This is a genomic window from Bartonella sp. W8151 (assembly GCF_016100385.1).
In the GTDB taxonomy this organism is placed as follows: Bacteria; Pseudomonadota; Alphaproteobacteria; order Rhizobiales; family Rhizobiaceae; genus Bartonella; species Bartonella apis.
This window is the reverse complement of sequence record NZ_JACFSO010000001.1, coordinates 57,672-173,014: the sequence shown is the minus strand read 5'-3', so window position 1 is coordinate 173,014 and position 115,343 is coordinate 57,672. Positions and strand designations below refer to the sequence as shown.

Here is a 115,343-nt window from a genome sequence, read left to right as displayed (position 1 = left end):
TTGGGGAGCCTGTGGCTCCGCCTTCTTTTTTCTGTTGGAACTGATGCGGATTGAATCAAATAATTTCGATGTGGTCGTCATGTTTCCGGCTTAATGCAAAACATATGCGTTTGACAAGAATTGACTTTAGGGATTTTTGTTCCCACATGTCTGTCACCGATTTTTATCAAGCAAGAATCGGGTCAAACTTACCGCTCAGATATGGGGTTAAAAGAAGAAAATGTCCAGCACAGTTGCAGAAACTATCAAGAAAAAGCTACAAGCTGCCTTTTCTCCATCTGCTATTGAAATTATTGATGAAAGTCACCTTCACGCCGGTCACCAGCATGAGGATGGTCAAACCTTTGATGGCAAAGGTGAAACGCATTTTCGCGTCAAAATTACCGCGAAGGCTTTTAAAGGCATGAAACGGGTGGATATTCATCGCGCAATAAACCACGTGCTCAAGCATGAACTTGAAAGTGGTATCCATGCCTTGGCCATTGAAGCCAAGGCTGAATGACCGGAGATAAGATTATCCGGTTTTGTTTTACAAAATAATAAAACTCTTAAAATCATACCGGATCAATCTTTTTCCTCAGGATGATTGTTGAACAAAATCCGGAATTACAAATATTTCCGAATTTTAAATGATAAAGTCAATGACCGTTTATTAGCGGTAATTCGGCAAGCATGCTTTTAAGATGGAGTGCATCCCACGGGAGATGTTCGGCAATTCCGACGCCAACGATAGTGGTTATTTCATTGACGTCTTTTATCAGCTTTACAACATGATCCATCGTCAGACGACCTTCGGCAATGCCCGCATATTTATCGGCACTGACACCGGGTTCGGCCATCAATAACGCGTGAAAGAGGTGAAAATCAAGGACATCAAGGTCGATATGGATAGCCAGATATTTGATATTCTGATTCTTGATCCACTCTAGGACCGGTTGATCGGATGTTTTCAATTGTTCCGGTGAAATCATAGCAATATCATGATCTTTCAGGAACTGTTTTTCATAATCAGTCGGATGGTGGATACCTGCAATCATGACCTTCTTTGCGGGCACCGGTGTTTAGACATCTTTAATAAGGTCAGGATCGCCATTTCCCATAAGTGCTCCCAAAACGTGGGCGTGGGAATGGGCAAATTGTTTCGGCGTCATAACGTCGGGATGGGCATCAATCCACAATATACCGAACGATTGACCATAAACCGTGCTCAGATATGAAAATGGCGCCAGATCGACCAGACAATCGCCGCCGAACATAACAATCTTGTCAGGCTTTTCTCTGTTGATAATCGCATATGCACTTTGAAGCTGTTTGACGATTTCTCCTCTTCCTATGATGCCGTTTTCATTTTTGAGAGGCATGCCCGGTTTTGTAACAGGAACAGTAAAGGATGGTGTGTTTGTGCTTGGAGCAAGATAATCCAACAATCCTGCACCAAGGTGATAAAGCGGATTATCTCCACCTTGCCATTGCGGCATAACAAGACGGATCGTTTTTGATTGGGTCATAACATCCTCCAACATGGTTTGGAGTCCGATATTCCTTTTGAAGTCGGGTTTTCTTTATAATTTTGTCAGGTGTTTTTATATCATTAAAAAGGCTGTATCAGTGATTGACCGGCCTGATGGTTTTTTAACAGTCAGAGGCGATTCTCAACGTGGATGGGCCTTTTTATAAACTTCCATTAAACGGTCCGTATCAACACCGGTATAAATTTGCGTGGTTGAAAGGCTTGCGTGACCGAGCAATTCCTGAATGGTGCGAAGATCCCCGCCACGCGACAAAAGATGCGTTGCAAAAGAATGCCTGAGCGCATGCGGTGTGACACTATCAGGAAGGCCGAGACTCGCTCGTAATTGTTGAACAGCGCGTTCGACAATTGCCCTTTGTAATTTTCCGCCACGCACACCGCGGAACAAAGGTTGATCGGGGGGAAGAATGAATGGACAGCAGGAAAGATAATCGTCTATTGCTTCATGGACAGCCGGAATAACAGGGACGAGACGGGTTTTCCCTCCCTTGCCGGTTACATAAATGCTGGTAGCGTTTTTGTCGCTAAAATCCGCAGGCGTCAGCGACAAAGCTTCCGAAATTCTTAGGCCACATCCATAGCAGAGAGTGAGAATGGCAGCGTTTCTGGAAGCAACCCAAGGCTCGTCGTCAAGCTGGGTTTTCTTGTCAACAATGTGTAAAGCGTCGGCAATATTAAGCGGTTTTGGTAACGATTTTGGTTGTTTCGGCGTGCGCACAATGCGTGCTGCCGGCACGTCGGCAAGTCCTGCACGTGTCAAAAAGTTGAAAAACGAACGTATGCCGGCAAGACCACGGCCGAGTGAACGCGAACCGACGCCCATATTGCGTCTATAGGCAAGAAATGACCTCATATCGGCGACACGAAGTCCGGAAAGATCGGAAATGTCTGGAATATGGCCCAGATGTTGACAAAGAAAGCTCAGAAACTGTCGGCTATCTCTTTCATAGGCTTCGACAGTGAGTTTTGCGACGCGACGTGTTTTTTGAAGCTGCTCGAGCCAGTCTTTGCGCGCAGACAAAAGCTGAGGTGTTGCTTCCAGTAAAGGAAGATCTGAGGGCACTATCTCTGTCATGACATCAATCTACCATGACAGAGTTTAACAGGGGGTTTCTTTGTCAGCTCAACTTTAATTGTTTTTTGTCGAGACGGGTTTTTCGTTTTTTAAAGCCTCGCCGGTTTTATCCGACGCCGCTTTCGGTGCATTCAATGCATTTTTCATATGGGCGAGATGGAGCCCCATGAGATTTGGAAGATTATTCATCGACATCAATTCTGCAAAGATCCAGCCAAGAAATCCTTGTTTATGGAGTTTTGCAAGTTGGTCGCCTGAAAGCTTGTTGAATTTCTCGGTGTCGATAATCCAGAAATTTTCGAGCCTTGCGGTTTGCCCGCTTTGCGAGCGTATGTCGATAGACTGTTTTTTGAACAGACCCATTTTGGCAACGGTTTCCAAAAATTTGCTTGTCTGTTCCATGCTGTTTTTGAATGCGTTCAGGAAGTTGATACGATCTTCCATGAAGGGTGAAACGCTGCCATCGCTGTTAAAAAGGTCGATACCTTCAACTTCATTGAACATGCCTGATTCGGAATCAAAGCAAACAGTCAATTCTTTCTGGTCAGGCGCTCCTGCCAACACAAATGGATAACGGCGGACGAATGCCGGAATATATGTGTCGGCACGCCACTTTTTATTTTTGTCGAGATAATCGTTTTCCTCATTTGCCAAACCGAGCATGGCAACGGCGGTATAGGTGATTTTACCCTCTTTATCTTCGGCACCCATAAACAATATAGGGTAACTTAATGCAGCCTGATAAAACTCTTCGCCAGCCAAAGGAACCCAATGGGTGTTTGCTGCAAAGTCGAGATTTTTCGGTGCACTGAATTTCAGCTTTTTGTGTGTTTCGCGTGAAATGGGGACAATATTTTTGTAAAAAAGCATAACTGTTGGCATAAGTACCCTCCTGAGTATTTTGTTTATATGGCTACGTTTTGCAAATTTTTGACCCCAAAGCCGCCATTTTCGCTTTTCAATCGGGATTCGACGGTTTGTTTCCTCTCGATCCCTATTGAATATGGTAGATGAACCATATTAAAGCGAACGGCTTGAATTTTGAGCGGGTATTATTAAAAAAGTCTCAAACTTGAAGTAAATTTTTAAGAAAAGCCGATTTTTAAGAGCGGAAAGCCGCAAATTGGAGCAAAAGCAGAACCATATGGAAAAAAGCAAAAATAATTTGGTGCGTCTTGCAACCATTGCGGCAGCCCACGGTATCAAAGGTGATGTAAAGCTTATGGTGTTTACCGCCGATCCTCTCGGACTTTCGTCTTATAGTACGGTATTCGACGAAAATGGAAGGTCTTTCAAAATTGAACATATAAGAAAAGCGTGCAACGCCATTATTGCCCATTTTTCAGGCATTGACGATCGCAACAGTGCCGAAGCGCTCAATGGAACAGCCCTTTATGTCGATCGGCAACAATTGCCGGATGATCTCGAAGAAGACGAATTTTATCAGACCGATCTTATCGGTTTGCGTGTGAGAGACGAGACCGGCCGAATGATCGGCGAGGTCAATGCATTCTTTGATTTTGGTGGTGGTGATATTCTTGAACTGAAAATTGAAGGTGAGGGGCTCAAACTCATTCCATTTTCAAAGGCTGCGGTTCCTGAAATCAATATTGGACAGGGTTTTATTGCCATTGATCGGCGGGCTGCAGGTCTCGTCGAGGATGATTCCAATCCGGAACGTGAGGAAGGATAATGAGTTTCAAGGCACAAGTACTGACCCTTTATCCGGAAATGTTTCCGGGGTTTCTCGGCCATTCTATGGCCGGTCGTGCGCTGGAAAACGGCATCTGGTCGCTTGATAAAGTCCAGATAAGGGATTTTGCGTCTGACCGTCATCATAGTGTGGATGACACACCGGCAGGCGGTGGCGCCGGAATGGTTATGAAGCCCGATGTGCTTGCGAAAGCCATTGACAGTGTCGACAATCGTTATCCCCGTTTATTGATGAGTCCGCGCGGGCGCACTTTTGACCAGAAAATGGCACATGAATTGAAAGATGGCGGGGGTGTCACCCTTATTTGCGGACGTTTTGAAGGTGTGGACGAAAGGGTGATCGAAGCCAGAAATCTAATCGAGGTTTCGATCGGCGATTACATTTTATCCGGTGGCGAGGGGGCAGCACTCGTTATACTTGATTCGATTGTGCGGCTTTTGCCCGGTGTGATGGGAAACAGTCAATCGGGTGAACAGGAAAGTTTCGAGACAGGGCTTCTTGAATATCCGCAATATACACGCCCGCAAATATTTGAAGGCAGATCAATTCCCGAAGTTTTGACATCAGGAAATCACAAAGCAATAGAAAATTGGCGTAAAAGCCGTGCGGAAGAAATAACAAGGTTAAAACGACCGGATCTTTATTCGGTTTACGAGAAAAATAACAGGAAAGCTTGATTCAGTTTTCATGATAGTGTATGGGCAAACCACGTTTTCAGATGGTACGTCATCTGCATCCGGAAATTAATGGATGGTGAACCCGCTCCTGCCGCAAGGCATAGCCGAAGGAACAAGGTTTCGAGGGCAAGAGTCGAGCGCTCTGACTGTTCGAGAAGAACATGAAGGATTGATGAGATGAATATTATACAACAGCTCGACGCCGAGCAGCGCGCAAAAATTGAAGAAAAGCGCAAACTTCCTGCCTTTCAGGCCGGTGATACACTTCGCGTTTCGGTTCGCGTTACTGAAGGAACACGTACCCGTGTTCAAGCTTATGAAGGTGTTTGCATTGCCCGTTCGGGTGGTGGTCTTAACGAGACATTCACCGTTCGTAAAATTTCCTATGGCGAGGGTGTAGAGCGCGTGTTCCCTGTTTATTCACCACTTGTCGAGGGTGTCGAGGTTGTTCGTCGCGGTAATGTACGTCGTGCCAAGCTTTATTATTTGCGTGGCCTTACCGGTAAAGCTGCCCGCATTTCCGAGAAAAGAGACTACCGCAAGAAGTCGGTTGATGTTCCAAGCACTGGTGAAGCCGAAACTGTCACTGTTGAAACAGTTGCTGCACCGCTACCGGAATCTGGTGATAAGTCAGAATAAAAGCCGGTCTGGTTCGATATGAAATAAAAGCGGCTTTAAAGCCGCTTTTTTATTGCATCGGGTTCTTTATGGAATTCGATGCGGGCTTTGCAAAATCGTGTGATCGTTCTTATCTCATATCATGTTCATTGACTTTTGGAACAATCGCCGAATAATGGCCCGTTTGAAAGTTGGAAACGCTTAATTTTTAATATTCAAGGACAAAAAAATGAGTGCCCCGCGTACGCTTTATGACAAGATTTTCGAAGATCATATTGTAGACCGTCAGGAAGACGGAACATGCCTACTCTATATTGATCGCCATCTTGTCCATGAAGTCACCAGTCCTCAGGCTTTCGAGGGCTTGCGCATGGCTCATCGTGCCGTACGGCATCCGGAAAAGACATTGGCGGTTGTCGATCATAATATTCCGACATCTCCCGATCGTGCAAAAGGCATCAAGAACGAGCAAAGCCGCACGCAAGTCGAGGCTTTGGCAAAAAACACGTCCGAATTCGGGATAGAATATTTTAACCAGAACGACAAACGTCAGGGTATTGTCCATATCATAGGGCCCGAGCAAGGCTTTACTCTGCCCGGCATGACGATCGTCTGCGGTGATAGCCATACTTCGACACATGGCGCTTTTGGTGCTCTTGCCCATGGCATCGGTACGTCCGAGGTCGAGCATGTTCTGGCGACCCAGACACTGATCCAGAAAAAATCCAAAAATATGCTGGTTCAGGTCAATGGTACTCTGCCGAAAGGCGTAACTGCCAAGGATCTTGTTCTGGCTATTATCGGAAAAATCGGTACGGCAGGCGGCACTGGACACGTCATAGAATTTACCGGTGAGGCAATACGTGGCCTTTCTATGGAAGGCCGGATGACCGTTTGCAATATGTCGATTGAAGCAGGTGCACGTGCCGGTATGATTGCACCGGATGAAACCACTTTTGATTATATCAGAAGTCGTCCGCGGGCGCCGAAGGGTGAAATGCTGGAGAAAGCAATTGCCTATTGGAAAACACTGAAATCGGATGAAGGCGCCCATTACGACACTGTCGTCACACTTGACGCGAGCGAGCTTGTGCCATCGGTTACCTGGGGCTCGTCGCCGGAAGATGTTGTTCCGGTTACTGGAGTTGTTCCCGATCCTGAAGAGATTGCCGACGAAACCAAACGTGCTTCCAAAATGCGTGCACTTGAATATATGGGCTTGAAGGCTGGAACGAAAATGACCGACATCAAGATTGATCGGGTCTTCATCGGTTCTTGCACCAATGGACGTATTGAAGATATGCGTGCGGCGGCCGCAATGGTTAAAGGGAAAAAGGTTTCACCCACCGTTTCGGCAATGGTTGTTCCGGGGTCAGGTCTCGTCAAGGAACAGGCAGAAAAAGAAGGGCTTGATAAAATCTTCAAGGATGCCGGTTTTGACTGGCGGGAGCCCGGTTGTTCCATGTGCCTTGCGATGAATGATGACCGGTTGGAACCGGGAGAGCGCTGTGCTTCTACGTCGAACCGTAATTTTGAGAGTAGACAAGGTTATAAAGGGCGTACGCATCTGGTTTCTCCGGCCATGGCGGCTGCGGCTGCAATTGCCGGCCATTTTGTCGATATCAGAGACTGGAAATAGTATTGTAAGAGACCATAGGCTCAAACAACGACCCTTTACGTTTTAACCAAGTCACTTTAAACATAAATGAAGTTAAAACGCCACCAAAGGGAGTTCGGGTGTTATGGCAGATAATAACGAAGACCGGCATGATGTCACAATCAACCTGTTACATTTGAATGACGCACGTTTACTTGCTCCTCTTCTTGCAAGTTATACCCAGGCATTGAAGCGTGGCGCACCACGTCGTCCTGATGAGTATTATGCCGAACAGTTATTACAAGACCGGACGGCAGAAGTACTCGGTGCCCATGTTGATGGCGAGCTTGTCGGCTTTGTTATTTTTTATGACCATCCCGAGCCTGTTTCGGGCTTGCGGGCAGGACAAGTCGATCACATCCATGTCCATCATGCCTATCAGGGTAAGGGCATTGCCAAAGCCATGATTGATCTGCTTTGCGATAAGGCCGAAGAGCGAGGCTGGACAAAGTTGATTTTGAATGCTCCCCGTGTTCCCGAGGATGGACGCAAGCTTTATGAACAGATTGCTGTCAAAGGGGATTGGACAGGCTATATTATCCGTTTCGACTGAGACAGCTAAAGCTTTTTTGCTTGGGTTGCTTTGATTAATCAAAATAAACTTAAGAAAACCGTTTTGTTTGAAAATGCAAAACGGTTTTCTGTTATTCGGGGGAATGTTTGTTTAAATGGAGCAACAAAAGAGAATCAGTTCATGGGTTTAACGCCAAAGCGGGGCTTTCATAAGGTAAAATATGACTATATTTATCATATTTTTAAACGATTAAAACAGGTTTTAAGGTAAAAACTATTCCCGATCTCAATGATTTGATGACAAGAATGTGCTTTAGAGCTTTGACGTGGAGTAAAATCCGCATTAGAAGAGATAACGTTCTATAGTTTTGACTAAAGAACATTCGGTTGTTTTTGGGTGTGACCTTTAATCCGCCAACTGAAATGGCCGGCCTGTAGTATTGGAGGAAAACTATCATTCCAATGCATTGAGAGTTATTTCCAACCTGTTTGCAATGTTAATGCAATACAGACGGGAGGAATGGCGGGGATGGTTAGTCCATTTTCGCAGTCAAAACCAGGTCAGGAAAGCCTATGACAGATACGACAACAACAAAAACGCGTCCTCTTTCACCACATGTCAGCATTTATCGCTGGCCTATTACGATGGCAATGTCTATTGCACACCGTATTACAGGAGGTGCTCTTTATGTTGGCACTTTGTTCCTTGCAGCATGGTTGATGGCAGCCGCTTCGAGTGAGGGGGCATTTGAAACAGTAAACGGCTTTTTCAACTCGTTTATCGGGCGCTGCATTCTGTTTCTTTACACATTGGCTCTTGTTCATCACCTTGTTGGAGGTGTGCGGCATTTTTTCTGGGATACGAGAACCTATCTTCTTGAAAAGCATTGCGCGACCAAAACAGCTTGGGCAACAGTCTTTATTTCCATTATCGCGACGCTTCTTATCTGGATCGTCGGTTATTGCGTCCGTTAATGGCAGGGAGATATTTATGAAAAAAGATTTCAGAACAGAGCTCGGAAAAGTTCGGGGCTGGGGAGCTGCACATACCGGAACAAGCCATTTTTGGGCACAGCGTATGACCGCTCTTGCCAATGTTCCGCTATTCATTTTTTTTATTGTGCTTGTTGTCTCTCTCGTTGGCAAGGATTACGCAACCGTACACGCAACACTGGAAAATCCGATTGTCGCTGTCGTGATGGCTTTGATGATTCTTTCCGGTATTTATCATATGAAACTGGGTATGCAGGTCATCTTGGAAGATTATCTTCCGAATGAAGCGACGCGTGTTTTGATGTTGGCACTCAATACGTTCTTTTGTTACGTGATTGGTGCCGGTCTGCTTCTTGCCCTTCTGAAAATTTCATTGGGAGGTTGATCTCTATGGTCACCACTTCTTCAAATAGTTCCACAACGAAAAGTGGAAAAGCCTACCATTATGTCGACCATAAATTCGACGTTGTCATCATTGGTGCCGGCGGCTCCGGATTACGTGCAACACTTGGAATGGCCGAGCAGGGGTTGAAAACCGCCTGCATTACCAAGGTTTTTCCGACACGTTCACATACTGTGGCAGCACAAGGCGGCATTGCGGCATCGCTATCCAATATGGGGCCGGACAATTGGCAGTGGCATATGTATGACACGATCAAGGGGTCCGACTGGTTGGGCGATATGGATGCCATGGAATATCTTGTGCGCAATGCGCCAGCGGCTGTCTATGAACTTGAACATTATGGTGTGCCGTTCTCACGTACCGAAGATGGTAAAATCTATCAACGGCCGTTCGGCGGACATACAACAGATTTCGGAGCCGGTCCGCCCGTTCAGCGGACTTGCGCAGCTGCCGACCGCACGGGGCACGCTATTTTGCACACGCTTTATGGTCAAAGCTTGAAGCATAATGCGCAATTCTTTGTTGAATATTATGCAATCGACCTCATTATGACCGACGGCGTTTGCACAGGCGTTGTTGCCTGGAATCTTGATGACGGAACAATCCACCGTTTTTCGGCCAAAATGGTTGTTCTGGCAACAGGTGGCTATGGTCGTGCTTATTTCTCGGCAACCTCTGCTCACACTTGCACAGGCGATGGCGGCGGTATGATTGCCCGAGCCGGTCTACCGTTGCAGGATATGGAATTTGTTCAATTCCATCCGACCGGTATCTATGGTTCGGGGTGTCTGATTACCGAAGGTGCCCGCGGTGAAGGTGGTTACCTCATCAATTCGGAAGGCGAGCGTTTCATGGAACGCTATGCTCCTTCGTTCAAGGATCTTGCTTCGCGCGACGTCGTTTCGCGTTGTATGACGATTGAAATAAGGGAAGGACGTGGTGTTGGTCCTAAAAAAGATCACATCTATCTTGTCCTCAGCCACATTGATCCGGCCATTTTGCATGAGCGTCTGCCGGGTATTTCGGAATCAGCCCGCATTTTTGCCGGTGTTGATGTCACGAAAGATCCGATACCGGTCATTCCGACGGTCCACTATAATATGGGCGGCATACCGACCAATTATTTTGGCGAGGTCTTAAATCCGACGGATGATGAGCCGGATCGTGTCCAGCCTGGTTTGATGGCCGTTGGCGAAGCAGGATGTGCATCGGTACATGGTGCTAATCGTCTCGGCTCGAACTCGTTGATCGATCTTGTGGTATTCGGCCGCGCAGCCGCCATTCGTGCAGGCGAGGTTATTGATCGTAAATCGGAAATTCCGCCGATCAATGAGCAGGCGGTCGAAAAGATCATGGATCGTTTCGATCGGATCCGTTATGCAAATGGAGCAAAACCGACAGCCAAGTTGCGTGAGAAAATGCAACACGCAATGCAGGAAGATGCTGCTGTTTTCCGTACGGAAGAATCGCTTCAGCAAGGTTGCCGACGCATTTCGGAAATCTGGAAGGAATTGCCGGATGTAAAAGTAACCGACCGTTCGCTTATCTGGAATTCCGATCTGATGGAAACATTGGAATTGGAAAACCTGATGGCCAATGCGATTTCGACGGTTTATTCTGCCGAAGCCCGTCATGAAAGCCGTGGTGCTCATGCACGTGAGGACTACCCGGAGCGTGATGACAAGAACTGGCGCAAGCACACACTTTCGCGCTTGTCTGAAGACGGGAAAGTTACGCTTTCCTATCGTGGTGTCCACCTCAACCCGTTAACCAAAGAGGAAGACGGTGGCATTTCGCTCAAGAAAATTGCGCCTAAGAAGCGCGTTTACTAAGGGGAGATACTGATAATGGTTCATATGGCGCTTCCCAAGAATTCGCAAGTCAAGCCGGGTAAGGTCTGGCCAAAGCCGGCTGATACATCGAAACTGACCGAGTTCCACATTTATCGCTGGTCGCCGGATGACGACCAGAACCCGCGTCTCGACACTTATTATGTCGATCGCAATGCGTGCGGGCCGATGATTCTTGATGGACTTCTATACATCAAGAACAATGTTGATCCGACATTGACATTGCGTCGCTCCTGCCGTGAAGGTATTTGCGGTTCATGTGCGATGAATATTGACGGGTCGAATACCCTTGCCTGTATTACAGGCATGGATGAGGTCAAGCATCCGATCAAGATTTATCCTTTGCCATCAATGCCGGTGGTAAAGGATCTTGTTCCGGATCTTAACCGTTTCTATGCCCAGCATCGGTCGATCGAGCCGTGGTTGCATACCGTTTCACCGGTGCCCGAGAAAGAATGGCTGCAAAGTCACGAAGACCGTCAGAAACTTGATGGCCTTTACGAATGTATTCTTTGTGCCTGCTGCCAGACATCTTGCCCGAGCTATTGGTGGAATGGTGACCGGTACCTTGGGCCGGCAGTGTTACTGCAAGCCTATCGTTGGATTGCCGATACGCGTGATGAAGCTAAGGGCGAACGTCTGGATAACCTTGAGGATCCGTTCCGGCTTTATCGTTGCCACACCATCATGAATTGTGCGCAAACATGCCCGAAGGGGTTGAACCCTGCCAAGGCTATTGCCGAAATCAAGAAATTGATGATTGAACGGCGCGTTTAACGATCACGCTGCGGAACTTTGTTTTTTTAAAAGCCGTGTAAAAATTTACACGGCTTTTTATTTTACCTTCATTTTCCACATTTTTGAAAAATGAGAATTTTTTAAAAAGCAGCGTCGGCTTAAAGCCAACCTGTGTGCAGATTATAAAATTAAGGTTGTCACTCCCTTTCATGAAGGGCCGGAGTAACCGGTTACACATATAGATATATTTTTCGAAGTTGTGTCATTTTCCGTATTGCTATGAACATCCGTAACCTCATTTCAGGCATAGATTTAGTGAAGTAATACGCACTTTCACTTGTTGGTTTTGAAGGCCGCCGGGTCAATTTCTTATGTCTTTAAACATACGCATTGTCTTGAAATGTAATGAATTGAACAGAGGCTTTCCCGAGAAAAAGCGATAAGGCTTCGGGGAAAATTATCCAACAAAATCATTATAAACAGGGTCACAACGGAATTACGTTGAAGGGTGGAAAGTGAAAAAACACAATTCAGGAACCGTAAGACGCCGATTGAAAGCTCAACGGATCAGGCGAATCCGGATTCGCCAGCTATTCCGCTTGTAGATTTCGGTTTTGCAACCGGACCCGTTTTCGTAATCAGATCCGATTGTTGTGATGTTCAAACGGTTAAATGAGTCTCAATAACAAAGCCGATCGGCTTTTTACGGCATTTGATAAAAAGGGATGGGGCTCATCTCTAAAGTGCTTCACCTAAAAGAAGTTTGGGGGAACCATCAGTAATTCCGGCAGCTTCTTGAATGAAATAATTTTTCATCTTTGGCATCCGTTCGACGAGGCCAAGACCAACATCGCGCAACAAACGTATTGGCGAAATGTCGTTGGAAAACAGACGGTTCAATACATCCGTTGTTATTCCCATGCGAACTGTCTCGAATCTGCGCCATGCCTGATAACGCTCCAATCCGACACTTGAACCGATATCAAGGCCGAGGCGGGCAGTTTCGACAATAATCTGGGCAAGCGCTGCAACATCGCGAAAACCAAGATTCAATCCCTGCCCGGAAATCGGATGAATGCCATGGGCGGCGTCTCCGGCAAGTGCGAAACGCGGTTTGACGAAGCTTCTTGCCAAAGTGAGACCGAACGGAAAGGCGCGTCTGTCACCAATAAGTTTCAAAGCACCGAGATGATGCCCGAAACGGGCTTCAAGTTCAGCTTCAAAAACAATATCGTCGGCATCCATCAGGCGCTTGGCGTCTTTGTCGCGCTCGTTCCAGACAAGTGAAGAACGATTGCCTTTTAGTGGCAGAATAGCAAAAGGTCCCGAGGGCAGAAAATGCTCCTCCGCGCGTCCATTATGTGGCCGCTCATGTTCGACTGTGCAAACAATCCCCATCTGGCCGTAAGGCCAATAGAGAGTTTTGATATCGGCGATATCGCGGAGTTTAGAGCGCACACCATCGGCAGCGACAAGAAGCCGGCTCTGCAACGAACTTCCATTGCTCAAATCAATAAGCATCTCGTTACCATTATTGCTAAAATTGCTGACGCTTATTTCTTCCAAAACCGGTATTTCCAGTTCATTCGCACGGCGATGAAGTGCAGCATTCAAATATTTGTTTTCAACCATATAGGCAAAAGGCTCGCCCGGAGCGACATTGCCCTCGAAGGTGAGGAAAACCGGTCTCACGGGATCACTATTGCGTGAGTCTGTAATGATCATATCGTTGATCGGTTGTGATAATGACTCTATTTCATCCCAGCATTGAAGTTGTCGAAGCATACGAATGGCAGCAGCAGCAATTGCCGAAGCGCGCGGGTCTGTTTTCCAACTATCCCTCGGAGCCGCGTCGATTACAGCTATTTTCAGGGAAGGTACAGCCTGTTTGACAGCAACAGCCAAGGAAAGGCCGACATAGGCACCTCCTGCAATGACGAGATCCAGAACTTTTTCAGTAGGGGTTGCAGAAGAAGACATAGGGCTTCCTTTCGTAAGTTTTTATCAGCTTGACGGTTGTTGACAATCATCTGCTTTCCTGTTTCACCTATCCGGTTACGTGTAATCGTTTAAGTGAATATGGCTCATGACCGATCGACTTCAACACCTTTTATCCATACTGGATTTAGAAAAAATTGACCAGAATTTGTTTCGCGGTCAAAGCGGAAATTCGCGTTGGCAGCGTGTTTTTGGTGGCCATGTTATCGCGCAAGCGCTGGTTGCTGCCCATCGCAGTGTAGCTCCTGACAGATTCATCCATTCGCTTCATGCCTATTTTATTCGCCCTGGTGATCCGGACCGTCCAATTATTTACGAGGTTGAGCCACTTCGCGACGGAAGAAGTTTTTCTGTCCGGCGTGTGGTTGCCAAGCAGAATGGCGTTGCCATTCTTTCTTTTTCATCATCCTTTCAAGTCGATGAGCCGGGGCTTGATTATCAACGCCCGATGCCGAAAAATTTGCCGCAACCCGAAACATTGAGTGGCGAACATGCGATCGATCAGGCTATTCTTGAATCGGCACCGGAAAATATCCGCAACTATTGGAACGAGCAGCGTCCATTTTTAATTCGTCCGATTGATCTTGAAGATTATCTCACGCGCGACAAACATCAGCCGGTTCAACGCTGCTGGTTCAAACTTAACGGAAAAGTCGCCAGTACGAGAAGTCTCAATTCCGCTCTGCTTGCTTATCTTTCCGACATGACGTTGCTTGATACCTCACTGATTGTTCATGGATTATCCATCTTCACACCCGGTCTTATTCCGGCAAGTCTCGACCATTCCATGTGGTTTCATCGTCCGTTCAGTCTTGATGACTGGATGCTTTATGATATCGAAAGCCCGAATACACATGGAGCACGCGGTTTAAGTGAAGGATATATTTACACCCGCGACGGAAAATTGATTGCAAGTGTAGCACAGGAAGGGCTTATCCGCCTTGTGAAGGCAAAATCATAACAGATCAAAAATTGAATGCGGCAGAAGTGGAATTTTCGCTCATTATGCCGCGTTCATCCTTATCTCTTGGCTTGGTGCAGCTATCAGGTATTTTAGCTCACTAGAAACGATATCTTGTTTTGACGTATAAGGCCTTATCCATTTTTGCTATTCGGTTACAAATATCGCTGACTAACGGCTTTTTTCCGGTTCGATATCATTTTGATTTTATGAAATATTTATATTGAGTATTTTTCCAGCCATTATAGCGGTGTTAAAGATGCGGTTTCGCAATATCCATTTTTTCGAAAATTCGATATTTCTTCAGCTTGAAGTATACAATTCTCTTTCGCAATTTTCCTGAAACATAATCAGGTCGACTTCAGCTTGTTACGTGCGTAAAGCGGAAAATAGCGACTATTATATTTTGATAAATCAAAAGAGTTATCGCTCTCGTTTCCATATCATCTTGGTATCGGGAAAACCGTTATTTTTAAAATTCTTTTGTGTCCGATCTTCAATTGGCATGAACCTTGAATAGCTGATCCTGTGGTTGAAAATTTTCAGATTATTTTTGGTCGAACCAGTTCGAGGAGAAGACAAACTATGAAATTCATTTCTGCAATTATAAAGCCATTCAAACTTGATGAAGTGAAAGACGCTCTTTTAGGTATGGGGATCGATGGGCTCACCATTACCGAGGTTAAAGGGTACGGGCGCCAGAAAGGACACACCGAAATCTATCGCGGTGCCGAATATGCAATCAGTTTCTTGCCCAAAATTAAAATAGAAGTTGTTGTTCCTAGCGACCAGCTTGATCGGGTACTTGAAGTTATTACAGAGGCAGCCCGAACCGGACAAATTGGCGACGGTAAAATATTTGTCTGGTCTCTTGATAGAACTTTGCGCATACGTACCGGCGAAACCGATGAAAATGCGCTCTAAAGGAAAGTTTTTCAAAAGCACAATGCCTAAAAAATAGGCACAAAAGATAAATGATCAACAGCTAGGCATGTTTGTGCAGGGAAAACGGCAAGGAAAAGCAGTTGGCATGAAACTTGTTACAGATTGAAATGAGTGAACGTAGCGAAGAGTGAAGGTGGTGCACGTTCTTTTCCGAATGGAGAGATTTTATGAAGAGTTTTCAAAAATGGGCGCCGGTATTGGCGGGTGCGTTTGCATTAATCGGAGCGAATGCGGGCTATGCGCAGGAAGTTGAAACGGTAACCGAAGTTGTAACCGAAATTCCGGCAAAGCTCGATTCGGGTGATACAGCATGGATGCTTGTTTCGACGGCATTTGTTTTGCTCATGACAATTCCGGGGCTTGCCCTTTTCTACGGTGGCATGGTGCGTAAGAAAAATGTTCTGGCAACAATGATGCAGAGCTTTGCAATATGTTGTCTGATCAGCGTGATCTGGTTTGTTGCGGGCTATTCTTTCGCTTTTTCCGGAAAAAATCCCTATTACGGTGATTTTTCTCTAATGTTCCTGAAAGGCATTTCTATTGATGACCTTAACGGAACATTTCCGACCTATCTTTGGGTCGCTTTCCAGATGGCCTTTGCCATTATCACACCGGCATTGATTACCGGTGCATTCGCGGAAAGAATGAAGTTTTCGGCAATGCTGTGGTTCATGGGGCTATGGTCGCTTCTGGTTTATGCACCGATCTGCCATTGGGTCTGGGGTGGCGGGTTCCTCGGAAAAGACGGGGTACTCGATTTTGCCGGTGGTACGGTTATTCACGTCAATGCCGGTGTTGCCGGTTTGATTACCGCAATTGTTCTTGGCAAGCGTCAGGGATATCGGACAGTCAATATGGCACCCCATAATCTGTCACTTTCGATGATTGGTGCTTCGCTTTTATGGATTGGCTGGTTCGGGTTCAATGCAGGGTCTGCGGGTGCTGCCAACAAAGTTGCAGCCATTGCAATGTTGAATACGCAAATTGCAACAGCTGCTGGGGCCTTGTGCTGGATGATTGCCGAATGGGCCGTATCCAAAAAGCCTTCGGTTTTGGGAATTATTTCCGGTGCAGTTGCCGGACTTGTTGCCATTACTCCGGCTGCAGGTTTCGTTGAACCGGGTGGCGCTATTATCATTGGCATTGTTGCCGGACCGGTCTGCTATTTTGCTGCAGTCTTTGTGAAGCGCGCATTGGGATATGACGATTCGCTCGATGCTTTCGGAGTTCACGGTGTGGGAGGTGTTATCGGCGCACTTTTAACGGGATATTTTGCTTCCGATATTTTCTTCACCGACCAGGAAGCCTATGCGAAAGTTTCTGTACTCAATCAGGGGTTCGGTCTTCTCGTGGCCATTATCTATACCGCTATTGTAACGACCATTATTCTATATGTCGTTAAGGCCGTAATCGGATTGCGCCCGACCAAACAACAGGAAATCGAGGGGCTGGACATATCCCTTCACGGTGAAACAATCCAGTAAAAATCTTTTTAAAAAGAAGTAAAATTCCGAGCCCGCTTAAAAAGCGGGCTTTTTATTTCGCCTGTCGTTTTTTCGATTGGTTAATAGCCCGTTAACTCTCTCGTTTTATAGTCGCTCCTAAAAATTATCTTTCGATTATTTTCGGGTTTTTCAGGTTAGGTTATGCATCAGGATTCATCCCCCTTTGATTTGACAACAGATGGAGCTTACCAAAGCCCGCGTCTGGTGGAGATGTTTTCCCGGCAGATCGGCTCGTTTATCGGCATCGGTATTTTGGTGTTGATCGGGCTTGCTGCGGCCGCTCTCGCAACATGGAATGTTGCAGATCCCTGCCTGAGCTATGCCAATGATAATCCGGTTACAAATGTTATGGGGTGGCCGGGCGCTGTTTTCGCCGATATCGCTATGCAATTTTTCGGGCTTGCAAGCGTTGCAGCCCTTCTTCCGCCATTTTTTTGGGCAGTTCTTCTTATTGCCCAGAAAGACATAGGAAGGCTCGCACACCGGATTTTCTTCTGGCTGATTTCAGCATTCTGTTTTTCCGGTGTTATCGCGCTGGTGCCGCCTTTTGCGCATTGGCCAATGCCTATCGGGCTTGGTGGAGTTTTTGGCGACAAAATTCTGAATTTCGCCTATCTGTTTCTCGGTTCACTTCCCGCGGTTGTTTCAACGTCGATCATTGCTGCAATTTTCGGCCCTTTGGCATTCTGGACAGCTGCCATTGCCGGTGGTGTCGTCGGTCGTCGTAGCCTCAAGAAAAAAGCAAAATCCAGAAGACGCAGGTCGGACACGTGCATGGTGATGGATGATGATGACGAGCCGGCACGAGCCTCTCTGATGGTGACTGTTCTTGGCGGAACGATGCATCTTTTCTATTTGCTGAGAGCAGAACTCGGCCGGATTTTCCATCGCAGGGAACCTATGTTCCCGCCAGTGCCGGATGTTCGTGTAAGCGGTTATTCCGGTCGGGGACGTGTTGAACCGGATTTTTCGGCACCTTCTGACGAGAAAGGTGAAATGCCGTTTGTTGAAGAGGAAGAGATTCCTCAAAATGAGCCGCAACGCAAAGCCACTCATAGACAAACCGACGGATTTGAATTGCCGAGCGTCGACTTTTTGGCCGAGCCCGAACCGGTAGACAAGAGCGATGTTCTCACACCCGAAGCGCTGAAGGACAGAGCAGGTCAGCTTGAAAGTGTGTTGGAAGATTTCGGTGTCAAAGGACAGATTATCAACGCACGTTCAGGACCGGTCGTAACACTTTTTGAATTCGAACCGGCTCCAGGAATCAAATCGTCACGCGTTATCGGCTTATCCGACGATATAGCCCGTTCAATGAGTGCCATTTCGGCTCGCGTTGCAGTTGTTCCGGGGCGCAATGTTATTGGCATCGAGCTTCCCAATCCGAAACGCCAGATTGTTTATTTACGTGAAATCATTGCAACACAAGATTTCTATCAGAATAAAGCCAAGCTTGGACTTGCTTTGGGCAAGACAATAGGCGGTGAAGCCGTTATAGCCGATCTTGCCAAGATGCCACATCTTTTGGTTGCCGGTACGACCGGATCAGGTAAATCGGTTGCAATCAATACGATGATTCTTTCGCTTCTTTACCGGATGACGCCGGAGCAGTGCCGGATGATTATGGTTGACCCGAAAATGCTGGAATTATCCGTTTATGACGGAATTCCGCATCTTTTGACGCCGGTTGTTACCGATCCGAAAAAAGCCGTTGTTGCTTTGAAATGGGCGGTGCGCGAAATGGAAGAACGCTATCGCAAAATGGCGAAAGTCGGTGTCAGGAATATTGATGGCTTCAATGAACGGGTAAAGGAAGCCGAACGCAAGGGCGAACAACTTTCACGCACAGTTCAAACCGGTTTCGACCATGAAACTGGCGAACCGATTTACGAGACCGAAACTCTCGATCTTACAACTATGCCCTATATTGTTGTCATCATTGATGAAATGGCAGATTTGATGCTGGTCGCCGGCAAGGAAATCGAAGGTGCTATCCAACGCTTGGCACAAATGGCCCGTGCTGCCGGTATCCATGTGATTATGGCAACGCAACGTCCATCTGTCGATGTCATCACCGGTACAATCAAGGCGAATTTCCCGACGCGTATTTCATTTCAGGTAACCTCCAAGATTGATAGTCGCACCATTCTTGGTGAACAGGGCGCAGAACATCTGTTAGGGCAGGGAGACATGCTTTTCATGATGGGCGGCGGCCGTATCCAGCGTGTGCACGGACCGTTTGTCGGCGATGAAGAGGTTGAACAGATTGTCCAGCATTTGAAGACCCAAGGCGTCCCCGATTACCTTGAAGCAGTGACCGAAGAAAGTGACGATGACAACGCTGATGACGTTTCCGGTGGGACGAGCCATTTTGAAGATTCGCAGGATCCCTACGATCAGGCAGTTGCTGTTGTTCTAAGAGATCGTCGTGTTTCAACTTCTTATATCCAGCGCCGTCTGGGGATCGGTTATAATCGTGCCGCAACAATCGTCGAGCGGATGGAGGCAGAGGGATTGATAAGCCCTGCCAACCATGCCGGAAAACGCGAAATTCTGGTTCCTGAAGAGGGCGAAAATTTCTAAAATTTTACTTCTGATAGCGGCTGACAGGCCGTCTGTCATAGTGATGCCACAGGTTACTGCAAAGATGAATGCAGGAGATAATGAATGACAAAAAAATGTGCTTCCGTTTTCAAAGGTCTTTTCGTTGCTGCTGCTTTTGCAACAGCGGGGATCGCAACATCGGCCGTAGCGATGCCGGCAGCGTTCGCCCAGAATACGAATTTGGCGGCGCATGCACAGGATATTGCCAATCATTTTGCTGCAATACAGACAATGACCGGCGATTTTGTCCAGTTCAGTCCGAAAGGTGAAATGACCGAAGGGACGTTTTATCTCGAAAGACCCGGAAAAATTCGTTTCAGTTATAAGAATTCACCTGTGCGTGTGATTACAGATGGCAAATCGGTTGCGATCAACAATCGCAAGCTTGACACTTGGGACCTTTATCAATTGTCACAAACGCCGATGAAAATGTTGCTTGATACGAAGATTGATCTTTCGGACGGAAAACTTCTAAACGTCAGTCAGGATCAGGGGTCAACCACAATTGTTCTTGCCGATAAAACATTGGGCAAAGGCCAAATCCGCATGATTTTTGATTCAAAAACTTACGAGCTTTTGCAATGGACAATTGTTGACAAGCAAAATCTCGAGACAACCGTTCAGGTGACCAATGTGCGGACCGGAGTGAGATTTGCCAAAGGGATGTTCGATATTCCCTATCAACGTATTTCTATGAAAAGAAACGGCAATTAATTGCGATAATTTAAATTCGAAATCAGTTAAAATAAATAAATTATATATATAAATTTTATTATAATTTGTATAATTTTGTTTATATATTTTAGTAAAAATATTTTTAAGCTAAATATTAAAGTAATTTTTCATTTTAATTTTTCATTTTTAATATTTTAATTTAATGAATATAATTTTTCAGATAGATTAGTTACATTGATTTATTAAAAGTTACATTGATTTGGAAAAGTGCCTCATTGTTGGGAAAATAACTTTCCAAAATTGCCGGAATTCATAGCCTGCTTCTGTTTTAACAATTTCCGGAAACAATGCTGGTTTGGCTAAAACTGGATTTTGTCTCCTTTTGCGCTTAAAGAACTCACAACTGCTAAATTTCAATCAAGGTATGAGTTTGATGAGTTTTTCAATTGCTACATGGAATATCAATTCGGTGCGTTTGCGTTTGCCGCTTGTTCTGCAAATTTTGCAGCAAGAAAAACCGGATATTTTGTGTTTGCAGGAAACCAAGTGTCCGGATGATAAATTTCCCTATAAAGCTTTTCGTGCGGCGGGATATGAACACATCGCTGTTCATGGACAAAAAGGTTACCACGGCGTAGCAACTCTATCGTTGCGGCCATTCGAGGAGGTCGAAAAAAAAGAATTCTGCAACAAGCATGATTGCCGGCATGTTGCGGTTATCATAAAGGCAGGTGACAAACATATCCGCATACACAATTTCTATGTTCCCGCGGGTGGAGATGAACCAGACCCCGAGATCAATCCGAAATTTCGTCATAAGCTCGATTTTCTGGAAGAAATGAAAGCTATCAAAGCCGATATGGGCGACGGGCTTTCAAGCATTCTCGTCGGAGACCTCAATATTGCACCTTATGAAAATGATGTCTGGTCGCATAAACAACTCTTGAAAATTGTCAGCCATACGCCGATAGAAACCAGAACATTGATTGAACTTTGTTCTCAAGGCGGGTGGGTCGACCTTATGCGCAAGAAAATTCCCGAACCGCAAAAGATTTTCACATGGTGGAGCTATCGGGCCAAAGATTGGGCCTCGTCCAATCGCGGGCGCAGGCTGGATCATATCTGGTCATCTCCCGATTTGGTACCACATATGCAAGAAATGGAAATATTGACTGAGGCAAGAGGAATGGAAAAACCGTCCGATCATGTGCCGGTTATCATGCATTTCGACCTTGCATGAAAAAGGTGTCATTGTTTCTTCTCGCTTGTTGAATTTGATTGAACATGAACAAAATTTCACGGGATTTTCATTGCAGTTTATGGAATAAGAAGCGCGATAAAACGTTTGTCTGGCTATATGGCTTTTCGATCGGAGCAGGAAAATAATGCAGAAACGCCGTTTGCAAACTGTCGGCCGATCAACTCTTTCTTTGGCTGTGCTTACGGGCTTTTTTTTGCTTTCGGGCTGCCTTGTCGGACCTGACTATCAAAAGCCGGTTTTCAAGCTTCATTCCAGGTGGAGTGCCGATTCACGTGAAACGCCTTCAGCACCGCCGGAACTTGCCGACTGGTGGCAGCGGTTCAATGATCCGTTGCTGGATAAACTCGTGTCTGATGCGATTGCCGGTAACAATGATGTCCAGTCGGCAAAAGCAAGGGTGCGTGAAGCAAGAGCAACTTTGTGGCAGACAACCGGAACATTATTGCCAAGTATTGACGGCTCTGCTTCGGCCAACCGGAATAAATCGGCAGGGGGACCGGAGCGAAGCCAGTATCGTGGTGGGCTCGATTCAAGTTGGGAGATTGATCTTTTCGGCGCCAACCGGCGGGCAGTCGAGGCGGCAAAATACGGGCTTGATGGCGCCAAAGAAGATATGCGCGCAACAATGCTTACCCTCATTGGAGATGTTGCAACCAATTACGCGGAAATACGTGGGCTACAACAGCAGATAGCACTTGCCCAACGCACCGCGATTGCCCAACGGCGCACGGCACAATTGACCAAAGATAAATTTGCCGCCGGCGCAGTTTCCCAGCTTGATGTATCCAATGCCGAAGGACAGGCAGCCACTACCGAAGCCGGCATTCCTCAGATGGAAGCCAATCTTGCAACAACGATCCATCGTTTGTCTGTTTTAACAGGTCAAAGCCCGATAGCTCTTGATGATATAATGGCAAAGACGGGTAAAATTCCTGAACCGAAATGGCCGATACCGGCGGGCGTTCCTGCCGATATTCTGCTTACACGTCCGGATGTTCGTCTGGCCGAGCGCCAATATGCGCAGGCAACAGCTCGCGTCGGCCAGAAAGAAGCAGACCGTTATCCGTCTTTGACGCTAACCGGCAATATTTCTACAGCCGCAACCCAGCCGGGTGAACTTGGAAAAAGTTCTTCAATCAGCTGGTCGGCGGGACCGGGCTTGAGTATACCGATTTTTGAAGGTGGGCAGAGAATTGCAGCTGTCGAGGTTGCCCGTGCCCAGCGTGACCAATCTTTTATCAATTATCGAAGCAGCGTGTTGACGGCATTGGAAGATGTCGAGAATGCATTGGTATCGATGAGCAAAGAAAGACAGCGCTCGGCAAAACTTGCCATTGCCGCCAATTCTTACGCCAAGGCACTGAGCTTGTCCCGTTCGCTTTACCAAAGCGGCAATACCAGTTTTCTTGAACTGTTGAATGCGGAGCGGTCGCAGTATTCATCCGAACAGTCGCTTATCGAAAGTCGGGTTTCGATTACCAAGGACTATATTTCACTCATGAAAGCTTTAGGTGGAGGATGGGATGGTGCAGTAGACGATACGAAGCCGGAAATTGTCGACGGTTATACAGGGCCGCACATCAGAAAAGTTGAAACAGAGAGCAAAACGCGATGAAAGCAAAAAAAACAGTCACCATTATTATTGCTGTGATTGCACTGATCGTGCTTTTGATATTTATCCATTCGGCGTTTTTCTCCACGACTGCGCCAACCTATATGACGTCGAAGGTCAAAAAAGGAAATATCGAGGTCAGCGTTCTTGCCAACGGTACAATCAAGCCGCACCGGCTGGTTGCTGTTGGTGCACGCGCAACAGGTCGTATTGTTTCGATGAAAGTAAAGCCCGGAAGCATTGTCAAGCAGGGTGATTTACTTGCCGAAATCGATCCGACAACCCAGACAAACGATTTGAAAAGCAAGGAAGCAGCTCTCGCAAATTACCGCGGAAAACTCGCCGAGCAGGAAGCGCAACTTGTTCTTGCCAAACAGAATATGAACCGCCAGCAAAACATGATCTCTTCGCATGCGGTTTCCAAAGCCGATTTCGATGATGCCGATGCGCAAGTCAAAATCCGTGCCGCACAGATCGACCAGTTGAAAGCCCAGATTGTGCAGGCGGAAGTCGATGTCGAGACAGCCAAAGTCAACCTCGGTTATACGCGTGTAACGGCACCTTCCGATGGTACAGTTCTTGCCACCGTCGTTCAGGAAGGCCAGAACGTCAACGCCGTGCAGTCGGCACCGACGATTGTTATTCTTGGCGATTTGTCGGTCATGACTGTTCGTGCCGAAATATCCGAAGCCGACGTCATCAATGTCAAACCCGGTCAGGACCTTTATTTCAATGTTTTAGGCAATCGTACGCGGCGCTATGAAAGCCGGTTGGAAAAAATCGAACCGGCACCGGAATCCATCCGTAATGATATCAGCTTCAATTCATCCTCGACGGCTTCTTCAAGCTCGTCGACTTCACAGGCCATTTATTATAATGGCACGTTCAATGTGCCGAATGATGATGGAGTTTTGCGCACTTATATGACAGCGGAAGTTCATATTATTCTGGGGCGTGCCGAAAAAGTGCTGCTTATACCGAGTGATGCATTGAATGATGTTTCGGGCAAAAAAGCGGTGGTCAATGTTCTTGACAAAAACGGCAAGCTTGAAGCCCGCAACATTGAAACCGGACTGAATAATAAAGTGATGGTCGAGGTTGTTTCAGGACTTGAAGAAGGCGAAACGGTTGTAACCGGTGTCAGCAACGGCACCATGCCTTCGGTATCCGGAAGCCGTCACCGGATGGGGCCGTTCTGATCAATGGAAAACACTCACAAAGATGCGGTCATTGTTTTGAAAGATGTCGTACGCGAATTTCCCGCGGGCGAAACCAGTGTGCGCGTCCTGAAAGGCCTTAATCTCACTATCTATCGTGGCGAGATGGTGGCAATTGTCGGCGCATCGGGTTCGGGCAAATCGACCTTGATGAATATTCTCGGCTGTCTTGATCGGCCAAGTTTGGGAAGTTACAAAATTTCAGGTAAAGAAACCTCGCAACTTTCCGCTGATGAACTTTCTGCACTTCGTCGTGATCATTTCGGCTTTATTTTCCAGCGCTATCACTTGCTTGGTGAATTGACAGCGCTTGATAATGTCGAAATTCCGGCCATTTATGCCGGACGTTCTCCCCATGAAAGGGAAAGGCGTGCGACTGCGCTGTTACAACGTCTCGGTATGGGCGAACGCATCACCCATCGGCCGGGGCAACTTTCCGGTGGTCAACAGCAACGTGTTTCGATTGCCCGTGCATTGATGAATAATGGCGAAGTTATCCTTGCCGACGAGCCGACGGGAGCACTTGATAGCCATAGCGGTGAAGAAGTCTTGCGCATTCTGGAGGAAATCCACGCAGAAGGGCGCACAATCATCATTGTGACTCATGATATGTCGGTGGCCAAAAAAGCCGAACGGATTATCGAAATCAGTGACGGGGAGATTCTATCGGATAAACCCAACCGCCCGACAGAAGTAGCCACTGGACACGCCGACGAAGTTGCAACCGAAGTTGTCAGCAACAAAAAAATCGGAATGTTGAGATCCTTTCTTGACCGCTTCCATGAAGCTTTCCGCATGGCTTTGTTGTCAATGAATGCGCATCGTATGCGCACATTTTTAACGATGCTTGGGGTGATTATCGGTATAGCAGCGGTTGTTTCCATGGTTGCTTTGGGAAATGGTACGCAAAAACAGATTCTTGAAAACATCAATAGTCTGGGAAGCAATACATTGAATATCTTTGCCGGAAAGAGCTTTGCCGATATGCGATCGGGCAAAGTCACGACATTGGTCGATTCCGATGCGACAGCACTTTCCGAACAACCTTATGCCGATGCAGTCACTCCGAGTGTTACAACATCTTCCACTGTCCGCTATGGTTCGATCGAATCCAATGTGACCGTTTATGGCGTGAGCGACCAATATTTCAAAGCACAAGGTGCAAAACTCGTTGAAGGGCGCCTATTCGATTCCGAAAGTGTGGCTTCACGTGCCACCGATCTGGTGGTTGAAAAGCAGGCTGTGCCAACACTTTTTCCCGATAGCCACGAAAGTCCGATTGGACAGGTCGTTCTGGTCGGCAAAGTTCCTACCCGTATTGTCGGCGTTATCGAATTGCAGCAAATGGGGCCGCCTTCCGACACTTTGCAACTTTATTTGCCTTATACCACTGTTCAGACACGTTTTCTTGGCAATAAGACCGTTCGTTCGATTACCCTTAAAGTTGCCGATAATGTTGATTCACGTTTGGCGGAGGCCGCGGTTAAACGCTTTCTCATTATGCGGCATGGCACAGAAGATTTTTTCATTCGCAATTCCGAAGAATTTCGTGAACAGGTTATTGCAAGTACACAGGTTTTGACTTTGCTGGTTGCATCCATTGCGTTGATTTCACTTCTGGTCGGCGGCATCGGTGTAATGAATATCATGCTTGTAACAGTCTCGGAGCGTATCAATGAAATTGGTGTGCGTATGGCTGTGGGAGCGCGACAGAGTGATATTCTCCAGCAATTTCTGATAGAATCTGTCCTTGTTTGTCTGATTGGTGGTGCCTTGGGGATTTTGCTTGGTCTTTCTGTCGGGTGGATTTTTGCAGTAAGCGGCGCACCGTTTAAACTTGTTTACTCGACAGGTTCGATTATTATAGCTTTTGTTTTTTCCACGCTTATCGGCATCGGCTTCGGTTTTCTGCCTGCACGCAATGCCTCTAAACTCGATCCCGTTGCCGCGTTATCGCGCGATTAGCTTGTCTTGATCGAATGGATGCGTTGATAAAAATAGAATTTGAAGGAAGTCTAAAGTGTCAAAGACCACTCCGGCAACAGCCTTTCTGGATCATAATCATATCGAATACGAGTTTATCACCTATCAATATGATCCGCATGCCGATCGTGTGGGAATGCAAGCGGCAGAAGCTGTCGGGGCTGATCCGGAAACCGTTTTCAAAACACTGATGGTCAGCGTTGACGGTAAACCCCATGTTGCAGTTTTGCCATCCGATCAGGAAGCCAATATGAAAAAACTTGCTGCCGCTTTTGGTGGAAAACACGCCGAAATGTTGAGCGTCGAGGAAGCCGAAAAACTCACCGGCTACAAGGTTGGCGGTATCTCACCTTTCGGGCAAAGGCGGCATTTACCAACGGTTTTCGAGAAAACGGCCGAATTGTTTGATAAAATTTATATCAATGGTGGTGGCCGCGGTTTTCAGGTGAAAATGCGTCCCAAGGATGCGATTGATGTCATTTCGGCAAAAGTTGCCGATTTCAAGCGCTGAATGACAAAAGTCTGTGGCCATTAAATCCTGAAGCTTCCTCAAGCCATCCGAAAGATATGCCTCAAAGAAAATTGTTTCGAGTTTTCAGAGATAGGCACGCAGTTCAGCGCCGATGAATTTGATATATTCGCTTGCAAGCAATCTCAATTCGCCCAATTGCCTAAGCAGACTTTGTTCGCTTGCTCCTTCGCTGATCGGGTAGGCGATAAAGTTGATATCCGGCATCAACCGGTTCAGTTCACGCAAAGATCGTGGCATGTGATAGTCGTTAGTGACGACATAAACCTTTTGATAATGGTTTTTCTTGATCCAGTCTGTGGCTTCTTCTGCATTGCCGATTGTATTGATTGCTTCACGGCCAAGATCGACACAGCATTCAAAAAGTTGCGGATCACTATGGGTAACGCGGATCAAAGCCTGCTTATTGGTTGACGGATTGACACCGCTGATCAATAACCGTTTGCCCAATCCCTTGGCAAGCAGGCCAACACCTGCCTCTACCCTCCGTTCGCCACCGGTTAACACAATAATTCCATCCGCTTCGACTAACGGATCGGGTGGAACAAGGCGATATACTTTTTCGCTGAAATAGAAAAAACCGGCTCCGAACAGGATAATGCAAACGAGTATAAAGATACTGACCGGGGGAAGATGTTTGAAAAAACGCCTTTTCCAACGCAGCAATCTGATCTGGCGAAGCTTTTTTCGCTTCTGCTCGGGATCAGCCAATTGTGCATATAAGGTGTATTCACTCATCGTCAGAACAGATCACTTTCCCTGCGGTCGATGGATTTTAATTGGCTCAAAATTGTCAGGCGGCTCGTTATCATGGTTAAAAGTGCCACGAAACCGATCAATATGAAAATTTTGATATCACTTGCAAGGCCGAGACTGAAACGACCGAACAGTGCAGAAGCCTGATCGCTTCCCGCAGTGCCCGCGGTAAAACGCGTCCACAATGAAAATGCGAGGAAAACGACAATGCCTGCTACACCCCCCAGGAGAGCGCCTTTGAAACCGGTTTTGAAAAAATGAAAGTCGAATTGGCGCGCAATGAAACCTGATTCGGCGCCGATAAAGTGCAACACTTCGACAATGTGTTGATTGGCTGAAAGGGCACTGCGTGTTGCAAATATGATTGTGAGTGTCAAAGCGGAAATGACAAGTGCCAATATGACGAGACCGATAATAATTGTTGCATGTGCCATCGTGACAAGCCGGTTGATCGCGTTGCGGTGGTCATCAAAACTGCCACCGGGTACTTGTGTCGCAATGGCATCGCTGATCATACCGAAATCGGCGGTATTGGTATCATCAAGTGTCACGACAATAAGACGGGGGATGGGAAGTTCTTTCAATTCCAGTCCCGTCCCGATCCAGGGTTCGAGTAGCCGTTCGGTTTGAGTACGGTCGATGATTTTCGCCGACTTCACCCCTTGAAACCCTTTCACAAGTTCGACAGCATAATTCAATGTTTTTTCGATATCGAGACCGTCAGTCGGCCCGACTTGAATTGTTGCTTCGCGTGATATCTGGCTTTCCCAATTATGTGCGGAATAGGCAATGAGATCGACACCGCCGATTGCAAGAGACGCAAGGAATGTCATGATCGCAATGACAACAACAAGTGCTTGCCCGGCAACGTCGGAAGCAGGTACTATCGAAGTTTGTGCAGGAGTATTTTTCTTTGGCCAGAACCTTGGCGGGTTTTGCGGTGATGAAAGCTCAGTCATAAAGTTCAAGCCTTCCATCATTTAATACCATGCGACGCGCATCAACCTGTTCCATCAGATTGACGTCGTGGGTTGCAATAATCACAGCTGTGCCCGAACGGTTAAGCTCGATAAAAAGCCGCAACAATCTGCGAGCAAGGACAGGGTCGACATTACCTGTCGGTTCATCGGCAAGCAATATTTCCGGCTGGTCAATCAATGCGCGGGCTATTGCCACACGCTGTTTTTCACCGCCGGAAAGAACCGGCGGCAATACATCCATACGCTCACCCAACCCCACCCATTGAAGAAGCTCTTCGACCTCGGCCCGATAGGTTGCTTCCTCACGGCCTCTCACACGTAAGGGAAGTGAAACATTTTCATAGGTTGTCATATGGTCAAGCAGCCGGAAGTCCTGAAAAACAATACCGATCCTCTGGCGTAATTTCGGCATATCCTGTCGTTTTAAAAGTGCGGTATCGTGACCGAATATGTTGATAAGACCGCGCGTTGGCTTTAATGCCAGAAACATCAAACGCAGCAGGGTGGTTTTGCCGGCCCCTGATGGCCCGGTCAAAAACTGGAATGATCCGTGCGGAATATAGAAGCTTATATCACGGAGGACTTCCGGCCCCATGCCATAACGCAAGCCTACATTTTCGAAACGAATCACTCTTAAATTACCTGTTCTTCCCGCACGAATGTTAATCCGGCATGGCCTTGTCGGCCGCCATTTCCTTTAAAGACAACTTTTCCGATCATATAAAGGCACCTTGGAAACCTTGACCGGATAACCTTATTTTTCCTATCCTTAACGAATATGGTTAAGTCGCGGTTAAAATTTATTGTCGTCAAAAGCTTTCTTAGCGCGAATGTCTGTGTTAGGCCGCAACCATAAATTTTTATATGGATCATAAAATGCCTGTTATTGATGGAAAGTCGATTGAAGTTCTTTTTTCTGAAGAGGATATTGCAAAACGCAACCGTGTCATAGCAAGCGAAATTGCAGCTAAGAGGCCGCAAAATCTGTTGGTGCTGCCGGTTTTAAAAGGCTCGTTTATTTTTGCCGCTGACCTTATAAGGGAGCTTCACCGCGTTGGTGTAAGCTCGTCAGTCGAATTTATCACAATTTCAAGCTATGGCGCCGGTCAGGAAAGTGGAGAAATCAAACTTCTTCATGATTTTGATAGCGATATTACAGGGCGTGATATTTTGTTGATTGACGATATTCTGGAATCAGGAAAAACACTCAAATTTGTGCGCGATCTTTTGAGAAATCGCGGGGCGGGGCGCATTTTCATTGCAGCCCTCCTTGATAAAGCAATGCGCCGCAAAGCCGATATCGAGGCCGATTTTGTAGGCTTTTCCTGTCCGGATCAATTCGTTGTCGGTTATGGAATGGATGCCGGACACGCATTTCGGCAATTACCTTTTGTCGGTGTGATTGAAAAATGAATGGCGAAAAAATTTAATTTATAAAATAAGAGTTTAATTTATAAAATAAGAGATAGCTTAAAAATCATTTCCGGATTGTTTAATTGATACAATTTCAAGTTATTATCTCAAAATAACAAATAAAATATTGATGTTAAATAATATTTTAAATATTGTATGATATTATCATAATTAAAAGAAATATTTTTAACAAATTTAAGGTAAAATTAATCATTTTAATATTGTTCAGGTAGAAAATATATTCGTGTGAAGCTATCGAATGGTTTTATGAACAGTGCGATGGTTTACCGCTTATTGTCTGTTGAAAGATCGTTTGGCGGGGAAAATCCATAGCGGGCAATTGACTGTAAAGATCAAATACAAAGACAGTCATTCTGAAATAATTTTCCCCGTTTCAATAAATGGCAACCCGATTGTGAGATGCCTATAAAATTCCAAAAACATCATGATTTCAAAATAGGCTTTACGAATATCTTTCTTTCATTGATTAGGAAAATTCTGAACGGTTTTGGGAGCAAAAAGTTCGAACGAAAAACCGTCCGGATCGTAATTCAAATCGGCATGACCGTTAAATCGTGCAGGTAGGAGGCGTTTAATCAACTTGCTACCAAAACTGAGTTTTGTAGGTTCGTGAACCATTGGGCCACCTTTTTCGCGCCACGAAAAATGGAATTCGTTTTTTTCGATTGTCCAATTGATTTCCACGACGCCAGTTTTTGTAGAAAGTGCCCCATATTTAACTGCATTGGTGCTCAATTCGTGTAACGCCAAAGCCATGGAAAGAGCTGTTTGCGGCGATAGGGAAACCTGCGGGCCCGAAACGATAAATCTTTTTCCGGTTTTGTCATGGATATCAAGGCTGCTTTCGACAATCTGTTGGAGATCGGCACTGTTGGCTGCACCTTGCGTTAAAATATCCTGCGCATGGGCAAGTGCGTTAAGACGCACAGAAAAATTCTGTAGCGCTTTTGTCATCGACGTTTCTTCAGTCAGTGTCTGATTGGCTATACTTTGAACAATGGCCAGAATGTTTTTCACACGGTGGGCAAGCTCGCCGGAAAGAATGGCTTGTTTTTCCTGCGCCTCGCGTCTCTCCGTCACATCTTGCAAAACGCCTAAGATGCGGTGCTTCATTGAATTGCCGACATCTTTCGGAGCAGCTTCGGCCCAATAGCCGATCCAGCGTAATTGATCGGTATCTTTACGCTTGACCTGAAATTCGAGATGCGTGATCAAACTTTCATCTTGCCTCGTTTGCAACATCTGTTTTGCAATGTCGCGCGGATTGTCAATGATAACCGAATAAAAGTCACTTAACGGAAGCTCGGGACTTTCCTTAAAACCTAACAATTTCAAAAATTGTGGTGTCGCTTCGATCATGCTGCGATCGCGATCAATTTCAAAAGCTCCGATACCCGCTGCCTGTTGGGCGAGCCGCAGCCGCTCTTCGCTTAATCGTAATGATTCTGAATGGCGTTGTTCATCAGTCCGGTCACGAACAATTTTTAAAAATCCTTGTTGTTTGCCGTCATCACTATAAAGAGCCTGAAGGTCGCCCGATGCCCAGAATGTGCTTCCGTCTTTTCTTTGGTGAAAACGTTCAACAGCATCAATGCGATGAAGGCTGGCCATTTGTTGACGTGTTTCGGGAAGTTTATTTATCCGGTCTTCTTCGGTGAAGAGAATATCAAGAGGTTGCCCGATAGCCTCTTCGGGCTTCCAACCAAAAAGCTTTTCCGCCCCCGGACTCCAGCTCACGATGAGCCCGTTCATGTCTGCCGTCAATATTGCATAGTCCAAGGCATTATCGAGAATAAGCTGGTTACGCCAACCCTGTTTTTCAACACGCTTCATCATGGTTATCCAGACTCCGTTTTAATAACCTATGAATACTGTCATGTACAAACAGGTGTTTAACGTCATCCCGCTGTTCCCGTTAAGTTTTATACCATACAGTCAAAGCTTTGTTAACTCTCTAACCAAGAAGTTTATTGTAAAAAAATGAACCAAAAACAGGAATTTTTATATTTGAACAATTTATCATTCCCGTCAAAAAGCGGATTCTTGCCAATTCAAATTCCGATGAAGCATAGACAAGTTTAAAAACTTTCTTCCATAATTAATATGATAATTGATATAATTTTTTAAAGTTATTTTTTTATAAAAACAAAAATGCTATTATAACGGATGTTATTACAAAAAATTTTTGTATATAAAATTCTGGTAAAACATATTGATACATACAGAATTTCGTAACGTGCATCAGTATTATCAATTTTTATGCGTTTATAAAAACTCAATAAGAGTATTATTTTGTGAAAATTAATTTTTATTTTCGATAAAGAAGTATTTAAGAATCATTATTGGAATCGACATGAAAATTTTGATCAACTTTACATGTTTATTTTCGGTGATTCGTTCGAAAGAAGAAAAATAGATTTTTTCGTGCCATTATTCATTTGGTTATGGAGCTTTGTGGGGCCTGAAGGCATTTCCTGAAAAATAATAGCTATGTTATTAAACATATATTTTTTGGACCTATGAAGGCTTTTGAATAGTGATATTTTTTAATCACCGGTTCGGTTTTCATAACGCTTTTGCATTTCTCATTCGAATGTTAATGTTTAGCGAAAATCAACATAAAGATAGCTATCACCGAAGTAATAATCGGTGCCTTTCAGTTTAAAATCTGCGCCAGAACAAGATATTTTTATGAGCGGTTTAGCGTTGATGAAATAATGCTATTTTATTTGACACAAAAATCTGGTCATGTTTCTCTCGGAATTAATTAATATAGCATGAAAAGAATTCGGGTAATCTGGTTTGCTGATGAAACGGCTGTAAAATACCGGTTTTGAAAACCGGCTTTTAAAGTGAGGATATAATTATGGTGTCGAAAAAACATGGACGTTATGATTCCTATCTTGAACAGGCACGTAACCTTCCTCCGATCAAAACAGGTGTTGTTCACCCCTGTTCAAAAGAAGCCATGCTTGCCGCTATTGAGGCCTGGCAGGAAAAATTTCTGGAGCCGGTTCTGATAGGGCCTGAGCAAAAAATACGCAATGCAGCCAAAGCCGCCGGTGTCAAAATCGATGGTCTGGAACTGGTGCCAACCGAGCATAGCCATGCTGCTGCGCAAAAAGCCGTAGAATTGGCTGCCAGCGGAAAAGTTCAGGCACTTATGAAAGGTTCACTCCATACAGACGAATTGTTGAGTGCGGTGGTCAGTGCCCAATCAGGGTTGCGAACAGAACGGCGCATCAGTCATGTTTATGCGATGGATATACCGGCCTATTCCAAGCCGCTCCTTATCACCGATGCGGCAATCAATATCCGGCCCGATCTTGATGATAAACGCGACATTGTCCAGAATGCGGTTGATCTTATGCGCATTCTAGGGCTCGAAAAACCACTTGTTGCGGTTCTTGCTGCGGTAGAAACCGTTAATTCGAAAATGCCGGCCACCCTTGATGCAGCAGCCTTGACCGTTATGTCGATGCGTGGGCAAATTACCGGTGCAGTCGTGGATGGGCCGTTGGCGTTCGATAATGCGATCAATTTGAAGGCGGCGGAAATAAAAGGCATTGTTTCACCGGTAGCCGGAAAAGCCGATATCCTTTTGGTGCCGGATCTCGAGGCTGGCAATATGCTTGCCAAACAGTTGATGTATTTTGCCGACGCCGGTGCCGCCGGACTGGTTCTCGGGGCACGTGTTCCAATCATTCTTACCAGCAGATCGGACAAAGTGGAAGTGCGCCTTGCTTCTGCAGCTCTTGCAAAAATAATGGTCGAGCGGCGTTTCAAACTGGAGCACGCACACCATGAATAACCGGATTGTAACATTCAATTCCGGTTCTTCGTCGTTAAAGATCGGACTTTATGAAAATAATGGTGGCCGTGCAGAACGTCTTGGTAAAGGGTCGATTGATCTCAGGCGTAATTGTTTTTCATTCCGTATTGAAAAGACCGGCGACCAGATAGCGGCAGCACCGCTGCCGGAAAACGCCGATGACAAAGAAATGCTCAAGCAGGTGTTCGGCTGGCTTACTCAAAGAATGGAAATTGGAGATATCAAAGCTGTTGGTCACAGGATCGTTCATGGTGCCGATATCTTCAGGAGTGCCTGCGTCGTCAATGATAAAACATTGGATTATATGGAATCACTTATTCCGCTTGCTCCGCTGCATCAGCCTGCCAATCTCAGATTGATTTATCTTGTTAAAAAACTTTATCCTTCGCTTATGCAGACGGCATCTTTCGATACGGCTTTTCATCAAGGCCAAAGCGACAGGGTAAGGCGCTTCGCTATCCCGCGGATTTTACATAATCGTGGTATCAAAAAATATGGCTTTCACGGCCTTTCTTATCAGTATATTGCCGAACAGCTCCCGAAATTGCCAAAAGATGTCAGAACGCAAAACGTTGTTATTGCCCATCTTGGAAGTGGTGCCAGTCTTTGTGCATTGAAAAATCATCAAAGTGCAGAAACGACAATGAGTTTTACGACGCTTGATGGCGTGCCAATGGCAACGCGTTGCGGGGCGCTTGATGCGGGAGTGCTCATACATCTATTGCGTAACAATCGCCATAGTGTCAGCGATATGGAATATATGCTTTACCACTCCAGCGGCCTGCTTGGCATGTCCGGCATCAGCGCCGATTGCAGAGATCTGGTAAGTTCCGAGTTGAAGCAGGCAAAACAGGCGCTTGATGTTTTCAACTTGCGCATCGCTCAGGAAATTGCACGTTTGGCTGTCACGTTGCAAGGGCTCGACACCATCATTTTTACTGCCGGAATCGGTGAACACCAACCGGAGGTTCGTGAGGCTGTATTGGAGCAGTTGCGGTGGATGGGCATCGAAATCGATTATAAAGCCAATAATGCCAATCAATCCCGGTTGACGACATTCAACAGTCCGATTGCAGCATTTATTATTCCGACAGATGAAGAACAACGCATCGCCGATGATGCTGCCCGTCTGATTGACGAAAACGAAAAAACGCCGAATTGATTTTTTCATGTCGGCTTGAAGGTGTAACCAAAATAAAATGTGGTCAGCTTTTTCCGGAGGAAAACCGTTTCATCCTGTTAGCGTCCGCTTTTACGACGGAATATTTTTAAAAAATAAAAAGCGAAAAGCCTGTCCAATAGTGTGAGAGATTGAAAATCCCTGTTTCGGAATAAAGTGTGGCTACGTGCCTGTTTGTTCATCACGTAGTCGGTTAATCCGCTGAACGGTTTTGATAAAATCGCCGGATTATCCGAAGGAGTCTCAGGACTTTATTTTTTAAATCCATCAGCGCAATTTAATGGCTATTTTAATAGGCGATGCGGCTCTCGCTATTTGTGAAAAATCGCTAAACCAACGAATTCCGGATCATGCGGTTGAAGAACTATTTTCAAAACCCGTTATTGCCTTTGTTTGTTCTTTCAAGAATCATTGTCGTCACCGATGGGCATAGGCTATCCTTTATCCAAACGGCACTGAATATGCTTGCGCGTTTGAAGTTAATGGAAGCAGATCAATGGAAGTTTGTGCTATCACCGGATAGTTCCGGTGATAGCGTTTTTTACTCAATGTTTGTTCAAACGGTTGGCAATAAGGTCTTCGACCACCTGTGGTTCGGCAAGTGTTGAAATGTCGCCTAAATTTTCGAATTCATCTTCGGCAATTTTTCTGAGAATTCGCCGCATGATTTTGCCTGAACGCGTTTTTGGCAAACTTGGCGAAAACTGGATTTTATCCGGTGTGGCAATCGGTCCGATCTCGTTTCTCACATGTTTGATAAGATGTTGGCGTAATTCTTCGCTTGGTTCAACACCTTCCATGAGTGTCACATAACAATAGATTCCTTGCCCTTTGATCGGATGCGGATAACCGACAACCGCTGCTTCCGAAACGTTATGATCGGAAACAAGCGCCGATTCAACTTCCGCTGTTCCAAGGCGATGGCCTGAAACATTCAAGACATCATCGACGCGGCCGGTAATCCAGTAATACCCGTCATGGTCACGCCGGCAGCCATCACCGGTAAAATATTTGCCTTTATAGGTAGAAAAATAGGTTTCGACAAAACGGTTATGGTCCCCATAAATCGTCCGCATTTGTCCAGGCCAGGAATCGATAATGCATAAATTACCGTCGTTTTCGCCCTCAAGCACTTCTCCTTCGGTGTCTACAAGTTCGGGTTTGATACCAAAAAAGGGAAGTGTTGCCGATCCGGGTTTCAAATCGGTTGCACCGGGTAAAGGCGTAATCATATGGCCACCGGTTTCGGTTTGCCACCACGTATCGACGATTGGGCAGCGGTCATCACCGACTTTATGATAAAACCAGTTCCATGCTTCCGGATTGATTGGCTCGCCAACTGATCCAAGGATGCGCAGCGACGTCCGTTTTGACCGTTCGACATATTCGTCACCCGCTCCCATTAACGCACGGATAGCAGTCGGTGCGGTATAAAGGATATTGACCTTATGCTTGTCGACAACTTCCCAAAAGCGCGCCTGATCGGGGAAGTTCGGAACACCTTCGAACATAAGAGTTGTGGCACCGTTGCATAAGGGGCCGTAAACGAGATAGGAATGCCCGGTCACCCAGCCGACATCGGCTGTGCACCAATAAACATCGCCGACATGATAATCGAACACATATTCATGTGTCATGGAAGCATAAACGAGATAGCCACCTGTTGTATGCAGGACACCTTTCGGCTTTCCGGTCGAACCCGATGTATAAAGGATAAAAAGCGGATCTTCCGCTTTCATGCGCGCTGGTGGGCACTCGGTTTTCGCATTGGCCATTTCCTCATGATACCAGAAATCACGGCCCGGAGCCCAACCGATTTTTCCACCGGTTCTGCGCACCACCATCACCTGATTGACCAGCACATATTGGCGTGCGGCTATGTCAATCGCATGATCGACATTTTCTTTCAGCGGAATAGGTTTGCCACCCCTGACCCCTTGGTCGGCCGTAATGATAAAGGTGGATTCACAGTCAACAATACGTCCGGCAAGTGCTTCCGGCGAAAATCCGGCAAACACAACCGAATGTACTGCACCAATGCGCGCGCAGGCAAGCATCGCATAGGCTGCTTCAAGGATCATCGGCAAATAGATTGTTACGCGATCGCCTTTTTTAACGCCCCTTTTTTTTAAAATATTGGCAAACCGGCAAACGTTTTCGTAAAGTTCTTTATAGGTGACTTTTTTATCAATATAGGGGTTGTCACCTTCCCAGATCATGGCGACCTGATCGCCACGACTTTTCAAATGTCTGTCGATGCAATTATAACTGACATTGGTAACACCGTCTTCATACCATTTTATTGATACTCTTCCGCGAAAACTGGTATTTTTCACTTTTGTAAAAGGTTTGAACCAATCAATACGACGGCCATGTTTCGACCAGAATGCATCGGGATCTTTTATGCTTTCATCATACCATTGAAGATATGTTTCACGATCAATCAGGGCATTTTTCTTGATATTATTAGATACGGAATAGACATTATCCGACATTTTCTCCTCCTTTTCATGTTGCAATTCTCCTCGCGCAACATGTTGTTTATAAAAATTCATCGGGAATGAATGTTTTATACTTACAGTAAATGTTATCTTCGTTTTTATTGAAAGTTTTTAATTGATGTTTTTAAAAAACTTATTGTGAAGATTTCGAGAGAGGAAAATAGAAGAATTATTAATTATCAATTTTTGTCTGTTTTTTACTGAAAAAAATCCTTCAAGGCATCGATTTTCCGAAGCCGGGCAGTAGTTAAAATAATGAAGCAATAGAACTTCTAATTGTGCTCGGTAATTGAAAGGAAAAATCTATGTTGGATGAAAAATTGATACTCTCGCGTGAAGAGGCGCTTGAAAGTGGAACGGGTGGTAAAGGCAAGCGAATGGCAACGAAATCTGCGTCAAAGTCTTCGCTCGAAAACCCGCTTGATGCTTATCCCTGCCCACCTTATTCGACAGAAAAACAACAAGCTCCGGGACTTGCATCAAAGTTGACGCCAAAGGCCGATCACGGAGAGAAAAGTTACAAAGGCTCCGGTAAACTTCTAGGCCGGAAAGCCTTGATTACCGGTGGTGACAGCGGCATCGGAAGAGCTGTAGCAATAGCATTTGCTCGCGAAGGTGCCGATGTTGCTATCAATTATCTGAAGGAAGAGGAGTCAGACGCACAAGAAGTCATTAAGCTTATCGAAGAGGCTGGACGCAAAGGATTTGCAATTCCCGGTGATTTGACCGATCGGCATTTTTGCGAAAAATTGGTTGAGGAAGCAGTCCAAAAACTGGGCGGGCTTGATATTCTGGTCAATAATGCCGGCCGTCAACAGGCGGTGGAAGCCCTTGCCGATCTCACAGACGAATCTTTTGACAAAACGATGAAAACCAACATTTATGCACCTTTCCGCGTAACCAAAGCCGCGCTGCCTTATATTCCTGCTGGCGGTTCCATCATTATTACGTCTTCGGTACAGGCATTTGATCCGTCTGCAACCTTGTTCGACTATTCACAAACCAAGGCTGCCAATGTTGCTTTTGCCAAATCGCTGGCAAAACAGCTCGCTCCGAAAGGTATTCGCGTCAATGCCGTTGCCCCCGGTCCATTCTGGACACCGCTGCAACCGGCAGGTGGACAGCTTATGAAAGCCATGCCGCAATTCGGTTCAGAAACACCTATGAAGCGTGCAGGCCAGCCGGTTGAAATTGCGCCCCTTTATGTTTTGCTTGCATCCGAGGAAGCAAGCTATTGTTCGGGCCAGGTCTTCGGCGCTGCCGGTGGCAGTGGCATGGATAGCTGATTATTGGTGAACAATCGGCGGACGATGACCGAATATTGCCGAACCGACGCGCACACTTGTGGCACCAAAGGCAACGGCCGTTTCATAGTCCGCCGACATTCCCATTGATAATTTTTTCACTCCTGCTTCGTTCGCCAATTTTGCAAGAAGGGCAAAATAGGGGCCGGGATTTTCACCAACCGGTGGAATACACATCAATCCGATAATATCAAGATGATGGTCGTTCTTGCAGTGTTTGACAAACTCGACTGCCTCGTTCGGCGCGATACCGGCTTTTTGCGGCTCTTCTCCAATATTGACCTGCACATAACAAGGAAGCCTGCGGTTTTGTTTTGACATTTCTTCTTGAAGAAATTTTGCAATTTTTTCTCTGTCAACCGTTTCGATCACGTCAAAAAGCTGAACCGCTTCTTTTGTTTTATTCGATTGCAATGGCCCGATGAGATGGAGTTTGAGATCAGGAAATTCTTCGCGCAATTGCGGCCATTTGCTTTCGGCTTCCTGAACACGGTTTTCACCGAAAACACGTTGCCCTGCTTCAAGAAGCGGGTGAATATCTTCAACTCCGAAAGTTTTTGACACTGCAATGAGCTGAACGTCATCAGTCGCACGTTTTGCATCATTGCACGCTTTGGCGATGTTCTCTTTGACTTTTTGCCATTGTGCAATAACCGCATCCATAGTCATTTTCCCTTCTTCATCAATTTTAATGAATAAAAGCGCATAGAAATGGTTGACGCTTTCCTTAATCCGTGGTGAAGCACGTATTGAGTTTTTTGACCACATTTTGCAAGAGTATAATTGTAATGGCAACTGAACGCTATAATCCACGCGCGACAGAACAGAAATGGCAATCAATCTGGGGCGAAAAAGAAGTTTTCAAAACCGATAATAATGACCCGCGCGAGAAGTATTATGTGTTGGAAATGTTTCCCTATCCATCGGGACGCATTCACATGGGGCATGTACGCAATTATGCAATGGGGGATGTGGTTGCCCGTTATAAACGCGCCCGCGGATTTAATGTTTTGCATCCGATGGGGTGGGATGCTTTCGGCATGCCGGCGGAAAATGCCGCTATGCAACATAAAGTTCACCCGAAAGACTGGACCTATCAGAATATTGCTTCCATGAAAAAGCAGCTGAAGTCCATGGGGCTTTCTCTCGACTGGTCGCGCGAATTCGCAACCTGCGATGTCGAATATTATCATCGCCAGCAGATGCTTTTTCTCGATATGTATGAAAAAGGCCTTGTTGACCGCAAAACGTCCAAGGTCAACTGGGATCCGGTCGATCATACAGTGCTTGCAAACGAGCAGGTCATTGACGGGCGCGGTTGGCGTTCGGGTGCATTGGTCGAACAGCGCGAACTTACGCAATGGTTTTTCAAAATCACCAAATTCAGTCAGGAACTTCTGGATGGTTTGAATGGTCTTGATGAATGGCCGGAAAAAGTTCGCGTTATGCAACGCAACTGGATCGGCAAGTCCGAAGGAGCGCTGCTGCGCTGGAAAATTGCCGGCGACACACAGGTTGACGGATTTAACGAGATCGAGTGTTTTTCAACCCGTCCCGATACAATATTCGGTGCGTCGTTTATTGCTATTGCCGCCGATCATCCGATTGCCCGCAAACTCGCCGAAAAAAATGCGAAACTCAAAGATTTTATCGACGAGTGTCACCGCAAAGGAACTTCGACAGCGGAGATAGAAACCGCCGAGAAAAAAGGCTTTGATACCGGCTTGAAAGTCGTCCATCCCTTTGATGATAAATGGGAAATACCTGTTTATGTGGCTAACTTTGTATTGATGGAATATGGTACAGGTGCAGTTTTCGGTTGTCCTGCCCATGATCAGCGCGATCTTGATTTTGCCAATAAATATGAATTGCCTGTGCGTCCGGTTGTTTTGCCTGAAGGTGCGGATCCTGATAGTTTTGTTGTAACGGAAGAAGCCCATACCGAAGACGGTATTATGATCAATTCTAGCTTTCTCGACGGATTAAAGCCGAAGGCTGCCTTCGAGGAAGTGCTCAAACGTTTGTCAGGACAGATGTTGAATGGTCGACCGCAAGCCGAGCGCAAAGTTCAATTCCGTTTGCGTGACTGGGGTATTTCGCGGCAACGTTATTGGGGATGCCCAATTCCGATTATCCATTGTGATGATTGCGGGGATGTGCCGGTTCCACGTGCCGATTTACCGGTAAAATTGCCTGAGGATGTCACATTTGATAAACCGGGTAATCCGCTTGATCGCCACCCGACATGGAAATTCGTTAAATGTCCGCGTTGTGGCAAACCCGCACGGCGGGAAACCGATACGATGGATACATTTGTCGATTCTTCGTGGTATTACGCCCGCTTCACCGCTCCGTGGGAAAATGAGCCGACGAACAAGGACGCGATAAAGAAGTGGTTGCCGGTCGATCAATATATCGGTGGTATTGAACACGCTATTCTCCACTTGTTGTATTCGCGCTTTTTTATGCGGGCTATGAAAATGACCGGCCACGTCAATATTGACGAGCCGTTCAAGGGGCTCTTTACACAAGGCATGGTTGTTCACGAAACCTATCACAACAAGGACGGGTGGGTTGCACCTGCCGATATCCGGATAGAAGAGAAAGATGGCGTACGTCGTGCAACACTTTTATCCGATGGCAGTCCGGTTGAAATCGGTTCGATCGAAAAAATGTCGAAGTCGAAGAAAAATGTCGTCGACCCGGACGATATTATTTCCTCCTATGGTGCTGATACGGCACGGCTTTTCATGCTTTCCGATTCACCGCCCGAACGTGATGTTATCTGGACCGAAGCAGGTGCAGAAGGTGCCCACCGTTTTGTGCAACGTGTCTGGCGTTTGATTTCATCAAGTGCCGAAATATTGGCACATGTCAAACCGCAAGCCGGAACAAAAGGGGCAGCACTTGATATTTCCAAAGCGGCTCACCGCACACTTGCGAAAGTGGCAGATGATATTGAAAAGCTTGCTTTCAATCGTGCAGTGGCACGCCTTTATGAACTCGTCAACAAGCTCGCTCCCGAGTTGCAAAATCTGGAACAGGCCGATGACGAAATGAAGGCTGCCTTAAGACAAGCACTGGATTTCTTCATCATCATGATTTCGCCAATGACTCCACATCTGGCGGAAGAATGTCATGCAACTTTGGGAGAGAAAAATCTGGTTGCCCAAATGCCGTGGCCACACTACGATCCTGCTTTAATTGTGGATAACGAGATAACTATCCCGATCCAGATTAACGGGAAAAAGCGTGGTGATTTGACAATTGCACGCAATGCGGATCAATCTACCATCGAAAAGGCTGTTCTTGCGCTTGATTTTGTGCAATCAAATCTGGCAGGCAAGAAGCCGAAGAAAATTATCGTAGTTCCACAGAGGATCGTCAATGTTGTTGCCTGACCATATTCTGAATAGCATCAGACCCATAACAACTGCTGTACTATTGGGGACAACGCTCGCCATATCGGCCTGCACTGTTCAGCCTCTCTATCACGGGGACTCGAACGGGGCGGCGCAAATGAATGTTTCACCGTCCATCCGCTCCAAATTGTCAGGTGTTGTGATTGACGCGCCGACCGACCGGTTTAACCAATTGGTTCGTAACCGGTTGATTTTCTTGTTGAATGGTGGTGCAGGAGAGCCTTCTGCTCCAACCTATCAGCTCTCGCTCGGCACAAGTTTCAGTATTCGTACTGCAGTCCAGATGGATATTGGCGATACGACCGATCGTACGGGGCGTGCATCTGCCGGTGCTGTCGATGGTCGTTCGACTTATGTCTTGAAAGATATGAAAAATAATCCTCTCGCACGGCGGACACGGACTGTCAGTGCGTCGTTCGATCGGCCTCGTCAGGAATATGCAAACTTGCAAGCAGAAGAGGATGCCAAGAAACGTGCAGCGGAAGAGCTCGCCGAGCAAATCTTCTTGTCTTTGGCTCAGGATATGTCGAAGTTGAAATGATTCGTTATTCCGGCAGATGAAAAACACTGCCGGAATTTTTTTAAAAAATTTTACAATCAGGTTTTTTTAACCTTTCTGTCGCGTGAAGTTACCCTGTTTTTATGCGGCAGTGAGAAATAAAGCTATTTTATCCCATTCAGTCCGGTAGATTCCGGTCTCTTTCCGATCCTTGCGCTTTACCTCTAAATCTTTCCGTTAAAAGCCGTTGAGAAAATTCGCAAACTTGGTTTTGCTTGCTCCTGCAATTCAAGAATTGGCTGCATCAATTGTGCGAACGTGGCGTCTCTGTCAAAACGCCCGTTTTTTATTGCAAACAATATCCGTTCCTAAAAAGAGTGATCAAACAAAGCCGAATAAAGTCAATGATATTCGTTCTGGAATTGGCTATGTGACATGGAATGATTTTCGGCACATCTGTATCCATTATTTTGTGCGCGGCATAACGAAATTTATCGGATAACCAACCTGAATCTGTAAGTTGTTTTAAATATGCGGTTACAGCTCAGTTCGAGTGGATGTCTGTTTTTGGAAAGTAAATTAACAACGAACATTATTTTAATTGAAAAAAGCAATTCGGTTGAACGTGAGGTCAACTAATAAATTATAACGCTTAGTAAAATAGGAATTTTAGAGATATGAAATAGTTTATCATAAATAATTTAATTATGAAAACGTAAAAATAAAAGTGGTAAAAGAATTTATTTTCTATTTACCACTCTCATTGATAGCTAATTGAATTCAACTGTTATCTGTTTTTATTGCAATAACATTCATCCGATAGTCTGGCCGGTTTTTTCCCAGTCTTTCATGAAAATTTCAAGGCCTTTGTCCGTAAGCGGGTGTTTTATCAGCAATTTCATGATTGAAGGCGGGATTGTTGCGACATCGGCGCCGATAAGGGCAGCTTCCTTGACATGATTGACTGTACGGATAGAGGCAGCGAGAATTTGTGTCTTGAAGTCATAATTGTCAAAAATTGTCCGGATTTCACCAATGAGATCCATGCCATTCAATCCGATATCATCAAGCCGTCCGATGAAGGGGGAAACGAATGTTGCACCGGCTTTTGCCGCAAGCAATGCCTGATTGGCGGAAAAACACAAGGTCATATTGGTTTTCAAGCCCTTGGCGGAAAGAGCTTTACAAGCTTTCAATCCGTCAAATGTCAGCGGAAGTTTGATGCAAATATTGTCGGCAACTTTTGCCAATATTTGCGCCTGTTTCATCATTCCGTCAAAATCGGCAGCGGTAACTTCCGCAGATACGGGGCCGTCAACGAGCGCACAAATTTCTTTCGTTACCTCGATAATATCACGTCCGGATTTCAAAATAAGTGATGGGTTGGTTGTTACACCGTCGACAAGACCCAGATTGTTAAGTTCCGAAATTTCCTCAATAATGGCAGTATCAACAAAAAATTTCATGGGTTAGCTCCCGAGCTTTCTTATGCGGCCTGATATTTGGCGATTTGCTGTGATTTTCTTGTTATGATCCATTGTTTTATGCAAAAGCAAGTCCAACATGACGCTAGCGATGACAAAAACCGAATCAAAGACACCAAAAACCGTTTCAGTGTTGGTACCGATGCCGGCAGAAACAGCCTATAGTTATTCGGTGCCGGATAATATGGAAGTCCAAGTCGGTTCGATTGTGCGCGTGCCTCTGGGGCCAAGAGAAGTTGCCGGCCTTGTTACCAATGAGGCAAATAGCGATAACAAAGTGTCAGTTAAAAAATTGCGGCCGATTTCCGATTTGTTCGATTGTCCGCCACTGCCGGCCGACATGATGCGTTTTATCCATTTCGTTTCCGATTATACCCTTTCGCCTCCCGGAATGGTGGCACGCATGGCTTTGCGCGTTCCTGCGGCATTCGATCCGGAGCCGGCCATTCCGGGATTGCGCTATTGTGGTGGTAAAGTCGAAAAAATGACGGCTGCACGCAAACGCGTTCTCGAACTTGCACAAAATGGTCTGGCCTGGACAAAATCGGGGCTTGCCCACGCGGCGGGAACGTCGACAAGTGTTGTAGAAGGGTTGAAAAATTCCGGCGTATTCGAGGAAATCGAAATGCCGCCACCTCCTGTTGTGGCGCTCCCCGATCCGGACTATTCAAGTCCGACACTCGAGAAAGCACAAAAGCTTGCCGCCGATACATTGATAGAAGCTGTTGACGGAGATTGTTTCAAAGTTTTGCTGCTTGATGGTGTTACCGGTTCGGGCAAAACGGAAGTTTATTTTGAAGCTGTCGCGCAAGCTCTTAAAAAAGGCAAACAAGTTCTCATTCTCTTACCCGAAATAGCGTTGACCCAACAGTTTCTGGATAGATTTGAAAGCCGTTTTGGTGCGCCGCCTGCCGAATGGCATTCCGATCTTACGCCTAAACAGCGCGAACATGTCTGGCGACAGGTCATTGAAAAGCGCGTGCAGGTTGTTGCAGGAGCGCGGTCTGCCCTGTTTCTTCCCTTTGAAAATCTGGGACTGATTATTGTCGATGAAGAACACGATACTGCCTATAAACAGGAAGACCGTGTTTTTTATAATGCGCGTGATATGGCTGTGGCGCGTGGCTCGTTTGGCGGTTTTCCGGTTGTTTTATCTTCTGCAACCCCTTCTGTAGAAAGCAAAGTCAATGCTCTTCAGGGGCGCTATCAGGCGGTTCATCTGCCTTCCCGTTTCAGAAAAGCTGCTATGCCGGATTTGCGCGCTATCGACATGCGCAAAAACGCTCCTCCCTCGGGCAGATTTTTGTCGCCACCACTTGAACTTGCCATGCGTCAGGTGCTTGATCGCAAAGAACAGGCGCTGATATTTCTTAATCGCCGCGGCTACGCCCCTTTGACTTTATGCCGCGTTTGCGGACACCGCTTCCAATGTCCGAACTGCTCAAGTTGGCTGGTGGAACACCGTTTTCGCGGCCAGCTTATGTGTCACCATTGTGGCTATCATGAACCGATACCTGAAGCTTGTCCCGAATGCGGGACACTTGATCATCTGGTTGCCTGTGGTCCGGGGGTTGAAAGAATTGCCGAAGAAACATTGAAGCTATTTCCCGAGGCACGCATTCTGGTTTTGTCGACCGATCTGGTTGGCGGCGTCAAAAGATTAAGGCTCGAGCTTGAAGCAATTTCAAAAGGCGAGGTGGATATTGTTATCGGAACACAACTCGTTGCCAAAGGCCACCATTTTCCGGGTATTTCACTCGTCGGTGTTGTTGACGCGGATTTGGGACTTTCAAATGGCGACCCGCGCGCGGCCGAACGTACATTCCAGTTGTTGTCCCAGGTTACCGGTCGCGCTGGTCGCACAGGGCTGAAAAGCCAGGGTTTGATACAAACCTATCAGCCCGATCACCCCGTTATGCAAGCCATTATTTCGGGGGATACCGAAGCTTTTTATAAAAGAGAAATTGACGAGCGGGCACGCCACAATCTTCCGCCTTTTGGACGTCTTGCAGCCCTTATTGTTTCATCGGAAACCCGCAGTGACGCTGAAGCCCATGCACGTGCATTGCGTCAGGCTGCGCCATCAGCCGGTGAAATATCTGTTCTGGGACCGGCTGAAGCGCCCTTGGCATTGGTTCGTGGAAGATACCGTTTCAGACTGCTTTTGCAAGGAAGCCGCCGCGCCGATATGCAATCTTTTATTCGTGCGATGCTTGCCCGCGGTCCAAAAATTCGTGGTACAATACGAGTGCAGGTTGACATTGATCCGCAAAGTTTCATTTAATGCTCTTGCTTTTGACTTGAAGTAACGAAATGGTATCGGTTGGAAAAATTTTAAGCTGATGCGTTGGCAAATCGTATCCAGAGGATCGTAACGATGCGTTTTTTATTGGTGTTATCGGCGTTATTGTTTTCGATAAGTCCGGTTTTTTCTCAATCCGTTTCCGAAGTTATCGGCCACGACAGCCAGAACAATAAAAAAAGTGCCGATGTTACAGTTTTTGTCTTTGCCTATAGTATGCTCAAAGAATCGGACAAAGTGTTTATGCCGATGATTGAGGAACCGGCTAACAGCATGATGAAAGTCTGTAAAAAACCGACAAACAAAGCCAAACAATGGGTCTATATGAATATTGTCCAGCAATATGATCATATTTTGAAAGAGGTTTATCAGCTTGAGAAGGGATTGAGTATCAACGGAAAAGCTGAACCGGGCCCGGCTGCGAGTCGCATGACAACAACTTTAAGCCAACGCCGTGATATGATGGAAACGGCCCGTGCACTTGATCTTTCTGCCGAAGTGGTGGAGGTGCGCATGGAAGCCAATGACGCCTTGATGGATAAGGCATTGATCGAAACCGGAGATACTGTCGCTTCTTCGGCATTTGATACTTTCAAGGAAACCAATACTGCAAAAATAAAATCCGTGCCTCAGGACATCGGGAAAATGTTGCAAGACAACTGCCTGAAAGATCCGGGGGGAGAAGAAAATTTTATAACCTCTCCTGCCCAATAATATCCGTTCCTATTTTCTTTTGCAGGAAAGCATGCATATAGAATTATCATATATGCTTTTTTTAAACGTGTGCGAAATTCGGCCTTTAGAGGATCTGATGGTGGGTAATCATGATTGAACTTTACTTTCCCCAAAGTTGCGGAGAATGGATTGCATGGCTCGTGGCATGGGGGTTCGTGTTTATCGGCATATTCTATTTTTTCTGGCCGAAAGTCGCTATGCGTATGTTCTGGACCTATCCTCAACAAGAATCAGCATCATTGCTTGCAGCCGTACGGGGAAATATGGGGGGTGTTCCGCTCGGAATAGGAATCGGTTATTTATTGTTTGCACAACCTTTTTTAGCCGTCGCGCTATTTTTGGCAGCATTTTTCGCTCTCGTCGGACGGCTTGCCTCATTTATAATTGACAAAAGCTTTTCTGGCTTTAATGTCATTGCGCTATCGATCGAAATAGTGTTTTCAATAGCTAGTTTTGTTTATGCTTTCGGTTTTGTAGCTTAAATATTAAAAAAATAAGGCGTAGTTTTAAAAAGCAGCCTGTTGCGGTGTTGCGAGTCGCAATTGTGTATGCTAGATGCCTATCAACTTTTAATATTTGAATAGCGGTTATATACCGGCAACGTAAAAAGTTATCTGGCATTACCGGGTTGGCGGGTTTTTCAAGTCAACTCTCTGCTAAGGGGAAAGACAGGATAGAGTGTCAAAATCGTCTTCGCTAACATCTGCAGTAGCCGAGCGTTATGCTACATCACTTTTTGATCTGGCACATGAATCCAAGTGTGTCGATGCAGTAGAAAAAGAACTGTCTTCATGTCTTTCATCGATCGAATCAAATAGCGATTTGAAACGTCTGGTTTTCAGCCCCGTTTTTTCGTCAGTCGAACAGGAAAAAGCGGTAGCTGCTTTATGTAAAGAAGCAGGAATGGGCAAAAATACCGCCAGTCGTTACGTCGCCAATTTTTTATGTGTTGTTGCATCGAATAGGCGGCTTTTTTTATTGCCGGCCATTGTTTCTGCCTTTCGTGGTCTTGCCGCAAAATTCCGCGGGGAAATATCGGCGGAAGTTGTTTCGGCACAGAAATTGAGTTCAGCTCAGGAAAAAGAGCTGAAAGCAACATTGAAAGCAGTGGCAGGCAAAGATGTCAGCCTGCGTACAACTGTTAATCCGGATATATTGGGTGGCCTTATCGTCCGACTCGGTTCGCGTCAGATCGATACGTCACTGTCATCGAAATTGTCTTCGCTTAAGCTTGCACTGAAAGAGGTCGGCTGATGGATATTAAACCGTCGGAAATATCTAAAATCCTGAAGAGTCAAATCGAAAATTTCGGTAAAGAGGCCGAAGTTTCCGAAGTTGGCCAGGTTCTGTCTGTGGGTGACGGTATCGCCCGTGTTTATGGCTTGGATAATGTTCAGGCCGGTGAAATGGTCGAATTTCCTGGTGGTGTGCGTGGCATGGCGCTCAACCTCGAGAGAGATAATGTCGGTGTTGTTATTTTCGGCTCCGATCGTGATATTTGTGAAGGCGATACAGTCAAGCGTACGAAAACAATTGTTGATGTTCCCGTTGGTCCGGAACTTCTCGGTCGTGTTGTCGATGCTTTGGGCAATCCGATTGATGGCAAGGGTCCGATCAATGCCAAAGAACGTCGCCGTGTCGATGTAAAGGCGCCGGGCATTATCCCACGTAAATCGGTTCACGAACCGATGTCGACAGGTCTTAAGGCTATCGACGCTCTCATTCCTATCGGGCGCGGACAGCGTGAATTGGTGATCGGTGACCGTCAGACGGGTAAGACTGCTATTCTGCTTGATACATTTCTCAACCAGAAGCCCGCACATGACCAGAATATTGAAAAAGACAAACTTTATTGCGTTTATGTCGCCGTCGGACAGAAACGTTCGACTGTTGCCCGCTTTGTAAAAGCGTTGGAAGAACGCGGTGCACTTGATTATTCGATCATTGTTGCTGCGACTGCTTCCGAACCGGCTCCGATGCAATTTATTGCACCATTTGCCGGTTGTGCAATCGGTGAATATTTCCGTGACAACGGTATGCATGCTTTGATCGGTTATGACGACCTGTCGAAACAGGCGGTTGCCTATCGTCAAATGTCATTGTTGCTTCGCCGTCCGCCGGGGCGTGAAGCTTATCCGGGCGATGTCTTCTATCTGCACTCCCGTTTGCTTGAACGCGCAGCCAAGATGAACGATGCCCACGGTGCCGGATCGTTGACAGCACTTCCTGTCATTGAAACACAGGCCAATGATGTTTCTGCCTATATTCCGACCAACGTTATTTCTATTACAGATGGTCAGATATTTCTTGAAACAAATCTGTTCTATCAAGGTATCCGCCCGGCAGTGAATGTCGGTTTGTCGGTTTCGCGTGTTGGCTCTGCAGCCCAGATCAAGGCAATGAAGCAGGTAGCAGGTTCGATCAAGGGCGAACTCGCACAATATCGCGAAATGGCGGCGTTTGCCCAGTTCGGTTCCGATCTTGATGCTTCAACGCAGCGTTTGCTCAATCGTGGTGCACGATTGACCGAACTGTTGAAACAACCGCAATTCTCGCCATTGAAGACAGAAGAACAGGTTGCTGTTATTTTTGCCGGTGTGAATGGTTATCTCGACAAGCTGGCGGTCAATCAGGTCAGCAAGTTCGAACAGGGACTTTTGGCGCTGATGCGGACCGACCACAAGGATGTTCTAGACGGTATTCGTAAAGAGCAAAAATTGACCGACGAGCTTAAAAATAAGCTGACAAGCATTTTGCAAGCTTATTCCAAGAATTTTTCTTGACCTAATGATGGGACGGTTTAATGGCTTCGCTAAAAGATCTTAGAGATCGTATTGCCTCGGTTAAGGCGACGCAGAAAATTACCCGTGCGATGCAAATGGTCGCTGCGGCAAAGCTGCGTCGCGCCGAAGAGGCAGCAGAAGCAGCGCGTCCGTATGCGCAACGTATGGCCGCGGTGCTTGCCGATCTCGCTTCACATATTGGAGCAGAAGATGCACCCAAACTAATGGTTGGGACCGGCAAAGACGACGTTCACCTTCTTATCGTTTGCACCGCAGAACGCGGTCTTTGTGGCGGGTTCAATTCCCAGATTGCCCGTCATGCGATAGAACATATCAAGCTGCTTCAGGTTCAGGGCAAAACTGTAAAAATTCTGACTGTGGGAAAAAAAGGTTTCGATATTTTGCACCGCGATTATGGTCGCTTTATTGTTGACCATGTGAGCTTGCGCGAAGCAAAGCACCTCAAATATTCGCACGCCAAGAATGTTGCTGATAAAGTTATCGAAATGTTCAAAAAAGGCGAATTTGACGTCTGCACTTTGTTCTATTCCGAGTTTGTGTCGGTTATCAATCAACAACCGACCTCCCAACAGCTCATTCCGGCTCCGAAAGACGAAGAGGATGAAGACATCCAGAACCAGAAAGTTGTTCCTGCGGTCTATGCTTATGAACCGGATGCGGCAACAATTCTGACCACGCTTATCCCCCGTAACATCGGAGTGCAAATTTTTCGGGCTCTGTTAGAAAACGGAGCAGGTGAGATGGGCGCCAAGATGAGCGCGATGGATAATGCAACGCGCAACGCCGGTGAGATGATCAATAAACTGTCGGTCACATATAACCGTCAACGTCAGGCTCAGATCACGACAGAACTGATAGAAATTATTGCGGGCGCAGAAGCGCTCTAATATGGAAGGTAAGGATCGATGGCAAAAGCGGCGACCTCAAAGACGGCAGCCACAAAGGCTGCGGAAAAGAAAGTAACAGCAAAAGCTGCTGCCAAACCGGCAGCCTCGAAAGCTTCAGCCAAAACGGCAGCTCCGCACGCGGATACGAAGTCGGCATCTGCTGGTGAAAATAAAGGTACCTATAAGCTTGATACAACAAAAGGCGTTGTCGGGCATATCACGCAGATTATCGGTGCTGTTGTCGATGTTCAGTTCGATGGTCATTTGCCGAAGATTCTGAATGCTTTGGAAACAGCCAATCTTGGTCATCGGCTGGTTCTTGAAGTTGCCCAACACCTTGGCGAGAATACAGTTCGCACAATTGCGATGGATACAACCGACGGTCTGGTTCGCGGACAAGAAGTCGTTGATACCGGCGCTCCTATTTCGGTTCCGGTCGGCGAAGCAACGCTCGGCCGCATCATGAATGTTATCGGTGAACCGGTTGACGAAGTCGGACCGATTAAATCCGACAAAATCCGTGCGATTCACCAACCGGCTCCCGCTTATGTCGATCAGTCGACAGAATCGGAAATTCTGGTTACCGGAATCAAGGTGGTTGATCTTCTCGCACCTTATTCAAAAGGCGGTAAAGTCGGTCTGTTCGGTGGTGCCGGTGTTGGTAAAACAGTTCTTATTATGGAGCTCATCAACAACATCGCCAAGGCACATGGCGGTTATTCGGTTTTTGCCGGTGTCGGTGAACGTACCCGTGAAGGCAATGACCTTTACCACGAAATGATCGAGAGTCACGTGAATGTTGATCCGAAAGAACATGGCGGATCTGCAAAAGGCTCAAAATGCGCTCTGGTCTATGGACAGATGAACGAATCACCGGGAGCTCGTGCCCGTGTAGCACTTTCAGGCTTGACGGTTGCTGAAAGCTTCCGTGATGACGGTCAGGATGTTCTGTTCTTCGTAGATAATATTTTCCGCTTTACTCAGGCAGGTTCCGAGGTTTCTGCTCTTCTGGGCCGCATTCCTTCGGCCGTGGGCTATCAGCCGACTTTGGCTACCGATATGGGTGCTTTGCAGGAACGTATTACAACGACCAACAAGGGGTCTATTACGTCTGTTCAGGCGATTTACGTTCCTGCCGACGATTTGACCGATCCGGCTCCGGCAACATCATTTGCCCACTTGGATGCAACAACTGTTTTGTCGCGCTCCATTGCTGAAAAAGGCATTTATCCTGCTGTCGACCCGTTGGATTCCTCGTCTCGTATGCTTGATCCACTGGTTGTCGGTGAAGAACACTATAATGTTGCTCGCCAGGTGCAAACGATTTTGCAACGCTACAAATCGTTGCAGGATATTATCGCCATTCTCGGTATGGACGAGCTCTCGGAAGAAGATAAGCTTGTTGTCGCACGTGCCCGCAAGATCGAACGTTTCCTGTCTCAGCCATTCCATGTTGCAGAAGTGTTCACAGGTGCTCCGGGCAAGCTTGTTCCTCTTGAAGATACGATCAAGGGCTTTAAAGGCCTTTGTGCTGGCGAATATGATTATCTTCCGGAATCAGCCTTCTATATGGTTGGCTCGATTGAAGAGGCTGTTGAAAAAGCTCAGCGTCTTGCCGAGCAAGTTTCGTAATAAAAATTGGTTCTGTCGCCTTTTATATTGGCGGCAGAACCGTTTGCAGTGCTTTGCCCGCGTGGGAAAATATGTTTTTGCACTGCAAATAGTTTGAAATCTTCCGGTCTTTAAGGACTTTGCGGATTTTACTGTTTGTCGTTAGGGTAAGGTGACGAAAGATATGGCTAAATCATTTTTATTTGAGCTGGTTTCTCCAGAACAATTGCTGCTTTCGGAACAAGCACAGGAAGTTGTTTTGCCGGGCAGTGAAGGTTATATGACCATTCTTCCGGATCATTCACCTGTTATGACTTCGGTAACTCCGGGGGTCATCACGGTAAAAACGGCAACCGGTCAAATGTCTTTTGTTGTCTATGGCGGTTTTGCCGATATTAACAGGCATGGTTGTTCGTTACTCGCCGAGTCCGCTGTTTCACTTGAAAAATTCGATGAACAAGACTTGGAACGTCGTATCAATGAAGCGCGAGATGTCTTTAACGAGGCAGAAAACGACGAAGCGCGCAATAAAGCAGAAGACTTCCTCCATCAATTGACATCTGTCGAAAACGTTATATCGACGATCTGATCATTCGGCGCTATTTAACAATTGTCATTTTACTTTTTTCCGGCATTGTCCGATTGCGCCCCTTTGCGCATCATACGTTCACGATTTTTCTAAGACGCCAATATTTCCGGAATCAAATTCTATCTCCGAACCTATCTCTCTTTTTGCTATGTCAGCTTACAAATAGCCGGATATCTACGTGGGACATTTTGTTTTGTTTGGCATCATTTCTCCGCTTTCAAAACTTCCTTGATTCTTTTTTGAGGGCGGAAGGGCAATGTGAATAGCGAAGAAGAAAACCGTTAATCGACAAATTGCGATTGTGATATAAACTGTTATTGACAACCTCACGCATCGGCGGCTTTCGACGAACGAAAAGCGCGAATTCAGTTGCATTCAACAAAACAATTTGCCGTCGGTGCAGACAGTGCATTCTCGGAAAAATTGTAGCCGGCGGAGCTTATCATCAACAGGCCGTTCGTTTTTCCTAAAAAAGAATTCACTTTGATATATTTTTGTACATTGAAGCAAAATCGAATCTCGAATTGGAGAAATCGGATTTTTGTCATAGTTTTTCAACAGCCGCTTGAGATTGTCGGTTGTACATTGGAATAAGCAGAAACCAGATGTTGCGCCTTGACCTCCTGCTGGTAATTCAAGCAGAACTTCATCAACGAATTAGGGAAATGCCATTTCAAGATGTGCTGTCACCTGAATTGTAAGAGCAGGCTATATAGTATTCGATTCATTGATGCGGCTGAATTCTGCAGACGATTGTCTATTTGTTCAACCGATGTTGCGGAAAGGCGAGGCACTTTATTCCGCGTTGTGAAAACAGCAGAATATTATGTGACAGAAACAACGTAAGATTATTTATTTTTCCTTTTTCAATTATTGACCAACAAATGCCACAATCAGTGCTTGAATAACGAGAGCCGGTTTCCGGCATCGAACAAATAAAAATCCCTAACCGATGAATGAGAACAACTGCGTTCCATGTGAATGGCGGTTGCAATCAGCTTTCAAAAACCGGTTCAACCCTTTGTGAGCAATAAGGAAGTGAATTGCGAATGTTATTTTAGACTTATATATGTCGCATCATAATCATTAGCATCCTACCTAAATTCTCCGGAAAAGATAATGAAAAACGCAACTCAATCAGTGCTGTTTATCGATTTGCTATTCAAAGTGAGCCGAAAATTGAGAAATCTGCTGGATACGCGCATTCGTGATCACGGTTTGACTTTGGCACGTGCATTGACCTTGTCAGCATTGAAAGATCAGGACGATTTTTTTCAAAAAAACCTGGCTGAAGAATTGGGCATAGAACATGCGACATTGGTCCGACTTATCGATGCATTGGAAGAGCAGGGCTTGGTCATAAGAAATGTTGCTGAAGATGACCGGCGTGCCAAACGGGTTACCTTGACGCCAAAGGGAAGAAAACTTGTCGAGGGGATAGAAGCTTATGCAGCCGAACTCAGTGAAACAGTGATGTCGGATATTCGGGAAACGAGTGTCAAAGAGGCGATGGATGTTCTTGAGCACATAGCCGACGCTGTCGGGAAAGAAGGACGCATATGAGTACGGGCGTTCTGCCACTTCCCGATGACGAACGGGAACCGCCGTTTCCGAAGCCTGGCAAAATTTTCGCTGGTCCTATCCACCGGTGTCTGATTTATATTTTTGCGGCAAGTCTTCTGCAATGGGTATATGGACTTGGCGCCAATATGGTGCAATCCAATATTACCCAGTTGACAGGATTTTTCCACGCCACCGTCGAAGAAACGACATGGCTTGTCGGCGCCTATATGGCTCCCAATGTCAGTCTTGCTATTTTTCTTATCAAAATTCGTAACCAGTACGGCTTGCGGCTTTTTGCCGAGTTGTCGATCATCGGCTTTTTATTAACCTGTATATTGCATTTGTTTGTAACAAGCCTGCAATCAGCCATTATAATCCGTTTCTTTGCTGGTATTGCAGCGGCACCGATGTCGTCGCTCGCTTTTTTCTATATGATCGAAGCATTTGCTCCGGCCAAGAAGCGCACAGTCGGCTTGAGCCTCAATTTGATGAATATTGCCCTTGCCGTACCACTATCGAGACTGGTTTCGCCGGCATTAATTGATCACGCAGGCTTCCATGCATTATTTGCTTTGGAAATGGGGCTCGCTCTCATCGGTTTCGGATGCATTTTCTATTTGCCGCTAACGCCGATCAAAAGAGCCAAAGTCATCGAAAAAATAGATTATTTGAGCTTCGGCTTGATTGCCATCGGTCTCGGTATCAATGCAGCCATTATGCCGGTCGGTAAATTATACTGGTGGCGCGATGTTTCTTGGATGGGCTGGTGGTTGGCGATTGCGGTTTTCTGCCTTATGGCGGCGGCCGTTATCGAGCTCAATCGCAAAAATCCGTTGATTGATTTGCGTTGGCTATTCAGCAAGGAAATGTTGCACATTGCAATCGTTCTCCTGATGTTCAGGATTCTGCTTTCGGAACAAGCAACATTGGCATCGAACTTTTTCAATTTGTTCGGCCTTCTCAACCGCGAAATGGAAGTGATGCACGCAGGAGTCGTTGTCGGAACCGTTCTCGGGGGACTTGCCTGCGCAATATTTTTCAAGCCGGGTCGAGAGGACCTGTTTCACGTCATCGCGCTTATTCTGCTTGCCGCCGGTTCGTTTATGGATAGTCATGCAACCAATCTTACGAGGCCCGACCAGATGATTTTAAGTCAGGGCATGATCGGTGTGGGCTATGCATTATTTTTGCCTCCGTCAATGTCGAAGGGGTTGGCAACAGCAATTGCCAGAGGTCCCCAATATATTTTGAGTTTTATTGCGGTATTCCTGTTTACCCAAAATACGGGCGGGCTAATGAGCTCGGCCTTTTTTGGCAGCTTGCAAATCGTATTCGAAAAATACCATTCCAATATTCTGACCCAGCAAAGTGTTATGAGCAATCCGATTGTGGCAGCTAATGTTGATAAGCTTTCTCAAGCTTACGGACACGTTATCAATGATCCGGTTCTGTTACATGGTGAAGGCTTGGCCGAACTGGCAAGAAGATCGACACTCGAGGCCAATGTGTTGGCTTATAATGATGTGTTCCGCCTTTATTCCTGCATCGCTCTCGTTGTTCTGGTGATGTTGCTGATCAGAATGGCGTTGCGGGGATTTAAAACAATGCGTGACAAAAAGGCCCAATTATCGACACAACCAGCCTGATAAAGCTCGGGCACGAAAATGCGGATGAATTAGAATGATACGATATTTACGTTCCAAAGCGACGGCTGTTTCCATTATTGCCGGTATTTGCGGGATATTGTTGATATTATGGGCATGGCAATTGCCGCCTTTTATCAGCAGTATCGAAACCACAGATAATGCCTACGTCAAAGGTTTCGTAACGATGATCAGCCCGCAAGTAGCCGGCAATATATCAAGCGTGAAAATCAAAGATTACGAGCGTGTCAAAGAAGGTGAGCTTCTTATCGAAATAGAAGATCGTATTTTTAAACAAAGGGTCGAACAGGCGGTAGCAGTACTCGATTCCAAAAAGGCAGCGCTTGCAAGCTCCTACCAACAGGAGGAATCGGCAAAGGCCGATATACGTTCGGCAGAAGCAGCCTTCACCAAATCGGAACTCAATTGGAAACGCGTCGAACCATTAACGCAACGAGGCGTGTCATCGCAAAGCAGCGAAGATTCTGCCCGTGCCGACCGTGACCAGAAAAGTGCGGAACTGGAAGTCAGAGTGCAAGCTTTGAAAAAAATCCTTGTTGATCGGGAAGGTTTGAAAGCCGATGTTGAAAGCGCCGAAGCGGCCGTCGAACTTGCAAAAATAGATCTTGATCATACCAAAATCTATTCTCCACGCGATGGACGGGTTGGTGAAGTGGGTGCCAAACTTGGCCAATATGTCACAGCCGGAACCCAGCTTCTGGCCGTCGTCCCCGATGATGTCTGGATTGTCGCCAATTACAAGGAAACGCAATGCGCCAATATGAAAATCGGCCAACCTGTGGTGTTTTCGGTTGACGCTTTGGACGGATACAAAATGAAGGGGCATGTTGTCCGTTTTTCACCGGCTGCCGGTTCGGAATTTGCGGTTTTGAAACCGGATAATGCTACAGGAAATTTCACCAAGGTTGCCCAGCGTATTCCTGTCCGCATCGAGGTTGATCCCGACCAGAAATATATCGACCGGCTGATCCCCGGCATGTCGGTTATTCCTCACGTCGATACATCTGTCGATCCGGTAAAAGATAAGAAATAATATGCCACATTGAAGCACATTCCATAGATTCATTGATTGAAAACTTTAGAAAAATTAAAAAATGCTATGAAAGCGCGCACGATTGCGTTAATTCGTATTCCTGCCATTTGCTTTCAGCTTGACAGTTGGTATTGTGAAATCAGAAAAATAACATAGGGGACACACACTCAATGGATTATTTTTTTCAGCAACTGATAAACGGAGTTGCTCTGGGAGCTATTTATGGGCTGATCGCTATTGGCTACACCATGGTTTATGGCATTTTGGGCATGATCAATTTTGCTCATGGTGATGTTTTCATGATCGGCGCCTTTATTGCAATGATCGTTTTCATGATGTTGCTGACATTGCCTGCGGCGGTACCTATTGCCTTGGCACTGCTTATCATGCTGATTGTTTCAATGATTTTCACATCTGTCTGGGCTTGGGTCATTGAACGGGTTGCCTATCGGCCGTTGCGCGGCTCTTTTCGTCTTGCACCATTGATCACAGCTATCGGAATGTCTTTTGTTTTGCGTAATTTTGTTCAGGTCGAGCAGGGCCCACGTAACAAGCCTATTCCTGAAATGATCAGTGGCGGTTTTGTAATCCCCGGAACAGATATTTTTGTTTTGAACAAGCAGATTCTTGTTGTTGTGGTGACCGCAGTTCTGCTTTTCATTTTTTCGCATATTGTCAGCAAAACACCTCTCGGACGTGCCCAACGCGCGGTCGAGCAGGATGGTAAAATGGCGGCTCTTTTGGGAATCAACGTGGATCGGATTATTTCGGTGACCTTCATTATGGGGGCAGCCCTTGCAGCAATTGCAGGCACACTTTATCTGATGAATTACGGCCAGATCCATTTTGCAGACGGTTTTATTCCCGGCATCAAGGCCTTTACTGCAGCAGTTCTTGGTGGAATTGGTTCTTTGCCCGGTGCTGTTTTAGGCGGTCTCCTTATCGGTTTGACCGAAGCCTTATGGCAAACCTATTTTCCTCCTGAATATAAAGACGTCGCAGTCTTTCTCATTCTTGCAATCGTTCTTGTGTTTATGCCATCCGGTATTCTTGGACGGCCCGAAGTTGAAAAGGTCTAGACTGCGGTTATGAACCAGATAAATTCCTTGCCAAACGCCGGAAGAGTCGACATCAAACGCGCTTGTCGCGAAGGTGTCGTCACGGCTTTCATCGCGTTTTTGCTCTTCGCCTTTATCGTCGGTTTCAGGGCTGATCTCAATTTAAGAAACGAGATGACGCTGACTCCACAAATCGGTTATCTCATCAATTATGTAATCATTGCCGGTGTCGGGCGTTTTACATGGTGCCTTTTCGGTGGTGGTACAAAAGGGGCAGTTTTTGCGCTTGTCCCTTCTGTCATATTGTTTATTGCCTATCGTGCATGGCTTTATTACGAAGAAGCCACGGCGCAATCGACCTATAATTTGTCGGCTCAAGCCCATCAGCTATTGATTGCCGGAATTGTTGTTGTTGTTTTTGTACTGCTTGCCATTGTTTTTCTTTATGCCAAAGGTCTCCAGCAAGCGATCAGAATAACGGTAAGGGAAGTAACGCCGGGTTTTCAGAAATATGCTCCTGGGTGCATTCTCGCCTTGTTGCTTGTATATCCGTTTTTTGTCACGACCTTTCTCGTTGATAATCTCGCCCAGTCACAAAAATGGATCGACAATTATGCGATCCAGATATTGATTTACGTCATGCTCGCTTGGGGGCTCAATATTGTGGTCGGCCTCGCCGGCTTGCTTGATTTGGGATACGTCGCTTTTTATGCAGTGGGTGCCTATACGGTTGCGCTTCTCGGCAATCATTTCGGGTTTTCATTCTGGCTGTGTTTGCCTCTGGCCGGTATTTTTGCAGCTCTTTGGGGAATGATGCTCGGTTTTCCTGTATTAAGACTGCGTGGTGATTACCTTGCGATCGTCACTTTGGCTTTCGGTGAAATCATCCGCACAATCTTGCAAAACTGGACACCGGTTACCGGCGGTGCTGCTGGCCTGTCGGTTCAAAAGGCAACCTTTTTCGGCATTCCCTTCACAAGGGGCGAAGGTGGATTTGCCGCACTCTTCGGATTAAATTTTCAGGCCGCCCATTATAAAATTTTCCTCTATTACGTCATTCTTGTCATGGTTGTGATAACCGCCTGGGTCGTTATGAGGTTGCGCCGTCTGCCTATCGGGCGTGCATGGGAAGCCCTGCGGGAAGATGAAATTGCCTGCCGGTCACTTGGTATCAATACTGTCACGACGAAATTGACAGCATTTTCTATCGGCGCCATGTTCGGCGGATTCGCAGGAGCATTTTTTGCGGCAAGACAGGGGCGCGCCGATTATACCAGTTTCATTTTTGATGAATCGGCCATTATTCTGGCAATTGTTGTTCTGGGTGGCATGGGGTCACTCGGCGGGATCGCTGTTGCTGCTGCTGTCATGATTGGTGGTACGGAACTGCTTCGTGATGTTCCGGCTTTGCAAATGATATTTGGTCCTGATTTCGACCCACCACAATATCGCATGTTATGGTTCGGTCTTGCTATGGTGTTTGTTATGGTCTGGAAGCCGCGCGGCTTTGTCGGAAAACGTGAGCCGAGTGCTTTTCTGAAAGTGAAGAAAGCTGTTTCAGGCGATTTTACCAAAGAAGGAAACGGCTGATGGCTGACGATAATACCCTTCTCCAAATCGAGCACCTCAGGATGCAATTTGGTGGCCTCGTCGCCGTTGATGATTTGAGCTTCAATGTCGAGCGGGGAAAAATTACGGCTTTGATCGGACCGAACGGTGCAGGTAAAACAACTGTTTTTAACTGTATTACCGGTTTTTATCGGCCGACCGGAGGGATGCTTTCTCTTCACGCAAAGGGGGGGAAAACCTTTTTGTTGGAACGGCTTGCCGATTACGAAATCACCAAGAAAGCAAAAGTTGCACGTACTTTCCAGAATATACGTTTGTTCACCGGTTTGACCGTTCTCGAAAATCTGCTTGTTGCCCAGCATAATGAATTGATGCGCGCTTCCGGAATGACTGTGCTTGGTCTATTCGGTCTTCCGTCTTATAAGCGGGCTGCCAAAGAGGCGATCAAAAAGGCCGAAACCTGGCTTGAAAAAATAAATCTTGTCCATCGCGCCGATGATCCGGCCGGAGATCTTCCTTATGGTGATCAAAGACGTCTCGAGATTGCGCGCGCAATGTGTACCGATCCGCAACTTTTATGTCTTGATGAACCGGCTGCCGGCCTCAACCCGAAAGAATCGCTTGAACTTAACGATCTTCTTTTGAATATACGGGATGTGGAGCATACGTCGGTGTTGCTTATCGAGCATGACATGTCGGTAGTAATGGAAATATCCGATCATGTTGTTGTTCTCGAATACGGATCGAAAATTGCTGACGGAACGCCCGAAATGGTCAAGAACGATCCGAAAGTGATTGCAGCCTATCTCGGCGTTGACGAGGATGATGAAACCTCCGAAGCGGGTCTTCCGGACGAAGTTGTTTCAAGTTCGGTCGAAATATCCGGAACGGAAATTATTTCTGCCGATGTTAAGGAGCAAGAGGACAAGCGTTCATGAGTAGCGAGGCACCAGCACTTCTTAAAGTCGAAAATATTGAAACCTATTATGGTGCCATTCAAGCTTTGCGTGGTGTCAGTGTCGAAGTCCGGCAAGGCGAGATTGTCACTCTTATTGGTGCCAATGGTGCCGGTAAATCGACATTGATGATGACCATATTCGGCAAACCGCGCGTAAGGTCAGGTCGTATATTCTTTGATGGTCATGACATTACCTATATGGAAACGCACGAAATTGCGCGATTACGTATTGCCCAGTCACCGGAAGGGCGGCGAATTTTTCCGCGTATGACCGTCCTCGAAAACCTGCAAATGGGTGCAAGCATTGATAACCTCAAATATTTTGATGAGGATGTCGAGAAAATGTTTACGCTATTCCCGCGCCTGAAAGAACGTTTGCAGCAACGTGGCGGTACATTGTCCGGTGGTGAACAGCAAATGCTTGCTATAGCGCGCGCCCTGATGTCGCGTCCGCGGCTATTGTTACTTGATGAACCCTCGCTGGGCTTGGCACCTTTGATCGTCAAACAGATATTCGATGCTATCAAAGTTCTGAACGAGGAAACCGGTTTGACCGTTTTTCTGGTTGAACAAAACGCTTTTGGGGCATTGAAACTTGCCCATCGCGGCTATGTTCTTGTGAACGGTGTTGTTACAATGAGCGGAACCGGTGCAGAACTTCTGGCCAATCCGAAAGTTAGGGCAGCCTATCTTGAAGGTGGTCGACATTAATCAGGATCTTCAAAACTGTTGTGGGTGTTTGAAGCTTTAGGGAGAAAAAATGCAAGGTATCCTTTATGAAGAGTCTTCACTTTTTGTCTTTGTTCTGGTGACTTTAATCCTCGGTGGCTGGGCAGCGTGGATGACGGGGCGTGCTTGCGCGCTGACGTGGCACGGATTGAAAGTCGCTCTGATTTCAATGGTTCCGCTTGCCGCAGCTATCCGTTTTATCCATTATATTCCGCCTTTTAACGGCACATTATTGTCGCTTCACTATTATCTTGTCGATCTTGTCGTTTTGTTGATTTTCGCAAGCCTCGGTTTCCAGTTTACGAGGACGAACCAGATGGTTCGCCAATATAGTTGGCTTTACAAGAAATCTTCACCTTTTACCTGGCACAAGAAATAACAATTTCTTCTATGTTGTCTGGAAAAAATACTTTAGATGTTTTACAACTGGTGAAGAAAAAAAGAGGAGAACGAATATGAAGAAGGCATTATTGGCAACAGTTGCAGCAATTGGTCTTGGCGCATTCATGAATAGTGCCTGGGCTGATATCAAAATCGGCGTTGCAATTCCGGCTACCGGACCGAGTGCGGCAATCGGGGCACAGATTCAACATGGGGCCGAGATGGCCGTCAAAAATATCAATGACAAGGGCGGAATCAAGGGAGAAAAACTGGTCATTGAAATTGTCGATGATGCGTCAGACCCCAAACAAGCTGTTTCGGGTGCCAACAAACTTGCCGGTGACGGCGTGCAATTTGTTGTAGCCCACTATAATTCGGGTGCTGCTCTTCCGGCTGCAACGGTTTACGATGAAAACGGCATGCTGGCAATTTCAGCCGGTGTTACCAATCCTAAATTGACCGAATCGGGATATCCGATGCAGTTTCGCGTTTGCGGACGCGATGACCAGCAAGGTTCATTTGCCGGTGAATTCATAAAGAAACATGTCCCTGATCCGAAAGTCATGATTATACATGATAAAACCGCTTATGGCATAGGAATTGCCGAAGAGGTTAAAAAGACGCTGAACAAGCTTGGCGTTACCGAATTGAGCTTTGACGGCGTTAATGTGGAGGACAAAGATTTTTCGGCCATTATTGCAAAAATGAAGCAAAGTGGCGCAAATGTTGTCTATTTTGGCGGGCTTTATACGCCGGCCGGATTGATGTTGCGCCAAATGACGGAACAGAAAGTTAAACCTGTCTATATCGGTGGGGATGCCTTTGCCAGCAACGAACTTGCGGCAACGGCGCAAGATGCCGTTATCGGCGTCATGAATACGTTTAACGCCGATCCGCGTGGCAATAAGGACAATGAGGAATTGGTAAAATCTTTCCGGGCGAATGGATTTGAACCGGAAGCATTCACACTTTATTCCTATGCAGTTGTGCAGCTTATGGCCGAAGGCATTACTGCCGAAGGACAAAATCCGCAAAAAGTGGCTCAATACCTGAAAACAAAAGGGCCATTCAAAACCGTTCTCGGACCTTTGGACTTCACCGAGAAGGGAGATCCGAAGGAAGGTGGTTTCGTTATGAACCGCTGGTACAAGGCTCCGGACGGAAGCTATAATTATTCGGAAGTCAAAGACTGAAGAAGAGGGTGACCGGGCAAATAAAAGGCTCATTCCGGTTTTGAAGGAAAATGAAAAGCGCGTCTGACGCGCTTTTTATTTTTATCAGTCAATCAATTTTTAACTCTATTGCAATTTTCAATTCTATCGATTGACCGGATATTTGCAAAACGATGTAAAACCTCATTTTGCGGATTTTAAAAAACTTGCGTTCAGCGGTTTTTTCCGCGTGAATGCATATTGGAAGCTTTTAAAACTAGTCCGTTATTTGCGGCGTAACAAAAAATAAGCTGCCAGTCCCAAAACGCCAACCACAGCCAATGCGGTCTTCGGATAGTTCTTTGTCTGCCGTGTGATGTAGTGAGCTTGCTCACCGACAACATCAAATGCCTGACGGCCTTTGTCTTTTATGGTTTCGGCAATTTCACCGGTATTTTCAAGGAAACCGTCGCCTTTTGTAAGTGATTGGGTAAGTGATTGGATTTCACTTTTAAGATCCTGAATGCGTTTTTCAATTTTTTCTTTTGCATCGCTGCTGTTGAGAAGATTAAACATTGTTTTTTCCTTGCGCTAGAAGCCCCGTATAAGTCGAACACAAGGCTGTAACTACACCATATAGTAGAATAGATAATGCGCAGAAAAATTCCTTCCAGTACCAAAGATGTTTTGTCAGCTGACGATTTTTAGGTGAAACCGGTTTTTAATTCGCGGCAAAAGATTGATTGTCAGAAAGTTTATAGAAATATCGGGTGGAGGTTTAATTCTTTTGTTGTCCAGTTCTCACGCCGATCATACGATCGAATCTTGATTGCGCGCCTGCGTTGCGAGCCTGAATTGTGAACATGGATTGTCGACTCGAAAAAGTGAAAAGCTTTTTTAATTTCCGGTTGGGAAAATATCATTATAATAGCTATAACAATTGATGCATTTATGTCGATCAGACAATAAAAGAGACACTATCCGAAAATGACCAAGCACCAATATTTTTCCAAACCGTTTCCTCGCCGCAAGTCTGTTGCCGTCAATGTTGGCGGTGTCATGGTGGGGGGGAATAATCCGGTTGTCGTGCAATCAATGACCAATACGGATACGGCAGATGTTGATGCAACAGTTGCGCAGGTTGCAGCGCTTGCCAAGGCAGGCTCGGAGCTCGTACGCATTACTGTCGATCGTGATGAATCGGCAGCCGCTGTGCCAAGAATAAGGGAGCGGCTCGACAAACTTGGCATTGGAGTTCCGCTCATCGGCGATTTTCATTATATCGGCCATAAATTGTTGGCCGAATTTCCCGACTGTGCGAAAGCCTTGGCAAAATACCGCATCAATCCGGGCAATGTCGGGTTTCGCGAAAAACGTGACAAACAATTCAGTGAAATTATCGAATTTGCAATTCGCTATGACAAGCCGGTCCGGATCGGCGTAAACTGGGGTTCGCTTGATCAGGAATTGCTTACGCGTCTGATGGATGAGAATGCTGAAAAAGGGGGGCCGCTTTCAACCGACGAAGTCATGCATGAAGCGGTGGTGCAGTCTGCACTTATTTCTGCGCATCTTGCTGAAGAAATCGGCCTTGGACGGGATAAAATTATTCTGTCGGCAAAAGTCAGTCAGGTACAGGATCTCGTTGCGGTCTATACCATGTTGGCCGAGCGCTGCGATTATGCTCTTCATCTGGGGCTCACCGAAGCCGGTATGGGAACGAAGGGCATTGTTGCATCGTCGGCAGCTCTTGGCATTTTGCTTGAACAGGGGATTGGCGATACTATTCGCATTTCTTTGACACCCGAACCGGGTGGCGATCGCCGCCGCGAAGTGCAGGTTGCAGAAGAACTTTTGCAGGTCATGGGATTCAGGCAATTTATACCCACTGTTGCTGCTTGCCCCGGTTGCGGGCGCACCACTTCTACGGTGTTTCAGGAACTTGCACAGAAAATTCAGGGTGATATTCGCAAAAACATGCCTGTCTGGCGGAAAAAATATCCTGGTGTGGAAGCACTCAATGTTGCGGTCATGGGTTGTATTGTTAATGGACCGGGGGAATCGAAACATGCCGATATCGGTATTTCACTTCCAGGTACTGGCGAGATGCCGGCTGCACCGGTTTTCATTGAGGGTAAAAAGGTCAAGACATTACGTGGCGCGAATATTGCGGCTGAATTCGAGCAAATGGTAGCAGAATATATCGAAGAGCGTTTCAAATAGGTTTGTCTTCGATAATTTAAAAACCAAAGCGATAAAATTGGCTCTTGAAATAAGCCTGCAGTTTTGAATGGCGCGTTTTGCTCTCGTGGTTTTACACAAGTAACGTGTATCTGTGCTTTTCAGTTGCCACCGGAAAACTTCAAAAAATTCCTGTGGCCTTACTGCAGGATTGCGAAAGCTTTGAAGTGTTTAAAGGTTTAACCCGTGTTCAAAGCGTTGTTTCACTTCAGAGGATATCTTTCCCCATAAAACAGAAATGAAACAGATCAGGGGCAGATTGCAGAAGGATCGGAACGGTTGTCCTTCAAGCGGAAGCAATCATTTTTCAAAGTGTTTTCTGATAGGTTTTTCTTCGATTGAGTGAAACCGGACAAAAGGTTGAAGCCACATTGGCGGAAATCTTGTCTTCGGCAAAAGCTTCTATAAAGATTTGTCTGAGCAGGAGTTTTCTCACTCAATCAGAATTTTTCCGCTGCTCAGGTCTTTTATCCGGTCAATAAAGTTTTGTCGTTCAGCTTTTGGCAAACGGAGTGTTAGTCTACATCCTTTATCGTCAAAATGCCGGTTTTCAATTTGCGCAAGGAAATTTTGAACTTCGTTTTCGATAATGGGCAAAAGATTGAAGGGGCAGTGAAAAGTCAAAATCTGCCAATCAACAAGTTCGACAAGTTCGGCCTTTTGGAGCGCTCTTGCTGCACTGCCCCCATAAGCACGAACAAGGCCACCAGTGCCAAGTTTTACCCCTCCGAACCAGCGCGTAACAATAACGAGAACACAATCGCAGTCTCTGCCTTCAATGGCATTAAGTATCGGTTTACCGGCAGTCCCTGTCGGTTCACCATCATCATTGAAGCGGTAATTTAAATGGAATTTCCACGCATAGCAGTGATGTGTTGCTTCTTCTTTGCGGATCGTTTCAATTATTGCTTCGGCTTCGGTTACGGAATTGATCGGAAAAGCACGCGTTAAAAAACGGCTTTTTTTAATTTCTTCCATAAGCTCGGTTGCAGAAGCAATGGTAAAGGCCATGAGTATTTTCCAAAGTCGCTAGTCTTGACGAAGTGGGTATATCGACAAATTTGGCGTTTTCAAAACGTTGGGCTTTTTAGCGTTTAAAATGACAAATCGTTTGCGAAAGACGAATGTCGTTCTGGCAAATGTTTCGTTGTCAATAGCTTCCTTTCAGGCCACTTTTCCCGTCCCGTCAGTTTTTCCCCTTGTCAATTCTTTTGTTCACCTTTCAATTCTTCCGTTTTATGACAAATCTTGCTGTCGCCCTTAAGATATCGGCCTTGTTTCCGAATGGTTCAAGCAGGCTATCAGCCTGTTCCATCAGGCCTTCCAGTTGGTGTTTTGCCCAATCGACACCGTGCAGGGCTACCAAAGTTGCTTTATTGGCTGCAATATCTTTGCCGGCCGTCTTGCCGAGTGCATTGGTATCAGAAGTCACGTCAAGGACATCGTCGGCAAGCTGGAAAGCAAGGCCGATTGCCGCGCCGAATTCGGAAAGTCTTTCGCGATCTTCTCGGGTTGCATTGGAAAGCATAGCACCGGCTTCACAGGCATAGCGGATAAGTGCACCGGTTTTCATCGCTTCCAATGTGATAATGCCGCTTTCATCAGGTTTTTTCGTCTCCGCTTCGAGGTCGAGTACTTGCCCGCCAACCATGCCACCAAGACCGGCACTACGGGTAAGACCGTTTATCAGTTGAAGCCGGATTTTTGCATCAAGCTCGAGTTTTTCGTCGGAAAGAAAATCAAAAGCAATTGTCAATAATGCGTCACCGGCAAGTATCGCTGTCGCTTCGTCAAATGCTTTGTGGACAGTGGGCTTGCCACGTCGCAAATCATCATTATCCATGGCCGGTAAATCATCGTGTATCAATGAATAGCAATGGATTGCTTCAAGTGCTGCGCCAACGCATCGTGCCGCTTCGATATTGGCATCAAAAAGTCGCGCTGTCTCGATAACAAGAAAAGGCCGCAATCTCTTGCCACCATTCAAAACACCATGCCGCATTGCAGCGAGAAGACGTGGTGGGCGAGCAATTTCTCCGGACTCGATATGATTAGAAAGTTTTGCATCCAGCATTTCACCAATCTGGCGGGCATTTTTGGCAAGTAAATTGGTAAAATCTTCCATTGAGAATTCCTCTGATCTTTGCAAGATGGAAATGAAACATTCCAACGTCGCCGTCAACGCTTATGAGTTTGACACTATTGATATAAACGAAGGTTGTTTATTAAACGAGGCATAATTGTTGATTGAAAGCGAAAATCGGCAAATCCGCTCTGATAAAATGCGTTCAGGAAAACTGCGCTTGACGCTTTACATATTGGTGTTTTTGCTAGCTTTGCCGTTTTTAATGATGCTTCTTTATAAGCTGCCTTTTATTCACCCGCTTTCGACCTTGATGTTGCGTGATAAAATCACTCAGACACCTTATGAACGTCAGTGGACGCCTATCGAAGATATTTCCCCCCATCTTGTTAATGCGGTGATTATGTCGGAGGACGGGCAATTTTGTTTTCATAATGGCGTCGACTGGGGTGCTTTAAAAACAGTTATAACGCGCGATGGCGGGCCAAAAAGAGGTGCGTCGACTGTTACTATGCAAATGGTGAAGAATTTGTTTTTGTGGCATGGTCGGTCTTACCTTCGAAAAGGTCTCGAGATTCCTTATGCCACAGTCGCCGATGCTTTTTTGTCAAAACGGCGGATTATGGAAATTTATCTCAATATTGCAGAATGGGGTCCCGGTATTTATGGTGCAGAAGCTGCTTCCCGACATTTTTTTAAACGTTCGGCAAAAAATCTCACGCAAAGGCAGGCCATCTACCTTGCAGTAACATTGCCCAATCCGAAATTGCGTAACCCTGCACGCCCTTCGATGAATATGACAAGACTTGGACGGTTGATCGAAAAACGCTTGCAGCAAGCGGGTACTTACACGCAATGTTTGCATGAATAAAGGCAGGGTTTGTAAAAATTAAAGGGAAGTTTGCTTAAAAACAAAAAGCCGGATGGTGCTTTGAGTCGGTGCGATCAGTCGTGTCGTTTTCACGTGGCAGAGTGGCATTTATAATTTTTAAAAAAATTATGACTGAACCGTTTATTTTAAAATTTTTCCGCTCATAATGGGCACAATATCGGCCTATTTCATAAAAAATGCTGATTTCAGTCTGGTCAAAGCCTGATAATCAGTGTATAGGCACGCCAAACCTTCTATTATTTTGTCTGCCGATATAGCTTCGGGTTATGGTGGCAGATACGTTTTAAGCAAATTTGGAGTATATTTCCATGGCTGTACCTAAACGAAAAACGACCCCGTCAAAGCGCGGTATGCGTCGTTCTGCCGATGCCCTCAAGGCTCCGACCTATGTTGAAGACAAAACTTCCGGTGAGCTTCGCCGCCCGCATCATATCGATCTTAAAACCGGTATGTATCGTGGCCGTCAGGTTTTGACACCGAAAGACTGAAGTCTTTTTTGAATTTAAAGAAAAACCGGTCTATTGGCCGGTTTTTTTGTGTCCGGATTATGCAAAAATTTTTACGATTGCGGTGAGCCGGTTTTGTGAAAATTTCTGTAACCGGTTTTTGTGAAGCTTTATTATTCGAGTGGCTTCAAATGTTATTGATAGCGTCGCCAAGTCATGGCTATCCGGATTAATCATAAAGGCTTTCCGGTAAAAATCGTCCGGTAGCCGGTGTTCGTCTTATGTTATTTTATTTCAGTCTTGACTGAAGTTAATTTCTTCAATGACCCGAATGATTTTCCTTGATAGGCTTTTTCTGTTTTCAAGCTTTTTAAGCTGACCAATCTTCAAAACTTCGACGCCGGTTATCGTTGGCTCTCATCTCCCAAACACCTTGTTTTTAAAACCTGTCACAAAACCTTATTGCCCATATCGGAATATATTGCCGAAAACCATTTGCCGGCGACAAGCGCGGTTAGAGACACTTTAAGCGGGAGACAATTGAGCGGAGACACTTTACACTCGCGACATTCTAATCCGGCGTGCCAAAAAATCTATGGGTAGCTCGACTGGCCAACTTGCGATTCATCCAATATTACCGGTCTTGAACGGATATAGTGTGCCATTAAAGGAAACCTTTGGTGATTATAAGATATTTTTTGGCTTGATAGACTTATGACTGTTGAAGCTTCGTTGTGTCGCCGGATTATGGTTAATCGGAATGGCCCCGTTTTTCCGATTTAATCTTGACCTTATTGCTATATTTTGTTTTCTCATCTTGTAAGAACACAGTATCTGGTTAGAACATATCAAGAACATGACAATGTCAGCGATTCGTCGCTGATTCGTTCCGGTACTGTTCCAAAGGTTAAGAATTATGGTTAATGTTTTGTAAATGACGAAGCTTGCTTGTCGTTCGATAAGGCGTTAAGGCGTATTTTGGCGGCTATGTCCGGCAAAATTTGATAATTTGGAGTAGACGATGGCTAAAGCCCCTCTCATCCTTTCGGGGCGTGATGTAACAGCTGTTCTGGGGCCGACAAATACTGGCAAAACCCATTTGGCAATCGAGCGTATGCTTGCCCATGACAGCGGAATGATCGGGCTACCGTTACGACTTCTTGCACGGGAAGTTTATAATCGTATCAGCGAAAAAATTGGCCCCGACCGGGTTTCTCTCATTACGGGGGAAGAAAAGATTATCCCTCTTGGTGCCCCATATTCTGTTTGCACTGTCGAAGCTTTGCCACGTGAAACCAAAGCATCTTTTGTTGCCATAGATGAAGTGCAGCTTGCCGGTGATCTGGCGCGTGGCCATATTTTTACCGATCGGATTTTGCATTTACGTGGCACTCAGGAAACAATGCTGCTGGGTGCTTCGACGATGCAAGGGATTTTGCAAAAACTTTTGCCCGGTCTTAATGTCATCAGTCGTCCGCGGTTTTCCCAATTGCTCTATGCCGGATCGAAAAAGTTGACCCGCTTGCCAAGCCGCACGGCAATAGTCGCTTTTTCGGCCGATGATGTCTATTCCATTGCCGAGCTCATCAAACGGCAGCGCGGCGGAGCAGCCGTGGTTATGGGCGCACTTTCGCCACGTACAAGAAATGCGCAAGTTGCCCTTTATCAATCGGGCGACGTGGATTTTCTTGTCGCGACCGATGCAATCGGCATGGGGCTCAATCTCGATGTCGACCATGTGGCTTTTGCCCAGACAAGAAAATTCGATGGCTACCAGTTTCGCGATTTGACAGCAGCAGAAATGGCACAAATTGCCGGACGCGCCGGTCGTCACATGCGTGACGGTACTTTCGGCGTTACCGGTCGGGTAGCCGATCTCGACAAGGATCTTGTCGAGCGGATCGAATCACATCACTTCGATCCTGTAAAAGTTTTGCAATGGCGCAGCGAAGACCTCGATTTTACAACGCTTGACAGTTTAAGAAAATCACTGGAAGCGGCTGCCCCTGTAGAAGGGCTTGCCCGTGCTTTACCGGCTGTGGATGCACAAGCTCTGGATAATCTCTCACATGATTATGATATCGCCCGTCTTGCTGACCGACCCGAACGCGTCGCATTGCTTTGGGAAGCATGTGCACTTCCCGATTATCGCAAAATTGCACCGGCACAACACGCAGAAATTATTGCCAATATCTATCGTGATCTTGTAAAACGTGGCAGCGTCAATGAAAACTATTTGGCCGAGCAGGTATCCCAAGCCGATCGAGTCGATGGCAATATTGACACTTTATCGCACCGGATTGCCCAGATAAGAACCTGGACATTCGTGTCACATCGACCCGGATGGCTTACCAATCCGCAACACTGGCAAGAAAAGACGCGAGAAATTGAAGATAGATTGTCGGATGCGCTACATGAGAGGTTGACGAAACGATTTGTAGACCGCAGAACAAGCGTACTTATGAGGCGGCTTAGAGAGAATGTGATGATGGATGCCGAAATAGTTCAAACTGGCGATGTTCTTGTTGAAGGACATCATGTTGGAAAACTTGATGGGTTTCGTTTTATTGCCGATGTCAATGGCGAGGGTGCCGATGCAAAAGCTCTAAGGGCTGCTGCAGATAAAATATTGGCCGGTGAATTCGAAAAAAAGGCAGATCGTCTGGCCGCTTCGGCCAATGGCGATTTTGCGATCGGGTCGGATGGTGTGGTTCGCTGGATTGGCCAACCTTTGGCAAGTCTTGCTGCAACCGACGACATTTTAAAACCGCGGGCAGTGCTACTTGCTGATGAACAGTTGACCGGGCAGGCGCGTGAAAAAGTTGCCGAGCGGGTCGATCGTTTTGTGAGCTTCCATTTTGAAACAGCATTGAAGCCGCTTTTTGATCTCATCAATGCCGATGCGCTTGTGGGGATGACACGAGGACTTGCGTTCCGTCTGGTTGAGCATCTCGGCGTTCTGCCGCGCCGCGATGTCGCCGAAGAAGTCAAAAGCCTTGACCAGATTTCACGTGCAGCCTTGAGAAGGCTTGGTACGCGTTTTGGTGCTTTCCATATTTTTCTGCCGATGATGTTAAAACCGGCACCGGCACAAGCCATTACACTTCTATGGGCTTTGAAAAACCATGCGCGGGATTTGCCGGGCTATGGCGATGTTCTGCAAGTATTGGCAGCCGGTCGCACGTCGGTTGTTGTCGATCCACTTTTCAACCCGACCTTTTATCAACTTGCCGGTTATCGTATTCTTGGTCGCCGTGCTGTTCGGGTTGATATTCTTGAACGTCTGGCAGACCTTATTCGCAACGCAGTGAACTGGAAGCCCGGTAGCGGGCCGCGTCCGGACGGTGCTTATGACGGGCGTCATTTTCTGGTTACTCCGGCGATGATGTCGATTCTTGGTGCAACAGCCGAAGATATGGAAGAAATTCTGAAAAGCCTGGGCTACCGTTTTGATAAAAAAGACAAAGCGGAAATTTCAGCCAAACTGCAGGAACTTGATGCAACAACGGATGAAGCAAAGCCTGCTGCAGTCGTCGAACGTCCGGCCGAACCGGTAGGTGATTTTGCAACTACGTCGGTGGTTGAAGAAGCCGCGGCAACGGAAGAAGTAAAAACACCGGATGCAGAACCGGTCGGGCCTCATTTTACCAAAAAGACGACGGAAGAAGAGGAAAAACCCGTTTTGCTTTGGCATTATCAGGGGCGTCACGATTACCGTCAGTCAAAGTTGAATGGTGACAGGAAGAAGCGTTCCGCACAGCGGTTTGAAAAATCAGGTGAACGAACTGATAAATCGGGCGAACCACGGCGAGACAAGCAGCGTCCGCGTAAAAATTCGTCTTTCAACAATCCGAAAGCGGATGCGTCTTACAGACAGCATAAATCGAAGTCGCAACCGAAGCCGATTGATCCTGATTCGCCTTTTGCAAAGCTCGCTGCTTTGCGCGACCAATTGAAAAAATGAGCGAAGAGACCGTTTCGAGACAGCGTCTGGACAAGTGGCTGTTTTTTTCGCGAACGGTCAAAACGCGTAGCCTTGCTGCCAAACTCGTCGAGGGCAGCAAGGTCAGAGTTAATCGTGTGAAGATTGACAAGTCGAGCTATCCGATAAAAGTCGGAGATGTTCTGACTATCCGGCTGGAACGGTCAGTCGTTGTTTATAAGGTAGCTGGATTTGGCGTGCGTCGGGGGCCGGCAGCTGAAGCCCGATTGCTTTATGAAGATTTGACTCCGTACGAAGTTGTAACAGACAGGCAGAACATCATTTCATCGGGACCTCGACCGACAAAACGCGACAGACGGCAATTAATGCATTTTTTAAAACAGGAAATGTGAACAAATTGGTTCAAATGCGGGGTTGAAACCGCCCGTCAAAAACGTTAACTCATTGCTGTTATCGTTTCATTTCCGTTTAAAAGTGTGACAGGCTTTTGTCGGAATGCGCTTGACGTGAACACTGGAGATTGAACAATGACCTATGTTGTGACCGACAATTGCATTCGCTGCAAATACACTGACTGCGTTGAAGTTTGCCCGGTTGACTGTTTCTATGAGGGGGAGAACATGCTTGTTATCCACCCCGATGAATGCATTGATTGTGGTGTCTGTGAGCCGGAATGTCCGGCTGAAGCAATTAAGCCTGATACTGAACCCGGACTTGAAAAGTGGCTTGAACTTAACATGGAATATTCGGCCAAATGGCCAAATATAACGGTCAAGAAGGATCAGCTTCCCGAAGCAACCGAAATGGATGGCGTGACGGGAAAACTTGAGAAATACTTTTCTCCCAAGCCGGGAACCGGTGACTAGCCATATAAACAGTTGAACTTGACTGGCCAATGATTGATTTCGTTGGTTTTTTGTGTTATGGTTTTTCCGTTAAACCGATAACCGGATGTCATTGGCGTTTCTTTTTCTCATCGAAAGGTGTCTTAATCTGACGTAATTCGTGTCGAATAGTGGACGGCTTTATTGCGTCCAATTGAATTATGTCGAGGTTTGCGGATTTATTATCGCATTTGCTTTGCATTTGCGGATAGGTGAAGTCCTCTTCTGCACCTTGAATCAAAAGTAACGTCCTTTCTTCCGGAAATCGGATAAGGCTCTCTGTTTGCAGAGCTTTCAACCTGTGTTTGTCGGCAACAGTGCCGAGCACAAATGGAGTTGGTTAAGAATATGTCATCCCCCAAGAAAAAATCCCCGGCTCGGCAGGGGTTCAAGGCTCAAGAATACATCGTTTATCCCGCTCACGGTGTTGGCCAGATTGTTGCTATTGAAGAACAGGAAGTGGCCGGCGTAAAACTCGAGCTGTTTGTTATCCATTTCGAAAAAGACAAGATGCACGTCAAAGTGCCGGTTGCCAAGGCTATTTCTATTGGTATGCGCAAATTGTCAGAGACAGATTTTGTCGAACGTGCCTTGAAAGTTTTACAAGGTCGGGCTCGTATCAAGCGGACAATGTGGTCGCGTCGGGCTCAGGAATATGATGCAAAAATCAATTCGGGCGATTTGATTTCTATTGCAGAAGTCGTTCGTGATCTTTTCCGCGCTGAAAATCAGCCGGAGCAATCTTATTCGGAACGTCAGCTTTATGAGGCTGCGCTTGACCGGATGGCACGTGAAATTGCTGTTGTTAATAAAATTTCGGAAACCGAGGCTGTCCGTGCGATCGAGATCAATCTTGCCAAAAGCCCCAAGCGGAGCGTTAAAAGTGATGCTGAAGGGGATAGCGAAATCGAAAGTGATGTTGATGGCGAAGACAGCGAAAACGTTGCTGCTTGATTAAAGTAAACAAACCGGATTTTATTTGTTAATCCCTTTTTTCAAAAGCCCGCTTTTATAGCGGGTTTTTGTTTTCTGACACTATACATTTATCAATCAGGTCAAAGATGGTCGTTAAAAAATATATCAAAAGTTGAAAAAATAAAACTTTTAGTTGTTTTTTTGCGGAACCAACCTTCGCGATGTGCGTTTCCCAATCTGAAAGCAACATAGGTGTTGCTCTTTAAGATTAACGAGTTTCTCATCGAGGGGGCAGATCATGGCCAGCATACCGACGTCAACGCAGTTAACGACAAATTTCAATGCCGGCACGGACAACACACTTGGCCGTAATATGATGCGTTCAGCAATGAAGGCACCCTATCTCGAGCGCAATGACGAACACGATCTGGCACTGCGCTGGAGAGACAAAAAAGATAGTGTGGCAATGCATCAGATTGCAGTTGCACACATGCGGCTGGTCATTTCAATCGCGGGGCGATTCAAACATTTCAAACTACCGCTGAGCGATCTTGTTCAGGAAGGCTATGTCGGACTCCTAGAAGCGGCAGCACGCTTTGATCCCGAGCGCGAGGTGCGTTTTTCTACCTATGCGACATGGTGGATCAGGGCTTCCATACAGGACTATATTTTGCGCAACTGGTCAATCGTACGTGGTGGTACCAGTTCGGCACAGAAAGCGCTTTTCTTCAATTTGAGACGGTTGCGTGCAAAGCTTGCCAGCGAAGACAGAAATATGAGCAAGCAGGATATATTCCGCAGCATTTCGGAAAAACTTGGTGTCTCTGTTTCTGATGTCGAAACAATGGATTTCCGTTTTTCGACGAGTGATAATTCCTTGAGTGCTCCGATGATTGCCGATGACGAGAGTTCGGGCAGTAAAATGGATACGCTGGTCGACGATCATCCTCTTCAAGACACGCTTGTCGAAGATGAAATCGACGGAAATCGCCGTTCGAAGTGGTTGCATGATGCGCTTCAAATATTGAACGACAGAGAGCTCCAAATTATTCGTTGCCGTCGTTTGAATGATAACGGGGCTACTCTTGAAGCATTGGGAGAAAAAATGGGAATTTCCAAGGAACGTGTACGCCAGATCGAAGCACGTGCCATGGAAAAATTGCGAAATTATCTTCTTTCTGTTAATAGTGTCGATGCTTATCAGGTTTAATCGCCAAGGGAATATGTGACGATTGCGTTTCGTTTTTTCGGGCGGTCATGCCGGTAGCTAAAACCAATACCTAAAAGGCTTGCCCCGAAAAATTGGCCACGAGAACCGGCCTGGAGAAGTTGTTTGTCACCGTTTGATAGAAACGCACATATCGAACAAAAAGTACTTGCATATTCAATTCTGGCTACAATCGTTCTGGCTGTTGCAGGTATTATTACCGGAATTCTGACAGGTGCATCATCTATTATTTTCGACGGAATGTATTCATCGATTGATTGTGTCTTCAGCATTGCAGCGCTTCTTGTTGTTCGACTGATCGAAATCGACGTCAACCGGCGAAGCCGCAAAGCACCGAAATTTGTCGAGCGTTTTCAATACGGTTTCTGGCATCTCGAACCGATGCTTTTGGCAATCAACGGGTTATCCCTGATGATTGCCGTTATCTATGCGTTGTTCGAGGCTGTAGGAAAAATTTTGAACGGCGGCAAACTTCCGCATTTTGATGCTGCAATCTGGTTTTCGGTTTTCGCAGTCATCCTGTGTTTCGGGATGGCGTTTTACGAGCATTATTTCAATCGCCGTATAAAATCGGCCTTTATTACCATTGATGCGAAAAGCTGGATCGTATCGGGCGGAATAGGATTGGCTCTCTTATGCGCTTTCAGTTTTGCCACCCTCATTGAAGGTACAATTTATGAATGGGTTTTGCCTTATATCGATCCGGTTGTTTTGGCTTTTATTGCGATAATCATGTTGCCAATGCCGGTAAAAACGGTTCTGCATGCCATGCGGGATATTCTGATGATAACGCCCGTTGATTTGGACGAACATGTCAATGGTGTAGTTGACGAAATTGTCGAAAAATACGGCTTTGTCGGTTCCCAAAACTATCTTGCAAGGGTCGGCCGCTCCACAATGATTGAAATTCATCTCATTTTGCCGGAACATTACAAAATTGCCGAGGTCGAGGAGCTTGATAAAATCCGCACCGAAATTGGTGACCGAATAGGCCACGCAGGGCCGGATCGGTGGCTCACTGTTTCTTTCACATCAAGTCCGCATTGGGCGTTTTAATCGACCTCATTACGTTATCCCGATCAGGCTATTCCGAGATAATCTTGATTCTGTCACCTGCCGATAAATTTGCGGTTGGTGGCAAGGCATTGATGATACGCAACAGTTTTTCTTTTACGTTGGTGCCTTGCATCCGTAGAGCAAGTGATGCGACAGTATCGCCCGAGCGAACATTGACAACGCGAATGCGCAAAGGTTTGAGAGAAGAAATCTCGCGCGACGATAATGTTTTAAATGACGAGGTTGTTGCATTCGACACAGCATCAAGTTCGTTCGAATTTTTGGGGGCTGCTGTTAAAAATCTGAAGACACGGTCTTTAACAAAAATAACCACAACATCGAATTGCCAACGATCATTGGCAGCATGGGCACGTGCAGCTTGAAGGCCGTTGATAGTGACAGGCACAATCGAAGTTTGGTCAAGTCCACTTACCCAGCCGCTTTTGATGTAGTCGACCGGAGTTAGTCCGCGGGGAAGTGCCACACCGTCGAAGCGCACAGCAATGTCATTATTGCCGCTTGCAATAACAGCATTTGACGAATTATCGATTGTGAAATTCTGCGGAACAGAAAAAGTAATCCCGAGTTTTGGGTGAATGAACTGGTTACCACGAATGTAACCTTCGTCGGCTGTATCACCAAAAATCATTCCGTCAATACCGTTGAGAAAATCATCGCGGTCGGTCTTTCCTACACCCGGAGCTCCCACTTTACGTGCCTGATCGGTTGCGAGCTGGATCCGCTGCGGCGTGGAAGGATGGCTGGCCAGAAAGTCCAGGGTTGCATCGGTTGCTCCTGAAACATTGCGATAGGACGCATAAGCTTCCATTGATTGTAAAAAGCGTGGCGAGGCGAACGGGTCATACCCCGCCTGTCCCAACATTTTTATGCCGATTGCATCCGCCTGCAATTCCTGATTGCGCGAAAATTGGGCAAGACGCAGTTTACCGCGAATAGCTGTTTCCCGCTCGGCCGAATGGTCTTCCAGAACTTCGCTAACAACCTGATTTGTAAGTTCTACCTCGGCCTCTTTCTGTTGACGCAAAATACCGTGATTGGCTGTGACGTGTGCCATTTCATGAGCAAGAACAGCCGCCACTTCGGACGAATCATTGGCGAGCGCAAGAAGCCCGCGCGTTACATAAACGTAGCCACCGGGAAGTGCGAAAGCGTTTACATTGGGCGAGTTTAAAATCGTAATCCTATAGGTCTGGGCGGGGTTAACCGAAACCGCTGTGAGCCTTCCGACAATTTTGGCAACCATGCGTTCAAGCTTCGGATCACTATATTCGCCGCCATAGGTTTGTAAAATTCGCGGATGCTGGGACGCACCCAATTGTGCAAGAGAATCCCCTTTGCTCACCTTGTCGACAGTGACCGGTGCACCGGAAGGCATAAGGCCTCCATCGGGCTTATTATAATCGACAAGCTGGCAAGCTGTTAAGCCGGAAAAAATAAAGCTTAAAAAAATGGTAAAACCCGTCGTTTTGACCACACGCTTGGAAACATGTGGCACTGAATGCAGGTCTGAAATGGCCATTTTTTTGCATTTACTCATCGCGACCGATGTTTGATCCTCATTGTGGCAAAAAATAATCCCGTACTATAAGGCTGAAAAACTTTGAAAATAACAAGCTTTTTCAAAATTTCCCCTATAATAGAACGAACAGAAGCGAGTTGTTGTGACATATCAATGATCACAGAACAATCAAATAGATACCGATTAAAAATTAAAATGGGCTATTTACGTAAAAAAGCAAATTCGGGGTGGTCATGAAAACCTACACTATTCTTCTTGACGGTGATCTTCAGGTAACCCCGCGGCTTTTGGCAGAGATAAGAAAAAGCAATGTCATTGTTGCTGATGGTGCGATACGTTATGTCGGGCCCCTTGGTGTAACACCCGAATTATGGGTCGGGGATTTTGATTCGGCCGATCCGGCGCTGATGGTAAAATATCAGAATATTGAGCGGCGGTCTTTTCCTGTTGCCAAAGATAAAACCGATGGTGAACTTGCAATCGACTTCGCTTTGGAAAGAGGGGCAAGCCGTATTATTTTATGCGGTGCATTGGGGGGAAAACGGTCCGATCATGCATTTTTCCATTTCGTACACGCTTTGGCGATGAAACAGAACGACATTGATGTGCTACTCACAAGTGGTAACGAGGAAGGATATGCTATTCTTCCGGGCCACCATTCATTCGATTTTCCTGCAGGCACAATTTTCAGTATCATCGGTTTCGATGACCTTGGCGGCTTGACAATCGAAGGGGCAAAGTGGCCACTTTGTCGCAAAAACGTGCCCTTCGGCTCTTCATTGACACTTTCCAATGAAGTCGTTGGTCAATTGCATTTAACTCTTTCCTCGGGACGAGCAATTCTCGTTGCTCAATTCAATGCTCATTGACGGGCTTTAGAAGACATTCAAGGGTAGCTTTGTGAAAATAATTTTCTATATCCATATGTAATAGTAAGGATGGGGTCGAGTGTCGGTTTCCGCCTTATCTTGGTTTCGCCTTATTATTACGACACAGTACCGGGAAAATCATAAGAGAAAGAGTGAGGACATGTTTAAACGAATTTCTGTAATTGCCATGGTTTCGGCTTTGGGTTTGGCGACCGTTGCCTGTTCGCCGAATGAACAGCGTACTGCCGGATATGGCGTTGGTGGTGCAGCCTTGGGTGCACTTGCAGGCGGTGCTATCAAGGGGAATGGCAAGGGTGCTTTGAGGGGGGCTGCAATCGGTGCAGCTGCAGGGACACTGGTTGGCGTTGCAACAAAACGCAATGGCGTCCAGTATTGTAATTATCGCGATGCTTATGGTCAGATGTATCAGGCACCTTGCAATCAATACCAATAAGGTTTTAAAGACCTGAAAAATGAAGGGGTCGGTTCTGCTGGCCCTTTTTTATTTTTATGTGTTTTAAAGTTATATTTTGCTATTAAACCGATCAATAGCTACATGGAATCATAATGGCGCCTCCTCTTTTACGTCTTGATCATATTTCACTCACCTTTGGTGGTACACCATTGCTCACCGACGCCGCACTATCCGTATCGAATGGCGATCGTATTGCGCTTGTTGGTCGTAATGGTTCGGGTAAATCAACACTTCTTAAAATTGCAGCCGGACTTGTCGAACCGACAGATGGCGAGATTTTCCGGCATCCCTCGGCAACAATCCGTTATTTGCCGCAAACACCCGATCTTGAGGGTTTTAAAAATGTGCGTGCCTATGTCGAAGCGGGCCTCGGGCCTTTGGATGATGTCCACCGTGTGAGCTATATGCTTGATCATCTGGGTTTGACGGGAGAAGAAAAGCCCGACCAGCTTTCCGGTGGTGAAGCGCGCCGCGCCGCATTGGCGCGCGTTATTGCACCCGTTCCCGACATTCTGCTTCTTGACGAACCCACCAATCACCTTGATCTCACGACAATCGAATGGCTCGAAGGTGAACTCAAAACAATACGTTCAAGCATCGTGTTGATTTCGCATGATCGCCGTTTTCTGGAAAACGTCTCGCAATCGACAATCTGGCTTGATCGGGGGGAAACAAAGCGTCTTGGTAAAGGATTTGCTTTTTTCGAGGAATGGCGTGACAAACTTCTTGAAGAAGAAGAAATGGAGCAACAAAAACTCGGCCGCCAGATTGTGCGTGAAGAGCATTGGTTGCGTTACGGCGTGACAGCCCGGCGCAAACGCAATGTGCGTCGTCTTGATGAATTGCAGAAATTGCGGCAGAAATACAAGAGTTATCGTGGGCCGCAAGGCAATGCTGTCATGGAGTTAAGCGATTCACAGGAATCCGGAAAACTGGTGATCGAAGCCAAAAATATCAGCAAAGCTTATGGCGAACATGTGCTTGTCGATCATTTTTCAACCCGTATCCATCGTGGTGATCGGGTGGGACTGGTTGGTCCCAATGGCATTGGCAAGACGACATTGTTATCCATGTTGAGCGGGGTTTTGACACCCGATAGCGGAACAGTGAAACTTGGCGTCAATCTTGAAATCGCCACGCTTGATCAAAAACGCTCGCTTGATGAAAGTGAAACGCTTGCCCATTATTTGACTGATGGGCGAGGCGACAGTGTTATCGTCAATGGCGAACAACGTCATGTTGTTTCTTATATGAAGGATTTTCTGTTTTCGCCTGAACAAGCGCGCACACCGATCAAAGAATTGTCAGGTGGTGAACGTGCGCGGTTGATGCTGGCGCGCGTATTATCGCGTCCTGCAAACCTGTTGATACTCGACGAGCCTACAAATGATCTTGATATGGAAACGCTTGATCTTTTGCAGGAACTTGTAAGCAATTTTCCGGGAACTGTTTTGCTTGTCAGCCATGATCGTGATTTTCTTGATCGTACGGTTACCAGTATTATCGCTCCTGAAGGTAATGGTCGTTGGCTCGAATATGCCGGTGGCTATAGCGATATGATTGCACAACGAAAAGGTCGGGAAATCGAACAGAAAAAACTTGTGAAATCGTCTTCGCCGCAAACATCAGGCACAGCTGAACGGGGCAAACGGGAAACAAAACAGAAGCTATCCTATAAACAGAAATATGCTTTGGAAAAATTGCCATCGGAAATTGATGCGCTGCATCAGGAGATTGCAAAGATGGAACACGAATTTTCCGATCCTGATCTTTATTCCAAGGATGCCAAAAGGTTCGATGAACTTTCGCGCCTTCTCGAACAAAAACGCAAAGACCTTGAAACAAAGGAAAACGAGTGGCTGGAGCTTGAAATGCTGAAAGAAGAACTCGAAAAATAGCTTTATTTTTTAAAGCTATAGGGTGAGCTTCAACGCGAATTATTTGGCATTGATAAATGGGTTGAACCGTAAAATACAGATAGTGGTTTTAAGTGCCATATAATACCGGTAATCAGCAATAGATAACAAAAAGCCTTCCGGAAATGGAAGGCTTTCGAGTTTTTGGAAATTTAGAAATCAGCTCATGCCAAGCGCATCTTTATAGAGCTGGATCATGGCCTCTTCTTCCTGACGCTCATGGTCTTCCTTTTTACGCAAACGGATAATCGTGCGTACGGCCTTGCTGTCGAAGCCACTTCCTTTAAGCTCGGCATAAACCTCTTTGATGTCGTCGGAAATTGTTTTCTTTTCTTCTTCAAGGCGTTCAATACGCTCGATGAAAGAACGCAACTGGCCAACAGCCACTGCTTGTTTTTCGTCTGTCACTTCACTCATGGAAATGGCCTCCAGATAAATCGTGTTCGAACGAGTCGTTTAGTCGATCGTCCAGTTTCCTGTTGATGTCCGAGTCCTGCCCTCGGAGTCAAGATGGCGGCTTTAATTTTTCGCATCCGTCTTGCAGCGTCAATATCGCGCTTTAAGTGTGATGAAGTAAAATTACTTGTCCGCACGCGAGGGAAAAACCTGTTTCATGTGAATCATCGGCGCTGCATTTATTTTACGAAACAGGGGTTCCAGATAGTCAGCCCATTCGGTCACACCTTTTTCATTCCCGATCAAATCCTGCCTGACTTCAATCAGAATATGCGCAATGCCTTTTTTTGTACAATGGCGATACATTGTATCGCCTTTCAGCGCACCATCATAAGGTTCATTATCACCGACCTTGATATGTCCAATCCTGTTCAATCCTTCAAAAAGCGGATCGAATACGCGTCTGTCGCTATCCCATAAAAGGCCGATATGCCATGGGCGGGCTTTGCCGCGCCAAACCGGTGTGAAAGAATGGACAGAAACCACAAAAGGGCTTTTTCCGCTTGCTTGCCCGACATTGGCAATGAGCTTGCCGATTGCCGTGTCATAGGGCTTGTAATAATTGTCAATGCGGCGTTGTCTTTCATTTTCGCTCATCGGATAATTTTGTGCAATCACCGCGCCGTCGGATAATTGCATGATAAGTGTCGGGTCATCTTCACCCCTGTTAGGGTCAATCAAAAGTCGTGAAAAATGGCTGATAACTGCCGGTGCATCAAGGCGTCTTGCCAATTCACGGGTAAGTAGCTCCGCACCTATATCATAAGCGATGTGGCGTTTGAACTCGGCCGGGTCGAGCCCGAGTGAACCGTATTCAGCCGGCAGAAAATTGCTTGCGTGATCACAGATTAATGCAAGACCCGTCTCCATATTGCCGGGGATTTCTTCAAAGGAATAGAAATTTTCTTTCTGTTTCATTTTTCTATCATCACTTTATAATATGAGCTGATTTGAAAGTCTCTGACATTGACAAAATTTACGAAACTAAACAAAACACAATTCAAGTGCAAAAGATGAACGGTCGCAACGAAATAAACCGAAGGTGCCAGAAATGTTGTTGAAAAAGATTCTGATTGTTCTCTTCGGTGGTGTGTTTGCGTTCACCTTTCAAAACGCAACGAAAGCGGATTTTCGTGTCTGCAACACGACTCAGGAAGTTATTGGTGTCTCTATCGGATATCGTGCGAAAACCGGCTGGGTTTCCGAAGGCTGGTGGGTCGTCGGTCCCACGCGTTGCAAGACGATTATTGATGGGGCTCTGGCATCGCGCTTTTATTATCTTCATGCGGAAGATGCCAAAAATCACGGGCGTTGGGATGGGCCTATCAATATGTGTGTGAAAGATTCCGAATTTACGATTAATGGCGTGAACGACTGTTTTGCACGCGGCTTTCAAAAAGCCGGTTTTCAAGAAATCGATACAGGTACCCAGACAAGCTGGATGGTGCAGCTTACGGAACCGGTATCCAATAATCCGGCGTTGAATACGCCGCTTGTTACAGGAGCTCCTACAAAATGAAACGTAACCGTAAAGTAAAGATTGTTGCTACGCTCGGGCCTGCTTCGTCTGACGAAAAAATGATCGAAAAACTTTTTCTAGCGGGCGTCGACGTTTTTCGCATCAATATGAGCCATGCCGACCATGACACGATGCGTAATCTCGTAAAAATTATTCGTAATATCGAAAAAAAGCAGGGGCGGCCGATCGGTATTCTTGCCGATTTGCAGGGACCGAAGTTACGTGTAGGGGAATTTGCAAATGGTAAAGTCGATCTTGTAGCTGGTCAGACTTTTACGCTCGACAATAAAGATGTTCCGGGCGACAATACGCGTGTTTACTTGCCGCATAAGGAAATTTTCGATGCGGTCAAGCCGGGAGAACGGCTGCTCATTGATGATGGCAAATTGGAGCTTCTGGCACAGAAATGCTCGCATACCGCTATTGAATGCAAGGTTGTTGCGGGAACGCACATTTCCGATCGTAAGGGCGTAAGCCTGCCCGACACGCTGCTTGGGGTCGGTGCAATGACAGAAAAAGATCACAAAGACCTGCTCGCCGTTCTTGAACAGCCGATTGACTGGATTGCGCTTTCCTTTATCCAGCGTCCTGAAGATATTGCCGAAGCCCGCAAAATCGCCAAGGGTAAAGTGGCGATCCTTTCAAAAATTGAAAAGCCACAAGCGGTTCGCAGAATTAACGAAATTGTTGATTTATCCGACGCTGTTATGGTGGCACGTGGTGATCTTGGTGTCGAGATGCCGTTGGAAACAGTGCCCGGTATCCAGATGGATATTATCAAATTGTGTCGGCGTGCAGGAAAGCCGGTTGTTGTCGCAACCCAGATGCTTGAATCTATGATCTCGTCGCCGGTTCCTACCCGTGCAGAGGTTTCCGATGTTGCAACAGCAGTTTATGAAGGGGCTGATGCCATTATGCTTTCGGCTGAATCGGCTGCCGGCGCCTATCCGGAAGAAGCAGTGCGCACGATGGATAAAATTGCTTGCAAGATCGAACGGGATTCCAATTATGAACCGATGATTGATGCCCAACATCCGGATCCCGAACCAACCGGTGCCGATGCAATTTCACTTGCAGCAAGGCAGATTGCCGAAACGCTCAATCTTTCTGCCATTGTTGCTTATACGGCCTCTGGCGCAACGGGTATTCGTGCATCTCGTGAGCGGCCGATGCCATCAATTATTGCGCTTTCTCCGATTACCGAAACAGCACGGCGCCTTGCCCTTGTCTGGGGACTTCATTGTGTTGTCACAGACGACGCTCACAATCTTGACGATATGGTCGAAAGAGCCGCAGCCATTGCACTGCGCGAAGGCTATAGCGTTCCCGGAGACAGAATTATCGTAACGGCCGGTGTGCCGCTTGGAACACCTGGTGCAACCAATATGTTGCGCATTGCCTATGTGGAAAAGGAAGACGGCAAGCGCAGATAATAGGCGTTGAACCGGATCATTCCAGTTTTAAAAATAATGGTTCAACGGCGGAACAGATTCATCATGTTCCGCCGGAACATGCCTTGAACCGCTTTGCATTCAAGAAAAACGTTTCAAATATTTTTGAACCTGTCTGAAAGGCCGGCGGTCAAGCGCTGGTTCCTTGATGTATTTCTTGACCCCATGTAACACCGGCCAAATATATGGGCCGAAACACTCGATAAATGTCAAAACAGTTACTATAAGTCGCAACATTCGGGACAATAGCAGATTGCCGCATGTTGTTTTGCCAATAAAGTGATTTCTGCTCGCAGCCCGCATTAAGAAGCCATGTTTATTGATCCCGAGAGTTAGATAAATTTCATTGACACCTTGAATTCCGGTGACCTCTCAAGGAAAACGTGTTTTACTTTTATATACGGATTTGAAACCCGCTAGATTTATGAAGTTCACAAATTTTGAACGCTTCTGATTGTAAAAACAATCGACAAACGTGTTTCTCCGGATAAGCGGTTTTTAGCCAAATTGATACCGTTACTGGTTTTTTACGAGTTGGCGGGCAAGCGCATCAATATGACTGGCTGCACGATCAATCGCTTTGGCAGCAACGGTTTCATAGCGTTCGCAAGCATCTGTCAATTGTGCATTTTCCTGCTCTAAAGCTTCATTCTCCTGCTTCAGGCTTTTTAGCTGACGCCGCGCTTCGTCAAGCTCGTCCATAACCATGATGCCTGCCATAACAGAAAGACGATGATCACCGATCTCGCCGAAATTCGATTTCAAATGGCTGATGTATTGGTCAAGCTGATGGGCAAGACCGGCAAGATGGTCTTCTTCGCCTTCATCGCAGGCCATGCGGTAGGTTTTTCCATCGATCGTGACTGATACAGTTGCCATATTATTTGCCCTTTACCGGTCAACCACTGTTCGTATCGTTTCCATTGCAGTGATAAGGCGGCGAGATACTTCCTTATTGGCTTGTTCAAGACGTTCAGCGCGCGATTCAGATGTATCAAGTGCTTGTGCCAGACGGCTGCGATCTGCATTCATGCGCTGGATTTCTTCCTCGAGTTCGCTGGTGTCGTATGAATCTTTATTGTCATTGACAACAGCATTTTCAAGCGTTTTAAGAGCGTTTTCCAGACGATTGATCGCTTGATCGAGAATTGATGTATCTTGTGGCATCGAGTTCCAGATCCTTTTATAAAAGATAAATTCAAAAACGAATCATTCCGGCAAATTTTATCCTGTATTTGTCATTCTTAAATGTCTTCCGGCCTTGTGGCAAGAAATCCACCGCATCAAAGCTGGTGACAGTGGGATTTTATTGACTCGCACAGTTTAAGTGATATTTGTCAAAAGAAGCATTAGACCGAATTTTTTACCGATCAAAGAGTAGCCAATTCTCATGAAAAATACCGACAAGCAAAACCAGATGGCCAATGCTATCCGTTTTCTTTCCATTGATGCAATCGAGAAAGCAAATTCCGGTCATCCCGGTCTTCCGATGGGTGCTGCCGACATTGCAACAGTTCTTTATACCAAATTTCTCGCCCATGATCCGAAGAAGCCGAATTGGCCCAATCGGGACCGGTTTGTTCTTTCGGCAGGCCATGGTTCCATGCTGCTTTATTCGGCCATGTATCTTTCCGGATATGAGGATGTCACAATCGACGAGATAAAGAACTTTCGTCAGCTCGGTGCGAAAACAGCCGGTCATCCGGAATACCGGCATATCAATGGTGTAGAAACAACAACGGGTCCGCTGGGACAGGGCATAGCCAATGCCGTCGGAATGGCACTTGGCGAACGGATCATGAATGCGCGTTGGGGCGATCTGGTCGACCATTATACTTATGCACTTGTCGGCGACGGTTGTCTGATGGAAGGTATCTCTCAGGAAGCAATCGCTTTTGCCGGCCATATGAAACTCAACAAACTTATTGTCTTCTGGGATAATAACCATATCTCGATAGACGGTGCGATTACGATATCCGACAATACCGACCAATGCGCACGCTTTGAAGCGTGTCAGTGGAACACAATCAAAGTGGACGGTCACGATCAGGACGCAATTGCCAAGGCAATCGAAAAAGCAAAAACTTCTGATAAACCGACGCTTATTTCCTGCCGGACTACGATCGGCTTCGGTTCACCTCATAAAGCCGGTACCAACAAGGCTCACGGTTCACCTCTTGGCAAGGAGGAAGTTGCCGAGACACGTAAAGCGCTCGGGTGGGAAAGCGAGCCTTTTGTTGTTCCTGCCGAAATTCTTGATAACTGGCGTCTTGCCGGCCTTAATGCTGCAAAAAAACGTCAGGAATGGGATAAAAAATTCGAAGCCCTTGATCCGCAGAAACGTGCCGAATTCGAGCGTTTGATGCGTGGCGACCTGCCGGGAAATTTTGATAGTGTTATCAACGATTACAAAAAGAAGCTTGCTGCCGATCAACCGAAAGTGGCAACGCGTGTCGCCTCCCAAATGGCACTTGAAGTGATCAATGGTGCTGTCAATGAAACAATTGGCGGTTCCGCCGATTTGACAGGTTCGAATAACACCAGAACCAGCCAGACCAATGATATTACGCCGGATGACTTTTCCGGCCGCTATATCCATTACGGAATTCGCGAACATGCCATGGGCGCCATTATGAACGGTTTGTCGCTTTATGGCGGCATTATTCCTTATTCGGGAACGTTCTTGTGCTTTTCCGACTACGCCCGTCCGGCAATGCGGCTTTCCTCATTGATGGGCATCCGTGTCATCTATGTCATGACACATGACTCAATCGGATTGGGTGAAGACGGTCCGACCCACCAGCCGGTGGAACATCTGGCAAGTTTAAGGGCAATTCCCAATCATCTTGTTTTTCGTCCCGCCGATGTCGTTGAAACAGCCGAATGCTGGCAGTTGGCGCTAAAATCCAAAACAACACCATCGACTTTGGCTCTGACCCGCCAAGGGTTACCGACCTTGCGTAAAAATTATGAAGAAGATAATCTTTGTGCATTGGGTGCTTATGAGTTGATGACAGCCAGTGACGAAGCGAAAGTCACGATCTTTGCTTCGGGTTCGGAAGTTGAAATTGCTGTAAAAGCTCGTGAAACGCTTGAAAATAAAGGCATTCCGACAAGAGTTGTATCGGTCCCTTGTTTTGAACTGTTCGAGCGCCAAGTAGAGTCCTATAGAACGGCATTGATAGGAACTGCGCCGGTAAAAATTGCTATTGAAGCAGCTATTCGTCAAGGATGGGATCGTTTTATCGGATCAGATGGCCTATTTATAGGTATGCATGGTTTTGGTGCGAGTGGTCCTATCGGCGCACTTTACCAACATTTCGGGATTACAGCCGAAGCCGTCGTTGCAGCGGCGGAAGCAAAGCTTTAATATTCAAATATCTCAATTAAAGGGAGAGATAATATGGCAGTACGTGTAGCAATCAACGGATTTGGACGTATTGGGCGTAATGTTGTGCGCGCAATCATTGAAAGCGGTCGCAAAGATATTGACATCGTTGCAGTTAACGATTTGGGGCCTGTTGAAACAAATGCCCATCTGTTGCGCTATGATTCAGTCCATGGACGTTTCCCTCATGAAGTAAAGGTATCGGGTGATACCATTGATGCCGGCCGCGGGCCGATCAAAGTTACGGCTGCTCGTGATCCTGAACAATTGCCATGGAAAGAACTTGGCATTGATATTGCGATGGAATGCACCGGCATTTTTACATCCCGCGAAAAAGCTGCTGCCCATCTTGATGCAGGTGCCAAGCGTGTTATCGTTTCCGCACCGTCAAAAGGTGCTGACCTGACGGTTGTCTATGGCGTCAACCATGACAAGTTGACCAAAGAGCACAAGGTCATTTCGAACGGATCCTGCACCACCAATTGCCTTGCTCCGGTTGCCCATGTCCTCAACAAAACTGTTGGCATTGAAAAGGGCTTCATGACAACTATTCACTCTTATACCGGCGATCAACCGACACTGGATAAATTGCACAAAGACCTCTACCGCGCACGCGCTGCAGCTTTGTCGATGATTCCGACATCGACCGGTGCTGCCAAGGCTGTCGGTCTGGTCCTGCCGGAACTTGCCGGCAAGCTTGATGGCGTTGCTATCCGCGTTCCCACCCCGAATGTTTCGGTTGTCGACTTTACCTTTATTGCAAAGCGTCCGGTTACGCCGGAAGAAATCAATGAAGAAATCCGTGTTGCTGCAAATGGTCCCATGAAGGGCATCCTCGGCTATACCGATGAAAAGCTTGTCAGCCATGATTTCAACCATGATCCACACTCTTCGATTTTCCATACCGAGCAAACAAGGGTTATGGATGGAACCTTCGTTCGCATTCTTTCATGGTATGACAACGAATGGGGCTTCTCTAACCGTATGGCGGATGTAGCTGTCGCATTTGCAAAGACCATCTGATGAAAGCAATTCGGGGGCGTGAAGCCCCCGAATTCGTTTGAAATGCGAGGCTTTGCCGAGCACTTGTTTTTAGCCTTGCTATGAAAAGTAAATGAGCGGACTGTTTGTGAAGAAGAACGGTCGTTTCTTGGAAAAATCTGGAGAAAAATATGGCTTTTCGCACCCTTGATGATGTTGATGTAAAATCGAAACGCGTTCTCTTGCGGGTCGATCTCAATGTGCCGGTCGCGGACGGAAAAGTAACCGATACCACCCGTATCGAACGGGTAAGACCAACCATCACTGAATTGAGTAGAAAAGGTGCTAAAGTTATTTTGCTTGCCCATTTCGGGCGCCCGAAGGGCAAGATTGTTGCCGAATTTTCGTTGAAGCAGATCGTTCCGACTGTGGAAAAGGTATTGGGCAAACCGGTTGCTTTTGCTGAAGATTGTATCGGCGAAAAGGCCAAGGCTGCTGTTGATGCCCTGAAAGATGGCGATATTGTTCTTTTGGAAAATACGCGCTTTCATGAAGGCGAAGAAAAGAACGATCCGGCATTTGTCAAAGCATTGGCTGAAAATGGCGATATTTACGTTAATGATGCATTTTCGGCTGCCCACCGTGCCCATGCGTCGACCGAGGGGCTTGCGCATGTTTTGCCAGCCTATGCCGGTCGTTCAATGCAAATGGAACTCGAGGCACTGGAAAAAGGCCTTGGTCATCCGGCTCATCCGGTTGTCGCCATTGTTGGTGGCGCCAAAGTTTCGACGAAAATCGATCTTCTGAACAATCTGATCGAAAAAGTAGATGCACTGATTATCGGTGGCGGTATGGCCAATACATTTCTCGCAGCCAAAGGAACAGGGGTAGGCAAATCGCTTTGTGAACATGAACTTGGTGAAACTGCCCGTTCTATTCTAACCAAAGCAAAAACCGAAAACTGTTCAATCATTTTGCCGGTTGATGCCATTGTTGCCGAAAGTTTTGAAGCAAATTCTCCCAACCACTCTTATGGTGTTGATTCAATTCCCGCCGATGGAATGATTCTTGATATTGGCGAAAAGTCTATCGAACGCATCAATGCAGCCATTGACGATGCTGCAACACTGGTCTGGAATGGACCGCTCGGAGCTTTCGAACTGCATCCTTTTGATGCCGGTACCGTTGCTGTTGCCAAGCGTGTTGCTGCACGCACAAAACAAAAGAAGCTCATTTCTATTGCCGGTGGTGGTGATACTGTTTCAGCTCTTCATCACGCCGGTGTTGCTTCCGATTTTACCTATATTTCGACGGCAGGTGGTGCCTTCCTCGAATGGATGGAAGGCAAGCCATTGCCCGGAATTGTCGCACTGGAAAAATAGGTCGAGAGAGCGGGGGTTCTTTTCATGAGGAATTTTCCGCCTGCACACCAGAATATTCGAAACGGGGGTCACCGTTTCACTTTGCATGTAATGTTATTATTGTCTGGCTATTAAAAAAGAGGAGCCACCCCAATGAGTGAACGTATTGAGGATATTGCAATTGCTATGACGGCAGGAGGAAAAGGTCTGCTTGCTGCTGATGAAAGCACCAGTACTATTAAAAAACGCTTTGACACGATCAAACTGGAATCGACCGAAGAAAACCGTCGCGATTATCGCGAAATGCTGTTTACGACCAAAGAAGCCATGGAGAAATATATTTCCGGCGTCATTCTTTTTGACGAGACAATCCGCCAGAAGGCCTCTGATGGCCGCATGTTGACCGATATCATCAAAGCTGCCGGTTCAATTCCCGGCATCAAAGTCGATGAAGGAGCAAAGCCGCTTGCAGGCTTCCCCGACGAGACAATTACAGAAGGGCTTGATGGCTTACGCGGGCGTTTGAAAGAATATTATGAATTGGGTGCCCGTTTTGCAAAATGGCGCGGTGTCATCTCTATTGATAAGAGCAAATTGCCGAGCTGGGGTGCAGTTCGTCAGAACGCCCAGGCTTTGGCTCGCTATGCCGCACTTTGTCAGGAAGCACAGATTGTGCCGATCGTCGAACCGGAAATCCTTATGGATGGCAAGCCCGGCGACCATTCTATCGATCGCTGTTATGAAGTGACAGAACATGTCTTGAGGACAGTTTTTGATGAGCTGTTTGCCGCCCGCGTCAAGATGGAAGGCATGATTTTGAAACCCAATATGGTGATTGACGGCAAAAAAGCCCGTAAAGCTTCGGTTGAAGAAGTGGCGGAAAAAACCGTTCGTGTTCTGAAAACGACAGTTCCCGCTTCGGTTCCCGGAATTGCATTCCTTTCCGGAGGCCAGTCGGATGAAGAAGCAACAGCCCATCTTTCGGCAATCAACGCAATTGGCAATCTTCCTTGGAAAGTTACATTTTCTTACGGGCGCGCTCTTCAGGCTGCAGCTATCGAGGCTTGGGGCGGCAAAAAGCAGAATGTTGCAGCCGGTCAACGTGCTTTTGCCCATCGTGCAAAGATGAATTATTTGGCAGCACTCGGGAAATGGACACCAAAAGACGAAAAGGCTGCCTGATTTTCTTAAAACCTTATTTTAGAACGTTCTATAAAAGCCCGAAGTTGCTGTTTCGGGCTTTTATCCGATTAAGTGTATCATATTTGTTACAGATTGTTTTTTAAAAAGCCGATACAGCTTATAATGACGATTAAAAACTTGAATAATTTGTTCAAGTTTGTATAGATGCACAACGTTATAGATTTGCCCGTTGCAATTTGCATGGACATGACGGGCGAGGGAACAGAAATGTCCATATCAATCAGTGGATTCACGATGGATCGCAGTCGATAAGCAAATTTTCGGGGCAGTTATGAAAAAAATTTTTCAAGTGTTATTGGTAACATCAGCAACTATCGGAATTGAAACAACAGTGGCAAAGGCAGCAGATGTCACCCTGCCTGAAGCAGAACCGGTTGAATATGTGCGTGTTTGTGATGCCTACGGGGAGGGGTATTTCTATATCCCCGGAACAGATACATGTTTGAAACTTGGTGGTTTTGTCTATGCGCAGGCAAAAGGCGGAGATGATGTCTATGCCCGCTCGCGCAAAGATCGCGATATGAAAACATGGCGCGATGAAGTGCGTGCCCATTTGCTGGTTGCAACAGCATCCGAAACCGAGCTTGGAACCTTGAAAACCCATATCGAATTGCGTTCGGATTTTGATGATGGGTCGGATGCATCCTCTTCCGAATTGCGTTTCGGTTATATTGAACTCGGTGGTTTGCATATCGGTGTTGATGAATCGGCATTGAATACGTTCTTCGATTATTATGGTGACTTCATCAATGATGATGTTGTTCTGGGCGGTGCCTATCGTACCAATATGATCCAGTATCAACATTCATTTGCCAACGGTTTGACTGCATTGGTTTCGATTGAACAGGGCGGCGATGAAGATACCGACTTTAATGGAACGATAAAGGATTATACGCCGGACGTTATTGCCGGTTTGAAGTTCGAACAAGGTTGGGGATCAATCACAGGTGCCGGTGCCTATGATGCTGTCAATGAAGCCTGGATTGGCAAGGCCAAAGTCAATCTGAAGATTACCGATGCATTTAATCTATGGGTGATGGGTGCATATAAGGACCTCAAAGACACCTACTATGACGATATCGAAGATAAGGATTCGATCATCCGTGATGGTCATCGTGGTATTCGTGCGGTTGACAGTTTCTATGGTACATGGGGTGGCAAATGGGTTGGTTGGCTCGGCGCGTCTTATAAATTCACGCCGAAAACAACAGGTAACTTGCAGTTGACTTATGAAGGCGTAGGCAACACCTACACGGCTGCCAATGTTGCTTACGAAATGCTTCCCGGTCTTACGGTTATGCCGGAAGTCAACTATCGTAAATGGAACGATGTCCATTCCGATTTGCATGATCAGGATGCTATTGGTGGAGCTATCCGGATCCAGCGTGATTTCTGATTATTCGAAACGTTTTGATAAAAAGCCCCGAAAGGGGCTTTTTTATTCAAGATGAATGATTTTGCTTGATGCCCGGTTATCAGGCGACAGGTATGACGGGCGAAGACCAATGCAGTCGGTATTTCAACCTTGGCATTCTGTTTCGTTATTTTGTTTTATCCTGATTGTTATTTTCATAAAAAGAGCTAGAGGAGAAAGTAGAGTTTGACAACTTTTAGCAGCAATAACTGAAGTTAACATATGTGGTTATGCGTGTTTGTTATAACTGACGACCCAATATCAATAAGATCAATGCAAATACTATTGACGATCAACATTATATTTTAAACCGATAAGCTCATCGGGAATAATGGTTTTCACAACAAAAGAGCTGTCATTTGTTTTTAAACTCGCTCATCAAGAATTTTCAAAATAACGGCATTCGTTCAAAAGCGATTGGAACGAAAATATCTTTGGAATATTTGCCTATCCCGATATTTGAATCGAGCGAGCAATAAAATTGCCAGCTGATAAGCTGGTTTATTGAATGTTCCGAATTGAACGGGATTTCAACTGCAAACTGCCGGCTGTAGAACACTTCTCATAATAATGGCTGACAAAATGAAATAACGCCTTTGTTGCCGGTTTGAAGAACACATAGTTCAATTTTTTTTACGATCGTGCACCGCAAGACATTAACCTTCGGAGAAATATTGGCATTCGGGAGAGGTGTAAAGGGGCGCATGAGTGTGGACCTGTTTTCATGAAAGAGCCTTAACCGCATGAACCTAATTTTTAGGGAACATAAAAAACGTCGGTCAGAGTAGGGAAACTCACGCCGATGAATGTCTAATAAAAACTGATACCAAACCGAATTCAGTAATTCAGGATTTCAATGCGGATCAATGCCGAACCATTTTTTATAAATCGTCGCATAGGTGCCATTGTCTTTCAGATGTTTAAGTGAAAGATTGTAACGTTCAAGCAGTTGACTTCCTTGGGGGAAAGCCGCTCCATACGTTTGTTCTTCAATATCTGTGCCAACGGTTTTTACTTTGCCTTTGCCCGTGGTCGCGGCATAATGCAATACAGCCGGCGTATCAAATAACACAGCATCGACATTGCCTTCGGCAAGATCTTCATATGCTCCGTCTATTTCAGGAAACAACCGGCGTTGGGTGTTTGGCAAATGCTCGATCGCATAAGGAAAAGCGCTTGTCCCCATTTTTATGGCAAGGGTCTTTCCTTTCAAATCTTCAATAGATTTGATATTGCTGTCATCGCGAACCAATAACATCAGGCCGCCTTCATAATATGGTTTGGAAAAATCGACAACGTTCGAGCGTGTTCTGGTAATAGTAAGCCCTGCCATGGCGACATCAATCTGCCCGATGTGCACATCCGACATAATTGTCGAGAAATCCATAGGCGTAATTTTGTATTTGACACCCATGTCATTCGCTATAGCTTGCCAGAGTTCAACATCGAAACCTACAAGTTTTCCATCTTGCATAAAGCTGAAAGGAATATGATTATTATCAGTTGCAAATCGGATTTCCTGAGCTTGCGCAAGCCTCACAAAGCTTAAAGTTGCCAATAAAATGACAACTTTAAACATAAATTTGATAATCATTAGTCACCCCCTCATTCACGAATCTATCTAAAGTGTTCGAAAAGTACGCCTTTGCTTCTAAAGAATTTTTCAACATTAAAGTTTCACAGTATAGAAACGGAAACGAACAAAACTCTACATCAACAAACATTAAGATTATACTTATACCCTTAAAAAACTAACACTTTAAAACGCCTTGCTCGCATCCTGAAACCGGTTCAATGTCCTTATCACACGCTAAATGTTATGTCCCGATTAAAATTATTTGTCCATTGTGGTGTTTTCCCAACTTTCGATAAACTCGTCCGGTATGCGCGTCGGCCGACCTTCGGAATTGACCAAAGCCAATTGAACATCTGCAGAGACAAGTAATAAGTCGTTGCGAATAATTTCCTGCGCCATGACAATTCGTGCGCCTGTCACTTTTATTATCTTCGTCCGTATATCAAGTATGTCGTCAAAGCGGGCAGATTTATGGTAGTTGACGGCTATTTTATGTACAACCCAACCTAATTTTTCGTTTTCTTCGGTGTTGTGCGGTTTTTGGTGTTGAGCCCTGCTCAATCTTATAAATTCCGATCTTCCACGTTCAAAAAATTCCAGATAACGGGCATGGTAGACGACACCGGTAAAATCGGTATCAGCATAATAAACACGGGCGAAAAGATGGTGTACATTACCGATAAATTCGCCACAAAAAGGAACATTCTCAATCATCAGATTCGCCAAAAAGGTTTGCTTGCATTTGGTCTGCAGACTTCGGAGGATTTAACCCCATATGCGTCCACGCTTTTGCTGTCATTATTCTTCCCCTCGGTGTTCGTTGAATAAAACCTTGCTGGATCAGATAAGGTTCAATGATATCTTCGATCGCATCACGAGGTTCGGATAAGCCGGCAGCTATTGTTTCAATTCCGACCGGTCCGCCGCCGAAATTTTCGGCAATCATGCCAAGATAGCGCCTGTCGAGCTGGTCGAGGCCGAGCTGGTCGACTTCCAGACGCAACAAAGCCTTGTTGGCAATGTCTCTGTCTATTGTGCTTGCTCCCGCAACAGAGGCAAAATCCCTGACGCGACGCAAAAGACGGCCGGCAATGCGCGGTGTCCCGCGTGCACGACGTGCAATTTCTCTTGCACCATCTTCGGCAATAGGCATTTGCAAAATATGGGCGTTGCGTTTGACAATATGCTCAAGCTCTTCGACCGTGTAAAAATTGAGCCTGATCGGAATACCGAAACGATCACGCAAGGGTGTTGTCAGCAATCCAAGTCTCGTCGTCGCTGCAACAAGGGTAAATTTTGAAAGATCAATTTTGACAGAACGTGCGGCAGGCCCTTCACCGATAATAAGATCAAGCTGGAAATCTTCCATGGCAGGATAGAGGATTTCTTCAACGGCGGGACTTAACCGATGAATTTCATCGATAAAAAGAACATCGCGTTCCTCAAGATTTGTTAAAAGCGCGGCAAGGTCGCCAGCCTTGGCAATAACCGGCCCAGAAGTCGAATGGAAATTGACACCAAGTTCTTTGGCCATAATTTGCGCAAGCGTTGTTTTCCCGAGGCCGGGGGGGCCGACGAACAGAACGTGATCCAAAGCTTCATTACGACTTTTTGCTGCTTCGATAAAGACTTTCAGATTTGCCCGTGCAACTTCCTGACCGACAAAATCATCAAGACATTGCGGGCGTAGCGAAACATCACCATCTTCATCGCGTTTATCCGCCGTAATCAGGCGTTCGTTGTTTTCCATTCCGCCAGTTTACCTTGAAAGTTCTTTTAAACCAAGCCGTATCAGTTTGGCTGAATCGGCATCGTTGCCAGCCTCACGTAACGCGCTCGCAATTGCATTTGCAGCCTGATCGCGCGAATAGCCAAGATTTTCCAATGCCGACACCGCATCCGATATTGCTTGAGAGGCGCTTCCTTCGCCAATTTCCTGTTTCAGTGCTATGTTCTTGTCATTGCCGCTGAATTCGGGAACCTTGTTCTTAAGTTCACTGACAATGCGTTCGGCAACTTTCTTACCAATCCCCGGTGCGCGGCAGATCATTGCAATGTCTTTGAGCGCAATTGCATTGCCGATTTCAGCCGGTGACAATGTACCAACCAGTGCAAGCGCGACCTTTGCACCAACACCCTGAACTGTTTGTAAAAGTGCAAACCATTGTTTTTCGGCTTTTGTTGTAAAGCCGAAAAGCTTGATGGCATCTTCCCGCACTTGTGTTTCAATAAAGAGTGTCACGGGCTCGCCAATTTTAGGTAGGCTTCCCAGAACGCGGGGACTTGCGAAGACAATATAGCCGACGCCATTCACATCGACGATCAGATGATCAGTGTTGATTTCGTCAACTATGCCTTTCAGTTTTCCAATCATGCCAATGCTTTCAAACGGTTTTCAAGGCTGTTGCGATTATGGGCGTGGCAAATTGCAATAGCGAGAGCGTCAGCTGCGTCACTTGAATCGAAATTGGCTCGCGGCATCAAAACTTTCACCATCATATGGATTTGCTGTTTTTCGCCGTGCCCCACACCGATAACAGCTTTTTTTATCGAATTCGGCGCATATTCGGCAACCGGCAAACCAGCCTGTGCCGGCGCTAATAATGCAATGCCACGGGCTTGCCCGAGTTTCAATGTGGCCGTCGCGTCCTTGTTGACAAAAGTTTGCTCGACAGCTGCTTCTTCGGGCATATAGGAATGGATAATTTCCGAGAGCCCGTCATAAAGCGTCGATAATCTTGCTGCCAAGCTCAACCTGTCATCCGACCGGATTGTGCCGGATGTGATAAACTTCAAACTGTTTCCCGCAGTTTCTATGACGCCATATCCTGTCCGTCTTAGACCGGGATCTATACCAATAATACGAATCGCTTCTGCCATAGCCAATGCATAAAAGTTTTCACTTCATTTTTGTAGCAGAATGTGAACAAAAAGGAAACAAAATGAAAAGCTGGTTAATTATGCTGAAAGGCCGCTTTGATCCGGTCGATCTGTTTGCTCACCGGATTGGTGGAGCCATTCTGTCCGCTCATAACGCCTTCAACATCGTGGTCCATATGGCGCACACGTTCTTCTATGCGTAATGACAGTTCTACCAGCTTCTTGAATTTTTCCGGAAGTTCTTGAAAATGTGCATTTTCTCCGATCAGCGAAGGAGTGTCGAGACAGACTTTTGCTTTTTCCTGTGCAATCTGTTCTTTGGACATTTCTTTTTCGCGTGCTGCCCGAAACAATAACAACCAGGAAGCCACCTGCATAAGGCGTGTGCTCATGCGCATGGCTTCGGCTGCATAAAGTGATGAAGCCTCGCCTGAGAGAGTGCGTGAAGCGATTTTACCTTCGCCGTCGATATAGGCAGCTGTTTGTTCGATTAATGACATTCCCTCATCATAAAGGTGGGAAAATGCATTATCGAATGCTCCATGCTCGAACATGACAATCATGTTGTCGTTATGAGAATTTTGCGGTTGCAACCCACTTACTCCGACTTTTCTTAATCAATGGATACAATAGCAGATTAAAGATCTTTTCAGCCCATTGTTCCATCCGGTTTTTGCAGCAACGGAAAATTGCACTTTTATTGGCGTTTTCGCAACGAAATCCTTAATGCAAGGTTAACAAGCACAAAGCTATAGTTAAGACGGATGTTTGAAAGATTTATCCGAACCATGTCGGGCTTTTGGGCATCTATCGGCTTTAATGACCGGCACCCAAGTTTATTTTGTGGGTGTTCGGTTACCCATTACCTGATGTTTTTATCGGGCACTTTTTTGAAGGGCAATTTTTACCCGTATTGTTTCAGCAAAATCATCTTGCTCAGGAAAATATTCGGGCAATCATTTTCAAGCTTTTTGCCAATCGTTTCCGGTGATGTTCGCGTTTATAAGATTTGCGGGCTCGGCTATGCCAGGTGCTTTCACGCCAGCGGGAGTGGAAGAAACGACTTCGAGACGTTTTGTCGCAAATTTTATCCATTCGAAATAATAGGCAACTGCGAACTGGATAACAATGCCGGTGGTCAACAACAGTGTGTCATAGAAAAGGCCGCCAGGATTGACGACTTTCAAAACCTGACCGGCCATTGCAAGAACTGTACCGGTTACAAAAACCGCAAGGCTATGTTTGCCGAGTATGGCAAGCGGATGGTTGGCATCCACTTTTGCTATCCGGTTCAACGGATAAATGGCAACAATAAGATAGGCGAGAGCGAGAATATGAAAAAGACGAGGTAGAGAAAGAAAAGTTTTACTGAAACCGGTAAGCGTTGAGGGAAGTCCTATTGTCGGATTAATCCACCACCAGTCAAGGCGCACCCATAGACATGAAATGACAAGATAAGCAGCTGCAATTATTAAAAACAAAGGGTGCCGGGGCAAATATCCACCCCTTTTGACATAAAGCGTCACCGAAAAACCGATAACAAATAATAATTGCCACGAAAGCGGGTTCAAAAACCATACACCTTTTGTCGGGTAATTATGTGGTGAAATGCCGTAAACGCCTGCAATAATATAGATTGCAACAGACAAAATTATCAATGATTTGAGTGATTTATTGGCAAGATAGAGTATGAAAGGTGTCGCGAGAATTAAAACCAGATAGAGCGACAGAATATTATTATAACCTAGTTGGTGACCAAGTGTTACGAGCCCCAGCAATGACTGTGCAGGATCTTTCAACAAGGATGGTATATTGTTGACATTTAAAAATTCCGGCCGATGGAAAAATGTAGCCGCACTGACGAAAATGGACAGACTGACCAGAGTTGTCAGAATATGGGCGGAATAGAGCGTTGCCGAACGTCGTAGGAGCTTAAACGAAATAAGAAGGCGATTTTGGCCAAAAAATTTGCTGCCATAGGCGAGAGCAACCGAAATCCCAGAAATCAGGACAAAGGCTTCAGCAGAATCGGAAAAGCCGAAATGTTTATGGGTGAGCCATTCATAGATCGTACCAGGCACATGATTTATAAAAATCGTTAACAACGCCAATGCGCGAAACACATCGATACGGGTGTCTCTTTTAGACGTTGTCATTTGCGCCATGGAATTGAAATCCCTGTTTATTACGATTAATCAGATAAAAAACGTTTCTGCGTCATTATCTGATTTGTAGCCAAATTGGAGTCGAAATTGAGGAAAGCACAATCACATTTCTTTCCAGACTGAAATCATTGTAAGAAATGGTTAGGGGGAAAATGTTACAATCGCCCTAATTCGTCCTTTTTATAGACCTAAACGATGTTGCCATGAGTAAAGATACAAATCGCCTATTTCCTAGACTTGTGATGACGCTTGATATGCGCCGCAATATAAAAGCGGATTTTCTCATGGATGTTCTGGATAATGGCGATTTTGCCAGTCTCATTGTTTATGATTCGCAAAATGACCCTACATTTTTGCAACAACAGGCAGAATTGCTTGTTGATAGGATTGAAGCAAAATCTGTCGCTTTTCTTGTCGCGAATGATAGCCGGATTGCTGGACGTATTCATGCTGATGGTATCCATCTTGAAGGCAAGGTTGAAGAACTCCGCTCCCTCCTTGATCGCCGTCATGATTCGATGATTGTCGGCTTTGGGAATTTGCGCGACAAGCACACAGCAATGACAAGTGGTGAATGCGAGCCTGATTATCTGATGTTCGGCAAACTCGGTGCCGATAAAAAACCGGCGCCCCATCCGCGTAACATCACACTTTCATCCTGGTGGGCGGAAGTTATGGAAATTCCGGCTATTGTCCAGGCCGGTTCCGACATTGCCACTTTTCCTGAAGTTCTTGCAACGAAAGCAGAATTTATTGCGGTGGAAGAGATGATTTTCGGCCATGACAACCCACAACATATCTTACGCGAGATTACCCGTCTGATCGAAGAAAGTGGCGGCTTCGACGGGGAGCTTGTTGAATGAAGTTATTTGCAAGTAAACTCCTCGGGCTTGTTTTGTTGGCGTCTTTGGCCGGTTTCCAATTGGCAGAAGCTCAGGAAGCACGGTCCGATAAGGGGGCAAAACCCGTTTTACCCAAACAGACAGGCGAGGATTATCTTAAAGCCGGCCAGTATGACAGTGCTTATGATAATTATATGGCGGGAAATTATAAAACAGCATTTCTGGAAGCCTTGAAAAGGGGTGAAGAAGGCGACGCTACCGCTCAAACTCTTCTGGGGCGGATGTATATGGAAGGTTATGCCGTTGCAATTGACGGGGCACGGGCGGCATTATGGTTTGGAAGAGCTGCCAAACAGGGCGACCCGCAGGCAGAATTGCGTTACGGGCTTTTGCTTTTTAACGGAACTTATGTTCCGAAAGACCCGTCAACAGGCGAAGAATATATCAAACGCGCGGTTGATGCCGGTGTACCGGAATCCTATTTTTATTACGGCCAATTATTGTTGAACAAATCCCAAGACGATGATGCTCTGGAAACAAGCCTCGGTTATTTCCTGAAAGGGGCTTCACGCGGTGATCCGGATTCTGCTTTCGCAGCGAGCCAGATTCTCGCACGAGGTACACCGAAACGCCCGCGTGATGATAATAGTGCGCGCAAATTGCTGGAAACAGCTTCGGCAAAGGATCATGTTCCCGCACAAATTACATTGGCCAAATGGATGGTTGAAGGACGCGGTGGTCCGCAAGATTATGAGGGTGCATTCAACTTGTTGCTTATGGACGCAAGCAGGATGATTGCGCCGGCCCAGATCAATCTTGCAAGGCTCTATCGCGACGGGATCGGAACCGAAGGAGATATTGTAAAAGCCGCAGCTTGGTATATGGTAGCCAAACGGGCTAAAATGGAAGCCCCCGATCTCGAAACTATGTTGGAAGGCATGTCAGATGAGCAATTGGCAACAGCCCGCCAAAAAGCTGAACAGCTTATGCCGACACTTTAAATTTCAGGCATGTCCTTAAATTTGAAGCTGCCCCTTGCTTAAAGACTTTTTTTATGGTCTTGAACACGTTAATTGAGGGCATTTTCAAATGTCCTTATTCCACAATGATCTAATGTTGGATGAAAAATATGAAGATTAATGGCAATGAAATTCGCCCGGGCAATGTGATTGAACATAATGGCAGCCTCTGGGTTGCAGTCAAATGCAATGCAGTCAAACCGGGAAAAGGTGGTGCATTCAATCAGGTCGAATTGAAGAACCTGCTTGATGGGACAAAATTGAATGAGCGTTTCCGCGCGGCTGAAACTGTTGAAAAAGTAAGACTCGAACAGAAGGACTATACTTTCCTTTACGAGCAGGGTGACGCACTTGTTTTCATGGATTCGGAAACTTTCGAGCAACTTGAATTGCAGAAAGATTTTGTTGGCGAGCGTGCAGCATTCCTTCAGGATGGTATGAAGGTCACGGTTGAACTTTATGAAGAAAAGCCGATCGGCATTGATTTGCCCGATCAGGTTACATTGACGATTACCGATGCCGATCCGGTCGTTAAGGGGCAGACAGCTGCTTCTTCCTATAAGCCGGCCGTTCTGGAAAATGGCATCCGTATTCTTGTTCCTCCGTTTATTTCGGCAGGCGAGAAGGTGGTTGTCGATACAAACGAGCTTAGTTATCTGCGTCGTGCAGATTAAGGATTGGTCTGATGGCGCGTTCAGCGATAATGAATGTCATGGTACAAGCGGCAATGAAAGCGGGGCGGTCGCTTGCCCGTGACTATGGTGAGGTACAAAATCTTCAGGTGTCTTTGAAAGGCCCGGCCGATTATGTGAGCCAGGCCGATCGGCGCGCCGAAGATATTGTCAGGACAGAGCTTTTGAAAGCGCGTCCGGATTATTGTTTTCTTATGGAAGAATCGGGCGAGATTAACGGTAGCGACTCCCAACATCGTTTTATTGTCGATCCGCTTGACGGAACAACCAATTTTCTTCACGGTATTCCTTTCTTTGGCGTTTCGATCGCATTAGAGCGTCAGGGGCAGATTGTTGCCGGTGTGATTTATAATCCGGCATTGGACGAACTTTTCACTGCCGAACGCGGTGGTGGCGTGTTTTTAAATGACAGACGCATGCGTGTTGCCAATCGTCGCAAGCTTGAGGATTGTGTTATCGGAACAGGTATTCCCCATCTTGGTCGTGGCCACCACGGTGAATACCTTGTTGAATTACGCAATGTGATGGCCGAAGTGGCAGGTATCCGGCGCATGGGTGCAGCTGCAGTCGATCTTGCCTATGTCGCAGCCGGTCGTCTTGACGGTTTTTGGGAAGATAACCTCCAGCCATGGGATATGGCGGCTGGCCTTTTGATGGTTCGGGAAGCCGGTGGCTTTGTCAGTGACAAGGATGGCGGGCAGAATATCTTCGGGAAAAAGAATATCGTTGCCGGAAACGAGCTTATTCATAAAGCACTGATGAAGACGATCAAAAAACCGATTTGAACCGGTAGGGATTGTTAAAAAATTCTATCAACTTCTATTCCCGCTTTTTTGAAAGCGGGAATTTTTTTAAGCTAAATCCTGCGCACACTTAATTTCTTGCAAGTTACGCCCACCTCATAAATCACCGCCGGCAGCGGCCTGTTCTTTTTTCAAACAGTATCGGGCAACAAGCGAACGTATCGGATCAGGAATAATAAAGCTCGGATGATTGTTCTCGCGGATGAAGCGGATTTCTTCATTATCATCACCAGAAACAAAGTCCGCCGTGCAAACACCGAGATATGTACCTTTTGCCACGCCAACGCCGTTACAACCATTCAAAACCATGATGTTTTCGGCAGGTTTATGGAAAACATAATTCTGGTTAAGCGTAACGGCAATCATTCCGCCCCATGTGTATTCAAACGGAATATGGGTTAGCGCGGGAAAACGGCTCTCGAACGAATGCCTGTGGTCGGTCAAGGCGGAGTTGAGATCATCTTTTGAAGTCGTCAATGTCGGGGCAAAACGCAATATATTACGAATAAAAATGCGGTGGTCGGGAGTATAGCGCACTGTTGTACCTGCCGGATGAGCCGAGGTAATGCCCCACGGTTTTACATTGGAAAAATGCTGTTCCAAATCGTTGGCAGAAAGCGGTTTTGTCAGGCTGGCATAAGTATAAACGGGCGCAAGACGGTGCTTTTCATAGCCGAATTCACTGTTGAAAATATTGCCTGCCTCAAAGATAAATTTTGCCGTAATAGGCCCGCGGGTGGTTCTAATCACATGCTTGGAACCATAAGTGATTTCTGTAACGGGCGTTTGTTCATAAAGGCTGACAGAAGGTGGCAAGGCTTTGGCAATACCGCGGACAAGTGCGGCAGGATTAACAAGAACATTGCCCGGTGTATAGATTGCCCGTTGATAATAGGTAGTTCCCAATCGTTTCGACAAATCGTCTCCGGCAATATCTTGATAGTCGAACCCGTCATTTTTGAGTTGGTTTTCAAAATGGTCAAGATTGCCGAGGTTGCTTGTTTCATGGGCGGCCATATATTTACCGCTCTCTTGCCAATCACAGGAAATGGCATAATGGTCTTTAAAATCACGCAAACGCTTTATGGCAAATTTATTCAATGCATAAAGCCGCCGGTCATGATCGGGGGTTGTTTTGCCGCCATCCACATTGTGTGGAACATCAATGATAAAGCCGGCATTTCGTCCCGAAGTTCCTTCGCCGATTCTGAGTGCATCAATGACGGCAATCTTTGCGTCCGGTTGCCGTTCGGAGAGCCGATGAGCCAATGAAAGGCCGATAAAGCCTGCTCCGATAATCACAAAATCAAAGTCTTTATTTTCTTCAAAATTTTTGCCAATCGTTATTTCATGATCGGGCGATGTGGCAAACCAACCTGAAACGCCGTCGATTTTCGGCTCCACGCGAATCTGAACCATAGTCTGGGCTGTTTTTAAATTCCTGTATTTTCTTTTCCGGTAATTGTCGTCAATGCGAGAATTGGAGTTTCGCCAAGCGCGCATAAAGGCCGTTTTGAGCAACCAGTTCGTCATGCGTGCCTTCTTCGACAATAGCACCTTTATCAAGAACAACAATTCTGTCAGCTTTTAAAACTGTTGCCAAACGGTGGGCAATAACCAGCGTTGTGCGATTTTTCATTAAGCCTTCAAGTGCTCTTTGTACAAGCATTTCGTTTTCCGCGTCGAGTGCGGATGTTGCTTCGTCAAGCAAAAGAAGTGGTGCATTGCGCAAAATTGCACGTGCAATGGCTATGCGTTGTTTTTGTCCGCCTGAAAGGGTAATGCCTCGCTCGCCAACTTGCGTGTCAAAACCATCTTTCAAATTGTGGATGAAGTCGAGTGCATGGGCAGCCTCTGCCGCTTCTTCGATAGCTTTATTATCGGCCAAAGGATTACCAAAAGCGATATTTTCCCGCAACGTTCCATCAAAAATGGCGACATCCTGCGGTACATAGGCAATGCGTGAGCGTAAATCCTCAAGCTTGACTTTGGAAATTTCTGTACCATCAAAAGTAACATTGCCGCTATCAGGGTCATAAAAGCGCAAGATCAATGAAAAAATTGTACTTTTGCCGCCGCCGGACGGGCCAACAAAAGCTACCGTCTCTCCGGCTTTGATGGAAAATGTCAAATTGTGTAAGACAGGTTGGGATTTTCTGGTCGGATAGGCAAAATCGACATGATTGAAGTCGATCGCACCCCGTGCCGGTTCCGGCAGTTTCAACGGGGCGGCGGGAACAGTAATTGTAGTTTTTTCAACAAGCAATTCGGCAAGTCTTTCTGCCGCACCTGTCGCCTGTGCGAGCTCCGCACCAACTTCCGATAACTGACCGAATGCACTTGCACCGAAAACCGCATAAAGAACGAATTGCCCTAATGTTCCGGCAGTCATGGTTTTGTCCAGAACATCATTCGAGCCAATCCACAACACGGCTACAACACTACCAAAGACAAGAAAAATAGCAAAAGCCGTTAAAAATGCACGCGATAAAATCGACCCGCGTGCCGATTGGAAAGCTCGTTCAATCAATTGGGAAAACCGTTTATTGACATTTTGTTCAGCCGTAAAAGCCTGAATGGTGCGGATAGCGCTTACCTGTTCGGAAGCAAGTGCTGTCGCGTCGGCAAGACGGTCTTGTGCGAGGCGGGTTCTTTTGCGCACTTTGCGACCGAAAACAATGAGCGGAATAACAACAATGGGAATTGCCACAAGCACCATTGCTGACAGTTTCGGACTGGTTACAATCATCATGATAATGGCGCCAACAGCCATGATAATATTGCGTAAGAAAACCGAAGCTGTAGCACCGACAGCCGATTTTACTTGCGTTGTATCAGCCGACAAGCGCGAGATAATTTCACCTGAACGGGATTTATCAAAAAATTCCGGTGACAGACTGATAATATGGGAAAAAACATCACGCCGGAGATCCGCCACCACATGTTCTCCCAAAGTAATCACCGAATAATAACGTCCGGCTGAAGCAAGAGCCAGAATTGCAGCAAGCAAAAACAGCACCGCAAAATAGGAATTGATCATGGTTCCGTTGCTTAAACTAAAGCCATGATCGAGCATACGGCGGATTGCAATGGGAAGCGCCAGCATGACAAGGGCAGCAACAATCAAAGAAACAGCAGCCGAAAAGGCAAGTTTTTTATAGCGGAATACATAAGGTTGCAGTGCTGATAATGGACGCAAACTATGTTTTTTCGGGGCAGATAGTCTTTTTTCGCCATTTTCCATGCTGTTCTTCTTATCCATATTCTATTGTGCCCTTGTGCTATCGTTCGTGCTGTTGTATAGGCAACACCAGATTTTTATCGAAGTCCGGCCACGCCCGGGCTTTGTTTACCAAATTGAAGAACGGATGGCATCATGAAAATACACCATGTAACCGTTCGTTACCGTTAGAAGCAGGAAGTTCGCGTCATGAAAGCTGATATTCATCCCGATTACCACACCATCAAGGTTGTGATGACAGATGGCACCGAGTATTTCACCCGCTCCACATGGGGCAAAGAGGGTGATACTATGAATCTTGATATTGATCCGAGAACACATCCGGCATGGACTGGTGGTTCACAGACTCTCGTTGATCGCGGTGGTCGTGTTTCCAAGTTCAAAAACCGTTTTGGCAATCTCGGCCTTTAATAAGTTTCTATTTCCCTTTAAAACCCGCCAATCCGGCGGGTTTTTTATTTTTTTAAACATCACAGTTATTCTGATAGTTACGGTATTGTCTAACTGCACATCTGAAACGGATGTTGAAAGACTTGGTTGTCACCGCAGACAAGAAGCTAAAGGTCGAGAAAAATTATAACTATCTTGAGGTAAAAACCTGGCCTCGAAAAGAAGCTACTTTTTAAAAAGCAACCGACTTTTGAGCAGAAGATAAATCCGGCGATTGGAAGATAAATTCACCGCCTCAATAAAATCCTGTGAACGGGAGATAAATCCGGCGCCTCAATAAAAAACCGGCTTGCGGGAGTTTAAAAACCACCCGAAAGCCGGTACAATTCAGTTTGAAAAACTTGAAGAATAAATTTATTCGGCGGCAAGCTTTGCCATGACTTCGTCACTGACTTCGAAATTGGCATAGACGTTTTGAACGTCATCATCTTCTTCCAAAGTGGAAATCAGACGAAGAACCGATTCGGCTTTTTCTTCATCAATCGGCGTTGTTGTTGTCGGCTTCCAGACAACTTTGACCGATTCGGCTTCGCCAAGTGCGGCTTCAAGTGCTTTGGAAACTTCGCCGACATTTTCAAAAGCACAGGTAATGACGTGGCCATCTTCATCAGACTGGACATCATCGGCACCGGCTTCAATAGCGGCTTCCATAACTTTATCCGCGTCACCGGCTTCCGGTTTATAAACAATTTCGCCAACGCGATTGAACATGAAGCCGACCGAACCTGTTTCACCCAACGCACCACCTGCTTTGGTGAAAGCGGCACGAACATTGGAGGCTGTACGGTTGCGATTATCTGTCAAAGCTTCGACAATAACAGCAACGCCGGCCGGGCCGTAACCCTCGTAGCGGACTTCTTCATAATTTTCACCATCATTACCGGCAGCCTTTTTAATCGCCCGTTCGATATTATCTTTCGGCATGGACTGGGCTCTCGCATTTTGCACAGCCAAGCGTAAACGGGCGTTCATCGCAGGATCCGGCACACCAAGCTTGGCCGCAACTGTAATTTCGCGGGCGAGTTTGGAAAACATCTTCGAGCGCATCGCATCCTGACGACCTTTGCGATGCATAATATTCTTAAACTGTGAATGGCCTGACATAGATCACCTTTCGGTTTTCACCGACAGCGAGCCTTGGAATGATCGAAGTATCCTGTCGGACAATGTTCTAATAAAAATCTGAATGAGCGCCTTATACGGAAAACGAGTGAAAAGGTAAAGAGTTGCGCATCTTTCACCAAAAATCCGGCAAGCATTCTTCCAATCGCGGTCCAAGACGCAAGGCGGATACTTTTTCTGCAAGCCCTGTACGGTCGGAAATTTCAACCGCAAGCCCACAAATGGTTGCAGGCCCGCTTGCCGGTTCATAGCGGCCACGCGATATTTTGGTAACAAAACGGTTGAGCGGCTCTTCTTTATCCATACCAAGTGACGAATCATAATCACCACACATACCGGCATCCGACATAAACGCCGTACCGCCGTTAAAAATCTGATAATCGGCTGTCGGAACATGGGTATGAGTGCCCACCACCACACTGGCGCGGCCATCAAGAAAATGGCCAAAACATTGTTTTTCGCTTGTGGCTTCGGCATGGAAATCAAAAATCACGGCATCGGCCTGCTCGCCGAGCGGACATTCGCCGACAATGCGTTCGGCTGCCTCGAACGGGTCATCAAGATCAGGATGCATGAATACCCGCCCCATAACATTGGCAACAAGCACACGCGCACCGTTTTTGGCAATATAGACACCTGAACCTTTGCCTGCAGTCCCTTTCGGGAAATTTGCGGGTCTTAAAAACCGGTCGGCATGATCGGCATAATTTAAAGTTTCTTTCTGGTCGAAAGCATGGTTACCGGTGGTAACAACATTTGCACCAGCTTCCAGTGTTTCATTATAGATTTTTTCGGTAATGCCAAAACCGGAAGCAGCGTTTTCTCCGTTGACGACAACAAAGTCGAGTTTAAGACTGGATATCAGGCCTGGGAGCTTCTGGAACACTGCCGTGCGGCCGGATTTACCAACCATGTCACCTAAAAATAAAAATCTCATAATTTAACTCTAAACATCTCTTAAAACGATCTTAAACCACTTTCGGTGAGTATCATTGCCAATTTTTGATCGTGTGGCTCGGCCGGAATTGACGAAACTTCCTGACAATCAAAAGCAAGTCCTATCAATAAAGGGTTATGCCCGTTTTCTCTCATGCTTGCAATTGCCCGATCATAGTAACCGGCACCATAACCAATCCTGTTTCCTTCGCTATCAAAAGCGGAAAGCGGAACGAGAAGTGTTTCAGGCTCGACGATTTTTGCTTTCTCAGACGGTCCCACCGTACCAAAGCCCATATCAACGAGTTTTCCGCCATCATCGAAAATTCTGAAAACCATTGTTGTTTTATCAATAATCGCAGGTAAAGCCAGTGTAATGCCATGTTCTTTTAGCGCCAACATGATCGGACGCGGGTCGATTTCGCTTTTGATCGGCCAAAATCCGGCAACTGTTTTCCCTTTCAAACAGTCAAGTAGCTTTTGGAGTCCATCGACGAGTTTTTGTGAAATGATAGTGCGTTGTTCTTGCCGCATCCGGTCGCGTCTTGCCAAAGCTTCCTGTCGAAGTGTTTTTTTGCTGATTGTCATATTTCCAGAAACTATTTGCATTTATGACGATTTTTTCAAATCCTGCCGGATGATTTGCAGGTCAAAATTCGGTTTAACGTTAACGATAATGGACGATCATCCGGTTTTGTCAAAGCGGTTTTACAAAATCTTGCCAAGAGAACAGTGGAAATCGCCAAAGCTCATCGAATGATTGGTCATACAACATTGTTAATTGGCAGATGTTCTGGACATTACGATGGTGCCATAAAGCGGACAACCGTCTGGCAGCAAGCCGCATAATATTCCATCATTTGGTAAAATAGTAATTTTTAAACGACACTCGAATTATTTGTTTCGACAAACATAAAAGGGAAGTTTGTTTATTGCTTTGAATGTTTTTTCATAAATTTCGGAATTGTCGGAATTCTTTCAAGAAATATCGACAAGGAAATAATCGGAAAATTGGCAATTCGATGGATAATTACGGCAATGGATAATGATGACAGGACGGAACAGCCAGTTACATAAAGTGCCTATGGAAAACATCAAGGTTCAAGTGAGCGGATAGAAGAAAACTTACGGAACCTGAAACGGGAAAGAACCTATGAGGGCAAACGAATGATTGCTTGTAAGGAGAGCAATTTGAAAGAAGAAAGTGGCGATCCGCAGCAACCGGTGGAATGTATTTGATCCCGGGAAACCTACAACGTAGGTGGGTGCCATATGAAAAGGCCCACGAGCCTAATCAGGGACAGCTCCCTTAGAGATCAATAAGGCCCCAGGGATGCAGTTATTCCTGTCGAGAAGAGCAGAACGCCTCGGCCAATATAGGTCAAGTCAATGCTTGTTACCAGTCTGCTATGAGGTTTTTAAAGAGTAATTTTCATTCGCTTCTTCACCTTGCCTGATTTGACGGAAAAATCAGATGGCTTGTCCTGTCTGGTCTTCAAGAATATCGGCGACATGTTTTTGTGCGCGTTGCATTTGCGGATAAATTTTCAAGGCATCTTCATAAGCGTGAAGCGCAAGTTTATTGCGTCCGGTCATTTCCAGAATCGATCCGATAAGAAACAGAGCGTTGTAATTTCGGGGTTCCAGTGCAAGTGACCGTTGTAAATCACTCATTGCGAGTTTCAGGTCATTCAATTGTACATGAACTGCCGCACGACGCGCCCATCCTTCGGCATAATCGGGCTTCAAGGCAACCACATTATCAAGAAAATCAAGCGCCATGGCGTAATCTTGTTCGTTAATTGCATCTTCCGCCCATTGCATCAGAAGATCAATCGTATCACTTCCCGATTGCGCCCATAGGCCCTGAATCTGGCGGCTTAACTTTGCCGCTTCCTTGTAATTGGGGGTTCGTTTCAAAACAGCAAGCAAATGGTCAAGCTCGGCCTGTTTTTTTTGTGCCGCGTTCTGATCTTTCCCAAGATCAGGCAATGCTTCTTCCTGAGACGGCTTTTCGGGAATCATATCCTCCGGTGACAAAGGTGGAGAATCAGGGTCTTCTTGTGGCGGCAGTTCCGGCAGACCTTGGGAAAAAGCGAAAGAAGGCGACAAAGAAATCGCGATTGATAGCGACATAATGAAAAAACGAATTTTCAATCTGTTCAACATCATTTCCTCTGTCGCAGCCGTTTCTTTCCAGGTTGCATGAAACCCGTGGCATATGATTTTGCCATAGAAAGTTTGCAGCAATATCAAGGTCTGCAACTATATCTGGCTGCGATCTTATATGGAGGAAAGAATCGAAGCAATGCTTGAAAAATCGAGCGTAATAAAAAAGGCTCCCGAAAGGAGCCCTTTTTAAACAATATATCAAATAATCAACCCTGACGGGCTTTAAAGCGCGGGTTGGTCTTATTAATGATGTAAATACGACCTTTGCGGCGAACCATGCGGTTGTCGCGGTGACGACCCTTAAGCGCTCTGAGCGAATTTTTAATTTTCATTTCAATCACCGTTTGTATAACCCGTCGCCGGGTAAAAGGATTGGACCCTTGACAGGGCTTGAATTTCGTCGGTCAAATAGCCTGACGATAGAGGGTTTGTCAACTGCAAATCACGCAAAAATAGTGTTTCTAGCGTCAAACTCTATCAAGAATTAAGCTTTTGGCGCGTTTATGCGTGCCTTTTATCCATTATCAGGCACGACCGGTCAGTCGGACGATATGGCCCATTTTCCTTCCGCTTCTTACCTCCGCTTTACCATAAAGGTCGATGAAGGTTTGCGGTTCGGCTAATAAATCGGGCAAGCGTTTCACATCTTCGCCAATCAGATTTTCCATAACACAATTGCTATGCCGCGTTGTTTTCCCCAAGGGAAGACCGGTGACCGCCCGTATATGCTGCTCGAATTGCGAGACAAGGCAGGCAGCCTCTGTCCAATGGCCGGAATTGTGAACACGCGGTGCCAATTCATTGGCTATGACCGAGCCATCTTTGAGAACAAAAAATTCCACCCCGATCACACCGATATAATCAAGTTCGTGAAGAATCGTTTTTGCTGCCTTTTGCGCCGCGTCAGCGGTTTTTTTGTCAATAGAAGCGGGAACGGTGGATGTCCTTAAAATTCCATCACGGTGAACATTTTCAGGGCAATCATAAAAGGCAACGTGTCCGTTGAAATCACGTGCTGCAATAACCGATATTTCTTTTTTGAATGGAACGAATCCTTCAAGAATGGCAGGCGCATTGCCGATATCGGCAAGGGCTTTATCAATTTCTTCCTCGGTTGGATTATCAAGCCGTACCTGTCCCTTGCCATCATAACCGAATCGGCGTGATTTCAGAATGCCTTTGCCGCCGACATTGCCAAGACCGGCAATCAGCATTTGCCGATTATCAACGAGAAACCAAGGGGCGGTTTTAATGCCGCTTTCATTCAAAAATTTCTTTTCGGTAAAACGATCCTGAGAAACTTCGAGCGCCGCCGGTTGAGGTAAAATAACTGTTTTTTTTGCCAGCCGGTCGAGGGCGCGAGCCGGAACATTTTCAAATTCGTAAGTAATGACATCGCATAGCTTGGCGAGTTCATCCAAAGCTTTTTCGTCGTCATAAGGTGCAACGATTTGACGATTGGCCGTCTGGGCTGCAGGACAATCCGGCGTGGGTTCAAGAATAATCGTATGAAATCCAAGCCGTGCAGCAGCACTCGCCATCATCCGCCCGAGCTGACCACCACCGATGATGCCGATTGTATCCCCTGGTTCAAGACTTTTCATTTTTTTACCTCATCGACTGGAAATTCCGGAACATTTGCTGTCTGATTGGCACGCCATTCGTCAAGCCGTTCGGCGAGTGCTTTGTCACTCAAGGCCAACACCGAGGCGGCAAGGAGTGCCGCATTAATGGCACCGGCTTTGCCAATGGCGAGTGTTCCGACAGGTATTCCTGCTGGCATTTGCACAATTGAAAGGAGCGAATCCTGCCCTGATAATGCACGCGATTGAACAGGAACGCCAAATACCGGCAGACTTGTCATTGCTGCAGTCATTCCCGGCAAGTGGGCAGCTCCACCGGCTCCGGCAATAATAATCTTGAAACCGGCTTTTTTGGCGCTTTTGGCAAAATTGAACAAACGATCGGGAGTGCGGTGCGCCGAAACAATTCTTGCTTCATAGCCAATATCGAGACTTTTTAGTGTATCAGCTGCATGATGCATTGTCTCCCAATCGGATTGGCTACCCATAATAATGGCTACATCATGTTGTTTCGCGCTCATGGCTTTTCCTGTTACTTTATTTTATGCGATGATATCGGGAATAATACGATCTTCAAGTTTTTGCAGCTGATCTTTAATTGCCAGTTTTTTCTTTTTCATCCGCTGGATTTGCAATTGGTCACAGCCTGCTTTTACCATTGCATCAATAGCTGCATCATAATCAGCATGTTCCTGCTTCAGTTTGGCAACGGCCAACTTGACATCAACCTGTTCCTGTTCTGACATTCTATGGCCGTCCTATTTTGGCATGGAGCTTGTTCATCGGGCAGTCTTTAAAGCTTTCCATCAATTTTTTTGCCTATACCACGAAAGGAAAGTTGCGGAAATGTTTAATTGTCAAAATCTGTGGCAATTGATTTTGAAGTCGACAATTAATCTTAAAGATGTCAAGTTGTTTTTTGCCGATTGAAAAAGGTTTCGCAAGAAATATGAAGTTAATATCAAAGAATAAGGAGCATGGTTATGGCAACTGAAGCACATCTGGAATCTTTGGAACGCAAACACCAGCAGCTTGAAAGCGAAATTGACAAAGCCATGGCTTCGCCTTCTGCCGATGATCTTGCTATCAACGAACTCAAGCGCAAGAAGCTTGCACTTAAAGACGAAATTGAAAAGCTGAAAAATTTGTAAGCTCCATTATTGGCTTTTCTCTAACGGGGCACGAACAAGATATGCCTGAAACAAACGGCATAGGCCGAAGCATGGACTTGAAACATGTTCGATTTTTTTAAAGTTGAACGATATTTTCCAATTGCCAAGCCGAGGGTCTTGAAAAATTTCACAAATCACCCGATTCGAGGGATGATCAGGGTGGCGTCAATAAAGGTAAAAAGCATGTTTCAACGTGCTATTTTACATTACAAAATGTGCACAGTTGAAAGTCCAACGCCGTATCGCATCAAAGATAGGGAAGCTTTTTAAAAAAATTGGATATTCCGGTATAAATCTCACTCATCGGAAATAGATGTGATGAAGGGCATTGCCGAAAGCTAAAGCAAACGCCCGAAAATTGGCAAAAAGCGCAATCAATTCAAAGAAAGGGAACACGATGACTTTCTCTAAAAAGACAATGAGGGCTATTGAAATTGCCGGTAAGGGCGGGCCTGAAGTTCTCAAACTGGTTGAAGTCAATGTCCCCGATATCAAAGATAATGAAATTCTTGTGCGTGTTCATGCCGCCGGTGTGAACCGTCCGGATGTTTTCCAAAGGCAGGGAAGTTATCCGCCGCCGGAAGGAGCCTCGCCACTTCCGGGCTTGGAAATTGCCGGTGAAATTGTCAAACTTGGCTCTCAGGTTAAAAAGTGGAAAATTGGTGACAAAGTAACGGCTTTGCTTGCCGGTGGCGGTTATGCGGAATATGCAGCAGTTGCTTTCGATAATGCTTTGCCTGTTCCGGAAGGCTATGATTTTATCAAAGCAGCGGCATTGCCTGAAACTTTCTTTACAGTTTGGAGCAATGTGTTTGATCGCGCCCATTTAAAATCGGGCGAAGTTTTTCTTGTTCATGGTGGTACTTCCGGCATCGGAACGACAGCTATCCAATTGGCAAAAGCTTTCGGTGCCAAGGTGATTACAACAGCGGGGACCGATGATA

Annotated in this window: 104 protein-coding genes, 1 other RNA gene and 3 pseudogenes (2 of these 108 cut by a window edge); 70 read left to right on the top strand and 38 right to left on the bottom strand. The window is 46.1% G+C overall.

Features of this window, described 5'->3' with window-relative positions; genetic code table 11:
• Nucleotides 1-81: the 5' end (the start) of a J domain-containing protein gene (locus H3V14_RS00815; protein WP_075869404.1), read on the bottom strand. Its footprint begins 534 nt before the window's first position; 81 of the gene's 615 nt are visible here — the first part of the coding sequence; the start codon lies at nucleotides 79-81; its stop codon lies off the left edge, out of view.
• Nucleotides 82-220: 139 nt separating this feature from the next.
• Between H3V14_RS00815 and H3V14_RS00810 the strand changes: the two genes are divergently transcribed.
• On the top strand, nucleotides 221-502 hold the full coding sequence (locus H3V14_RS00810) for a BolA family transcriptional regulator (RefSeq protein WP_198214447.1): 282 nt from the start codon (nucleotides 221-223) through the stop codon (nucleotides 500-502).
• Between the two features lie 136 nt (nucleotides 503-638).
• Here the strand turns inward: H3V14_RS00810 and H3V14_RS10775 are convergent.
• The 3 genes and pseudogenes from H3V14_RS10775 to H3V14_RS00790 form a co-directional block, all read right to left on the bottom strand.
• Nucleotides 639-1,361 (bottom strand): annotated as a pseudogene (locus H3V14_RS10775) (arginase family protein).
• A 291-nt stretch (nucleotides 1,362-1,652) separates the two neighbouring features.
• Nucleotides 1,653-2,606 (bottom strand): tyrosine recombinase XerC, encoded by a 954-nt coding sequence (locus H3V14_RS00795; protein WP_198226078.1) that lies wholly within the window; start codon nucleotides 2,604-2,606, stop codon nucleotides 1,653-1,655.
• A 54-nt stretch (nucleotides 2,607-2,660) separates the two neighbouring features.
• Nucleotides 2,661-3,488, bottom strand: a complete 828-nt coding sequence (locus H3V14_RS00790; RefSeq protein ID WP_198226077.1) for a SapC family protein — start codon at nucleotides 3,486-3,488, stop codon at nucleotides 2,661-2,663.
• A 262-nt stretch (nucleotides 3,489-3,750) separates the two neighbouring features.
• On the opposite strand from H3V14_RS00790, the gene rimM reads away from it, so the two are divergent.
• The 9 genes from rimM to H3V14_RS00745 all read left to right on the top strand — a co-directional run bounded on the left by rimM (nucleotide 3,751) and on the right by H3V14_RS00745 (nucleotide 11,808).
• The gene (rimM, locus tag H3V14_RS00785) at nucleotides 3,751-4,299 is read left to right on the top strand and encodes a ribosome maturation factor RimM (RefSeq protein ID WP_198226076.1); all 549 of its coding nucleotides are present in this window, start codon (nucleotides 3,751-3,753) and stop codon (nucleotides 4,297-4,299) included.
• A complete protein-coding gene (gene trmD / locus H3V14_RS00780; protein ID WP_198226075.1) occupies nucleotides 4,299-4,997 on the top strand; it encodes a tRNA (guanosine(37)-N1)-methyltransferase TrmD in 699 nt (232 codons plus the stop codon). Before rimM ends, trmD begins: the two co-directional genes overlap by 1 nt.
• Before the next feature lie 177 nt (nucleotides 4,998-5,174).
• Nucleotides 5,175-5,636 carry a 50S ribosomal protein L19 gene (rplS, locus tag H3V14_RS00775; RefSeq protein ID WP_075869399.1) on the top strand — a complete coding sequence of 154 codons (462 nt, stop codon included), beginning with the start codon at nucleotides 5,175-5,177 and terminating at the stop codon, nucleotides 5,634-5,636.
• Nucleotides 5,637-5,844: 208 nt separating this feature from the next.
• Nucleotides 5,845-7,254 (top strand): 3-isopropylmalate dehydratase large subunit, encoded by a 1,410-nt coding sequence (gene leuC, locus H3V14_RS00770; RefSeq protein ID WP_198226074.1) that lies wholly within the window; start codon nucleotides 5,845-5,847, stop codon nucleotides 7,252-7,254.
• Between the two features lie 103 nt (nucleotides 7,255-7,357).
• Entirely contained in the window at nucleotides 7,358-7,825 is a 468-nt protein-coding gene (locus H3V14_RS00765; RefSeq protein WP_075869397.1) for a GNAT family N-acetyltransferase, read from the top strand.
• Between the two features lie 533 nt (nucleotides 7,826-8,358).
• Nucleotides 8,359-8,760 (top strand): succinate dehydrogenase, cytochrome b556 subunit, encoded by a 402-nt coding sequence (gene sdhC, locus H3V14_RS00760; protein WP_075913833.1) that lies wholly within the window; start codon nucleotides 8,359-8,361, stop codon nucleotides 8,758-8,760.
• Between the two features lie 16 nt (nucleotides 8,761-8,776).
• Nucleotides 8,777-9,163, top strand: coding sequence for a succinate dehydrogenase, hydrophobic membrane anchor protein (sdhD, locus tag H3V14_RS00755; protein ID WP_075869395.1), 387 nt, complete (start codon nucleotides 8,777-8,779; stop codon nucleotides 9,161-9,163).
• Between the two features lie 5 nt (nucleotides 9,164-9,168).
• On the top strand, nucleotides 9,169-11,013 hold the full coding sequence (sdhA, locus tag H3V14_RS00750) for a succinate dehydrogenase flavoprotein subunit (RefSeq protein WP_075869394.1): 1,845 nt from the start codon (nucleotides 9,169-9,171) through the stop codon (nucleotides 11,011-11,013).
• Nucleotides 11,014-11,028: 15 nt separating this feature from the next.
• Nucleotides 11,029-11,808: a succinate dehydrogenase iron-sulfur subunit gene (locus H3V14_RS00745; RefSeq protein WP_075869393.1), complete on the top strand. Its 780-nt coding sequence runs from the start codon at nucleotides 11,029-11,031 to the stop codon at nucleotides 11,806-11,808.
• Between the two features lie 699 nt (nucleotides 11,809-12,507).
• On the opposite strand, the gene H3V14_RS00740 is transcribed toward H3V14_RS00745, so the two are convergent.
• Entirely contained in the window at nucleotides 12,508-13,749 is a 1,242-nt protein-coding gene (locus H3V14_RS00740) for a ubiquinone biosynthesis hydroxylase (protein ID WP_198226073.1), read from the bottom strand.
• Between the two features lie 106 nt (nucleotides 13,750-13,855).
• Here H3V14_RS00740 and H3V14_RS00735 point away from each other — a divergent pair, with 106 nt between their 5' ends.
• The 10 genes from H3V14_RS00735 to ybaK all read left to right on the top strand — a co-directional run bounded on the left by H3V14_RS00735 (nucleotide 13,856) and on the right by ybaK (nucleotide 27,041).
• Nucleotides 13,856-14,728 carry an acyl-CoA thioesterase II gene (locus H3V14_RS00735; protein ID WP_198226072.1) on the top strand — a complete coding sequence of 291 codons (873 nt, stop codon included), beginning with the start codon at nucleotides 13,856-13,858 and terminating at the stop codon, nucleotides 14,726-14,728.
• A 585-nt stretch (nucleotides 14,729-15,313) separates the two neighbouring features.
• Complete coding sequence (locus H3V14_RS00730; protein ID WP_075869389.1) at nucleotides 15,314-15,652, top strand: P-II family nitrogen regulator; 339 nt, start codon at nucleotides 15,314-15,316, stop codon at nucleotides 15,650-15,652.
• Nucleotides 15,653-15,987: 335 nt separating this feature from the next.
• A complete protein-coding gene (locus H3V14_RS00725; protein ID WP_246784950.1) occupies nucleotides 15,988-17,157 on the top strand; it encodes an ammonium transporter in 1,170 nt (389 codons plus the stop codon).
• Between the two features lie 162 nt (nucleotides 17,158-17,319).
• Complete coding sequence (locus tag H3V14_RS00720) at nucleotides 17,320-19,761, top strand: DNA translocase FtsK (protein ID WP_198226070.1); 2,442 nt, start codon at nucleotides 17,320-17,322, stop codon at nucleotides 19,759-19,761.
• Nucleotides 19,762-19,845: 84 nt separating this feature from the next.
• Entirely contained in the window at nucleotides 19,846-20,496 is a 651-nt protein-coding gene (locus H3V14_RS00715; protein ID WP_198226069.1) for an outer-membrane lipoprotein carrier protein LolA, read from the top strand.
• Between the two features lie 394 nt (nucleotides 20,497-20,890).
• The gene (locus H3V14_RS00710; RefSeq protein WP_198226068.1) at nucleotides 20,891-21,697 is read left to right on the top strand and encodes an exodeoxyribonuclease III; all 807 of its coding nucleotides are present in this window, start codon (nucleotides 20,891-20,893) and stop codon (nucleotides 21,695-21,697) included.
• 145 nt (nucleotides 21,698-21,842) lie between these two features.
• Complete coding sequence (locus tag H3V14_RS00705; RefSeq protein WP_198226067.1) at nucleotides 21,843-23,333, top strand: efflux transporter outer membrane subunit; 1,491 nt, start codon at nucleotides 21,843-21,845, stop codon at nucleotides 23,331-23,333.
• Nucleotides 23,330-24,529, top strand: coding sequence for an efflux RND transporter periplasmic adaptor subunit (locus tag H3V14_RS00700; RefSeq protein WP_198226066.1), 1,200 nt, complete (start codon nucleotides 23,330-23,332; stop codon nucleotides 24,527-24,529). Before H3V14_RS00705 ends, H3V14_RS00700 begins: the two co-directional genes overlap by 4 nt.
• Before the next feature lie 3 nt (nucleotides 24,530-24,532).
• Entirely contained in the window at nucleotides 24,533-26,512 is a 1,980-nt protein-coding gene (locus H3V14_RS00695; RefSeq protein ID WP_198226065.1) for a MacB family efflux pump subunit, read from the top strand.
• Nucleotides 26,513-26,567: 55 nt separating this feature from the next.
• Nucleotides 26,568-27,041, top strand: a complete 474-nt coding sequence (ybaK, locus tag H3V14_RS00690) for a Cys-tRNA(Pro) deacylase (protein ID WP_075913842.1) — start codon at nucleotides 26,568-26,570, stop codon at nucleotides 27,039-27,041.
• A gap of 84 nt (nucleotides 27,042-27,125) precedes the next feature.
• Here ybaK and H3V14_RS00685 read toward each other — a convergent pair whose 3' ends face one another.
• Genes H3V14_RS00685 through ftsE form a run of 3 tightly spaced genes read right to left on the bottom strand, consistent with a single transcriptional unit; the run spans nucleotide 27,126 to nucleotide 29,426 of the window.
• The gene (locus H3V14_RS00685) at nucleotides 27,126-27,797 is read right to left on the bottom strand and encodes a YdcF family protein (RefSeq protein WP_198226064.1); all 672 of its coding nucleotides are present in this window, start codon (nucleotides 27,795-27,797) and stop codon (nucleotides 27,126-27,128) included.
• 2 nt (nucleotides 27,798-27,799) lie between these two features.
• Nucleotides 27,800-28,774, bottom strand: coding sequence for an ABC transporter permease (locus tag H3V14_RS00680; RefSeq protein WP_210326512.1), 975 nt, complete (start codon nucleotides 28,772-28,774; stop codon nucleotides 27,800-27,802).
• Nucleotides 28,767-29,426, bottom strand: a complete 660-nt coding sequence (gene ftsE, locus H3V14_RS00675) for a cell division ATP-binding protein FtsE (RefSeq protein ID WP_075869379.1) — start codon at nucleotides 29,424-29,426, stop codon at nucleotides 28,767-28,769. Before ftsE ends, H3V14_RS00680 begins: the two co-directional genes overlap by 8 nt.
• 245 nt (nucleotides 29,427-29,671) lie before the next feature.
• On the opposite strand from ftsE, the gene hpt reads away from it, so the two are divergent.
• Entirely contained in the window at nucleotides 29,672-30,208 is a 537-nt protein-coding gene (hpt, locus tag H3V14_RS00670) for a hypoxanthine phosphoribosyltransferase (protein WP_075869899.1), read from the top strand.
• Between the two features lie 480 nt (nucleotides 30,209-30,688).
• Here the strand turns inward: hpt and H3V14_RS00665 are convergent, their stop codons facing one another.
• Nucleotides 30,689-32,065, bottom strand: a complete 1,377-nt coding sequence (locus H3V14_RS00665) for a sensor histidine kinase (RefSeq protein ID WP_246784913.1) — start codon at nucleotides 32,063-32,065, stop codon at nucleotides 30,689-30,691.
• A gap of 1,030 nt (nucleotides 32,066-33,095) precedes the next feature.
• Here H3V14_RS00665 and H3V14_RS00660 point away from each other — a divergent pair.
• Nucleotides 33,096-34,040: a bifunctional enoyl-CoA hydratase/phosphate acetyltransferase gene (locus H3V14_RS00660; RefSeq protein WP_198214466.1), complete on the top strand. Its 945-nt coding sequence runs from the start codon at nucleotides 33,096-33,098 to the stop codon at nucleotides 34,038-34,040.
• A complete protein-coding gene (locus tag H3V14_RS00655) occupies nucleotides 34,033-35,223 on the top strand; it encodes an acetate/propionate family kinase (protein ID WP_198226063.1) in 1,191 nt (396 codons plus the stop codon). Before H3V14_RS00660 ends, H3V14_RS00655 begins: the two co-directional genes overlap by 8 nt.
• A gap of 563 nt (nucleotides 35,224-35,786) precedes the next feature.
• Here the strand turns inward: H3V14_RS00655 and acs are convergent.
• Nucleotides 35,787-37,736, bottom strand: coding sequence for an acetate--CoA ligase (gene acs, locus H3V14_RS00650; RefSeq protein WP_198226062.1), 1,950 nt, complete (start codon nucleotides 37,734-37,736; stop codon nucleotides 35,787-35,789).
• Nucleotides 37,737-38,047: 311 nt separating this feature from the next.
• On the opposite strand from acs, the gene H3V14_RS00645 reads away from it, so the two are divergent.
• Complete coding sequence (locus H3V14_RS00645) at nucleotides 38,048-39,028, top strand: SDR family oxidoreductase (protein WP_371809431.1); 981 nt, start codon at nucleotides 38,048-38,050, stop codon at nucleotides 39,026-39,028.
• On the opposite strand, the gene H3V14_RS00640 is transcribed toward H3V14_RS00645, so the two are convergent.
• Nucleotides 39,029-39,709 carry a YggS family pyridoxal phosphate-dependent enzyme gene (locus H3V14_RS00640; RefSeq protein WP_198226061.1) on the bottom strand — a complete coding sequence of 227 codons (681 nt, stop codon included), beginning with the start codon at nucleotides 39,707-39,709 and terminating at the stop codon, nucleotides 39,029-39,031.
• Between the two features lie 125 nt (nucleotides 39,710-39,834).
• Here H3V14_RS00640 and leuS point away from each other — a divergent pair, with 125 nt between their 5' ends.
• Both leuS and lptE read left to right on the top strand, forming a co-directional pair.
• A complete protein-coding gene (leuS, locus tag H3V14_RS00635; protein WP_198226060.1) occupies nucleotides 39,835-42,447 on the top strand; it encodes a leucine--tRNA ligase in 2,613 nt (870 codons plus the stop codon).
• Nucleotides 42,434-43,009 (top strand): LPS assembly lipoprotein LptE, encoded by a 576-nt coding sequence (gene lptE, locus H3V14_RS00630; protein WP_075869372.1) that lies wholly within the window; start codon nucleotides 42,434-42,436, stop codon nucleotides 43,007-43,009. The genes leuS and lptE overlap by 14 nt, the downstream gene beginning before the upstream one ends.
• Before the next feature lie 770 nt (nucleotides 43,010-43,779).
• Here the strand turns inward: lptE and fsa are convergent.
• Complete coding sequence (gene fsa, locus H3V14_RS00625; RefSeq protein WP_198221926.1) at nucleotides 43,780-44,433, bottom strand: fructose-6-phosphate aldolase; 654 nt, start codon at nucleotides 44,431-44,433, stop codon at nucleotides 43,780-43,782.
• Nucleotides 44,434-44,530: 97 nt separating this feature from the next.
• Between fsa and H3V14_RS00620 the strand changes: the two genes are divergently transcribed.
• The 17 genes and pseudogenes from H3V14_RS00620 (at nucleotide 44,531) to H3V14_RS00540 (ending at nucleotide 63,527) form a co-directional block, all read left to right on the top strand.
• Nucleotides 44,531-46,735: a primosomal protein N' gene (locus H3V14_RS00620; protein ID WP_371809430.1), complete on the top strand. Its 2,205-nt coding sequence runs from the start codon at nucleotides 44,531-44,533 to the stop codon at nucleotides 46,733-46,735.
• 93 nt (nucleotides 46,736-46,828) lie between these two features.
• A complete protein-coding gene (locus H3V14_RS00615; RefSeq protein ID WP_198226058.1) occupies nucleotides 46,829-47,467 on the top strand; it encodes a hypothetical protein in 639 nt (212 codons plus the stop codon).
• 110 nt (nucleotides 47,468-47,577) lie between these two features.
• Nucleotides 47,578-47,970 carry a DUF4345 family protein gene (locus H3V14_RS00610; protein ID WP_198226057.1) on the top strand — a complete coding sequence of 131 codons (393 nt, stop codon included), beginning with the start codon at nucleotides 47,578-47,580 and terminating at the stop codon, nucleotides 47,968-47,970.
• Nucleotides 47,971-48,166: 196 nt separating this feature from the next.
• Entirely contained in the window at nucleotides 48,167-48,742 is a 576-nt protein-coding gene (locus H3V14_RS00605) for a F0F1 ATP synthase subunit delta (protein ID WP_198226056.1), read from the top strand.
• On the top strand, nucleotides 48,742-50,271 hold the full coding sequence (atpA, locus tag H3V14_RS00600; protein ID WP_075913856.1) for a F0F1 ATP synthase subunit alpha: 1,530 nt from the start codon (nucleotides 48,742-48,744) through the stop codon (nucleotides 50,269-50,271). Before H3V14_RS00605 ends, atpA begins: the two co-directional genes overlap by 1 nt.
• A gap of 20 nt (nucleotides 50,272-50,291) precedes the next feature.
• A complete protein-coding gene (locus H3V14_RS00595) occupies nucleotides 50,292-51,179 on the top strand; it encodes a F0F1 ATP synthase subunit gamma (RefSeq protein ID WP_075869364.1) in 888 nt (295 codons plus the stop codon).
• 18 nt (nucleotides 51,180-51,197) lie between these two features.
• Complete coding sequence (atpD, locus tag H3V14_RS00590) at nucleotides 51,198-52,811, top strand: F0F1 ATP synthase subunit beta (RefSeq protein WP_075869363.1); 1,614 nt, start codon at nucleotides 51,198-51,200, stop codon at nucleotides 52,809-52,811.
• A gap of 163 nt (nucleotides 52,812-52,974) precedes the next feature.
• Nucleotides 52,975-53,379 (top strand): F0F1 ATP synthase subunit epsilon, encoded by a 405-nt coding sequence (locus H3V14_RS00585; RefSeq protein WP_075869362.1) that lies wholly within the window; start codon nucleotides 52,975-52,977, stop codon nucleotides 53,377-53,379.
• Nucleotides 53,380-54,498: 1,119 nt separating this feature from the next.
• Complete coding sequence (locus tag H3V14_RS00580) at nucleotides 54,499-54,942, top strand: MarR family winged helix-turn-helix transcriptional regulator (RefSeq protein ID WP_198214475.1); 444 nt, start codon at nucleotides 54,499-54,501, stop codon at nucleotides 54,940-54,942.
• Nucleotides 54,939-56,588: an MFS transporter gene (locus H3V14_RS00575; RefSeq protein WP_198226055.1), complete on the top strand. Its 1,650-nt coding sequence runs from the start codon at nucleotides 54,939-54,941 to the stop codon at nucleotides 56,586-56,588. Before H3V14_RS00580 ends, H3V14_RS00575 begins: the two co-directional genes overlap by 4 nt.
• A gap of 34 nt (nucleotides 56,589-56,622) precedes the next feature.
• Nucleotides 56,623-57,639, top strand: coding sequence for an HlyD family secretion protein (locus H3V14_RS00570; RefSeq protein ID WP_075869357.1), 1,017 nt, complete (start codon nucleotides 56,623-56,625; stop codon nucleotides 57,637-57,639).
• A gap of 170 nt (nucleotides 57,640-57,809) precedes the next feature.
• Complete coding sequence (locus H3V14_RS00565) at nucleotides 57,810-58,718, top strand: branched-chain amino acid ABC transporter permease (protein WP_198226054.1); 909 nt, start codon at nucleotides 57,810-57,812, stop codon at nucleotides 58,716-58,718.
• Nucleotides 58,719-58,727: 9 nt separating this feature from the next.
• Nucleotides 58,728-60,287, top strand: a complete 1,560-nt coding sequence (livM, locus tag H3V14_RS00560) for a high-affinity branched-chain amino acid ABC transporter permease LivM (RefSeq protein WP_075869355.1) — start codon at nucleotides 58,728-58,730, stop codon at nucleotides 60,285-60,287.
• A pseudogene (locus H3V14_RS00555) lies at nucleotides 60,287-61,088 on the top strand (ABC transporter ATP-binding protein); the annotation flags it as partial. The gene livM and the pseudogene H3V14_RS00555, both read left to right, overlap by 1 nt.
• Nucleotides 61,089-61,200: 112 nt before the next feature.
• Nucleotides 61,201-61,935 (top strand): ABC transporter ATP-binding protein, encoded by a 735-nt coding sequence (locus H3V14_RS00550; RefSeq protein ID WP_075869354.1) that lies wholly within the window; start codon nucleotides 61,201-61,203, stop codon nucleotides 61,933-61,935.
• Between the two features lie 49 nt (nucleotides 61,936-61,984).
• On the top strand, nucleotides 61,985-62,332 hold the full coding sequence (locus H3V14_RS00545; RefSeq protein WP_075869353.1) for a DUF6867 family protein: 348 nt from the start codon (nucleotides 61,985-61,987) through the stop codon (nucleotides 62,330-62,332).
• A 76-nt stretch (nucleotides 62,333-62,408) separates the two neighbouring features.
• Complete coding sequence (locus H3V14_RS00540) at nucleotides 62,409-63,527, top strand: branched-chain amino acid ABC transporter substrate-binding protein (protein ID WP_198226052.1); 1,119 nt, start codon at nucleotides 62,409-62,411, stop codon at nucleotides 63,525-63,527.
• Between the two features lie 243 nt (nucleotides 63,528-63,770).
• Here the strand turns inward: H3V14_RS00540 and H3V14_RS00535 are convergent, their stop codons facing one another.
• Nucleotides 63,771-64,061 (bottom strand): hypothetical protein, encoded by a 291-nt coding sequence (locus tag H3V14_RS00535; RefSeq protein ID WP_198226051.1) that lies wholly within the window; start codon nucleotides 64,059-64,061, stop codon nucleotides 63,771-63,773.
• Nucleotides 64,062-64,472: 411 nt separating this feature from the next.
• On the opposite strand from H3V14_RS00535, the gene ispG reads away from it, so the two are divergent.
• Nucleotides 64,473-65,708 carry a flavodoxin-dependent (E)-4-hydroxy-3-methylbut-2-enyl-diphosphate synthase gene (ispG, locus tag H3V14_RS00530; protein WP_198226050.1) on the top strand — a complete coding sequence of 412 codons (1,236 nt, stop codon included), beginning with the start codon at nucleotides 64,473-64,475 and terminating at the stop codon, nucleotides 65,706-65,708.
• Nucleotides 65,709-66,158: 450 nt separating this feature from the next.
• On the opposite strand, the gene H3V14_RS00525 is transcribed toward ispG, so the two are convergent.
• Both H3V14_RS00525 and H3V14_RS00520 read right to left on the bottom strand, forming a co-directional pair.
• Nucleotides 66,159-66,737 (bottom strand): YigZ family protein, encoded by a 579-nt coding sequence (locus H3V14_RS00525; RefSeq protein ID WP_198226049.1) that lies wholly within the window; start codon nucleotides 66,735-66,737, stop codon nucleotides 66,159-66,161.
• Nucleotides 66,738-66,948: 211 nt separating this feature from the next.
• Nucleotides 66,949-67,851: a polyprenyl synthetase family protein gene (locus H3V14_RS00520; protein ID WP_198226048.1), complete on the bottom strand. Its 903-nt coding sequence runs from the start codon at nucleotides 67,849-67,851 to the stop codon at nucleotides 66,949-66,951.
• A 157-nt stretch (nucleotides 67,852-68,008) separates the two neighbouring features.
• Here H3V14_RS00520 and mtgA point away from each other — a divergent pair, with 157 nt between their 5' ends.
• The 8 genes from mtgA (at nucleotide 68,009) to H3V14_RS00480 (ending at nucleotide 77,173) form a co-directional block, all read left to right on the top strand.
• Nucleotides 68,009-68,680, top strand: coding sequence for a monofunctional biosynthetic peptidoglycan transglycosylase (gene mtgA, locus H3V14_RS00515; RefSeq protein WP_198214556.1), 672 nt, complete (start codon nucleotides 68,009-68,011; stop codon nucleotides 68,678-68,680).
• A gap of 329 nt (nucleotides 68,681-69,009) precedes the next feature.
• Complete coding sequence (rpmF, locus tag H3V14_RS00510) at nucleotides 69,010-69,189, top strand: 50S ribosomal protein L32 (RefSeq protein WP_075869347.1); 180 nt, start codon at nucleotides 69,010-69,012, stop codon at nucleotides 69,187-69,189.
• A gap of 979 nt (nucleotides 69,190-70,168) precedes the next feature.
• The gene (locus H3V14_RS00505) at nucleotides 70,169-73,111 is read left to right on the top strand and encodes a DEAD/DEAH box helicase (RefSeq protein ID WP_198214483.1); all 2,943 of its coding nucleotides are present in this window, start codon (nucleotides 70,169-70,171) and stop codon (nucleotides 73,109-73,111) included.
• Nucleotides 73,108-73,482 (top strand): RNA-binding S4 domain-containing protein, encoded by a 375-nt coding sequence (locus tag H3V14_RS00500; protein ID WP_198226047.1) that lies wholly within the window; start codon nucleotides 73,108-73,110, stop codon nucleotides 73,480-73,482. Before H3V14_RS00505 ends, H3V14_RS00500 begins: the two co-directional genes overlap by 4 nt.
• 135 nt (nucleotides 73,483-73,617) lie before the next feature.
• Nucleotides 73,618-73,956: a ferredoxin FdxA gene (gene fdxA, locus H3V14_RS00495; protein ID WP_075869344.1), complete on the top strand. Its 339-nt coding sequence runs from the start codon at nucleotides 73,618-73,620 to the stop codon at nucleotides 73,954-73,956.
• Between the two features lie 366 nt (nucleotides 73,957-74,322).
• Nucleotides 74,323-74,928 carry a CarD family transcriptional regulator gene (locus H3V14_RS00490; protein WP_198226046.1) on the top strand — a complete coding sequence of 202 codons (606 nt, stop codon included), beginning with the start codon at nucleotides 74,323-74,325 and terminating at the stop codon, nucleotides 74,926-74,928.
• A gap of 259 nt (nucleotides 74,929-75,187) precedes the next feature.
• A complete protein-coding gene (locus tag H3V14_RS00485) occupies nucleotides 75,188-76,099 on the top strand; it encodes an RNA polymerase factor sigma-32 (protein ID WP_198226045.1) in 912 nt (303 codons plus the stop codon).
• 123 nt (nucleotides 76,100-76,222) lie between these two features.
• The gene (locus H3V14_RS00480) at nucleotides 76,223-77,173 is read left to right on the top strand and encodes a cation diffusion facilitator family transporter (protein ID WP_198226044.1); all 951 of its coding nucleotides are present in this window, start codon (nucleotides 76,223-76,225) and stop codon (nucleotides 77,171-77,173) included.
• Nucleotides 77,174-77,201: 28 nt separating this feature from the next.
• On the opposite strand, the gene H3V14_RS00475 is transcribed toward H3V14_RS00480, so the two are convergent.
• Nucleotides 77,202-78,713 carry a M48 family metalloprotease gene (locus H3V14_RS00475; RefSeq protein ID WP_198226043.1) on the bottom strand — a complete coding sequence of 504 codons (1,512 nt, stop codon included), beginning with the start codon at nucleotides 78,711-78,713 and terminating at the stop codon, nucleotides 77,202-77,204.
• 233 nt (nucleotides 78,714-78,946) lie between these two features.
• On the opposite strand from H3V14_RS00475, the gene H3V14_RS00470 reads away from it, so the two are divergent.
• The 4 genes and pseudogenes from H3V14_RS00470 to H3V14_RS10955 all read left to right on the top strand — a co-directional run bounded on the left by H3V14_RS00470 (nucleotide 78,947) and on the right by H3V14_RS10955 (nucleotide 81,955).
• Complete coding sequence (locus tag H3V14_RS00470; RefSeq protein ID WP_198226042.1) at nucleotides 78,947-79,582, top strand: thiamine diphosphokinase; 636 nt, start codon at nucleotides 78,947-78,949, stop codon at nucleotides 79,580-79,582.
• 160 nt (nucleotides 79,583-79,742) lie between these two features.
• Nucleotides 79,743-80,036, top strand: a complete 294-nt coding sequence (locus H3V14_RS00465; RefSeq protein WP_075869339.1) for a glycine zipper 2TM domain-containing protein — start codon at nucleotides 79,743-79,745, stop codon at nucleotides 80,034-80,036.
• 113 nt (nucleotides 80,037-80,149) lie between these two features.
• A pseudogene (locus H3V14_RS00460) lies at nucleotides 80,150-81,635 on the top strand (ABC-F family ATP-binding cassette domain-containing protein); the annotation flags it as partial.
• Nucleotides 81,614-81,955, top strand: a complete 342-nt coding sequence (locus H3V14_RS10955) for a hypothetical protein (protein WP_371809435.1) — start codon at nucleotides 81,614-81,616, stop codon at nucleotides 81,953-81,955. The pseudogene H3V14_RS00460 and the gene H3V14_RS10955, both read left to right, overlap by 22 nt.
• Nucleotides 81,956-82,132: 177 nt before the next feature.
• Here H3V14_RS10955 and H3V14_RS00455 read toward each other — a convergent pair whose 3' ends face one another.
• Together H3V14_RS00455 and H3V14_RS00450 are read right to left on the bottom strand one after the other, a co-directional pair.
• Nucleotides 82,133-82,390 carry a DUF2312 domain-containing protein gene (locus tag H3V14_RS00455; RefSeq protein ID WP_075869337.1) on the bottom strand — a complete coding sequence of 86 codons (258 nt, stop codon included), beginning with the start codon at nucleotides 82,388-82,390 and terminating at the stop codon, nucleotides 82,133-82,135.
• Between the two features lie 162 nt (nucleotides 82,391-82,552).
• Entirely contained in the window at nucleotides 82,553-83,347 is a 795-nt protein-coding gene (locus H3V14_RS00450; RefSeq protein ID WP_198226040.1) for an N-formylglutamate amidohydrolase, read from the bottom strand.
• Between the two features lie 133 nt (nucleotides 83,348-83,480).
• Here H3V14_RS00450 and H3V14_RS00445 point away from each other — a divergent pair, with 133 nt between their 5' ends.
• Both H3V14_RS00445 and pyk read left to right on the top strand, forming a co-directional pair.
• On the top strand, nucleotides 83,481-83,948 hold the full coding sequence (locus H3V14_RS00445; protein ID WP_198226039.1) for a DUF1036 domain-containing protein: 468 nt from the start codon (nucleotides 83,481-83,483) through the stop codon (nucleotides 83,946-83,948).
• Nucleotides 83,945-85,381 carry a pyruvate kinase gene (gene pyk, locus H3V14_RS00440; protein WP_075869334.1) on the top strand — a complete coding sequence of 479 codons (1,437 nt, stop codon included), beginning with the start codon at nucleotides 83,945-83,947 and terminating at the stop codon, nucleotides 85,379-85,381. Before H3V14_RS00445 ends, pyk begins: the two co-directional genes overlap by 4 nt.
• Nucleotides 85,382-85,915: 534 nt before the next feature.
• Here pyk and H3V14_RS00435 read toward each other — a convergent pair.
• Nucleotides 85,916-86,278, bottom strand: a complete 363-nt coding sequence (locus H3V14_RS00435) for a cell division protein ZapA (protein ID WP_075869332.1) — start codon at nucleotides 86,276-86,278, stop codon at nucleotides 85,916-85,918.
• 12 nt (nucleotides 86,279-86,290) lie between these two features.
• Complete coding sequence (locus H3V14_RS00430) at nucleotides 86,291-86,566, bottom strand: DUF4164 domain-containing protein (protein WP_075869331.1); 276 nt, start codon at nucleotides 86,564-86,566, stop codon at nucleotides 86,291-86,293.
• A 223-nt stretch (nucleotides 86,567-86,789) separates the two neighbouring features.
• Here H3V14_RS00430 and tkt point away from each other — a divergent pair, with 223 nt between their 5' ends.
• The 5 genes from tkt to H3V14_RS00405 all read left to right on the top strand — a co-directional run bounded on the left by tkt (nucleotide 86,790) and on the right by H3V14_RS00405 (nucleotide 93,728).
• Nucleotides 86,790-88,769 (top strand): transketolase, encoded by a 1,980-nt coding sequence (gene tkt / locus H3V14_RS00425; RefSeq protein WP_198226038.1) that lies wholly within the window; start codon nucleotides 86,790-86,792, stop codon nucleotides 88,767-88,769.
• Between the two features lie 33 nt (nucleotides 88,770-88,802).
• A complete protein-coding gene (gene gap / locus H3V14_RS00420) occupies nucleotides 88,803-89,810 on the top strand; it encodes a type I glyceraldehyde-3-phosphate dehydrogenase (protein ID WP_198226037.1) in 1,008 nt (335 codons plus the stop codon).
• A gap of 149 nt (nucleotides 89,811-89,959) precedes the next feature.
• Entirely contained in the window at nucleotides 89,960-91,150 is a 1,191-nt protein-coding gene (gene pgk / locus H3V14_RS00415; RefSeq protein WP_075869328.1) for a phosphoglycerate kinase, read from the top strand.
• Nucleotides 91,151-91,282: 132 nt separating this feature from the next.
• Nucleotides 91,283-92,311: a class I fructose-bisphosphate aldolase gene (locus H3V14_RS00410; protein ID WP_075869327.1), complete on the top strand. Its 1,029-nt coding sequence runs from the start codon at nucleotides 91,283-91,285 to the stop codon at nucleotides 92,309-92,311.
• A gap of 292 nt (nucleotides 92,312-92,603) precedes the next feature.
• Complete coding sequence (locus H3V14_RS00405; protein ID WP_198226036.1) at nucleotides 92,604-93,728, top strand: porin; 1,125 nt, start codon at nucleotides 92,604-92,606, stop codon at nucleotides 93,726-93,728.
• Nucleotides 93,729-94,599: 871 nt separating this feature from the next.
• Here H3V14_RS00405 and H3V14_RS00400 read toward each other — a convergent pair.
• From H3V14_RS00400 to H3V14_RS00370, 7 genes are all read right to left on the bottom strand, one after another.
• Nucleotides 94,600-95,340: a transporter substrate-binding domain-containing protein gene (locus tag H3V14_RS00400; protein WP_198214494.1), complete on the bottom strand. Its 741-nt coding sequence runs from the start codon at nucleotides 95,338-95,340 to the stop codon at nucleotides 94,600-94,602.
• Nucleotides 95,341-95,580: 240 nt separating this feature from the next.
• Nucleotides 95,581-96,036 carry a tol-pal system-associated acyl-CoA thioesterase gene (gene ybgC, locus H3V14_RS00395; RefSeq protein WP_198226035.1) on the bottom strand — a complete coding sequence of 152 codons (456 nt, stop codon included), beginning with the start codon at nucleotides 96,034-96,036 and terminating at the stop codon, nucleotides 95,581-95,583.
• Nucleotides 96,029-97,072, bottom strand: coding sequence for a Holliday junction branch migration DNA helicase RuvB (ruvB, locus tag H3V14_RS00390; RefSeq protein ID WP_075913880.1), 1,044 nt, complete (start codon nucleotides 97,070-97,072; stop codon nucleotides 96,029-96,031). Before ruvB ends, ybgC begins: the two co-directional genes overlap by 8 nt.
• Nucleotides 97,073-97,081: 9 nt before the next feature.
• Nucleotides 97,082-97,696 carry a Holliday junction branch migration protein RuvA gene (gene ruvA / locus H3V14_RS00385; protein WP_075913881.1) on the bottom strand — a complete coding sequence of 205 codons (615 nt, stop codon included), beginning with the start codon at nucleotides 97,694-97,696 and terminating at the stop codon, nucleotides 97,082-97,084.
• A complete protein-coding gene (gene ruvC / locus H3V14_RS00380; protein ID WP_075869322.1) occupies nucleotides 97,693-98,202 on the bottom strand; it encodes a crossover junction endodeoxyribonuclease RuvC in 510 nt (169 codons plus the stop codon). The genes ruvA and ruvC overlap by 4 nt, the downstream gene beginning before the upstream one ends.
• Nucleotides 98,203-98,276: 74 nt before the next feature.
• Nucleotides 98,277-98,765, bottom strand: coding sequence for a DUF1465 family protein (locus H3V14_RS00375; RefSeq protein ID WP_075869321.1), 489 nt, complete (start codon nucleotides 98,763-98,765; stop codon nucleotides 98,277-98,279).
• A 399-nt stretch (nucleotides 98,766-99,164) separates the two neighbouring features.
• Complete coding sequence (locus H3V14_RS00370; protein ID WP_198226034.1) at nucleotides 99,165-100,367, bottom strand: OpgC family protein; 1,203 nt, start codon at nucleotides 100,365-100,367, stop codon at nucleotides 99,165-99,167.
• Nucleotides 100,368-100,570: 203 nt separating this feature from the next.
• On the opposite strand from H3V14_RS00370, the gene H3V14_RS00365 reads away from it, so the two are divergent.
• From H3V14_RS00365 to H3V14_RS00350, 4 genes are all read left to right on the top strand, one after another.
• Nucleotides 100,571-101,230 carry a thiamine phosphate synthase gene (locus H3V14_RS00365; protein WP_198226033.1) on the top strand — a complete coding sequence of 220 codons (660 nt, stop codon included), beginning with the start codon at nucleotides 100,571-100,573 and terminating at the stop codon, nucleotides 101,228-101,230.
• A complete protein-coding gene (locus tag H3V14_RS00360) occupies nucleotides 101,227-102,210 on the top strand; it encodes a tetratricopeptide repeat protein (RefSeq protein ID WP_198226032.1) in 984 nt (327 codons plus the stop codon). The genes H3V14_RS00365 and H3V14_RS00360 overlap by 4 nt, the downstream gene beginning before the upstream one ends.
• Before the next feature lie 128 nt (nucleotides 102,211-102,338).
• Complete coding sequence (efp, locus tag H3V14_RS00355) at nucleotides 102,339-102,902, top strand: elongation factor P (RefSeq protein ID WP_075869891.1); 564 nt, start codon at nucleotides 102,339-102,341, stop codon at nucleotides 102,900-102,902.
• Nucleotides 102,903-102,913: 11 nt separating this feature from the next.
• Complete coding sequence (locus H3V14_RS00350) at nucleotides 102,914-103,705, top strand: inositol monophosphatase family protein (RefSeq protein ID WP_075915444.1); 792 nt, start codon at nucleotides 102,914-102,916, stop codon at nucleotides 103,703-103,705.
• A 114-nt stretch (nucleotides 103,706-103,819) separates the two neighbouring features.
• On the opposite strand, the gene H3V14_RS00345 is transcribed toward H3V14_RS00350, so the two are convergent.
• Nucleotides 103,820-105,142, bottom strand: a complete 1,323-nt coding sequence (locus H3V14_RS00345; protein WP_210326511.1) for an FAD-binding oxidoreductase — start codon at nucleotides 105,140-105,142, stop codon at nucleotides 103,820-103,822.
• Between the two features lie 49 nt (nucleotides 105,143-105,191).
• Entirely contained in the window at nucleotides 105,192-106,985 is a 1,794-nt protein-coding gene (locus tag H3V14_RS00340) for an ABC transporter transmembrane domain-containing protein (protein ID WP_246784910.1), read from the bottom strand.
• A gap of 168 nt (nucleotides 106,986-107,153) precedes the next feature.
• Here H3V14_RS00340 and rpmE point away from each other — a divergent pair, with 168 nt between their 5' ends.
• Nucleotides 107,154-107,375 carry a 50S ribosomal protein L31 gene (rpmE, locus tag H3V14_RS00335; protein WP_075869314.1) on the top strand — a complete coding sequence of 74 codons (222 nt, stop codon included), beginning with the start codon at nucleotides 107,154-107,156 and terminating at the stop codon, nucleotides 107,373-107,375.
• A 393-nt stretch (nucleotides 107,376-107,768) separates the two neighbouring features.
• Here the strand turns inward: rpmE and H3V14_RS00330 are convergent, their stop codons facing one another.
• The 9 genes from H3V14_RS00330 to H3V14_RS00290 form a co-directional block, all read right to left on the bottom strand.
• Nucleotides 107,769-108,518 (bottom strand): YebC/PmpR family DNA-binding transcriptional regulator, encoded by a 750-nt coding sequence (locus H3V14_RS00330; protein ID WP_075869313.1) that lies wholly within the window; start codon nucleotides 108,516-108,518, stop codon nucleotides 107,769-107,771.
• A 133-nt stretch (nucleotides 108,519-108,651) separates the two neighbouring features.
• Nucleotides 108,652-109,473 carry a TIGR00282 family metallophosphoesterase gene (locus H3V14_RS00325; protein WP_075913890.1) on the bottom strand — a complete coding sequence of 274 codons (822 nt, stop codon included), beginning with the start codon at nucleotides 109,471-109,473 and terminating at the stop codon, nucleotides 108,652-108,654.
• 20 nt (nucleotides 109,474-109,493) lie between these two features.
• Entirely contained in the window at nucleotides 109,494-110,060 is a 567-nt protein-coding gene (locus H3V14_RS00320; protein ID WP_198226030.1) for a 5-formyltetrahydrofolate cyclo-ligase, read from the bottom strand.
• Between the two features lie 617 nt (nucleotides 110,061-110,677).
• A non-coding RNA gene (gene ssrS / locus H3V14_RS00315) (6S RNA) lies at nucleotides 110,678-110,839 on the bottom strand.
• A 103-nt stretch (nucleotides 110,840-110,942) separates the two neighbouring features.
• Nucleotides 110,943-111,737 (bottom strand): tetratricopeptide repeat protein, encoded by a 795-nt coding sequence (locus tag H3V14_RS00310; protein WP_246784908.1) that lies wholly within the window; start codon nucleotides 111,735-111,737, stop codon nucleotides 110,943-110,945.
• A gap of 113 nt (nucleotides 111,738-111,850) precedes the next feature.
• Nucleotides 111,851-111,976 (bottom strand): type B 50S ribosomal protein L36, encoded by a 126-nt coding sequence (gene ykgO / locus H3V14_RS00305; RefSeq protein ID WP_075869311.1) that lies wholly within the window; start codon nucleotides 111,974-111,976, stop codon nucleotides 111,851-111,853.
• 192 nt (nucleotides 111,977-112,168) lie between these two features.
• Nucleotides 112,169-113,248: a 5-(carboxyamino)imidazole ribonucleotide synthase gene (locus H3V14_RS00300; protein WP_198226029.1), complete on the bottom strand. Its 1,080-nt coding sequence runs from the start codon at nucleotides 113,246-113,248 to the stop codon at nucleotides 112,169-112,171.
• Nucleotides 113,245-113,748, bottom strand: a complete 504-nt coding sequence (gene purE / locus H3V14_RS00295) for a 5-(carboxyamino)imidazole ribonucleotide mutase (RefSeq protein ID WP_198226028.1) — start codon at nucleotides 113,746-113,748, stop codon at nucleotides 113,245-113,247. The genes H3V14_RS00300 and purE overlap by 4 nt, the downstream gene beginning before the upstream one ends.
• Nucleotides 113,749-113,769: 21 nt before the next feature.
• Nucleotides 113,770-113,973 (bottom strand): YdcH family protein, encoded by a 204-nt coding sequence (locus H3V14_RS00290; protein ID WP_075869308.1) that lies wholly within the window; start codon nucleotides 113,971-113,973, stop codon nucleotides 113,770-113,772.
• 231 nt (nucleotides 113,974-114,204) lie between these two features.
• Here H3V14_RS00290 and H3V14_RS00285 point away from each other — a divergent pair, with 231 nt between their 5' ends.
• Both H3V14_RS00285 and H3V14_RS00280 read left to right on the top strand, forming a co-directional pair.
• The gene (locus H3V14_RS00285; protein WP_371809429.1) at nucleotides 114,205-114,378 is read left to right on the top strand and encodes a YdcH family protein; all 174 of its coding nucleotides are present in this window, start codon (nucleotides 114,205-114,207) and stop codon (nucleotides 114,376-114,378) included.
• Nucleotides 114,379-114,796: 418 nt separating this feature from the next.
• Nucleotides 114,797-115,343, top strand: the 5' portion of a protein-coding gene (locus tag H3V14_RS00280) for an NAD(P)H-quinone oxidoreductase (protein ID WP_246784906.1). The gene runs 455 nt beyond the window's last position; 547 of the gene's 1,002 nt are visible here — the first part of the coding sequence; it begins with the start codon at nucleotides 114,797-114,799; its stop codon lies off the right edge, out of view.

Excerpts from the sequence above, each read along its gene's own strand:
- H3V14_RS00680 (WP_210326512.1), bottom strand. The coding sequence starts at position 28,774 with ATGACTGAGCTTTCATCACCGCAAAACCCGCCAAGGTTCTGGCCAAAG.
- lptE (WP_075869372.1), top strand. The coding sequence starts at position 42,434 with ATGTTGTTGCCTGACCATATTCTGAATAGCATCAGACCCATAACAACT.
- H3V14_RS00520 (WP_198226048.1), bottom strand. The coding sequence starts at position 67,851 with ATGGAAGATTTTACCAATTTACTTGCCAAAAATGCCCGCCAGATTGGT.
- H3V14_RS00350 (WP_075915444.1), top strand. The coding sequence starts at position 102,914 with ATGGCGCGTTCAGCGATAATGAATGTCATGGTACAAGCGGCAATGAAA.
- sdhC (WP_075913833.1), top strand. The coding sequence starts at position 8,359 with ATGACAGATACGACAACAACAAAAACGCGTCCTCTTTCACCACATGTC.
- hpt (WP_075869899.1), top strand. The coding sequence starts at position 29,672 with ATGCCTGTTATTGATGGAAAGTCGATTGAAGTTCTTTTTTCTGAAGAG.
- sdhD (WP_075869395.1), top strand. The coding sequence starts at position 8,777 with ATGAAAAAAGATTTCAGAACAGAGCTCGGAAAAGTTCGGGGCTGGGGA.
- gap (WP_198226037.1), top strand. The coding sequence starts at position 88,803 with ATGGCAGTACGTGTAGCAATCAACGGATTTGGACGTATTGGGCGTAAT.
- pyk (WP_075869334.1), top strand. The coding sequence starts at position 83,945 with ATGAAACGTAACCGTAAAGTAAAGATTGTTGCTACGCTCGGGCCTGCT.
- H3V14_RS00715 (WP_198226069.1), top strand. The coding sequence starts at position 19,846 with ATGACAAAAAAATGTGCTTCCGTTTTCAAAGGTCTTTTCGTTGCTGCT.
- H3V14_RS00740 (WP_198226073.1), bottom strand. The coding sequence starts at position 13,749 with ATGTCTTCTTCTGCAACCCCTACTGAAAAAGTTCTGGATCTCGTCATT.
- sdhA (WP_075869394.1), top strand. The coding sequence starts at position 9,169 with ATGGTCACCACTTCTTCAAATAGTTCCACAACGAAAAGTGGAAAAGCC.
- atpA (WP_075913856.1), top strand. The coding sequence starts at position 48,742 with ATGGATATTAAACCGTCGGAAATATCTAAAATCCTGAAGAGTCAAATC.
- H3V14_RS00410 (WP_075869327.1), top strand. The coding sequence starts at position 91,283 with ATGAGTGAACGTATTGAGGATATTGCAATTGCTATGACGGCAGGAGGA.
- H3V14_RS00475 (WP_198226043.1), bottom strand. The coding sequence starts at position 78,713 with ATGGCCATTTCAGACCTGCATTCAGTGCCACATGTTTCCAAGCGTGTG.
- H3V14_RS00620 (WP_371809430.1), top strand. The coding sequence starts at position 44,531 with ATGACGCTAGCGATGACAAAAACCGAATCAAAGACACCAAAAACCGTT.
- H3V14_RS00300 (WP_198226029.1), bottom strand. The coding sequence starts at position 113,248 with ATGAAAAGTCTTGAACCAGGGGATACAATCGGCATCATCGGTGGTGGT.
- livM (WP_075869355.1), top strand. The coding sequence starts at position 58,728 with ATGAACCAGATAAATTCCTTGCCAAACGCCGGAAGAGTCGACATCAAA.
- H3V14_RS00325 (WP_075913890.1), bottom strand. The coding sequence starts at position 109,473 with ATGAGATTTTTATTTTTAGGTGACATGGTTGGTAAATCCGGCCGCACG.
- H3V14_RS00550 (WP_075869354.1), top strand. The coding sequence starts at position 61,201 with ATGAGTAGCGAGGCACCAGCACTTCTTAAAGTCGAAAATATTGAAACC.
- rpmE (WP_075869314.1), top strand. The coding sequence starts at position 107,154 with ATGAAAGCTGATATTCATCCCGATTACCACACCATCAAGGTTGTGATG.
- H3V14_RS00615 (WP_198226058.1), top strand. The coding sequence starts at position 46,829 with ATGCGTTTTTTATTGGTGTTATCGGCGTTATTGTTTTCGATAAGTCCG.
- H3V14_RS00365 (WP_198226033.1), top strand. The coding sequence starts at position 100,571 with ATGAGTAAAGATACAAATCGCCTATTTCCTAGACTTGTGATGACGCTT.
- ybgC (WP_198226035.1), bottom strand. The coding sequence starts at position 96,036 with ATGATTGAGAATGTTCCTTTTTGTGGCGAATTTATCGGTAATGTACAC.
- ruvC (WP_075869322.1), bottom strand. The coding sequence starts at position 98,202 with ATGGCAGAAGCGATTCGTATTATTGGTATAGATCCCGGTCTAAGACGG.
- H3V14_RS00285 (WP_371809429.1), top strand. The coding sequence starts at position 114,205 with ATGGTTATGGCAACTGAAGCACATCTGGAATCTTTGGAACGCAAACAC.
- H3V14_RS00765 (WP_075869397.1), top strand. The coding sequence starts at position 7,358 with ATGGCAGATAATAACGAAGACCGGCATGATGTCACAATCAACCTGTTA.
- pgk (WP_075869328.1), top strand. The coding sequence starts at position 89,960 with ATGGCTTTTCGCACCCTTGATGATGTTGATGTAAAATCGAAACGCGTT.
- H3V14_RS00405 (WP_198226036.1), top strand. The coding sequence starts at position 92,604 with ATGAAAAAAATTTTTCAAGTGTTATTGGTAACATCAGCAACTATCGGA.
- H3V14_RS00320 (WP_198226030.1), bottom strand. The coding sequence starts at position 110,060 with ATGACAATCAGCAAAAAAACACTTCGACAGGAAGCTTTGGCAAGACGC.
- H3V14_RS00375 (WP_075869321.1), bottom strand. The coding sequence starts at position 98,765 with ATGATTGTCATGTTCGAGCATGGAGCATTCGATAATGCATTTTCCCAC.
- H3V14_RS00445 (WP_198226039.1), top strand. The coding sequence starts at position 83,481 with ATGTTGTTGAAAAAGATTCTGATTGTTCTCTTCGGTGGTGTGTTTGCG.
- H3V14_RS00430 (WP_075869331.1), bottom strand. The coding sequence starts at position 86,566 with ATGCCACAAGATACATCAATTCTCGATCAAGCGATCAATCGTCTGGAA.
- H3V14_RS00705 (WP_198226067.1), top strand. The coding sequence starts at position 21,843 with ATGCAGAAACGCCGTTTGCAAACTGTCGGCCGATCAACTCTTTCTTTG.
- fsa (WP_198221926.1), bottom strand. The coding sequence starts at position 44,433 with ATGAAATTTTTTGTTGATACTGCCATTATTGAGGAAATTTCGGAACTT.
- H3V14_RS00645 (WP_371809431.1), top strand. The coding sequence starts at position 38,048 with ATGTTGGATGAAAAATTGATACTCTCGCGTGAAGAGGCGCTTGAAAGT.
- H3V14_RS00610 (WP_198226057.1), top strand. The coding sequence starts at position 47,578 with ATGATTGAACTTTACTTTCCCCAAAGTTGCGGAGAATGGATTGCATGG.
- ruvA (WP_075913881.1), bottom strand. The coding sequence starts at position 97,696 with ATGATTGGAAAACTGAAAGGCATAGTTGACGAAATCAACACTGATCAT.
- H3V14_RS00545 (WP_075869353.1), top strand. The coding sequence starts at position 61,985 with ATGCAAGGTATCCTTTATGAAGAGTCTTCACTTTTTGTCTTTGTTCTG.
- tkt (WP_198226038.1), top strand. The coding sequence starts at position 86,790 with ATGAAAAATACCGACAAGCAAAACCAGATGGCCAATGCTATCCGTTTT.
- rimM (WP_198226076.1), top strand. The coding sequence starts at position 3,751 with ATGGAAAAAAGCAAAAATAATTTGGTGCGTCTTGCAACCATTGCGGCA.
- ruvB (WP_075913880.1), bottom strand. The coding sequence starts at position 97,072 with ATGGAAAACAACGAACGCCTGATTACGGCGGATAAACGCGATGAAGAT.
- H3V14_RS00400 (WP_198214494.1), bottom strand. The coding sequence starts at position 95,340 with ATGATTATCAAATTTATGTTTAAAGTTGTCATTTTATTGGCAACTTTA.
- H3V14_RS00725 (WP_246784950.1), top strand. The coding sequence starts at position 15,988 with ATGCTTGTTTCGACGGCATTTGTTTTGCTCATGACAATTCCGGGGCTT.
- acs (WP_198226062.1), bottom strand. The coding sequence starts at position 37,736 with ATGTCGGATAATGTCTATTCCGTATCTAATAATATCAAGAAAAATGCC.
- leuS (WP_198226060.1), top strand. The coding sequence starts at position 39,835 with ATGGCAACTGAACGCTATAATCCACGCGCGACAGAACAGAAATGGCAA.
- H3V14_RS00470 (WP_198226042.1), top strand. The coding sequence starts at position 78,947 with ATGAAAACCTACACTATTCTTCTTGACGGTGATCTTCAGGTAACCCCG.
- H3V14_RS00700 (WP_198226066.1), top strand. The coding sequence starts at position 23,330 with ATGAAAGCAAAAAAAACAGTCACCATTATTATTGCTGTGATTGCACTG.
- H3V14_RS00490 (WP_198226046.1), top strand. The coding sequence starts at position 74,323 with ATGTCATCCCCCAAGAAAAAATCCCCGGCTCGGCAGGGGTTCAAGGCT.
- rpmF (WP_075869347.1), top strand. The coding sequence starts at position 69,010 with ATGGCTGTACCTAAACGAAAAACGACCCCGTCAAAGCGCGGTATGCGT.
- H3V14_RS00575 (WP_198226055.1), top strand. The coding sequence starts at position 54,939 with ATGAGTACGGGCGTTCTGCCACTTCCCGATGACGAACGGGAACCGCCG.
- H3V14_RS00540 (WP_198226052.1), top strand. The coding sequence starts at position 62,409 with ATGAAGAAGGCATTATTGGCAACAGTTGCAGCAATTGGTCTTGGCGCA.
- H3V14_RS00465 (WP_075869339.1), top strand. The coding sequence starts at position 79,743 with ATGTTTAAACGAATTTCTGTAATTGCCATGGTTTCGGCTTTGGGTTTG.
- H3V14_RS00345 (WP_210326511.1), bottom strand. The coding sequence starts at position 105,142 with ATGGTTCAGATTCGCGTGGAGCCGAAAATCGACGGCGTTTCAGGTTGG.
- H3V14_RS00640 (WP_198226061.1), bottom strand. The coding sequence starts at position 39,709 with ATGGATGCGGTTATTGCACAATGGCAAAAAGTCAAAGAGAACATCGCC.
- H3V14_RS00435 (WP_075869332.1), bottom strand. The coding sequence starts at position 86,278 with ATGGCAACTGTATCAGTCACGATCGATGGAAAAACCTACCGCATGGCC.
- H3V14_RS00525 (WP_198226049.1), bottom strand. The coding sequence starts at position 66,737 with ATGGCCTTTACCATTGCTTCTGCAACCGAGCTTATGGAAGAAATTAAA.
- H3V14_RS00455 (WP_075869337.1), bottom strand. The coding sequence starts at position 82,390 with ATGAGTGAAGTGACAGACGAAAAACAAGCAGTGGCTGTTGGCCAGTTG.
- H3V14_RS00595 (WP_075869364.1), top strand. The coding sequence starts at position 50,292 with ATGGCTTCGCTAAAAGATCTTAGAGATCGTATTGCCTCGGTTAAGGCG.
- efp (WP_075869891.1), top strand. The coding sequence starts at position 102,339 with ATGAAGATTAATGGCAATGAAATTCGCCCGGGCAATGTGATTGAACAT.
- trmD (WP_198226075.1), top strand. The coding sequence starts at position 4,299 with ATGAGTTTCAAGGCACAAGTACTGACCCTTTATCCGGAAATGTTTCCG.
- H3V14_RS00735 (WP_198226072.1), top strand. The coding sequence starts at position 13,856 with ATGACCGATCGACTTCAACACCTTTTATCCATACTGGATTTAGAAAAA.
- H3V14_RS00570 (WP_075869357.1), top strand. The coding sequence starts at position 56,623 with ATGATACGATATTTACGTTCCAAAGCGACGGCTGTTTCCATTATTGCC.
- H3V14_RS00565 (WP_198226054.1), top strand. The coding sequence starts at position 57,810 with ATGGATTATTTTTTTCAGCAACTGATAAACGGAGTTGCTCTGGGAGCT.
- ykgO (WP_075869311.1), bottom strand. The coding sequence starts at position 111,976 with ATGAAAATTAAAAATTCGCTCAGAGCGCTTAAGGGTCGTCACCGCGAC.
- H3V14_RS00585 (WP_075869362.1), top strand. The coding sequence starts at position 52,975 with ATGGCTAAATCATTTTTATTTGAGCTGGTTTCTCCAGAACAATTGCTG.
- H3V14_RS00450 (WP_198226040.1), bottom strand. The coding sequence starts at position 83,347 with ATGAAACAGAAAGAAAATTTCTATTCCTTTGAAGAAATCCCCGGCAAT.
- H3V14_RS00580 (WP_198214475.1), top strand. The coding sequence starts at position 54,499 with ATGAAAAACGCAACTCAATCAGTGCTGTTTATCGATTTGCTATTCAAA.
- mtgA (WP_198214556.1), top strand. The coding sequence starts at position 68,009 with ATGCGTTCAGGAAAACTGCGCTTGACGCTTTACATATTGGTGTTTTTG.
- H3V14_RS00535 (WP_198226051.1), bottom strand. The coding sequence starts at position 64,061 with ATGTTTAATCTTCTCAACAGCAGCGATGCAAAAGAAAAAATTGAAAAA.
- H3V14_RS10955 (WP_371809435.1), top strand. The coding sequence starts at position 81,614 with ATGATTGCACAACGAAAAGGTCGGGAAATCGAACAGAAAAAACTTGTG.
- H3V14_RS00660 (WP_198214466.1), top strand. The coding sequence starts at position 33,096 with ATGGTGTCGAAAAAACATGGACGTTATGATTCCTATCTTGAACAGGCA.
- H3V14_RS00685 (WP_198226064.1), bottom strand. The coding sequence starts at position 27,797 with ATGAGTGAATACACCTTATATGCACAATTGGCTGATCCCGAGCAGAAG.
- purE (WP_198226028.1), bottom strand. The coding sequence starts at position 113,748 with ATGAGCGCGAAACAACATGATGTAGCCATTATTATGGGTAGCCAATCC.
- H3V14_RS00665 (WP_246784913.1), bottom strand. The coding sequence starts at position 32,065 with ATGATGAAGCGTGTTGAAAAACAGGGTTGGCGTAACCAGCTTATTCTC.
- atpD (WP_075869363.1), top strand. The coding sequence starts at position 51,198 with ATGGCAAAAGCGGCGACCTCAAAGACGGCAGCCACAAAGGCTGCGGAA.
- H3V14_RS00340 (WP_246784910.1), bottom strand. The coding sequence starts at position 106,985 with ATGGATAAGAAGAACAGCATGGAAAATGGCGAAAAAAGACTATCTGCC.
- H3V14_RS00720 (WP_198226070.1), top strand. The coding sequence starts at position 17,320 with ATGCATCAGGATTCATCCCCCTTTGATTTGACAACAGATGGAGCTTAC.
- H3V14_RS00655 (WP_198226063.1), top strand. The coding sequence starts at position 34,033 with ATGAATAACCGGATTGTAACATTCAATTCCGGTTCTTCGTCGTTAAAG.
- H3V14_RS00370 (WP_198226034.1), bottom strand. The coding sequence starts at position 100,367 with ATGGCGCAAATGACAACGTCTAAAAGAGACACCCGTATCGATGTGTTT.
- H3V14_RS00290 (WP_075869308.1), bottom strand. The coding sequence starts at position 113,973 with ATGTCAGAACAGGAACAGGTTGATGTCAAGTTGGCCGTTGCCAAACTG.
- H3V14_RS00790 (WP_198226077.1), bottom strand. The coding sequence starts at position 3,488 with ATGCCAACAGTTATGCTTTTTTACAAAAATATTGTCCCCATTTCACGC.
- H3V14_RS00500 (WP_198226047.1), top strand. The coding sequence starts at position 73,108 with ATGAGCGAAGAGACCGTTTCGAGACAGCGTCTGGACAAGTGGCTGTTT.
- rplS (WP_075869399.1), top strand. The coding sequence starts at position 5,175 with ATGAATATTATACAACAGCTCGACGCCGAGCAGCGCGCAAAAATTGAA.
- H3V14_RS00745 (WP_075869393.1), top strand. The coding sequence starts at position 11,029 with ATGGTTCATATGGCGCTTCCCAAGAATTCGCAAGTCAAGCCGGGTAAG.
- ispG (WP_198226050.1), top strand. The coding sequence starts at position 64,473 with ATGACCAAGCACCAATATTTTTCCAAACCGTTTCCTCGCCGCAAGTCT.
- leuC (WP_198226074.1), top strand. The coding sequence starts at position 5,845 with ATGAGTGCCCCGCGTACGCTTTATGACAAGATTTTCGAAGATCATATT.
- H3V14_RS00505 (WP_198214483.1), top strand. The coding sequence starts at position 70,169 with ATGGCTAAAGCCCCTCTCATCCTTTCGGGGCGTGATGTAACAGCTGTT.
- H3V14_RS00795 (WP_198226078.1), bottom strand. The coding sequence starts at position 2,606 with ATGACAGAGATAGTGCCCTCAGATCTTCCTTTACTGGAAGCAACACCT.
- fdxA (WP_075869344.1), top strand. The coding sequence starts at position 73,618 with ATGACCTATGTTGTGACCGACAATTGCATTCGCTGCAAATACACTGAC.
- H3V14_RS00485 (WP_198226045.1), top strand. The coding sequence starts at position 75,188 with ATGGCCAGCATACCGACGTCAACGCAGTTAACGACAAATTTCAATGCC.
- H3V14_RS00330 (WP_075869313.1), bottom strand. The coding sequence starts at position 108,518 with ATGTCAGGCCATTCACAGTTTAAGAATATTATGCATCGCAAAGGTCGT.
- H3V14_RS00695 (WP_198226065.1), top strand. The coding sequence starts at position 24,533 with ATGGAAAACACTCACAAAGATGCGGTCATTGTTTTGAAAGATGTCGTA.
- H3V14_RS00710 (WP_198226068.1), top strand. The coding sequence starts at position 20,891 with ATGAGTTTTTCAATTGCTACATGGAATATCAATTCGGTGCGTTTGCGT.
- H3V14_RS00360 (WP_198226032.1), top strand. The coding sequence starts at position 101,227 with ATGAAGTTATTTGCAAGTAAACTCCTCGGGCTTGTTTTGTTGGCGTCT.
- H3V14_RS00730 (WP_075869389.1), top strand. The coding sequence starts at position 15,314 with ATGAAATTCATTTCTGCAATTATAAAGCCATTCAAACTTGATGAAGTG.
- H3V14_RS00810 (WP_198214447.1), top strand. The coding sequence starts at position 221 with ATGTCCAGCACAGTTGCAGAAACTATCAAGAAAAAGCTACAAGCTGCC.